115 protein-coding genes and 1 tRNA gene (1 of these 116 running past the window's edge) are annotated in these 110,860 nt (G+C 66.2%); 52 read left to right on the top strand and 64 right to left on the bottom strand.

Annotated features, from left to right (window positions below; genetic code table 11):
* The 24 genes from ACFSM0_RS13870 to ACFSM0_RS13755 form a co-directional block, all read right to left on the bottom strand.
* Positions 1 to 553: the 5' portion of a phage distal tail protein, Rcc01695 family gene (locus tag ACFSM0_RS13870; protein ID WP_377391488.1), read on the bottom strand. The gene continues 80 nt to the left of window position 1, outside the view; only the first 553 of its 633 coding nucleotides appear in the window; its start codon is at positions 551 to 553; its stop codon lies beyond the left edge, outside the window.
* 16 nt (positions 554 to 569) lie between these two features.
* Positions 570 to 1,229 carry a phage tail tape measure protein gene (locus ACFSM0_RS13865; RefSeq protein ID WP_377391485.1) on the bottom strand — a complete coding sequence of 220 codons (660 nt, stop codon included), beginning with the start codon at positions 1,227 to 1,229 and terminating at the stop codon, positions 570 to 572.
* Positions 1,216 to 1,437, bottom strand: coding sequence for a rcc01693 family protein (locus ACFSM0_RS13860; RefSeq protein ID WP_377391482.1), 222 nt, complete (start codon positions 1,435 to 1,437; stop codon positions 1,216 to 1,218). The genes ACFSM0_RS13865 and ACFSM0_RS13860 overlap by 14 nt, the downstream gene beginning before the upstream one ends.
* A 1-nt stretch (position 1,438) precedes the next feature.
* Complete coding sequence (locus tag ACFSM0_RS13855; protein ID WP_377391479.1) at positions 1,439 to 1,759, bottom strand: gene transfer agent family protein; 321 nt, start codon at positions 1,757 to 1,759, stop codon at positions 1,439 to 1,441.
* A gap of 1 nt (position 1,760) precedes the next feature.
* The gene (locus ACFSM0_RS13850; RefSeq protein WP_377392476.1) at positions 1,761 to 2,174 is read right to left on the bottom strand and encodes a phage major tail protein, TP901-1 family; all 414 of its coding nucleotides are present in this window, start codon (positions 2,172 to 2,174) and stop codon (positions 1,761 to 1,763) included.
* Positions 2,175 to 2,231: 57 nt separating this feature from the next.
* Positions 2,232 to 2,639, bottom strand: a complete 408-nt coding sequence (locus tag ACFSM0_RS13845; RefSeq protein ID WP_377391476.1) for a DUF3168 domain-containing protein — start codon at positions 2,637 to 2,639, stop codon at positions 2,232 to 2,234.
* Entirely contained in the window at positions 2,636 to 2,974 is a 339-nt protein-coding gene (locus ACFSM0_RS13840; protein WP_377391473.1) for a head-tail adaptor protein, read from the bottom strand. The genes ACFSM0_RS13845 and ACFSM0_RS13840 overlap by 4 nt, the downstream gene beginning before the upstream one ends.
* The gene (locus ACFSM0_RS13835; protein WP_377391470.1) at positions 2,971 to 3,567 is read right to left on the bottom strand and encodes a head-tail connector protein; all 597 of its coding nucleotides are present in this window, start codon (positions 3,565 to 3,567) and stop codon (positions 2,971 to 2,973) included. The genes ACFSM0_RS13840 and ACFSM0_RS13835 overlap by 4 nt, the downstream gene beginning before the upstream one ends.
* Positions 3,568 to 3,633: 66 nt before the next feature.
* Positions 3,634 to 4,824, bottom strand: a complete 1,191-nt coding sequence (locus ACFSM0_RS13830; protein WP_377391466.1) for a phage major capsid protein — start codon at positions 4,822 to 4,824, stop codon at positions 3,634 to 3,636.
* 17 nt (positions 4,825 to 4,841) lie between these two features.
* Entirely contained in the window at positions 4,842 to 5,408 is a 567-nt protein-coding gene (locus ACFSM0_RS13825) for an HK97 family phage prohead protease (RefSeq protein WP_377391463.1), read from the bottom strand.
* 9 nt (positions 5,409 to 5,417) lie between these two features.
* Entirely contained in the window at positions 5,418 to 5,651 is a 234-nt protein-coding gene (locus tag ACFSM0_RS13820; RefSeq protein ID WP_377391460.1) for a GTA head formation protein, RCAP_rcc01685 family, read from the bottom strand.
* 2 nt (positions 5,652 to 5,653) lie between these two features.
* The gene (locus tag ACFSM0_RS13815; protein ID WP_377391457.1) at positions 5,654 to 6,832 is read right to left on the bottom strand and encodes a phage portal protein; all 1,179 of its coding nucleotides are present in this window, start codon (positions 6,830 to 6,832) and stop codon (positions 5,654 to 5,656) included.
* Between the two features lie 145 nt (positions 6,833 to 6,977).
* Positions 6,978 to 8,330, bottom strand: a complete 1,353-nt coding sequence (locus ACFSM0_RS13810) for a DNA-packaging protein (RefSeq protein ID WP_377391454.1) — start codon at positions 8,328 to 8,330, stop codon at positions 6,978 to 6,980.
* Positions 8,275 to 8,610 carry a hypothetical protein gene (locus ACFSM0_RS13805; protein WP_377391451.1) on the bottom strand — a complete coding sequence of 112 codons (336 nt, stop codon included), beginning with the start codon at positions 8,608 to 8,610 and terminating at the stop codon, positions 8,275 to 8,277. The genes ACFSM0_RS13810 and ACFSM0_RS13805 overlap by 56 nt, the downstream gene beginning before the upstream one ends.
* Before the next feature lie 223 nt (positions 8,611 to 8,833).
* On the bottom strand, positions 8,834 to 9,991 hold the full coding sequence (mltG, locus tag ACFSM0_RS13800; protein WP_377391448.1) for an endolytic transglycosylase MltG: 1,158 nt from the start codon (positions 9,989 to 9,991) through the stop codon (positions 8,834 to 8,836).
* On the bottom strand, positions 9,991 to 11,253 hold the full coding sequence (fabF, locus tag ACFSM0_RS13795; RefSeq protein WP_377391445.1) for a beta-ketoacyl-ACP synthase II: 1,263 nt from the start codon (positions 11,251 to 11,253) through the stop codon (positions 9,991 to 9,993). Before fabF ends, mltG begins: the two co-directional genes overlap by 1 nt.
* A 101-nt stretch (positions 11,254 to 11,354) precedes the next feature.
* On the bottom strand, positions 11,355 to 11,900 hold the full coding sequence (thpR, locus tag ACFSM0_RS13790) for an RNA 2',3'-cyclic phosphodiesterase (RefSeq protein WP_377391442.1): 546 nt from the start codon (positions 11,898 to 11,900) through the stop codon (positions 11,355 to 11,357).
* A 61-nt stretch (positions 11,901 to 11,961) separates the two neighbouring features.
* Positions 11,962 to 12,483: a DNA starvation/stationary phase protection protein Dps gene (gene dps / locus ACFSM0_RS13785; protein WP_377391439.1), complete on the bottom strand. Its 522-nt coding sequence runs from the start codon at positions 12,481 to 12,483 to the stop codon at positions 11,962 to 11,964.
* Positions 12,484 to 12,583: 100 nt separating this feature from the next.
* Entirely contained in the window at positions 12,584 to 12,817 is a 234-nt protein-coding gene (locus ACFSM0_RS13780; RefSeq protein ID WP_013067402.1) for an acyl carrier protein, read from the bottom strand.
* A gap of 202 nt (positions 12,818 to 13,019) precedes the next feature.
* Positions 13,020 to 13,757 (bottom strand): 3-oxoacyl-[acyl-carrier-protein] reductase, encoded by a 738-nt coding sequence (gene fabG, locus ACFSM0_RS13775; protein ID WP_377391436.1) that lies wholly within the window; start codon positions 13,755 to 13,757, stop codon positions 13,020 to 13,022.
* Positions 13,758 to 13,877: 120 nt separating this feature from the next.
* On the bottom strand, positions 13,878 to 14,207 hold the full coding sequence (locus tag ACFSM0_RS13770; RefSeq protein WP_377391433.1) for a hypothetical protein: 330 nt from the start codon (positions 14,205 to 14,207) through the stop codon (positions 13,878 to 13,880).
* Positions 14,208 to 14,352: 145 nt separating this feature from the next.
* Positions 14,353 to 15,282 carry an ACP S-malonyltransferase gene (gene fabD / locus ACFSM0_RS13765; protein ID WP_377391430.1) on the bottom strand — a complete coding sequence of 310 codons (930 nt, stop codon included), beginning with the start codon at positions 15,280 to 15,282 and terminating at the stop codon, positions 14,353 to 14,355.
* Between the two features lie 132 nt (positions 15,283 to 15,414).
* Positions 15,415 to 16,824, bottom strand: coding sequence for a type I glutamate--ammonia ligase (gene glnA / locus ACFSM0_RS13760; RefSeq protein WP_377392473.1), 1,410 nt, complete (start codon positions 16,822 to 16,824; stop codon positions 15,415 to 15,417).
* A gap of 58 nt (positions 16,825 to 16,882) precedes the next feature.
* Positions 16,883 to 17,221 (bottom strand): P-II family nitrogen regulator, encoded by a 339-nt coding sequence (locus ACFSM0_RS13755; protein WP_097069989.1) that lies wholly within the window; start codon positions 17,219 to 17,221, stop codon positions 16,883 to 16,885.
* A gap of 171 nt (positions 17,222 to 17,392) precedes the next feature.
* Between ACFSM0_RS13755 and ACFSM0_RS13750 the strand changes: the two genes are divergently transcribed.
* Positions 17,393 to 18,091, top strand: coding sequence for an NAD(P)H-hydrate epimerase (locus ACFSM0_RS13750; protein WP_377391425.1), 699 nt, complete (start codon positions 17,393 to 17,395; stop codon positions 18,089 to 18,091).
* A gap of 73 nt (positions 18,092 to 18,164) precedes the next feature.
* Positions 18,165 to 19,019 (top strand): NAD(P)H-hydrate dehydratase, encoded by an 855-nt coding sequence (locus tag ACFSM0_RS13745; RefSeq protein ID WP_377391422.1) that lies wholly within the window; start codon positions 18,165 to 18,167, stop codon positions 19,017 to 19,019.
* On the opposite strand, the gene ACFSM0_RS13740 is transcribed toward ACFSM0_RS13745, so the two are convergent.
* A complete protein-coding gene (locus ACFSM0_RS13740; RefSeq protein ID WP_377391420.1) occupies positions 19,016 to 19,564 on the bottom strand; it encodes a Hint domain-containing protein in 549 nt (182 codons plus the stop codon). The genes ACFSM0_RS13745 and ACFSM0_RS13740 overlap by 4 nt on opposite strands.
* Positions 19,565 to 19,726: 162 nt before the next feature.
* Positions 19,727 to 20,050 (bottom strand): hypothetical protein, encoded by a 324-nt coding sequence (locus ACFSM0_RS13735; RefSeq protein WP_377391417.1) that lies wholly within the window; start codon positions 20,048 to 20,050, stop codon positions 19,727 to 19,729.
* 177 nt (positions 20,051 to 20,227) lie between these two features.
* Here ACFSM0_RS13735 and ACFSM0_RS13730 point away from each other — a divergent pair.
* A tRNA-Leu gene (locus ACFSM0_RS13730) sits at positions 20,228 to 20,310 on the top strand.
* Positions 20,311 to 20,526: 216 nt separating this feature from the next.
* The gene (gene tig / locus ACFSM0_RS13725; protein ID WP_377391414.1) at positions 20,527 to 21,861 is read left to right on the top strand and encodes a trigger factor; all 1,335 of its coding nucleotides are present in this window, start codon (positions 20,527 to 20,529) and stop codon (positions 21,859 to 21,861) included.
* Positions 21,862 to 21,962: 101 nt separating this feature from the next.
* Here the strand turns inward: tig and ACFSM0_RS13720 are convergent, their stop codons facing one another.
* The 17 genes from ACFSM0_RS13720 to ACFSM0_RS13640 all read right to left on the bottom strand — a co-directional run bounded on the left by ACFSM0_RS13720 (position 21,963) and on the right by ACFSM0_RS13640 (position 40,007).
* On the bottom strand, positions 21,963 to 22,142 hold the full coding sequence (locus tag ACFSM0_RS13720) for a hypothetical protein (protein ID WP_377391411.1): 180 nt from the start codon (positions 22,140 to 22,142) through the stop codon (positions 21,963 to 21,965).
* Between the two features lie 216 nt (positions 22,143 to 22,358).
* On the bottom strand, positions 22,359 to 23,036 hold the full coding sequence (locus tag ACFSM0_RS13715; protein WP_377391408.1) for an SGNH/GDSL hydrolase family protein: 678 nt from the start codon (positions 23,034 to 23,036) through the stop codon (positions 22,359 to 22,361).
* 233 nt (positions 23,037 to 23,269) lie between these two features.
* Positions 23,270 to 23,842 carry a 50S ribosomal protein L9 gene (rplI, locus tag ACFSM0_RS13710; protein WP_377391405.1) on the bottom strand — a complete coding sequence of 191 codons (573 nt, stop codon included), beginning with the start codon at positions 23,840 to 23,842 and terminating at the stop codon, positions 23,270 to 23,272.
* A 12-nt stretch (positions 23,843 to 23,854) separates the two neighbouring features.
* A complete protein-coding gene (rpsR, locus tag ACFSM0_RS13705) occupies positions 23,855 to 24,082 on the bottom strand; it encodes a 30S ribosomal protein S18 (RefSeq protein ID WP_097069048.1) in 228 nt (75 codons plus the stop codon).
* 17 nt (positions 24,083 to 24,099) lie between these two features.
* Positions 24,100 to 24,516: a 30S ribosomal protein S6 gene (rpsF, locus tag ACFSM0_RS13700; RefSeq protein WP_377391401.1), complete on the bottom strand. Its 417-nt coding sequence runs from the start codon at positions 24,514 to 24,516 to the stop codon at positions 24,100 to 24,102.
* 134 nt (positions 24,517 to 24,650) lie between these two features.
* Complete coding sequence (locus ACFSM0_RS13695) at positions 24,651 to 25,550, bottom strand: DMT family transporter (RefSeq protein WP_377391398.1); 900 nt, start codon at positions 25,548 to 25,550, stop codon at positions 24,651 to 24,653.
* Between the two features lie 70 nt (positions 25,551 to 25,620).
* On the bottom strand, positions 25,621 to 26,730 hold the full coding sequence (locus tag ACFSM0_RS13690; protein WP_377391395.1) for a Hint domain-containing protein: 1,110 nt from the start codon (positions 26,728 to 26,730) through the stop codon (positions 25,621 to 25,623).
* Between the two features lie 91 nt (positions 26,731 to 26,821).
* A complete protein-coding gene (locus ACFSM0_RS13685) occupies positions 26,822 to 28,216 on the bottom strand; it encodes an aldehyde dehydrogenase family protein (protein WP_377391392.1) in 1,395 nt (464 codons plus the stop codon).
* On the bottom strand, positions 28,213 to 29,055 hold the full coding sequence (locus ACFSM0_RS13680; protein WP_377391389.1) for a fumarylacetoacetate hydrolase family protein: 843 nt from the start codon (positions 29,053 to 29,055) through the stop codon (positions 28,213 to 28,215). Before ACFSM0_RS13680 ends, ACFSM0_RS13685 begins: the two co-directional genes overlap by 4 nt.
* 113 nt (positions 29,056 to 29,168) lie before the next feature.
* A complete protein-coding gene (locus ACFSM0_RS13675) occupies positions 29,169 to 29,948 on the bottom strand; it encodes an ATP-binding cassette domain-containing protein (RefSeq protein WP_377391386.1) in 780 nt (259 codons plus the stop codon).
* Complete coding sequence (locus ACFSM0_RS13670; RefSeq protein ID WP_377391383.1) at positions 29,945 to 31,039, bottom strand: ABC transporter permease; 1,095 nt, start codon at positions 31,037 to 31,039, stop codon at positions 29,945 to 29,947. The genes ACFSM0_RS13675 and ACFSM0_RS13670 overlap by 4 nt, the downstream gene beginning before the upstream one ends.
* A gap of 100 nt (positions 31,040 to 31,139) precedes the next feature.
* On the bottom strand, positions 31,140 to 32,153 hold the full coding sequence (locus ACFSM0_RS13665) for a substrate-binding domain-containing protein (RefSeq protein WP_377392470.1): 1,014 nt from the start codon (positions 32,151 to 32,153) through the stop codon (positions 31,140 to 31,142).
* A gap of 557 nt (positions 32,154 to 32,710) precedes the next feature.
* Positions 32,711 to 34,216: a ribosome biogenesis GTPase Der gene (gene der / locus ACFSM0_RS13660; RefSeq protein WP_377391380.1), complete on the bottom strand. Its 1,506-nt coding sequence runs from the start codon at positions 34,214 to 34,216 to the stop codon at positions 32,711 to 32,713.
* Between the two features lie 69 nt (positions 34,217 to 34,285).
* Positions 34,286 to 35,602 carry an outer membrane protein assembly factor BamB family protein gene (locus ACFSM0_RS13655; RefSeq protein ID WP_377391377.1) on the bottom strand — a complete coding sequence of 439 codons (1,317 nt, stop codon included), beginning with the start codon at positions 35,600 to 35,602 and terminating at the stop codon, positions 34,286 to 34,288.
* A gap of 73 nt (positions 35,603 to 35,675) precedes the next feature.
* Positions 35,676 to 36,320 (bottom strand): hypothetical protein, encoded by a 645-nt coding sequence (locus tag ACFSM0_RS13650; RefSeq protein WP_377391375.1) that lies wholly within the window; start codon positions 36,318 to 36,320, stop codon positions 35,676 to 35,678.
* Between the two features lie 262 nt (positions 36,321 to 36,582).
* The gene (locus ACFSM0_RS13645) at positions 36,583 to 38,442 is read right to left on the bottom strand and encodes an ABCB family ABC transporter ATP-binding protein/permease (RefSeq protein WP_377391372.1); all 1,860 of its coding nucleotides are present in this window, start codon (positions 38,440 to 38,442) and stop codon (positions 36,583 to 36,585) included.
* A 128-nt stretch (positions 38,443 to 38,570) separates the two neighbouring features.
* Positions 38,571 to 40,007, bottom strand: coding sequence for a LysM peptidoglycan-binding domain-containing protein (locus ACFSM0_RS13640; RefSeq protein WP_377391370.1), 1,437 nt, complete (start codon positions 40,005 to 40,007; stop codon positions 38,571 to 38,573).
* Positions 40,008 to 40,134: 127 nt separating this feature from the next.
* On the opposite strand from ACFSM0_RS13640, the gene ACFSM0_RS13635 reads away from it, so the two are divergent.
* Complete coding sequence (locus ACFSM0_RS13635; protein ID WP_377391367.1) at positions 40,135 to 40,707, top strand: LOG family protein; 573 nt, start codon at positions 40,135 to 40,137, stop codon at positions 40,705 to 40,707.
* A gap of 151 nt (positions 40,708 to 40,858) precedes the next feature.
* Here the strand turns inward: ACFSM0_RS13635 and rarD are convergent, their stop codons facing one another.
* The 8 genes from rarD to ACFSM0_RS13595 all read right to left on the bottom strand — a co-directional run bounded on the left by rarD (position 40,859) and on the right by ACFSM0_RS13595 (position 48,580).
* Positions 40,859 to 41,743, bottom strand: coding sequence for an EamA family transporter RarD (gene rarD / locus ACFSM0_RS13630; RefSeq protein WP_377391364.1), 885 nt, complete (start codon positions 41,741 to 41,743; stop codon positions 40,859 to 40,861).
* 297 nt (positions 41,744 to 42,040) lie between these two features.
* Positions 42,041 to 42,640 (bottom strand): superoxide dismutase, encoded by a 600-nt coding sequence (locus ACFSM0_RS13625; protein ID WP_377391361.1) that lies wholly within the window; start codon positions 42,638 to 42,640, stop codon positions 42,041 to 42,043.
* A 109-nt stretch (positions 42,641 to 42,749) separates the two neighbouring features.
* On the bottom strand, positions 42,750 to 42,926 hold the full coding sequence (locus ACFSM0_RS13620) for a hypothetical protein (RefSeq protein ID WP_377391358.1): 177 nt from the start codon (positions 42,924 to 42,926) through the stop codon (positions 42,750 to 42,752).
* A 214-nt stretch (positions 42,927 to 43,140) separates the two neighbouring features.
* Complete coding sequence (locus tag ACFSM0_RS13615; RefSeq protein WP_377391355.1) at positions 43,141 to 43,707, bottom strand: sarcosine oxidase subunit gamma; 567 nt, start codon at positions 43,705 to 43,707, stop codon at positions 43,141 to 43,143.
* Complete coding sequence (locus ACFSM0_RS13610) at positions 43,700 to 46,654, bottom strand: sarcosine oxidase subunit alpha family protein (RefSeq protein ID WP_377391352.1); 2,955 nt, start codon at positions 46,652 to 46,654, stop codon at positions 43,700 to 43,702. Before ACFSM0_RS13610 ends, ACFSM0_RS13615 begins: the two co-directional genes overlap by 8 nt.
* A complete protein-coding gene (locus tag ACFSM0_RS13605) occupies positions 46,651 to 46,974 on the bottom strand; it encodes a sarcosine oxidase subunit delta (protein ID WP_377391349.1) in 324 nt (107 codons plus the stop codon). The genes ACFSM0_RS13610 and ACFSM0_RS13605 overlap by 4 nt, the downstream gene beginning before the upstream one ends.
* A gap of 48 nt (positions 46,975 to 47,022) precedes the next feature.
* Complete coding sequence (locus ACFSM0_RS13600) at positions 47,023 to 47,199, bottom strand: hypothetical protein (protein ID WP_176518547.1); 177 nt, start codon at positions 47,197 to 47,199, stop codon at positions 47,023 to 47,025.
* A 136-nt stretch (positions 47,200 to 47,335) separates the two neighbouring features.
* Positions 47,336 to 48,580, bottom strand: a complete 1,245-nt coding sequence (locus ACFSM0_RS13595; protein WP_377391346.1) for a sarcosine oxidase subunit beta family protein — start codon at positions 48,578 to 48,580, stop codon at positions 47,336 to 47,338.
* Positions 48,581 to 48,810: 230 nt separating this feature from the next.
* On the opposite strand from ACFSM0_RS13595, the gene ccmI reads away from it, so the two are divergent.
* The 7 genes from ccmI to ACFSM0_RS13560 all read left to right on the top strand — a co-directional run bounded on the left by ccmI (position 48,811) and on the right by ACFSM0_RS13560 (position 54,421).
* Positions 48,811 to 50,355, top strand: a complete 1,545-nt coding sequence (gene ccmI / locus ACFSM0_RS13590) for a c-type cytochrome biogenesis protein CcmI (protein WP_377391343.1) — start codon at positions 48,811 to 48,813, stop codon at positions 50,353 to 50,355.
* Positions 50,352 to 50,831, top strand: a complete 480-nt coding sequence (gene ruvX / locus ACFSM0_RS13585; protein WP_377391341.1) for a Holliday junction resolvase RuvX — start codon at positions 50,352 to 50,354, stop codon at positions 50,829 to 50,831. The genes ccmI and ruvX overlap by 4 nt, the downstream gene beginning before the upstream one ends.
* Entirely contained in the window at positions 50,824 to 51,054 is a 231-nt protein-coding gene (locus ACFSM0_RS13580) for a DUF1289 domain-containing protein (RefSeq protein WP_377391339.1), read from the top strand. The genes ruvX and ACFSM0_RS13580 overlap by 8 nt, the downstream gene beginning before the upstream one ends.
* Before the next feature lie 56 nt (positions 51,055 to 51,110).
* Positions 51,111 to 52,160, top strand: coding sequence for an alanine racemase (alr, locus tag ACFSM0_RS13575; protein WP_377391336.1), 1,050 nt, complete (start codon positions 51,111 to 51,113; stop codon positions 52,158 to 52,160).
* The gene (locus ACFSM0_RS13570; RefSeq protein WP_377392467.1) at positions 52,160 to 52,936 is read left to right on the top strand and encodes an MlaE family ABC transporter permease; all 777 of its coding nucleotides are present in this window, start codon (positions 52,160 to 52,162) and stop codon (positions 52,934 to 52,936) included. The genes alr and ACFSM0_RS13570 overlap by 1 nt, the downstream gene beginning before the upstream one ends.
* Positions 52,933 to 53,676, top strand: coding sequence for an ABC transporter ATP-binding protein (locus ACFSM0_RS13565; RefSeq protein ID WP_377391334.1), 744 nt, complete (start codon positions 52,933 to 52,935; stop codon positions 53,674 to 53,676). Before ACFSM0_RS13570 ends, ACFSM0_RS13565 begins: the two co-directional genes overlap by 4 nt.
* A 133-nt stretch (positions 53,677 to 53,809) precedes the next feature.
* Positions 53,810 to 54,421 (top strand): DNA repair protein, encoded by a 612-nt coding sequence (locus ACFSM0_RS13560; protein ID WP_377391331.1) that lies wholly within the window; start codon positions 53,810 to 53,812, stop codon positions 54,419 to 54,421.
* 676 nt (positions 54,422 to 55,097) lie between these two features.
* On the opposite strand, the gene ACFSM0_RS13555 is transcribed toward ACFSM0_RS13560, so the two are convergent.
* Positions 55,098 to 55,649 carry a hypothetical protein gene (locus ACFSM0_RS13555; protein WP_377391328.1) on the bottom strand — a complete coding sequence of 184 codons (552 nt, stop codon included), beginning with the start codon at positions 55,647 to 55,649 and terminating at the stop codon, positions 55,098 to 55,100.
* On the bottom strand, positions 55,646 to 56,365 hold the full coding sequence (locus ACFSM0_RS13550) for an XRE family transcriptional regulator (RefSeq protein WP_377391325.1): 720 nt from the start codon (positions 56,363 to 56,365) through the stop codon (positions 55,646 to 55,648). Before ACFSM0_RS13550 ends, ACFSM0_RS13555 begins: the two co-directional genes overlap by 4 nt.
* A 152-nt stretch (positions 56,366 to 56,517) precedes the next feature.
* Here ACFSM0_RS13550 and ACFSM0_RS13545 point away from each other — a divergent pair, with 152 nt between their 5' ends.
* From ACFSM0_RS13545 to purF, 12 genes are all read left to right on the top strand, one after another.
* On the top strand, positions 56,518 to 56,811 hold the full coding sequence (locus tag ACFSM0_RS13545) for a helix-turn-helix domain-containing protein (protein WP_377391322.1): 294 nt from the start codon (positions 56,518 to 56,520) through the stop codon (positions 56,809 to 56,811).
* Positions 56,808 to 57,116 carry a hypothetical protein gene (locus ACFSM0_RS13540; RefSeq protein WP_377391319.1) on the top strand — a complete coding sequence of 103 codons (309 nt, stop codon included), beginning with the start codon at positions 56,808 to 56,810 and terminating at the stop codon, positions 57,114 to 57,116. The genes ACFSM0_RS13545 and ACFSM0_RS13540 overlap by 4 nt, the downstream gene beginning before the upstream one ends.
* Positions 57,106 to 57,402: a hypothetical protein gene (locus tag ACFSM0_RS13535; RefSeq protein ID WP_377391316.1), complete on the top strand. Its 297-nt coding sequence runs from the start codon at positions 57,106 to 57,108 to the stop codon at positions 57,400 to 57,402. The genes ACFSM0_RS13540 and ACFSM0_RS13535 overlap by 11 nt, the downstream gene beginning before the upstream one ends.
* Complete coding sequence (locus tag ACFSM0_RS13530) at positions 57,402 to 59,009, top strand: SGNH/GDSL hydrolase family protein (protein WP_377391314.1); 1,608 nt, start codon at positions 57,402 to 57,404, stop codon at positions 59,007 to 59,009. The genes ACFSM0_RS13535 and ACFSM0_RS13530 overlap by 1 nt, the downstream gene beginning before the upstream one ends.
* Positions 59,009 to 59,848, top strand: coding sequence for a hypothetical protein (locus tag ACFSM0_RS13525; RefSeq protein ID WP_377391311.1), 840 nt, complete (start codon positions 59,009 to 59,011; stop codon positions 59,846 to 59,848). The genes ACFSM0_RS13530 and ACFSM0_RS13525 overlap by 1 nt, the downstream gene beginning before the upstream one ends.
* A 364-nt stretch (positions 59,849 to 60,212) precedes the next feature.
* Complete coding sequence (locus tag ACFSM0_RS13520) at positions 60,213 to 61,097, top strand: hypothetical protein (protein ID WP_377391309.1); 885 nt, start codon at positions 60,213 to 60,215, stop codon at positions 61,095 to 61,097.
* A gap of 168 nt (positions 61,098 to 61,265) precedes the next feature.
* On the top strand, positions 61,266 to 61,448 hold the full coding sequence (locus tag ACFSM0_RS13515) for a hypothetical protein (protein WP_377391306.1): 183 nt from the start codon (positions 61,266 to 61,268) through the stop codon (positions 61,446 to 61,448).
* A complete protein-coding gene (locus ACFSM0_RS13510) occupies positions 61,448 to 61,891 on the top strand; it encodes a paraquat-inducible protein A (RefSeq protein ID WP_377391303.1) in 444 nt (147 codons plus the stop codon). Before ACFSM0_RS13515 ends, ACFSM0_RS13510 begins: the two co-directional genes overlap by 1 nt.
* 149 nt (positions 61,892 to 62,040) lie before the next feature.
* Positions 62,041 to 65,133, top strand: a complete 3,093-nt coding sequence (locus tag ACFSM0_RS13505; protein WP_377391300.1) for a calcium-binding protein — start codon at positions 62,041 to 62,043, stop codon at positions 65,131 to 65,133.
* Between the two features lie 59 nt (positions 65,134 to 65,192).
* Positions 65,193 to 66,563 (top strand): DNA repair protein RadA, encoded by a 1,371-nt coding sequence (gene radA / locus ACFSM0_RS13500; RefSeq protein ID WP_377391297.1) that lies wholly within the window; start codon positions 65,193 to 65,195, stop codon positions 66,561 to 66,563.
* Positions 66,564 to 66,590: 27 nt separating this feature from the next.
* On the top strand, positions 66,591 to 67,181 hold the full coding sequence (locus ACFSM0_RS13495) for a CvpA family protein (RefSeq protein WP_377391294.1): 591 nt from the start codon (positions 66,591 to 66,593) through the stop codon (positions 67,179 to 67,181).
* A gap of 112 nt (positions 67,182 to 67,293) precedes the next feature.
* Positions 67,294 to 68,766, top strand: coding sequence for an amidophosphoribosyltransferase (gene purF, locus ACFSM0_RS13490; protein ID WP_377391292.1), 1,473 nt, complete (start codon positions 67,294 to 67,296; stop codon positions 68,764 to 68,766).
* A gap of 274 nt (positions 68,767 to 69,040) precedes the next feature.
* Here purF and ACFSM0_RS13485 read toward each other — a convergent pair whose 3' ends face one another.
* Positions 69,041 to 69,493: a DNA polymerase III subunit chi gene (locus ACFSM0_RS13485; RefSeq protein WP_377391289.1), complete on the bottom strand. Its 453-nt coding sequence runs from the start codon at positions 69,491 to 69,493 to the stop codon at positions 69,041 to 69,043.
* Between the two features lies 1 nt (position 69,494).
* Positions 69,495 to 70,961, bottom strand: coding sequence for a leucyl aminopeptidase (locus tag ACFSM0_RS13480; protein WP_377391286.1), 1,467 nt, complete (start codon positions 70,959 to 70,961; stop codon positions 69,495 to 69,497).
* Between the two features lie 163 nt (positions 70,962 to 71,124).
* On the opposite strand from ACFSM0_RS13480, the gene lptF reads away from it, so the two are divergent.
* The 6 genes from lptF (at position 71,125) to rsmA (ending at position 78,843) form a co-directional block, all read left to right on the top strand.
* On the top strand, positions 71,125 to 72,264 hold the full coding sequence (gene lptF / locus ACFSM0_RS13475; protein WP_377391283.1) for an LPS export ABC transporter permease LptF: 1,140 nt from the start codon (positions 71,125 to 71,127) through the stop codon (positions 72,262 to 72,264).
* A complete protein-coding gene (gene lptG, locus ACFSM0_RS13470; RefSeq protein WP_377391280.1) occupies positions 72,261 to 73,361 on the top strand; it encodes an LPS export ABC transporter permease LptG in 1,101 nt (366 codons plus the stop codon). Before lptF ends, lptG begins: the two co-directional genes overlap by 4 nt.
* The gene (locus ACFSM0_RS13465; RefSeq protein WP_377391277.1) at positions 73,358 to 75,583 is read left to right on the top strand and encodes an LPS-assembly protein LptD; all 2,226 of its coding nucleotides are present in this window, start codon (positions 73,358 to 73,360) and stop codon (positions 75,581 to 75,583) included. Before lptG ends, ACFSM0_RS13465 begins: the two co-directional genes overlap by 4 nt.
* A 40-nt stretch (positions 75,584 to 75,623) precedes the next feature.
* Positions 75,624 to 76,889 carry a peptidylprolyl isomerase gene (locus ACFSM0_RS13460; protein ID WP_377391274.1) on the top strand — a complete coding sequence of 422 codons (1,266 nt, stop codon included), beginning with the start codon at positions 75,624 to 75,626 and terminating at the stop codon, positions 76,887 to 76,889.
* A complete protein-coding gene (pdxA, locus tag ACFSM0_RS13455; RefSeq protein WP_377391271.1) occupies positions 76,886 to 77,932 on the top strand; it encodes a 4-hydroxythreonine-4-phosphate dehydrogenase PdxA in 1,047 nt (348 codons plus the stop codon). The genes ACFSM0_RS13460 and pdxA overlap by 4 nt, the downstream gene beginning before the upstream one ends.
* 68 nt (positions 77,933 to 78,000) lie before the next feature.
* Positions 78,001 to 78,843 carry a 16S rRNA (adenine(1518)-N(6)/adenine(1519)-N(6))-dimethyltransferase RsmA gene (rsmA, locus tag ACFSM0_RS13450; RefSeq protein ID WP_377391268.1) on the top strand — a complete coding sequence of 281 codons (843 nt, stop codon included), beginning with the start codon at positions 78,001 to 78,003 and terminating at the stop codon, positions 78,841 to 78,843.
* A 69-nt stretch (positions 78,844 to 78,912) separates the two neighbouring features.
* On the opposite strand, the gene ACFSM0_RS13445 is transcribed toward rsmA, so the two are convergent.
* The 5 genes from ACFSM0_RS13445 to ACFSM0_RS13425 form a co-directional block, all read right to left on the bottom strand.
* A complete protein-coding gene (locus ACFSM0_RS13445; protein WP_377391265.1) occupies positions 78,913 to 79,752 on the bottom strand; it encodes a DUF4167 domain-containing protein in 840 nt (279 codons plus the stop codon).
* 243 nt (positions 79,753 to 79,995) lie between these two features.
* A complete protein-coding gene (gene prmC / locus ACFSM0_RS13440) occupies positions 79,996 to 80,853 on the bottom strand; it encodes a peptide chain release factor N(5)-glutamine methyltransferase (protein ID WP_377391262.1) in 858 nt (285 codons plus the stop codon).
* Positions 80,850 to 81,905, bottom strand: a complete 1,056-nt coding sequence (gene prfA, locus ACFSM0_RS13435; protein WP_377391259.1) for a peptide chain release factor 1 — start codon at positions 81,903 to 81,905, stop codon at positions 80,850 to 80,852. Before prfA ends, prmC begins: the two co-directional genes overlap by 4 nt.
* Positions 81,906 to 82,467: 562 nt before the next feature.
* Entirely contained in the window at positions 82,468 to 82,851 is a 384-nt protein-coding gene (locus ACFSM0_RS13430) for a cell division protein ZapA (protein ID WP_377391256.1), read from the bottom strand.
* Complete coding sequence (locus ACFSM0_RS13425; RefSeq protein ID WP_377391253.1) at positions 82,844 to 83,467, bottom strand: hypothetical protein; 624 nt, start codon at positions 83,465 to 83,467, stop codon at positions 82,844 to 82,846. Before ACFSM0_RS13425 ends, ACFSM0_RS13430 begins: the two co-directional genes overlap by 8 nt.
* 301 nt (positions 83,468 to 83,768) lie before the next feature.
* On the opposite strand from ACFSM0_RS13425, the gene tkt reads away from it, so the two are divergent.
* Positions 83,769 to 85,787, top strand: coding sequence for a transketolase (gene tkt, locus ACFSM0_RS13420; protein ID WP_377391250.1), 2,019 nt, complete (start codon positions 83,769 to 83,771; stop codon positions 85,785 to 85,787).
* 89 nt (positions 85,788 to 85,876) lie between these two features.
* Complete coding sequence (locus ACFSM0_RS13415; RefSeq protein WP_377391247.1) at positions 85,877 to 86,764, top strand: DMT family transporter; 888 nt, start codon at positions 85,877 to 85,879, stop codon at positions 86,762 to 86,764.
* Here ACFSM0_RS13415 and ACFSM0_RS13410 read toward each other — a convergent pair.
* Positions 86,761 to 87,690, bottom strand: a complete 930-nt coding sequence (locus ACFSM0_RS13410; RefSeq protein WP_377391244.1) for a DUF1223 domain-containing protein — start codon at positions 87,688 to 87,690, stop codon at positions 86,761 to 86,763. The genes ACFSM0_RS13415 and ACFSM0_RS13410 overlap by 4 nt on opposite strands.
* Positions 87,691 to 87,936: 246 nt before the next feature.
* Between ACFSM0_RS13410 and acnA the strand changes: the two genes are divergently transcribed.
* The 3 genes from acnA to ACFSM0_RS13395 all read left to right on the top strand — a co-directional run bounded on the left by acnA (position 87,937) and on the right by ACFSM0_RS13395 (position 91,881).
* The gene (gene acnA / locus ACFSM0_RS13405; RefSeq protein ID WP_377391241.1) at positions 87,937 to 90,690 is read left to right on the top strand and encodes an aconitate hydratase AcnA; all 2,754 of its coding nucleotides are present in this window, start codon (positions 87,937 to 87,939) and stop codon (positions 90,688 to 90,690) included.
* A 219-nt stretch (positions 90,691 to 90,909) separates the two neighbouring features.
* Positions 90,910 to 91,494, top strand: a complete 585-nt coding sequence (locus ACFSM0_RS13400) for a CAP domain-containing protein (RefSeq protein ID WP_377391238.1) — start codon at positions 90,910 to 90,912, stop codon at positions 91,492 to 91,494.
* A gap of 72 nt (positions 91,495 to 91,566) precedes the next feature.
* Positions 91,567 to 91,881, top strand: coding sequence for a TM2 domain-containing protein (locus ACFSM0_RS13395; protein WP_377391236.1), 315 nt, complete (start codon positions 91,567 to 91,569; stop codon positions 91,879 to 91,881).
* Here the strand turns inward: ACFSM0_RS13395 and mprF are convergent.
* Positions 91,875 to 94,481 (bottom strand): bifunctional lysylphosphatidylglycerol flippase/synthetase MprF, encoded by a 2,607-nt coding sequence (gene mprF / locus ACFSM0_RS13390; protein ID WP_377391233.1) that lies wholly within the window; start codon positions 94,479 to 94,481, stop codon positions 91,875 to 91,877. The two genes, ACFSM0_RS13395 and mprF, sit on opposite strands and share 7 nt — an antisense overlap.
* Before the next feature lie 252 nt (positions 94,482 to 94,733).
* Positions 94,734 to 95,162: a DUF6314 family protein gene (locus ACFSM0_RS13385; RefSeq protein ID WP_377391230.1), complete on the bottom strand. Its 429-nt coding sequence runs from the start codon at positions 95,160 to 95,162 to the stop codon at positions 94,734 to 94,736.
* 86 nt (positions 95,163 to 95,248) lie between these two features.
* Here ACFSM0_RS13385 and purB point away from each other — a divergent pair, with 86 nt between their 5' ends.
* The 9 genes from purB (at position 95,249) to tpiA (ending at position 103,081) form a co-directional block, all read left to right on the top strand.
* Positions 95,249 to 96,553, top strand: coding sequence for an adenylosuccinate lyase (gene purB / locus ACFSM0_RS13380; protein ID WP_377391227.1), 1,305 nt, complete (start codon positions 95,249 to 95,251; stop codon positions 96,551 to 96,553).
* A gap of 104 nt (positions 96,554 to 96,657) precedes the next feature.
* On the top strand, positions 96,658 to 97,713 hold the full coding sequence (locus ACFSM0_RS13375) for a flagellar motor switch protein FliG (RefSeq protein ID WP_377391224.1): 1,056 nt from the start codon (positions 96,658 to 96,660) through the stop codon (positions 97,711 to 97,713).
* Positions 97,714 to 97,795: 82 nt separating this feature from the next.
* Complete coding sequence (locus ACFSM0_RS13370) at positions 97,796 to 97,939, top strand: hypothetical protein (protein ID WP_377391221.1); 144 nt, start codon at positions 97,796 to 97,798, stop codon at positions 97,937 to 97,939.
* Between the two features lie 110 nt (positions 97,940 to 98,049).
* Complete coding sequence (gene gap / locus ACFSM0_RS13365; protein ID WP_377391218.1) at positions 98,050 to 99,051, top strand: type I glyceraldehyde-3-phosphate dehydrogenase; 1,002 nt, start codon at positions 98,050 to 98,052, stop codon at positions 99,049 to 99,051.
* Between the two features lie 438 nt (positions 99,052 to 99,489).
* Complete coding sequence (locus ACFSM0_RS13360) at positions 99,490 to 100,116, top strand: MarC family protein (protein ID WP_377391215.1); 627 nt, start codon at positions 99,490 to 99,492, stop codon at positions 100,114 to 100,116.
* 130 nt (positions 100,117 to 100,246) lie between these two features.
* The gene (locus tag ACFSM0_RS13355) at positions 100,247 to 100,609 is read left to right on the top strand and encodes an SUF system Fe-S cluster assembly protein (RefSeq protein ID WP_097069107.1); all 363 of its coding nucleotides are present in this window, start codon (positions 100,247 to 100,249) and stop codon (positions 100,607 to 100,609) included.
* A 120-nt stretch (positions 100,610 to 100,729) separates the two neighbouring features.
* Positions 100,730 to 101,803 (top strand): alkene reductase, encoded by a 1,074-nt coding sequence (locus ACFSM0_RS13350; RefSeq protein ID WP_377391212.1) that lies wholly within the window; start codon positions 100,730 to 100,732, stop codon positions 101,801 to 101,803.
* Between the two features lie 82 nt (positions 101,804 to 101,885).
* Positions 101,886 to 102,245, top strand: coding sequence for a HesB/IscA family protein (locus ACFSM0_RS13345; RefSeq protein WP_097069109.1), 360 nt, complete (start codon positions 101,886 to 101,888; stop codon positions 102,243 to 102,245).
* 92 nt (positions 102,246 to 102,337) lie between these two features.
* Entirely contained in the window at positions 102,338 to 103,081 is a 744-nt protein-coding gene (tpiA, locus tag ACFSM0_RS13340) for a triose-phosphate isomerase (protein ID WP_377391209.1), read from the top strand.
* A gap of 133 nt (positions 103,082 to 103,214) precedes the next feature.
* Here the strand turns inward: tpiA and ACFSM0_RS13335 are convergent, their stop codons facing one another.
* Positions 103,215 to 103,676, bottom strand: coding sequence for an Lrp/AsnC family transcriptional regulator (locus ACFSM0_RS13335; RefSeq protein WP_377391206.1), 462 nt, complete (start codon positions 103,674 to 103,676; stop codon positions 103,215 to 103,217).
* Between the two features lie 130 nt (positions 103,677 to 103,806).
* Here ACFSM0_RS13335 and cobA point away from each other — a divergent pair, with 130 nt between their 5' ends.
* The 8 genes from cobA (at position 103,807) to infC (ending at position 110,568) form a co-directional block, all read left to right on the top strand.
* Complete coding sequence (gene cobA, locus ACFSM0_RS13330; RefSeq protein ID WP_377391203.1) at positions 103,807 to 104,577, top strand: uroporphyrinogen-III C-methyltransferase; 771 nt, start codon at positions 103,807 to 103,809, stop codon at positions 104,575 to 104,577.
* On the top strand, positions 104,574 to 104,885 hold the full coding sequence (locus ACFSM0_RS13325) for a DUF2849 domain-containing protein (RefSeq protein ID WP_377391200.1): 312 nt from the start codon (positions 104,574 to 104,576) through the stop codon (positions 104,883 to 104,885). The genes cobA and ACFSM0_RS13325 overlap by 4 nt, the downstream gene beginning before the upstream one ends.
* A complete protein-coding gene (locus ACFSM0_RS13320; protein ID WP_377391197.1) occupies positions 104,878 to 106,548 on the top strand; it encodes a nitrite/sulfite reductase in 1,671 nt (556 codons plus the stop codon). Before ACFSM0_RS13325 ends, ACFSM0_RS13320 begins: the two co-directional genes overlap by 8 nt.
* Complete coding sequence (locus ACFSM0_RS13315) at positions 106,523 to 107,284, top strand: phosphoadenylyl-sulfate reductase (RefSeq protein ID WP_377391194.1); 762 nt, start codon at positions 106,523 to 106,525, stop codon at positions 107,282 to 107,284. Before ACFSM0_RS13320 ends, ACFSM0_RS13315 begins: the two co-directional genes overlap by 26 nt.
* Positions 107,281 to 107,676, top strand: coding sequence for a DUF934 domain-containing protein (locus ACFSM0_RS13310; RefSeq protein ID WP_377391191.1), 396 nt, complete (start codon positions 107,281 to 107,283; stop codon positions 107,674 to 107,676). The genes ACFSM0_RS13315 and ACFSM0_RS13310 overlap by 4 nt, the downstream gene beginning before the upstream one ends.
* Before the next feature lie 120 nt (positions 107,677 to 107,796).
* On the top strand, positions 107,797 to 108,648 hold the full coding sequence (locus ACFSM0_RS13305; RefSeq protein WP_377391188.1) for a ferredoxin--NADP reductase: 852 nt from the start codon (positions 107,797 to 107,799) through the stop codon (positions 108,646 to 108,648).
* 50 nt (positions 108,649 to 108,698) lie between these two features.
* Entirely contained in the window at positions 108,699 to 109,838 is a 1,140-nt protein-coding gene (locus ACFSM0_RS13300) for a hypothetical protein (protein WP_377391185.1), read from the top strand.
* Positions 109,839 to 110,019: 181 nt separating this feature from the next.
* A complete protein-coding gene (infC, locus tag ACFSM0_RS13295) occupies positions 110,020 to 110,568 on the top strand; it encodes a translation initiation factor IF-3 (protein ID WP_465270049.1) in 549 nt (182 codons plus the stop codon).
* Positions 110,569 to 110,860 lie beyond the last annotated feature (292 nt).

Raw genomic sequence — 110,860 nt, 5'->3', positions numbered from 1 at the left:
TGTCAAAGCGCACCGGCACATCGAACTCAAAGCCCGCGGTGATCCGCGCGCCCTCCGCCGGGGGCTCAAAAAACGTCACATAACCGCTTTTGAAATCAACAGAAAAATTTACCGCCTCGGCCTGATGGTCGCCCTGAATCCCGGCCACCACCGTGCCCTCAACAGGCTTTGTGATCGGGCGATAATACGCCACGCCACCCGAGGCATAGAGCTTGCGCAGGGCAAAGCTGCGCGTCCTCCCGTCCCCCGTGCCGAGAAACTGATCCTCGTAATCGGGCGTGCCCGAGGCCGCACAGCTTTTGTAATCCGCCCAATCCTTCCAGCGAAAGGCATGGAGCTGGCCGCCGCGCGCCTCAAAAAACGCAATCAGCGCGCCCACGTCATCAAGCGCGCGCAGCCCGACCCCGGCATCATAGCGGCGCCGCGCATGGGCCCAGGGGCTGTTGCGCTCCTCGAACCCGTTGGCAAGCGTCACAATCTCGGTGCGCCGCTCCGGCCCGCCCACCGAGCCAAAGCTCAGATTGGCGGGAAAGCGAACTTCGTGAAAAGCCATGATCCCTCCCGAACCCTCAGGCGTTGCGTGCGCCCCGCGCAAGCGCGCGGTTGATCTGCTGCGCGATCTGGCCCGAAGAGCGCGCAAACCCCGCCGCATCGGGGGTGGAGACATGCATCACCACATTGATCGCCCGCCCCCCCGGCGCGCGCAGGCCAAGCCGCCCGTCAGCGCCGCGCGCAAGCGGCATAATCGCCTCTGGGCCTGCCTCGCCCATCACCCCGGTGGCGCCGCGCAGCGCAAAGGTGGTGGGGGCAGAAACGATGCCCCCCTTGGCAAACGGCAGCACCTGCCCGGCGCTGAAAGCGCCCCCCTTGGCAAAGCCGAACACGCCCCCCAAAAGCCCATTGAGCCCGGATGCGAGCGCCCCGCCAACCGCGTCTTGCACCGGGCGCAGCGCCACGCCATAGGCCGCGCGCGAGAAGCTCTCGGCCATCTGCTCGAGCGCATCCGAGAGCTTCACGCCATCGAGCACCACACCGTCAAACGCGCGCCGCAGGCTGCGCCCGAAGCTGGTGGAGAGCGTGTTCACCTCGCGCCCGGTATAGGTGAGGCTCTCGCGCATCCGCTCCAGCTCTGCGCTGAAGCTGGCCGCCACAAGCTCCGCCCCGCCAAGGCTGCGCTCAAGCGCCTCCGCCTCCAGGCTCAGGCCCTCAAGCCCGTCATCTTGCGCCATCTGTCTCTCCCGTCTCTTGTGCTGCCCGGTCCGGCCAGCGGCGTGAAAGCGCCGCAAGCGTGGCGCGGCTCATCGGCGTGGGAGCCGTGCCCACCCCCAGCAGCAGCGCCAGTTCGGCGGGCGTGAGCGCCCAGAACTCCGCAGGCCGCAGCTTCAGCCCGCCAATCCCCGCGCGCATCAGCCCCGCCCAATCGAGCGCGGCGGCCATCTCAGCCGCCCTCGGGGGGCGCGAAAGCGCGCGCCAACAGCTCCGCGGCAATCCGCGCCGCCGCCACCGGCCCGCCGCCAATCTCGGCGCGGAGCAGATCTCTCGCGCCCCCCTCCCAACCGCCACCGCGCAGCCCCGCCACAATCAGCGCCAGAACATCGCGGCTCGAAAACGCGCCAGCCTCAAAACGGCGCACAAGGTCCAGAAGGCTCTCGGCGCCAAGCTCCGCCTCCAGCTCCGCCAAGGCACCAAGCGTCAGCTTGGCCACCCGCGGCACGCCATCGAGCACCACAGCAACCTCCCCCGCCAAAGGGTTCACCATCTCACAGCGCCGTGAAGCTCAGCGCGCCCGCCGAGGCCATCGCCATCTCGTAAGTCGCCTCGCCATTATGGTTGCCCGCATAATCGATCGAGGTGATCATGAACGGCCCCTCCACCACGCCGAAATCGGGGATGATCACCTGAAAATCCGGCCGCTCGCCGTCAAAAAAGATCTGCCGCGCGCGCTCATCGGTGCCCGCATCCTTGAACACGCCCGCCCCCGAAAGGCTCGCCGAGCGCACACCCGCCCCCGCCAGAAGCTCGCGCCAGCCCCCCGCGCTTTCGAGCGAGGTCACATCGACCGTCTCGGCATTGAAGCTGATGCGCGTGGCGCGCAGCCCCGCGATGGTCTCAAATTGCCCGGACCCGGTGAGGTCGAGCTTGATCAGAAGATCCTTGCCGTTCTGCGCCGCCATATCCTGTCTCCGCATGTTTGAATTCTGACTTCACGCCAAAGGCTTGCGCCGCACTCTTCACGCCTCGACACGGGCACGAAAGGTCAGGTCGATGCGCCGCGCATCGGCCTTTTCCACCCGCCGCGCACGGGCGCGCACAAACCACAGCCCGACCAGATGCCCGCGCGCGAGCGTGAGGCGCGCGCCCTCCAGCGCATCTGAAATCGCCGCCGCCACCGCCTTTGCGCCCGCAAAGCCCGCCGCATCGGTGATCACCGAAATCACCACGTCATGGCGCGCCCCGGCACCGCTCTGGTCCGAGGCATCCACAACCTCCTCGGGGCCAAGGCTCACATAAGTGCCGCTCACCGGCCCGGGCGGCATCGCATCGTAAATCGCCGGGCCCACCAGCGCGCCCAGCGCCACATCGGCCAGCAAGTGCTGATAGAGCGCCGCCTGCAGCGCCCCGGCCGCTGCGTAACTCATGCCACCACCTCCTCACGGGCAAAACAGGTCAGGTAATGCGCGCCCGGATCGCGCTCGGCGATGGCGAGGATGCGAAAGATCCGCCCGCCCTCGCGAAAGCGCTGCTCAGGGCGCGGGCGGCGCGGGCTGCCCACGGGGGCCGCGCGCACCACAATCCGCCAGGGCACCGAGGCGAGCGTGATCGCCTCGCCCTCCCGCGCCGCGCCGGTGCCCGCCGTCACCTCGGCCCAAAGCGTGCCAAGCGGGCGCCACTCCAGCGTGACGCCGCCTGCGCCATCGCTTTCCCGTGTGGCCTCCTCCAGCACCAGCGGGCGGTTGAGCCGCACGCCGCTCATCCCCGCCCTCCAAGCATGCGCACGGTGCGCCAGCGCTCAATCAGCGCGCTCACGCCAAAGGGCAGCGCACCGCCCTCGCCCGCGCCATCATGGCGAAACTCGTAATATTGCGCGGCGAGCAAAAACACCGCCTGCGCAAGGTCCACCGGCAAGTCTGCCCAAGCCGGGCCAAACCCGGCGGTGAAGTCGATCTCGACCCGCCCACCGGTCGGGATCGCAGGAAGCGCCGCCCCGCGCGCCTCAAGCCGCGGGCGCGCCATATCCGCCACGAGCCGCCAGCCACTTGCCGGGGCAATGACTTCTCCGCCCGCGCCGTCAATCAGCCGAAGCGCCGCCACGGCGCGCACCGGCGCAATCGGCAGGGTCTGCATGTCGCCCCAGCGCCATTCCGTCAGCGACAGCATAAAATCGCGCGCCATCAGCGCTTTCGCCGTGCGCCCCTCAATGGCCGCAAGCGCCGCGCGCAAATAGGCGCTCAGCGCCACATCCTCGGCGCCGGTGTCCGAAAAACCGGTCCCGAGCCGCAGATGATCGCGAAATTCGGCCAGCGGCAGCGCCGCATCCGGCACCGCCGTCACTTCATTGAGCATCACACCCTCCCTGTCGCAGCGCCCCTCGGGCCGGGGCCACACCGCCCCGGCCCGCCCTCTCCCAAAGCGTCAGGAGGCAGCGAACTTCAAAAGCTTGATCGCGGCGAAGTCGCTCACATCGCCGCCCACGCGCTTGGAGGCGTAAAACAGCACATGCGGTTTGGCCGAGAACGGGTCGCGCAGCACCCGCAGGTCCGGGCGCTCCGCGATCGTGTAGCCATTGGCAAAATCGCCAAAGGCGACCGCATAGGCGCCCGCGGCGATGTCGGGCATGTCCTCGGCAATCAGCACCGGATAGCCCATCAGCCGCGCGGGCTCCCCCGCCGCAAGGCCATCCGACCACAAAAACCGGCCATCGGCATCCTTCATCTTGCGCACCGCGCCCGCGGTTTTGGAGTTCATCACGAAGGTCGCGTTGGCGCGGTATTCAGCGCCGAGCGCATAGACAAGGTCCACCACCGCATCCGCCGCATTGACCGCCGCAAAATCGCCATCCGCCCCGGTCGCCACATAGCCAAGGCTGCCCCAGGCCCAGCTCGCATTGGCCCCCTTGGGATGGGTCAAAAAGCCGGTGGGCTTGTCCACCCCGTTGCCGGACACAAAGGCCGTCGCCTCGGCGCGGGCGAATTTGTCGGCGATGCGATGCGCCAGCCAGCTTTCAATGTCGAACGCGGTGTCATCCAGCAGCCGCTGGCTCGCCTTGGGCAGCGCCGACAGCTCATGGAGCGGAATCGAGATCCGGTCGATCTGCGGCGTCGCCGTCTCGCTCAGGCTCGCGGTTTCCGTCGCCCAGCCCGAGCCCATTTCGGTATGGTCCACGAGCACGTCAAACGAGGTCGCATCCACATTCACCACATTGGCGATCTGGCGGATCGAGGCGGTGGCCCGCAGCACGCCGCGGATCGTCTCGGAGGTTTGCGGATCGACCAGATACCCCCCCTCGGCGGCCACGGCGGTGGTGAGCGCCTTGCCCTCCAGCGCCAGCCCGCGCAGCCCGTCATCATCGCCAGAGCGCAGATAGGCGGCAAAGGCCTTCTGATGGGGCGCCTCTTCGGCGGCCGTGGTGGCAAGCGCATGGCGCCCGGCAAAAGATCTCGTCTTGAGCATCGTGATACGCTCCTCCTGGGTCTGCATCCTGGTCCTCATGTCATCCTGAAAGCCTTTGACTTCCTTCAGGAACCCGGCGAGCGCCGCTTGCGCCTCTGCCACCGGGTCATCACGTTCGGGCGGCCCGGAACGGGCCGTTGGGTCAGTGCTCATGCTTGTCCTCTTTGGTCTTAGGCGGGCGAAAAGCGCGCCGCCATCTCTTGACGGGCGCCCCGCAGCGCCGCCGCCAGCGCGCGCCACGCCTCTGCCTCCGGGCGCCCGCCCTTGGCCGCCACCCGCGCCTCGCGCAGCATCGGAAAGGTCACGAGCGAGACCTCCCAAAGCTCCAGTTCCAAAAGCTGGCGGCGCCCCTTGCTGTCGCGTTCCGCCGCAATCGTGCGATAGCCGATCGACAGCCCGTCGATCGCCCCCGCCGCAATCAGCGCCGCCGCCTCGCGCGCCCGCGCCACCTCGGCCAGGAGCCGCCCCTTGACGTAAAGGCCGCGCGCATCTTCAAAGATCTCCTCCCAAACGCCAATCGGCTCGGCCGGGTCGTGCTGCCAGAGCATTTTGACCGAGCCCCCGCACGCCTTCAGTCGCTCAAGCGCGCGTGCATAGGCCCCCGGCTGCACGCAATCCCCGCCCTGATCGGGCGCGCCAAAGAGGCTCGCATAGCCCTCCAGCGCCAGCCCCTCGCCCACCTGCACCGGCAAAGCGCCGGTGCAAAACTTCAGTTCCAGCCGCCCGCCTTCGCGCATCCTCTCACCTCATTTCGGGATATGATCGGCAATCCCCAGCACCGCCTGCGTCAGGATCACCGCAACAACGCCGTAAACCGTCATCCACAGCCGCTTTTCAAACCGCTCGATCAGCGCCTCGATCCGCTCGAGCCGCTGGTCCACCTGACGAAATTGCAGCTCCATGATCCGCTCCGTCGCCTCGAAGCGCTGTTCATGCACCTCGAACGGCTCTTTCAAAAACCGCGACCCGCCCGTCGCCATCCTCAGCGGTCCGCCACCGCGGGCAGACCGAGCAGAGCGCGCTTTTCGGCATCGTTCAGGAAGTCAGCGCCGCCGATGCGCGCCCAAAGCTGGTCGCGCTCGCCCGCCAGCGCCGGGATCTGGTCAAGGTCGGGGCGCAGCTCGATCGGCGCGCCGAAAAACCCCGAGAGCCACCACGCCAGCGCCGCCGCAACACGGGTCAGAAGCGGCAGCACGGTCAGCCGGTAAAAGGCCCGGTTCGCCTCTGCATAATTGGCATAGGTCGCATCGCCCGGAATGCCCAAAAGCATCGGCGGCACGCCAAAGGCCACGGCAATCTCGCGCGCCGCAGCGGCCTTCGTCTCATGAAACTCCATGTCGGAGGGGGAAAAGCCCATCGGCTTCCAGTCGAGCCCGCCCTCCAGCAGCATCGGCCGCCCGGCATTGCGCGCGCCCTGATGGTGGCTCTCCATCTCGAACACGAGCCGGTCATATTGCTCGGGGCTCAACGCCCCCTGCCCGTCTGCCCCCTTGTAGATGATCGCGCCAGAGGGGCGCGCGGCATTGTCCAAAAGCGCTTTCGACCAGCCGCTCGCGGCATTATGCACATCCACCGCCACCGCCGCCGCCTGCATGGGGGAAAGGCCATAATGGTCATCGCTCGGATGGAAGCTCTTGATATGGCAGATCGGATCGGGGTGCCCGGTCATGTCAAACCGGTGCTTGCGCCCGGCCACCGCGTAATCATAGGCCACCGGCCAGCCATCCGCGCCGGGCACCACGGTGATGCGGTCGGCCCGCAGAACATGGATCTCCTGCGGCAGCCCCGGTGCCAGTGTCACCGCCTCCAGATAACCGTTGCCCGAGAGCAGGATCTGCCCCAAAAGCGCCTCGAACAGCTCCGCCCGGCCCTGCCCGGCATTGGGGCGGCGGATCAGATCAAGCACCGGATGGGCCTCATAGCGGCGCGCGCTGTCGGCGCAGATCAGCGGCACCGCCGCGCCCGCCTCGGCAATCAGCTTCACCGCACGAAAACCGACCGGATTGCCGGTGAAGCCCGCGCGGGTGAGGCTTGCAGTATCGCGCGCCCCCCAGACCGGCCGCCCCGCCCCCGAGGCCATCGCCACGATCCGCCCCGTGACCGAGGCCTTGCGCTCGGGGGGCACCGGGGCGCCGTGTTTGCGAAAGAACGTCCATGCCATTGCGGTCTCCTTCTCGCAGCCCTTGGCCGCGCGAAAACAAAGGGGCGGACCACACCGCCCCCGCAGCAAGAAGATCGAGGGCAGCGGCGGGGGTTTCACACCCCCGCACCCCCGTGGGATATTTCAGGCAAGATGAAGGGGGGCCTCAGAGCCCGCGCACCTGCGGGCGGCGCCACTGCGCGGCGGGCGCGATCATCAACTCGGTCAGCGCCCAGACCAGTGCATCAAGCCGGTCGGGCGAGCCGGGGCCGGTGTAGCCCGCCACCGTCATGCGGCACATCTGATCTTCAAGCGCGCCCAAACGGGCGGCGCGCAGATGCTGCACCCTTCCCTGTTCGTAAAGCGCGGCAACGGGTTCGGCGCGCACAGATTTTGCGCGGCTCGCCCGCAGGCTCCTGAACGGGATCAGCGGGTCGATCTGGCGCAGCACGCTCTCGATCAGATCACCGCCCTGGTTCACCTCCGCCACGAGCCGCTCCGCGCCCCAGCGCGCCATCGCCGCAACGCCCGCGCGCGCCCAATCGGTGGGGCGGCCCCGCACTGTCGCATCTTCAAGCACATAGGCGCGCCAGTCCTGCACCGGGCCGCGCGTCACCGCGCCCGCCACGATGATGCCGCACTCATCCCCGCCCGCGCTCACCGCCGGGTCAAGTGCGACGACGATGCGGTCCATCGTCGGGGCGGTGTCGATGCGCAGCGCTTCCAGCGCGGCGGTGCTCCAGAGCGCGCCCTCGACATCGTCGAGAAGCACGCCCTCAAGCTCCTGTCGCCCGAGCCGTGTGCCGCCATAGCGCGCCGCCACTTCCTCGAGAAAACTCTGCGCAAGATAGGCGCGGTTGGCCTCTGTTGGCGCATGGGTCACCACGCTGGACGGGTTGTTCAAAATCGCCTTCAGCACGCCCACATTGCGTGGCGTGGTCGTGATCACCTGCTGCGGATGATCGCCCAGCCGCAGCGCGAATTGAAGCATGTCCCACGCCGCCTCGGCGCGCTTCCATTTGGCCAGCTCATCGACCCAGGCCGCATCGAATTGCGGCCCCCGCAAAGCCTCCGGCTCCTGCGCCGAAAACGCCTGCGCCGTCGCCCCGTTCGGCCAGACGAGACGGCGCCGCGTCGCCTCCCAGACCGGGCGGCGATCGGGGGGCGCACAGGCGAGGAGGCCGCTTTCGCCAAACACCATCACCTCGCGCACCTGATCATAGGTCTCCCCCAAAAGCGCAATGCGGCGTGCCTGCCCCGGCGCCTCGGGCGTGGCGCCCTCCACCACCGCCCGCACCCATTCCGCGCCCGCGCGGGTCTTGCCCGCCCCGCGCCCGCCCAGGATCACCCAGCTTTTCCAATCCCCCAGCGGGGGCAGTTGATGCGGCAGCGCCCAAAACTCGAACAGCCAGGGCAGCGCGAGCAGCGCCCCCTCGCTGAGCCCGCTCAAAAACGTATCCACCTCATCGGGCGTCGCGCAGGCGAGCCAGGCGGCGCCCGATCTCAGCACGGGCCGCATCGAGGTCGAGGGCCTGTCCCTCAAGCGCCCCGGAAGCCTGCTTGCGGAGTTTTTCGACACGTCCCCGTTCCTCCATCACCATCTGGAAGGCCGCGCGCAAATCCTTCACGGCCTGCGCGGCGGCCTTGACATCTGCACTGTCCGCCTTGGCCGAGCCGGCCCTTGCGCGCAGCCCCGCCATCGCCGCCGCCAGTTCGGCCGCGATCTCACGATAAAGCGCCTCCGTTTCCGCCAGCACATCGGCCGGAGGATCCAGTCCACCCGTTTCTCCGGTTTTCATATGTTCGCTGATCCGCCCGTCATGCCATCCGCACGCGTGCCAAGACGACGCACGAAATGAAAAAAGCGCACACGGGTAACCCGCGGCGCTTGCCCACCTCTCCTAGCATGCAATCTTTCTACCAAAGAGCGTGCGCAATGTCAAGCGCTAAATCCAGGGTTGCGCGCGCCGCTCCGCAAAAACCCCGGACAGGGCCGGGGTTTTTGAGAATTTTCCTGTGCGATCAGTTGCCTGAACCTTGGGTTTCAAGCGCGCGCCAGCGTGCCACATTGGCGTTATGGGCCTCCAGCGTTTCGGCAAACACATGCCCGCCCGTGCCATCAGCGACGAAATAGAGATAGTCGGTCGCTTCCGGGTGCAGCGCCGCTTCGATCGCGGCCGTGCCGGGGTTGCAAATCGGCGTCGGCGGCAGCCCGTCGATCACATAGGTGTTGTAGGGCGTCGCCTTGCGCAGCTCGGACTGGCGCAGGCCCCGGCCCAGCGCGCCCTGCCCCTTGGTCACGCCATAAATCACCGTCGGGTCGGTTTGCAGCTTCATGCCGCGCGCGATCCGGTTGAGAAACACGCTTGCCACCGCCGGGCGTTCCGCCGCCACGCCGGTCTCCTTCTCGACGATCGAGGCCATCACCAGCGCCTCCTCGGGGGTCTTGTAAGGCAGCCCCTCGGCCCGGCTCTCCCAGGCGGTCGCCAGCGCAATCGCCTGCCGCGCCGCCATATCGGCCAGAAGGTCGGCACGTTTCGCGCCGCGCTTGATCTCGTAGCTGTCGGGCGAGAGCGTGCCCTCCGCCGGGATCTCCTTCACCTCGCCGGTCAGAAAATCGGCGGCCTTCAGCGCCTCGACCACCTGCCAGCTCGTCGCCCCTTCGGCAAGCGTCACGCGCAGCCGGGTGTCCGCCTTCGCCACCTCCGCGTCAAAGCCCTCGGGCGCGGCCTCGGCCTTCGGGTCGAACTTCGCCGCCTCGACATATTGCCCCGTTGCCGGGTCGATCTCGCGCAAGATCATCTGCTGACCGTTCACGCCGATGCGGTAGTTCAGCTCGGTGCCGCAGGTCGAGGGGCCGCCAACGGTGATCTGCTCGACGATCCCCTCCATCGGCGCATAGGGCTTGATCAGATAGGAGCCGACCTTCAGCTTGTCGGCCTTATCCGCATAATCGGCACCCGCGCGGAAGATATAGGCCGACGAAATCGCCCCCTTCGCGCGCAACTCCTCCGAAATGTCGCGAAATTTTGCCCCCGGCGCCACGCGCAGGCAAATGCCTTCCGCAAGCGGGCCGGGGTTTTCATAGCTGCTCTTCGCCCAGGTCACCAGTCCGGCGAGCACGACCATAAGCAAGATCGCCAGCGTCAGAAAATTGGAGACCACATTGCGCCAGAGCATCAGTCGCGCACCTTGCCAAGGATCACCGAGGCATTGGTGCCGCCAAAGCCAAAGCTGTTCGACATCGCAACGTCGATCTTGCGCTTGCGGGCTTGCTTCGGCGCAAGGTCGATCACCGGCGCGCCGGCGGGGGTGTCAAGGTTCAGCGTCGGCGGGGCCACCTGATCGCGGATCGCGAGGATGCAGAAGACCGCCTCCACCGCACCGGCCGCCCCAAGCAAGTGCCCGATCGCCGATTTTGTCGAAGACATCGTGGCGTGCGCCGCCGCATCGCCCAAAAGCCGCTCCACCGCTTTCAGTTCGATCGTGTCGGCCATGGTCGAGGTGCCATGCGCGTTGATGTAATCAATATCGGCCGGGGTGATGCCCGCGCGCGCAATCGCCGCCTTCATCGCCCGCAGCCCGCCATCGCCATCTTCCGCGGGCGCGGTGATGTGATAGGCATCGCCCGAGAGCCCATAGCCCAGCACCTCGGCATAGATCTTCGCGCCGCGCGCCTTGGCGTGCTCGTATTCTTCCAGCACGACCACGCCCGCGCCCTCGCCCATGACAAACCCGTCCCGGTCCTCGTCCCAGGGCCGCGAGGCGCTTTGCGGGTCATCTGCGCGCTTCGTCGACAGCGCCTTGCAGGCGTTGAACCCGGCGATCCCGATTTCCGAGATCGGGCTTTCCGCGCCGCCCGCCACCATCACATCGGCATCGCCAAGCATGATCAGCCGCGCCGCATCACCAATCGCATGCGCCCCCGTGGCACAGGCCGTCACCACCGAATGGTTCGGCCCCTTAAAGCCAAAGCGGATCGAAACCTGCCCCGAGGCGAGGTTGATCAGCGAGGCCGGAATGAAGAAGGGCGACACCCGCCGCGGCCCCTTCTCCTTGATCAGGATCGCGTTTTCCGCAATCGTCTGCAGCCCGCCAATGCCGGAGCCGATCATCACCCCGGTGCGCTCGCGCGCCTCAAGGTCTTGCGGCTCCCAGCCCGAGTCCTTCACCGCTTGCGTTGCCGCCGCCATCGCGTAAAGGATGAACTCGTCAACCTTGCGCTGCTCTTTCGGCTCCATCCAGTGATCGGGGTTGAAGGTGCCGTCAGAGCCGTCGCCCCGCGGCACTTCGCAGGCATATTTCGTCGTCACGGCAGAGGCGTCAAAGCGGGTGATCGGCCCCGCCCCCGATTGCCCGGCCAGAAGCCGAGACCAGGTTTCCTCCACCCCGCAAGCCAGCGGCGTGACCATCCCCAGACCCGTAACGACAACCCGACGCATGCGCGGACCCCTTTGATAAGTTTCGTCCCCGGCCTTCTACACGCGCCCTTTCCCCCGTGCAACGCCATGCACCGCCGCAGGCGGGCTTTCGCCCTGCCTTTTCAAGGTTCGGGATAGTCCGCCAGCACCTCGTAACGCGCGCCCTCCCGGCTCAGATGCGAGGCCAGAAGCGCGAAACGCTCCACCCGCCAGCCCGGCAACACCACATCGCCGCGCGCCTGCATCAGCGCGCCCAGCTTCGCCGCCGCACCGGGGCCGAAGCTCTTGCCAAACCGTGCAATTGTCACATGCGGGCGGAACCGGCGCCGCTCAAGCACCACCCCCGCGCGCCGCACCGCTTGCGCAACCTTCGCCTGCAGCGCCTCCAGCGCCGGGCTTGGCCGCGCGTTCAGCACGAGCGTTTCAACCCGATCCGGCGCGCCATAAGTATCGAGCCCCGCCAGTGCAATCTCAAACGGCGCAAAACGCAGCGCCTCCAACTCCTCATGCACGGCCTCTAATGCAGGCCGCTCCAGATCGCCCAGAAACGCAAGCGTCAGATGCAGGTTCTCCTCGTCCACCGGGCGGCCACAGCCAAGCTGCGCCTGCAGCTCCGCCACCCCCTCCCAAAGCGCCTCGGCAAGCATCACCCCCACAAAGACCCGCATCATCCCCCTCCATACGAAAACGGCGCCCCGAAGGGCGCCGCCTGAGCCAGGCTCTCCCCGATCATTCGAGGTGAGCGTGCAGGAACCAAAGGTCCTTGTCCATCTGCCGCGAGGCGGCGGTGAGCACGTCGGCGGTGTCGGCATCGCCCGCCTTCTCGGTCGCCTCGATGCCCCGGCGCAGCTTCGCGCCGAGCTGGCGCATCCGCTCGGAAAGCTCCGAAATATGCGCCTCCGCCGCGGTCAGATCGAGCGGATAGGGTTGCAGCTCGGAGAATTTCGTCACCGCCTCAAGCGTGCCAAGCGCCATCCCGTCGAGGATCTGCACCCGCTCCGCGAGGGTGTCGATCTGCGCCTGCACACGCCCGTGAACCTGATCGAGGAGTTCGTGCACAGCGATGAAATTCGGCCCCCTGACGCTCCAATGCGCCTGTTTCAGCGCCAGAGCGAGCGCGATCTCATCCGCCAGACAGGCATTGAGCAGCTCGATCGAGACCTTGCGCGCATTGGGTTCGAGCCCCTGCAGGTCGACCGAAAGCGCCGCCGGTTTCGACATGTTTCTGAGGCTTTGAACATTGACGGTCATCGTCATCTCCTTTGCAGTTTCGTCTCGGCCCGCAGGCCGCTTGTGCAAAGGAAAACGGCGCCCGAGGGGGCGCCGTTCCATGAATTCTCTATTTTTCCGCTCAGGCGGCTTCGGTGATGAACTTCACCGCATCGCCGAAGGTCTGAATGGTTTCGGCCGCATCGTCCGGAATTTCGATACCGAACTCTTCTTCGAAAGCCATCACCAGTTCCACGGTGTCAAGGCTGTCCGCGCCCAGATCGTCGATGAAGGAAGCGGTCTCGGTGACCTTGTCCTCTTCCACACCCAGATGTTCCACGACGATCTTTTTCACGCGATCCGCGATGTCGCTCATGTTTCTTCCTCAGTTCGGGGGCGCCTCGGCCCATCCCTTCAGTGCTCGTGCGAGCGGCTTCTTCGCCCTGTCCCTCAGGGCCGCCGCGAGCCGGGGGAAGCCCCCGTCCCGTCCTCGCCGCTCTTATCATGTTCCCGCCGCAAGGCAAGCCGTTTCGCTCGCTCCGATGCCGCTGCGACAGGGGCAATGCGTCACACCGCGCTCAGATCATCGCCATGCCACCGTTGACGCTGAGCGTCGTGCCGGTGACATAGCCCGCCTCGGGCGACGCAAGGTAAAGCACCGCCGCCGCGATCTCTTCGGGCGCGCCCATCCGCCCCGCCGGGATCTGGCCCAAAATCTTGTTCTTCTGCTCGTCATTGAGCTTGTCGGTCATCGCCGTGGCGATGAAGCCCGGCGCCACGCAGTTCACGGTGATGCCGCGGCTCGCCACCTCATAGGCGAGCGATTTCGACATGCCGACGAGCCCCGCCTTGGCGGCGGCATAGTTGCCCTGCCCCGGATTGCCGGTCTGGCCCACCACCGAGGTGATGGTGACGATCCGGCCCCAGCGCGCCTTCATCATGCCGCGCAGCACGCCGCGCATCAGCCGAAACGACGAGGTGAGGTTGACGTCGATCACCGACTGCCATTCCGCATCCGACATCCGCATGAACAGGTTGTCGCGGGTGATGCCGGCATTGTTGACGAGAATATCGAGCCCGCCCATCGCCGCGGCCGCCGCTTTCGGCAGCGCCTCGACCGAGTCGGGGTCAGAGAGGTTTGCGGGGCACACAAAGGCCCCCGCGCCCAGCTCGGCGGCCAGCGCCTCAAGCGGCTCGACCCGCGTGCCGGACAGCGCGACCTTCGCGCCCGCGCCATGCAGCGCCCTGGCGATCTCCCCGCCAATGCCCCCCGAGGCACCCGTCACCAAAGCAGTTTTTCCGGTCAAGTCGAACATCTGGGCCTCCAGCTAAATCCTGCCGACCCTTAGCCGAGCGGACCCGTTTTGCCAACCCGGCAGCATGCCGCCCCCGAAAGCGGCGCACCCGCGCCGCCCCCGGGGGCAAAGCGTGTCGGGTCAGATCTTCTCGGCGCCCCAGCTCCCGCCCCAGGCGTTCTGGTCGCCCGCCTGATAGTTGCCCTGCATATGCCTGCCGTCCGGCGAAACGGTGGCTTTCCAGACCGTGCCCAAAGCGTCGATGATCGAGAAATGCGTGCCATCGAACGACCATGTGCCGGAGCGTTTGCGCGCCACATTGCCCTCGGTGAACTGCATCATGCTCGTGCCGCTGCCCTTGAGCACAAGAGCCCCTTTCCAGGCGCCGGAAACCGGGCCGGACCAGCCGTGTTGCGTGCCATGGGTGGCCCAATTGCCGGTGATATTGACCGTCATCGTTTTCAACGTCATGACATCCTCCCCGTTCAAGACCGTTGAGGCGCCGATCATAGCACAAAAAGGCGCGGATCTCCACGCCGGCCATGCGGCACGCCGATCAGAAAAAGGGCCGGCAGGCAGATGCCCCCGGCCCCGTTCTGCCTCTGCGCGCGTGGTCTCAGCCTTTCAGGGCCGCAATATCGGCGGGCGTGCCCACGGCCTTCTGCACGGTCTCCTTGGCGATCCGCTTCACCATGCCCGAAAGCGCCTTGCCCGCGCCAATCTCCCAGGTTTCGGTCACGCCCTGCGCCGCCATCCACAGCACCGACTCGCGCCAGCGCACCGAACCCGTCACCTGCGCCACGAGCAGGTCGCGGATCAGATCGGGGCTCGACACCGCCTCGGCCCGCACATTCGCCACCACCGGCACGATCGGCGCCGAGATCGCCACATCCGCCAGCGCCTGCGCCATCCGGTCGGCGGCGGGCTGCATCAGCGCGCAGTGAAACGGTGCCGAAACCGGCAGCATCACCGCGCGTTTCGCGCCCCGCCCCTTGGCAATCTCGACGGCGCGTTCAACCGCCGCCTTGTGGCCCGAAACCACCACCTGCCCGGGGTCGTTGTCATTCGCCGCCTGACAGATCTCACCCTCGGCGGCCTCGGCAGCCACTTCGGCGGCAGCCGCAAAATCAAGCCCGAGCAGCGCCGCCATCGCGCCCACGCCCACCGGCACCGCCGATTGCATCGCCGCACCGCGAATGCGCAGCAGCCGCGCCGTATCCGAAAGGCTCAACGCCCCCGCCGCGCAAAGCGCGGAATATTCGCCAAGCGAGTGCCCCGCCACGTAATCCGCACCGGTGACCGCAAAGCCCTCGGCAGCCAGCGCCTTCACCACCGCCATCGAGGTCGCCATCAGCGCCGGTTGGGCATTTGCCGTCAGCGTCAGATCGGCAATCTCGCCCTCCCAGATCAGGGTGGAGAGTTTTTCGCCCAGCGCATCGTCGACCTCGTCGAACACCGCCTTCGCCGCCGGGTAAGCCTCGGCGAGCGCCTTGCCCATCCCGATCGTCTGCGCCCCCTGACCGGGGAACACCCATGCCACGCTCATGCCCGCCTCCTTGGTAAACCTGGCTTTCTCTAGCCTGACGTCGCGCGCGGTTCAACTGGAGCGGCCAAATGGTCGCGGGGCCAAACGAAAAGGGCGCTCCGAAGAGCGCCCTTCCCGTGCCTGTTCTGCCTCTCAGCAGGAATAGTACAGCTGGTATTCGACCGGGTGGGGGGTGTGCTCATAGGCATACACTTCTTCCCACTTGAGGGCCATGTAGCCTTCGAGCTGGTCTTTGGTGAACACGTCGCCCGCGAGCAGGAAGTCGTGATCTTTTTCCAGCTCTTCAAGCGCTTCACGGAGCGAACCGCAAACGGTCGGGATCGCGGCCAGTTCTTCGGGCGGCAGATCGTAGAGGTCTTTGTCCGAAGCCGGGCCCGGATCGATCTTGTTCTTGATGCCGTCGAGGCCGGCCATCAGGAGCGCCGCAAACGCCAGATAGGGGTTCGCCGCCGGATCGGGGAAGCGGGCTTCCACACGTTTCGCCTTCGGCGATTCGGTCCACGGAATACGCACGCAGCCCGAGCGGTTGCGCGCCGAGAAGGCACGCAGCACCGGGGCTTCGAAGCCCGGGATCAGACGCTTGTAGGAGTTGGTCGCCGGGTTGGTCAGCGCGTTGAGCGCTTTCGCATGCTTGAGGATACCGCCGATGAAGTAGAGCGCCTCTTGGCTCAGGTCGGCGTATTTGTCGCCGGCAAAGAGCGGCTTGCCGTCTTTCCAGATCGACATGTTCACGTGCATGCCCGAGCCGTTGTCGCCCTTCATGGGCTTCGGCATGAAGGTCACGGTCTTGCCATAGGCATGCGCAACGTTCTGGATGACGTATTTGTATTTCAGGATGTTGTCGGCTTGCTTGGTGAGCGAACCGAAGATCAGCCCGAGTTCGTGCTGGCAAGTCGCCACTTCGTGGTGATGCTTGTCAACGCTCATGCCCATGCGCTTCATGGTCGAGAGCATTTCCGAGCGCAGGTCTTGCGCTTCGTCAACCGGGTTCACCGGGAAGTAGCCGCCCTTGTGGCCGGCGCGGTGGGCGAGGTTGCCCATCTCGATTTCCGCATCGGTGTTCCAGGCCGCCGCTTCGGCGTCGATCTGGTAGGCCACTTTCGCCGGGGTCACCGAGTAGCGCACGTCGTCGAAGATGAAGAATTCAGCTTCCGGGCCGAAATAGGCGGCGTCACCGATGCCCGAGGACTTCAGATAGGCTTCCGCTTTCAGCGCGGTCGAGCGCGGGTCACGCGAATAGGCTTCGCCGGTGTCCGGTTCGACAACGTTGCAGTGCACGCACATGGTTTTTTCGGCGTAGAACGGGTCGATGTAGACCGATTCCGCATCCGGGATCAGTTTCATGTCCGACTGGTCAATCGATTTCCAGCCGGCGATCGAGGAACCATCGAACATGAAGCCTTCTTCAAAGAAGTCTTCATCCACGAGGTCAGCCATCAGCGTCACGTGCTGAAGCTTGCCGCGCGGGTCGGTGAAACGGACGTCGACATATTCGACTTCCTCCGCCGCCATCAGTTCGAGAGCCTTTTTCACTGCGCTCATTGCAACTACCCTTTCGTTGAGCATGGGTCTTGGGCCGAAGCCCGACATTCGAGAAGCGTCAGACCGCGTCTTCGCCGGTCTCGCCGGTGCGGATACGAATCGCCTGTTCGACAGAAGACACGAAGATCTTGCCGTCACCGATTTTTTCGGTGCGCGCGGCGCCCACGATGGCTTCGATCGCGGTGTCCACCATCTCGTCCGGCAGCACCATCTCGATCTTCACCTTGGGCAGGAAATCGACGACATATTCGGCCCCGCGATAGAGCTCCGTATGGCCCTTTTGCCGACCGAAGCCTTTCACCTCGATCACGCTGAGCCCCTGAATTCCCGCTTCCTGAAGCGCTTCTTTCACTTCATCGAGCTTGAAGGGCTTGATGATCGCCTCGACCTTCTTCATGCGCCGACTCCCCCTTTCGATCTTGCCGCACCTCTCTCAGCACTTTCCAGCCCGCCCCGCAATCGACTAGCCTCGCCCATGTCCATGGCGCCGAGGGATTCCCGAAAGGGCGATGAGAGTTTCCGCAGTAAGCTCATTTTTCGTGCAAAAAGAAAACAGGAAAAGCGAAATATGCCACAAATCGTCACAACCGCCCAAATGCGCGCCATCGAACAAACGGCCATCGCCTCCGGCGCAGTCACCGGATTTGCGCTGATGGAGCGCGCGGGCGCGGGCGCCGTCGAGGCGATCTGTGAGACCTGGCCCGATCTGGCCACGGCGCCCGGCAAGGCCGTTGTGATCTGCGGGCCGGGCAACAACGGCGGTGATGGCTATGTGGTGGCGCGGCTGTTGAAGGCGCGTGGCTGGCGCGTCGATGTTTTCCGCTTCGGCACAAGCTCGGCATGGCGGCCCGACGCCGAGCGCGCGCGCGAACTCTGGTGCGCAGAGGGAAAGGCGCATTCCTTGCGCACCTTGGCGCGCGTCCTGCGCCACGCCCGGGCCCCGCGCTACACGCTCCTTGTCGATGCGGGCTTCGGCATCGGCCTCTCGACCCCGCTGCCAGATCCCCTGCGCGACATGTTCTGGGCCCAGCAGCGGGGGATTTTGGCCGAGCGCGTGGTGGCGCTCGACGTCCCCTCCGGCCTCGATGCCGATACCGGGGCGGTGGCGCCGCCTCCGGGCCTGCCGATGGGCCCTTGGCATTGGCGTCAGGGCACCGCCTGCAAGGCCGATCTCACCGTCACCTTTCACGCCGCCAAGCCCGGCCATCTGACCGGCCAAGGCCCCACGCTGTGCGGCAAGCTCGTGGTAAAATCCATCGGTCTTTAAACTGCAGCTCAGATTCACCCTTTTCAGACAAAGGTTGTAAGTTATGATTTCCGCGCAATCCCCGGAGGCGCCGATGATCCGCCAGATCACCCTGACCGAGACAATGCGCGCCGCGCTGACCAAAGGCCTCGAAGATCACAAGTTTTGCCATGGCCATGCGCTTGTGCTGGCGGGCGGCCCCGGGCGCGGCGGCGCGGCACGGCTCGCGGCACGCGCGGCGCTCCGGGTTGGCGCCGGGGTCGTGACGCTCGCCTGCCCGCAGGTGAGCCTTGCCGAAAACGCCGCGCATCTGACCTCGGTGATGCTGACCGCGCTGCCCGATGCCTATACGCTGCGCGGCATGTTCGCCGATACCCGGCTCAACGCGCTCTGCCTCGGGCCGGGGCTCGGTGCGCCGCGCGCGCTGGAGATGGTGCCCGGCGCGCTCTGGGGGCGGCGCGCGACGGTGCTCGATGCCGATGCGCTCACCGCCTTCGAACATGATCCCGGCCCGCTCTTCAACACGCTCCACGACAAGGTGGTGATGACACCGCATCCCGGTGAGTTCCGCCGCCTGTTCCCCGATCTCGCCGGGGCCTGGGAGGCGGGCGAGTTGAACAAGATCGAGGCCACGCGCCGCGCGGCGGCGCGCGCGGGCTGCACGGTGCTGCTCAAGGGGCATGACACGGTGATCGCCGCCGCAACCGACGAAATCGCCGTCCATTCCGCCAGCGGAGATCTCGCCGCGCCATGGCTTGCCACCGCGGGCTCGGGCGATGTGCTGGCCGGGCTGATCGCCGGGCTGATGGCGCGCGGGCTCGCCCCCTTTGAGGCCGCCTGCACCGGAACCTGGCTGCATGCCGCTGCGGCACGCCATTTCGGCCCCGGCCTCATCGCCGAAGATTTGCCAGAGGCGCTGCCGGGGGTGTTTCGCGCGCTTGGCGTTTAACGCACGCCCGCCACAGCCTGCATCCGCAGCGGCGCGCAGCCGATTTCAACGCCTTCGGCATAAATCACTTCGGGATGATCGAAATGCAGCCCGTAAAGCCGCATCTTGCCCCCGGTCACGCGGGTGACAAACCGCCCGTCAATCACCCGCGACACCGCAACAAGCGCCTGCGCCCGGCCAAACAGCGCCTGCGCGCGCCAGTCGCGCAGCAGCACCTCTGTTCCCGCCCCAAGGATCAGCGCCGTGCCCGGCCGCCCCCTCCCGAAGGTGCCCGGCGCAATCCGCACCAGATCGGTGATCAGCGGCAATGTCGTCACCGCGCGCAACACCCGCGCCCCGGCCCGCGTGACCACCCGCTCCCCGGGGCTCAGATATTCCACCGGCAGCACGCCCTCAAGCGTGGCCACCTCCGCTCCGGCCGTCAGCCCGGGGCGGCCCAGCCGCGGCGTGCCCCCCGGCGCAACCGGCAAATCGAGAATGAATGACGGCGCCACGGCAGCAGGCCCGAAGGCCCCGCCTGCGCGCCCGCTGGGGATGTCGTCCATCGGGTACCGTGCTCGTTCGGCCTTTGGCCCTTGTGGTCTTTGCGACCTTGCAAAAAAGCCTAGGCGAAGCGCCCCGTGCTGGCGAGCAAAAGGTTCGTCTCTTTCGTGCGAATCCGGTGCGGGCCGCCGGATCGTTTCCTTTGCGCCACAGCCGCGGCGGGCTCAGCGGGCACAATGCGCCGCCGCGAGCGCGGCAAACCCCGGCTCGGAGGCGGGGCGCAGCAGCCCGGGGCGCGCCGATTCCGCCCCAAAGGCGCGGCGCCATTCGGTTTCGATCCGGGCCTGAATCTCGATCTCGAGGCAGCCCAGAGCCGCCACGCGAATCCGCCGCCCGTCGTAAGTGGTGATCACCTGATCCGGCCCGCCCCCCGCGCCCGTTCCGGCCCCGAAGCGCGCGCCGGTCCCCGCCAGCGCCCCGAACAGGCCCTCGGGCCAAAGCAGGCCCGACGCGACCAGCCCCAGCATCAGCGCCACCAGCGCCGTCATGGACCCTCGGGAAAAACGCCTCATCCGATCACCCTCCAGATCTCGCCCCGAGTTCCGCCCCGCGCCACCGGAGCGCCTGCAGGGGGGCCAGTCGGGCACAGCTTCGCAGAGCAATCTTGCGATTTCGCAAACCGCCCCCTACCCAGAGGCGCCGCGCCTTGCTAGAAGCGGGCGGATGCGGGTGTGGCGAAATTGGTAGACGCACCAGATTTAGGTTCTGGCGCCTTGGCGTGGGGGTTCGAGTCCCTTCACCCGCACCATCTGAGCGGCCCGGCGCCCGCGCGCGCCGTGACGCCACCGCCCCGGGGGGCCACAGATGGCGACAAACCCGTGACGCTGGCGTGAAAAGATTTGCGCCCCTCCCCCCTTTGGCCCAAGCCTTTCGCCTTGCCAGTCAGGCCCCGAGCCCCTAGAAGGGCGGCTGAAATTTTTGCCAGATGCGTGCGGATCCGCGCGCCTGAACCAGAGGAAACCCCATGCAGGTCACCCAGACCCTCAACGAAGGCCTCAAGCGCGGCTACAGCTTCACCCTGACCGGCGCCGAGCTGGAGGAGAAAGTCACTGCCAAGCTCGCCGAGGCGCAGCCCGAAGTCGAGATCAAGGGCTTCCGCAAGGGCAAGGTGCCGATGGCGATCCTGCGCAAGCAATTCGGCGACCGCATCCTTGGCGACGTGCTCAACGAGAGCGTGGACGCCGGCCTGAAGGAAATCCTCTCCACCTCGAACGAGCGCCCCGCGATGGAGCCGAAAATCGAGATGGAAAACGGCCAGGACTGGAAACCCGGTTCCGACGCCACCTTCACCGTCAGCTTCGAAGCGCTCCCCGAGATCCCGACGCTCGACCGCTCGACCCTCACGCTGGAGCGCCTCGTCGTGAAAGCCGAGGAAGCCGCGGTGACCGAAGCGCTCGAAAACCTCGCCAAATCGGCGCAGAATTTTGAAGACCGCAAAAAAGGCACCAAGGCGAAAGACGGCGACCAGGTCGTGATCGACTTCGAGGGCTTCCTCGGCGACGAACCCTTCGAGGGCGGCAAGGGCGAGGAATACCCGCTCGTGCTCGGCTCGGGCTCGTTCATCCCGGGCTTTGAAGAGCAGCTCGTCGGCGCCAAGGCCGGTGAAGATGTCGAAGTGAAAGTGTCCTTCCCCGAGCAATACGGCGCCGCCCATCTGGCCGGCAAGGAAGCCACCTTCAAATGCCACGTCCATGCGGTGAAGGCCCCGAAACCGGCCGAGATCGACGACGAGCTGGCGAAAAAATTCGGCGCCGAAGACCTCGCCGCGCTCAAGGCCCAAGTCGCCGAGCGTCTGGAGATGGAATACACCGGCGCCGCCCGTGCCGTGCTCAAACGCGCGCTGCTCGATGCCCTTGATGGCCAGATGAGCTTCGAGCTGCCGCCCTCGCTCGTCGAGGCGGAAGCCAACCAGATCGCGCACCAGCTCTGGCACGAGGAAAACCCCGATCACCACGGCCATGACCATGGCGAGATCACCGTGACCGACGAGCACAAGACGCTGGCCAACCGCCGCGTGCGTCTTGGCCTCGTGCTGGCCGAGCTTGGCCGGATCGAGCAGATCGAGGTGACCGATGCCGAGATGACGCAAGCAGTGATGAATGCCGCGCGTCAATACCCGGGTCAGGAACGTGCCTTCTTCGAATTCGTCAAGAGCAACGCGCAGATGCAACAACAGCTCCGCGCGCCGATCTTTGAAGACAAGGTGATCGACTTCATCGTCGCCGGTGCCAATGTCACCGACAAGGACGTCACGAAAGAAGACCTGCAAAAGGCGATCGAAGCGCTCGACGAACTCTGAGCGCCCCCCGTCACCGGACAGTGACCAAAGGCCGCCCCACGGGGCGGCCTTTTGCATGGCGTCCGCGCAGGCGAACACATTTGGCACCGACCTGGCCCGCATTATGCCGCAAGGGCGGGCAGCGCGCGGCTCGCCTGAAGCACGGCCCGGTCGACAAAAGCGGGTTGCGCCAGCGCGGTCGTCGGGCGGTTGGCGCAACCGAAGCGGTTGCCATGTTCGACCGAGGCCCTGCAAACCAGCGCCAGCACGCTGAAGGCGCGCGAAATGATCCTCCGCTCCATGCGCCCCGCTCCCCGGTGGGGCCCGCCCGCCCGCCACGGCGAGGGGGCAATCGCAAAGCGCACCGGGGTGAGGCCGAACACGTGCGGCACGGTTTTTCACGCGTGAAGCAAGCTCCCCTTCCGCAGAACGACGCTTCGAAAATGCCGCAGAAACGCGGCGGGAATGGGTGAACAACCCGGCCGCGTGACCGGCTCCTTCGGGCGGGGCGGCCCGCCTCAGGGCGCGATCACAGCCACGATCACCGCCGCGATCCGCGCCGCAATCGCGGCCGATCCTTTCGGCGAGGGATGAATGCGGTCGAGGGCAAAATAGCTCGTGTCGCCCGCAGGCACGAGATCGGCGAGCGACAGGAAGCGCACGCCCGGATCGGCGGCGGCCATGCGCGCAAGGCGGCGGTCGATCTCGTCGCCGGTCGCCGCGCAGGCCTCGATCGGGCTTTGGAACCCGTTCGAGCGCAGATAGCCCACAAAGAGCACCCGCGCACCGGTGGCGCGCAGCTTGCGCACCTCGGTGACAATGGCGCCCCCTGCCCCGTCCCGGCGGATCAGCCGGTCCATCACCCGCCGGCATGGCCCGCAACCGCAGCGCCACATCACGTCATTGCCGCCGCCGTTGAGCACCACCCAGTCCCAACGGCCCGGCACATATTGCTTGGGAATGCTCAGCCCCAGCGCGCCGGTGAGCGGCAGCGGGTAAAGGAAGCTCGCCCCCGGAACGGCGCGGTCACGCACCGTCTCCGCCGGCAAAAGGCGGCGCAGCACATCCGCGACAGCAGCGCCTTGCAGCCCGTTCACCGCCAGAAGCGAATCGCCCATCACCAGCACATCGGCCCGCCCCGCGCCGGGCGCACCGCCAAGCAGCCCGAAGAGCAGCCCCAAGACCAGCCCGCGCATCCGCATCATCGCCTCGCAACTTTCCCTCTCCCTTCTAACAGATCCCTTCAAATCGCGCAGCACGGTCACGCCCGCGCGCACCGCAGGCTCCGCCCGCTGCCGGAAGCGTTTCGGAGGGGGGGTGCGGGGGGCGCAGCCCCCCGCCCGGGTCGCCTCGGCCCTGCCGAGGCGACAGCACAAACAAAAACCGCGCCCCGATGGGGCGCGGTTCAAAAACGTCAGGGGGGGACGACTTATTCGTCGTCGCCCGCCGCAGCGCCCACTTCGTCGAAAAGCTCGGCGATCTCGAATTCGGCCGCAGCTTCCGCTTCGGCAGCGAGTTCCTGGATCGACTTGCCCGAAGCCTGAATTTCGGCTTCCTCGGGCGAGCGCGCCACGTTGAGCGTGATCGTCGCCGAAACTTCCGGGTGCAGGATCACGTGCACGTCGTGCAGACCGAGATCCTTGATCGGGGCTTTCAGCGCCACTTGGCGTTTGTCGAGCGTGAAGCCGCCCAGCGTCGCCGCTTCGGCCGCGTCACGGGTGGTGACCGAGCCGTAGAGCGCGCCGGCGTCAGAGGCCGAACGGATCACCACGAATTTCTGACCGTCGAGCTTGGCGGCCAGCGCTTCAGCTTCCTTCTTGGTCTCGAGGTTGGTCGCCTCAAGTTGCGCCTTGCGGGCTTCGAAGCTCTTGATATTGGCTTCGTTGGCGCGCAGCGCCTTGCCCTGGGGCAGCAGGAAGTTGCGGGCGTAACCGTCGCGAACCTTCACGACATCGCCCATCTGGCCAAGCTTGGCCACGCGTTCCAGCAGGATGACTTGCATCGGAGGGTCTCCTTACTTCACGGCATAGGGAAGCAGGGCGAGGAAGCGGGCGCGTTTGATCGCACGCGCCAGTTCGCGCTGTTTCTTGGCCGAGACGGCGGTGATGCGGGCGGGAACGATCTTGCCACGCTCCGAGATGTAGCGTTGCAGCAGGCGCACGTCCTTGTAGTCGATCTTCGGCGCGTTCTCACCGGAGAACGGGCAGACCTTGCGGCGACGGAAAAACGGTTTGGTAGCCATGGGTCAAACTCCTCGGATCAACGACGCTCGGGACGCGGGCCGCGGTCTTCGCGCGGGCCACGGTCGCCACGGGGGCCACGGTCGCCGCGGTCGCCACGGTCTTCGCGGTCGTCACGCTTTTGCATCTGCACCGAGGGGCCTTCGTCATGGGCGTCGACCTTGACGGTGAGCACGCGCATCACGTCGTCATGCAGGCGGGCGAGACGCTCCATCTCCTGCACCGCGGTGGCGGGCGCATCGGTGCGCAGGAAGCCGTAATGGCCCTTGCGGTTCTTGTTGATCTTGTAGGCCATCGTCTTCACGCCCCAGTATTCGGTGCCGAGGATCTTGCCCCCGTTGTCACCGATCACGGCGGAAAAATGTTCGAGAAGGCCTTCGGCCTGCGCGTTGGACAGATCCTGACGCGCAATGAGGACATGCTCGTAAAGCGGCATGTAGGCTCCTGTTTCGCAAGGCGGCTTCAACGGCGGGTGTAGTCTTCCGCCACCCACCACGAGAGGCATCGCCGGTTCATATCAGCGCGGAAGTGGGGCCTTCTAGCCTCCTCCCCCCGCCATTGCAAGCGAAATCACTTGCCGCGACCGGCCAGCACGATCCCCGACAGAATGAGCCCGAAGCCCAGAGCATGATAAAGCTGCAAGGGCTCGTGCAGGAATGCCGCCGAGAGCACCGCGCCGTAAACCGGCAACAGATGGATGAACTGCCCCGCCCGCGCCGGGCCCGCCATCGCCACCGCCTTGGTATAGAAGAGATAGGCCAGCACCGAGGGCACGATGCCGATATAGATCAGCGCCGCGATCGAGGCGGGGCTCCAGTGCGGCACCCGTCCCGAGGCGATCTCGACCGCGAGGAAGGGCGCGAGCATCGGCAGCGCCAGCGCGATCTGCACCGCCAGAAGGCCGATCCGGTTCACCTCGGGCGGGAAGAGCTTCAGCCCGATGGTGTAAAACGCCCAGGCCACCATCGCGGCAAAGATGATCAGATCCCCTTGCGCGAAATCGAGTGCCGCCGCCCGTGCCCAGGAGCCCTGCAAGATCACCACCGCCACGCCAAAGGTGGAGACAAGCAGCCCGAGGATCGCCCAGAGCGTGAGCCGCTGCCCCCAGAACAGCGCCCCGAGCGCAAGGATCAAAAGCGGAATGGCGGAATTGAGCAGCATCCCGTTTGTCGCCGTGGTGCTTTGCAGCCCCCAGTAGACGAGCGAGTTGAAGGCCGCGACCCCCGGCAGGGTGAGCAGGAGAATGCGCCCGAAATAGCGCCGATACAGCGGCCAGTCGCGTTTCAGATGCGGCCAGGCAAAGGGCAGAAGCGCGAGGAGCGCGATCGCCCAGCGGCCAAAGGAAAGCGCCACCGGCGGCCATTCCCCACGCGAGGCGCGCGCAACGATGAAATTGCCCGCCCAGAAAAGCGGTGGCAGCGCCAGCACCGCCCAGAGCTTCCACCCGCCCGCCGTTTTCGCTTCCGCCATGCCCGCCTCCCTGTTCGGCACCGGTTTGGGCCGAATTCGAGCCGGGGGCAAGAGCCCCGGTGGCACAGGCTCAGCCCGCCTCCGATGTCCCCTCGGGCGTCTCCTCGGGCGCCGAGGCACGGCGGCAATTCGCATGCTTCCCCTCGGTGCAGGGCACGAAGGTGAAGATCGCCGCCTGAGACGCGCCGCGCCGGCCAAACATCGCACGCTTGCGCCCGCCTGCGCTGCAGATCTGCGCCCAGAGCGTTTCGCCCGCCCGTGTGGTCAAAAGCGGGCGGCACGGCTCTTGCGACAGTGCAGCAAGCTCTTGCGGCAGGCCGGGAATATGGAGCGCCCCTTGTCGCCCCGCGGTGCTGCTCTTGAGCAGCAGGGTTTCGCAGGGGCTGCCCTCGGCCCGGATGATCTCGTGACGGGTGCACAACAGATGCACGTAGGTGATGCGCTCCATCGGTTGCAGCCGCACCGTTGCGCCGTTGAGCAACGCCGCCGCGGGCACCAGCACCTCGCCCGCCTCCGGGTCGCGCAACATCACCCGATGCTGGCGGCTCAGCAAAAGCGGCCGCTCATTGCCCAAAACGCCCGCCTCGATCCAGATCGGCGTGGCCCGCCCCCACCCGACGCGCTCGAACCGCCCGATCCAGCGCAGCGGCTCTGCCCCGTTGTCTGCGGTCAGCACCCTGTCGCCGGGCGCCAGGCTGGCGATGGTGCGCGGGCCAGAGGGGGTCTCGACCCGGGTGGACGCCTCGAAACAGGGCATCTGATACGTCGTGGCCGAGAGATCGGAGGTGTAAAAGCCGGGCGGATGGCCGCCGGAAAAATTGCTCCAATACCAGTTCTCAAGGTCAAAATCCGGCGTCCAGACCACCTGTGTCAGATCGCCATGGCTGTCGAGCCCCTCGAACACCACCGCATAGCCGGTATCGCCCGCATGATTGATGTAATCCGAGCGGATCACCGTCGCATTCTGGATCATGTCGCCGCCATTGCCGCCAAAGGTCAGCGTGTAAACATCCCCCGGAGAGAAGACATAGGGCGAGCTGTCGCCCGGCTGCGATGCGATCACCAGATCCTTGCTCGAATTGGGGGGGTAATCGAATGTGGATGTTCCGGCCCCGGAGCCGACATTCCTCCCGGTGGAGGCCGCGAACTGGTTGTCGAGGGCGTAAATGGTCAGGGTCATCGGGCATACGGCAAGTGAGGGTTGCCCGCATGCTAGTTACCTAAGGTAAACAACTTCCTTCCAACTGACATATTTCTGGCCCTTCGAACCATCAGCCCACAAGCTTTTGTAGTGCCTGCGCCAGCCGCGCACTGAAGGTCGTATAAGGCGGCATCAGCGGGTCGAGCACCGCAAAGCGGTTCTCCAGCACCGGCTTTGCATGGCTGAAGGCGGCAAAGCCCCAGCGCCCATGCGCGGCGCCAAGCCCGGAGGTGCCGATCCCGCCAAATGGCAGATTGAGATGCAGGAAATGCGCGAGCGTCACATTGATGCCGAGCGCGCCAGAGGTCGTGGCCGCCGTGATGCGCGCAATCACCGCGCGGTCACGCGCAAAAAGATAAAGCGCAAGCGGCTTTTCCCCCGCCTCGATCTGCGCGAGCACCGCCTCGAGATCGTCATAGGCGATCACCGGCAGCACCGGGCCAAAGATCTCCTCGCGCATCAGCGCCGTCTCCCCCGGCACGCCGGTCAGCACGGTGGGGGCAAGATAGCGCGCCGCCTCCTGCGCTGCGCCGCCCGCAACAAGGGTCGCCCCTTTGGAGAGGGCTTCGTCGAGCATCCCTTTGAGCCGTGCAAAATGGCGCGCGCCCACAAGCCGCGCGTAACTGGGCGAGGCCAGAGGATCGGCGCCATACATGCGCGCGATCTCGGCGCGCAGGGCGGCGGTAAAGGCGGGCTCCATCGCGCGCGGCACGAAGACATGATCGGGCGCGATGCAGGTCTGGCCCGCGTTCTGGAACTTGCCCCAGGCGAGCATCCGCGCCGCCTTTTTGACATCTGCGCCCGCGCCAAGGATCACGGGCGACTTGCCGCCCAGCTCAAGCGTGACCGAGGCGAGGGTCTTGGCCGCCGCCGCCATCACCACGCGCCCGACCGCGGGCGAGCCGGTAAAGAAGATATGGTCGAAGGGCTGCGCCAAAAGCTCGGTCGATGTCTCGACCCCGCCCTCGACCACCGCGACAAGATCCTCGGGGAGCGTGTCCTTGACCAGCGCGGCGATCAGGGCCGAGGTGGCGGGGGCAAGCTCGGAGGGTTTGATCACCGCGGCATTGCCCGCCGCCAGCGCCGAGACAAGGGGGCCGAGCGCGAGGCAGAACGGGTAATTCCATGGCGCGATGATCAGCACCGTACCCTTCGGCTCGGGGCGGATCGTGCCGCGGGTGCCGAGCATCGCAAGCGTCGGCATCACCCGGCGCGGCCGCGCCCAGCGCTGCAGATGCCGCGCGCTGTGGCGGATTTCCGAAAGCACCGGGATGATCTCGGAAATCCGCACCTCGACCTCGGGCTTGCCCAGATCGGCGGCGAGCGCCGCCATGATCTCGGCCTCGCGCGCACGGATCCCCTCGGCAAGACGGGCCAGAACCGCGCGGCGCTTTGCAACCGAAAAGGCCACGCGCCGCGCCGCATCCCCCGCCGCGAGCCGCGCATAAGTCGCGGCGGCGCTCACGCCTGCACCACGCGTTGTTGCTGCTGGCCCAGCCCCTTGATGCCGAGCCCGATCCGGTCCCCCACCTTCAGAAACCGCGGCGGCTTCATCCCCATGCCCACGCCGGGGGGCGTGCCGGTGGTGATCACGTCGCCCGGCTCAAGCGTCATGAACTGGCTCAGGTAATGCACGAGATAGGCCACACCATAGACCATCGTGGCGGTGGTCCCGGTCTGCATCGGCTCCCCGTTCACCTCCAGCCAGAGTGGCAGCGCCTGCGGGTCGGCCACCTCGTCTTTTGTCACAAGCCAGGGGCCAAGCGGGGCAAAGGTGTCGTGGCTCTTGCCCTTCACCCATTGCCCGGCGCGCTCGATCTGAAAGCCGCGCTCGGAAATATCGTTGCAGACCATATAGCCCGCCACGTGATCCATCGCCGCCTCCAGCGGCACATATTTCGCCCTTGTGCCGATCACGAAGGCCAGCTCCACCTCCCAGTCGAGCTTTTCCGAACCGCGCGGGCATTCAACATCGTCATCGGGGCCGCAAATCGCCGTGGTCGCTTTCATGAAAACCACCGGCTCGGGCGGCACCTGCATCCCCGCCTCTTGCGCATGATCGGCATAATTGAGCCCGATCGCGATAAGCTTGCCGACGCGGGCGACCGGCGCACCGAGCCGCACGCCCTCGGGCACGATCGGCAGGCTCGCGGCATTGACCGAGCCCAACCGCGACAGCCCCGCCTCCGAAAGCGCCGCCCCGTCGATGTCGCGCACCACGGCACTGAGGTCGCGCACAGTGCCATCCGCATGCATCAGCCCCGGCTTTTCCTGCCCCGTCTCACCAAACCGCACCAGTTTCATGTGTCCTCCCCGCCCCTTGGCCTCTCGGCGCCAGATTGGCGCGCCCGCGCGGGGCGGGCAAGAAAAAAGGCCCGGGAAAACCCCGGGCCTCAGTTGGCGCGCGTGAGTGGCTTTCAGGCGGCTTCCATGCCCGCGGGCATTTTCGCCCCTGTCATATAGGCAACGGCATCGGACATTGTGTGTGTCTTCGGGTCGATCACGCAAAGGCGGCGGCCAAGGCGGTGCACGTGAATGCGGTCCGCCACCTCGAAGACATGCGGCATGTTGTGGGAAATCAGGATGATCGGGATGCCGCGGGCCTTCACATCGACAATGAGTTCAAGCACGCGCCGGCTCTCTTTCACGCCCAGCGCGGCGGTGGGTTCATCCAGGATGATCACCTTGGAGCCAAAGGCGGCGGCGCGCGCCACGGCCACTCCCTGCCGCTGGCCGCCCGAGAGCGTTTCGACCGGCTGGTCGATATTCTGGATCGTCATCAGCCCGAGATCCGAAAGCTTCTGGCGCGCAAAGGCGCGCATCGCCTCCCGGTCGAGCGCGCGCAACAGCGTTCCGGCAAGGCCGGGCTTGCGGATCTCGCGCCCCATGAACATGTTGTCGACAATGGAAAGCGCGGGCGAAAGCGCGAGCGTTTGATAGACGGTGGCAATCCCCGCCGCCTGCGCCTCGCGCGGCGAGGCAAAGCGCACCGGGCGACCATCAAGCAAGATCTCCCCCGCATCGGGCTGCACCGCGCCGCACAGCGCCTTGATCAGGGAGGTCTTGCCCGCGCCATTGTCGCCGATCACCGCGAGGATCTCGCCCGGCATCAGCTCGAAATCGGCGTGATCGAGCGCGGTCACCCGGCCATAACGCTTGACGAGACCCCGCGCGGCAAGGACCGGTTGACCGCTCATCGTGACACCTTCCGAATCCATTGGTCGATGGCGACAGCAAGGATGATCAGCCAGCCAATCGCAAACACCTGCCAGAGCACATCGACATTGGCGAGGCGCAGGCCGGATTGAAACACGCCAACGATGAGCGCGCCGAACAAGGCGCCCAGAATCGAGCCGCGCCCGCCAAAGAGCGAGATCCCCCCCACCACGACAGCGGTGATGGATTGCAGGTTGCCCTCGTAAAACGACTGCGGCGAGATCGAGCCGACCCGGCCAATCGAGGCCCAGGCGGCCATCGCGCAGACAAAGCCCGAAAGCCCATAGACCGACAGCAGCACCCGGTCCGCCTGAATGCCCGCAAGCTCCGCCGCCTCGCGGTCATCGCCCACGGCATAGACATGCCGGCCCCAGGCAGTGCGGTTGAGCAGGTACCACAGCACAAGAAAAACCGCGATCATCAGGAGCGAGCCAAAGGTGACGCGCGCGCCAAAGAAGGCAAAGCCCTCCCCCCAGAATTTCAACAGCGGCGCAGTGCGGTCAATATCCTGACTGCGGATCGACTGCGCGCCCGAGAGCCAGAGATTGAGTGCAAAGAAGATCGACCACGTCCCGAGCGTGGTGATGAAGGGCGGCAGTTTCACCTTGGTGACGAGAAAGCCGTTCAACAGCCCCGCCGCAGTGCCGCCCGCAAACGCGACGAGCAAGGCCAGAACCGTCGGCACGCCCGCAAAAACGGCCAGATGGCCCGCAATCACCGACATCAGCACCATGATCGCCGCGACCGAGAGGTCGATCCCCGCGGTGAGCACGATCAGCGCCTGCGCCGCCGCCAGAATGCCGATGATGGAGACCTGTTGCAAGATCAGGCTCAGGTTGAAGGGCGAGAAGAACTTTCCGCCCGCCACAAGGCCAAACACGGCAACAGCCACCCCCAGCACGATCACCGGCACCAGCGTCGGGTTACCATGCAATCCGTGTTGAAGCGCGGCGATGATCCCCGGCGGGCGGTCCTCGAACCGCGCCAGTCGCACATCACTCGAAACCAACACCTGTTCGAAATCCTGGCCGCGCGGCGCCTGTCGAACCGACTCCCCCCCGGTTTCCCCCATCCGGCCCTCCCCTGCCATCCAGCCACTCACACCCTGCCCACCCATGGCAGAAAAAAAGGAGAGGCGGCCTCCCGCCTCTCCGGCACTCGTTACACACGCATTACCCCCAGCACTGGTGCAGGGCTTCTTCGGAACTGATCGAGGGCACCCCCTCCACCGGCGCATCGGTCACCAGCGTGACCCCGGTATTGACAAAATCGAGCCCCTCGGAATTGACAGGCTTGGTGCCATTGGCGGCATAGGCGGCAATCGCCTCGATGCCGTTCGAGGCCATCAGCAGCGGAAACTGCATCGCGGTCGCGCCGATCACGCCATCGGCCACGTTCTGCACTCCCGGGCACCCGCCATCGACCGAGACGATCAGCGCCTGATGTTCAAGCCCCACCGCCTTGAGCGCCTCATAGGCGCCCGCCGCAGCCGGTTCGTTGATCGTGTAGACAAGGGTCACGCCGCTGTCCTTTTGCAGCAGGTTCTCCATCGCGGTGCGCCCGCCCTCCTCGTTGCCATTCGTCACATCATGGCCAACGATGCGCGCATCTTCCTCGTCCCCGATGATCTTTGCATCCTTCACGTCAACGCCGAAGCCCTGCAAAAACCCCTGATCACGCAGATAATCAACCGAGATCCCGGAGGGATTCAGATCCAAAAGCGCGATCTTCGCGCCCGCCGGATCTTCCATCTTGCCCGCCGCCCATTTGCCGATCATCTCACCGGCCAGAAAGTTGTCGGTGGCAAAGGTGGCATCTGCGGCATCCGCCGGCTCAAAGGGCGTATCGAGCGCAATCACCAGCAGCCCGGCCTCTCGCGCCTTTCCCACCACCGGCGCAAGCGCGCGGCTGTCCGAGGGGGTGATCAGGATCCCTTTCGCCCCCGCCGCGATGCAGCTTTCGACCGCGGCGATCTGGGTCTCGACATCACCGTCAATTTTCCCCGCATAGGTTGAGAGCGCAATCCCCATCTCCTCGGCCTTTGCGCTCGCCCCCTCCTTCATTTTCACGAAGAAAGGGTTGGTATCGGTCTTGGTGATCAGACAGGCGCCGACATCGGCAAAGGCCGCACTGCCAAACGCAGCCGCAAAAACCACGGTCGCCCCGATCCGGGCAGCCTTGCGCATCATCACGGTCTCTCCTCCCGTTCCGTTCGGGCCGTTCCTCCCTGACCCACCAAAACTCTGGCGCGAGTCGGGGCATCGGTCAATAGATAATTCAAGATGACTTATTATATTGTTACCATCCGCCCCCGCGGCACATAAAGGGCTTCGCTTCGTGTGGAGAATACGCCCGAAGCGCGCCCTTCCCCGCTTGCGGGCGCATCATCCTCGCGTATGACAGAGGTTGCCCGGCGTGATCGCAAAGCCTGCCGCGCAGACGGCAAGGGGCCCTGGATCATGGCGGGGCATTTTCAGGCCGCGCCTGCCGCCCTTTCAAAACACATCAGGGGCGAATTTCGCTGTGCCGTGCCCGAAGGGGGTCACGGCGCGCGCCTCGGGGCCAGCGGTCAGCCCCCGCGCCCGCGATCCGCACCGGCGCCGCGTCATTTGGCAGAAGGGGTGCCGGTCAAACGGTTGCGCGCGTCACAAAACGGCGCAGGGTCTGGCGGGGGGTCCGGGGGGCTGCAAGCCCCCCGGCGGGTCGCTTCGGCCTGCCGAAGCGAAACACCCCGCGCAAAGGCTCAGCCCTTCGGTTTCGAGGGCAGCCCCTTTTCCTTGCGCGCGTCGTGTTTCTTCTTCTCGACATGCTTGGTCAGCCGCGAGGGGATCGACTTCTTGCGCTCCTTGTAGGGGTTGGTGCTCCCCTGATCGCGGAAGTAAAGCCGGATCGGCGTGCCCGGCATGTCGAAATCGGCGCGCAGCCCGTTCACCAGATAGCGCCCGTAGCTTTCGGGGATCTGCTCGGTATGGGTCGCCTTGATCACAAACCCCGGCGGCCGGGTCTTCGCCTGGGTGATGTAGCGCAGCTTGATGCGGCGCCCGCCCGGCGCGGGCGGCGGATGCGCCTCGGTCATCGCGGTGAGCCACATGTTCAGCTTCGCCGTCGAAATGCGCCGGTTCCAGACTTCATAGGCCTTCACGATCGCCGCATGCAACCGGTCGAGCCCCTTGCCGGTCTTGGCCGAGACCGTCACCAGCGGCGCCCCCCGAAGCTGCGGCAAAAGCCGCTCGAAGCTTTCGCGCAGCTCCTTCAGCTTCTCGGTCTTCTCTTCCTCGAGATCCCATTTGTTCGCCGCCACCACGACCGCGCGGCCCTCGGTCTCGGCAAAATCGGCAATCCGCAGATCCTGCACCTCGAACGGGATGTTGACATCGAGCAACACCACCACGACCTCGGCAAAGCGCACCGCGCGCAGGCCATCGGCGACGGAAAGCTTTTCGAGCTTGCCCGCCACCTTCGCCTTCTTGCGCATCCCGGCGGTGTCCCAGATCCGCATCGGCGTGCCCATGAAGGAGGTGGACACCGAGATCGCATCGCGGGTGATCCCGGCCTCGGGGCCGGTCAGGAGCCGGTCCTCGCCGATGATCTTGTTGATCAGCGTGGATTTGCCCGCATTCGGCCGCCCGATGACGGCAAGTTGCAGCGGTCGCGCCTCGGTCGGCATGCGCACCGCGCCCTCGTCTTCCTCCGCATCGTCCTCGGAAAGCGCAACATCCACCTCGGGCATCTGCGCAACGTTTCTTTCGGCGAATTCATCCGCGATCGGGCGCAGCGTATCGTAAAGATCGTCCATCCCCTCGCCGTGCTCGGCGGAGATGCGCACCGGCTCGCCAAGGCCCAGCCCCCAGGCCTCGAGCGCGCCCGCATCGCCCGCCGCGCCCTCGGCCTTGTTCGCCGCCACGATCACATGAGCGTTCTTGCGGCGCAAAATATCGGCAAAGATTTCATCGGCGGGCGTGACCCCCATGCGCGCATCAATCACGAACAGGCAGATATCCGCCTCCTCGACCGCGCGTTCGGTCAGCCGCCGCATCCGGCCCTGCAGGCTGTCATCCTCGGCCAGTTCAAGCCCGGCGGAATCGATCACCACAAAGCGCAGATCCCCCAGCCGGGCATCGCCTTCGCGCAAATCGCGCGTGACACCGGGCGTATCATCCACCAACGCCAGCCGTTTGCCAACGAGGCGGTTGAACAGGGTCGACTTGCCCACATTCGGGCGGCCCACGATGGCCAGAGTAAAGCTCATGTCACGCTCCTTGCGCGCCCGGAGGCATCCCCCGTCGCGTCGAAGCCGCCCCCATACACGGGTTTGGCCTCAACGAAAAGCGTGGAGTTGCCCGTTGCGTGAAACGACATAAAGGGTGGACCCGGCCACGATCGGATCGGTGGCCGCGCCGCCGGGGATCTCGGCTTGTCCGATGAGCGCGCCGGAGGTCGGATCAAAGCACCGCAAAAGCCCGTCCGAGGAGACCACGAAGAGCCGCCCGCCCGCCAGCACCGGCCCGAGGTTCACATGGATCTCGTTTTGGCGCTTGATCTTCTCTTTGACATAATCGGGCAGATCGACGGCCCAGATCTCGGCGCCATTCGCCGCGTCGAGCCGCATCAGCTTGTTCTCGTCCGAGATCAGGAAGATCGAGCCGCCCGCCACCTGCACCGGGCTCACCGCGCCCTCGGTTGCGGTCCAGCGCGCCACGCCGGTCGCGGCGTCAAAGGCGCCAAGCCGCCCGGCGGAAGAGCCCGCATAAACGGTATCGCCGATCACCACCGGATCGCCGGTGAGGTCAGAAACGATGGTATAACCGCGCCCGAGCCGCCCGCCCGCCAGTTGCGCGCGCCAGACCGGGGCGCCCGTCGCGCGATCCAGCGCGAGCATCTCGCCGGTGGCAAAGGGGAAGATCACGGTCTTGCCCGCAATCGCCGGGGCCGAAACGCCCGACATGCCCACCTTGCCCGGCATGCCGCCGATCTGCCAGATCACCTTGCCGTCGGCGGCCTGCACCGCCCAGGCGGAGCCGTCACGCGCAAGCACATAGACCACGCCGTCAAAGACCGTCGGCGCGCCGCCGATCCCGGCATCAAAATCCTGCCGCCACAGGATCTGCCCCGAAGCGGCATCCAGCGCCAGCAGCTCGGCAAAACCGGAGGTGACGAACACCTTGCCATCGGCGACCGCAAGGCCCGAGCCGGTGGCATCATCATCGCGGTCGCCGGGCGCGGCAATATCGGCCGCCCAGAGCGGCGCGCCATTGGTGCCGGTTGCGGTGAGGCGCGATCGGCTGTCGAGGGTGAAGACGCGCCCGCCCGCCGCCACCGGCGCCGCCGCAATACGGTAGCGGCGCGACTGGCCCGCGCCGATCGGCGCCGACCAGACCGGCGTCAGACCCTGCCCGAGCGCGGCATTCACAAGGCCGTGGCTCGGCCCGCCCGCGCGCTGCGGCCAGTCGGCATTCGCAACGACCCCCGGCAGCGAGAGCGCACGCGGTCCCGCAATCGCGGCGGACGGATCGGAGGCGGCATCGCTCAGAACCGCGCGCGGATCAAGCCGCTCGCCTTCCAGATGGACCTCTTTTTCGCAGCCCGCCAGCGCCACCACCACGCCCAGAACGGCCATTCCCGCAATCCGCTTCACGGCTGTCTCCTTGCCTTCATCTGCTGTGGCTTTCCTCTGTGTGCGGCCTTCCCGCCCGGCCCTCGCGCGGCGCTCACGCCGCCGCCGGATCGCCGCCGAGCGCCACAATCAACTCTGTTGCGCGCTGTTGCAAGCCCGAGGTGACCCCGTCTTCGGCAAGAATCTCGCGCGCCTTGGCAATCGCGCCCGCATCGTCTCCGGCCGCATGGGCCGCAAGCGCCTGCTGCTCCATCGCCAGCAACCGGAACGGCTGGCCCGGCGTGGCCAGCGCGTCAAGCTCTGCCGCGCGCGCTTCGGGCGTCATCAGATCGCCCGCGACGAGCACTGCCTTGAGCCGTGCGAGCTGGCGCAGGCTCTCGGGCAGGCTCGGATCGGCCGCGACCGCGCGCAGATCATCAAGCGCGACCTCGCCTTGCCCATCCTCGGCCGCCTGTGCGGCCAGCAAAAGCTTCAGCAGACCCTGCTGCGGGCCGACCGCGGGCAGATCCGCCATCGCCTCGGCGGGGTTTTCGCTTTGCATCGCGGCCAGAATCGCATCGCCGAACCCTTCTGCCTCCGCCGCCGCCCGCGCCTTTTGCCACTCATAAAAGGCCGAGCCGCCGACCAGGCCGAGGATCGCCAGAACAGCGATCCAGCCATATTTGCGAAACAGCCCCCAGAGCCGATCGCGGCGCACTTCCTCGGTGACTTCGTCGATGAAACTGTCGCTGTCGTGCACGCTCGGCTCCCTGATCTTTGGCCCTATCTATACGCAAGGACGCCGCCTTGCCAAGGTCGGGAAACACCGTCCCCGTCTCGACCGGCTCACGAATGGCTGACGCGGAAGGGGGGCGCTGCCCCCCGTCTCCTGCGGAGCCTCCCCCCGGGATATTTTCACAAAGTCGAAGCACCACACCCGCTGTCTTCGACTTTGCCTAAATATCCCGGGGGGTGAATGGCCGCAGGCCAGAGGGGGGCAGCGCCCCCCGCCCGGCCCGAGCTTACTCCGCCGCGTCGGGCCCCGAAGCGGCCTCCTCGGCCTCTTCCTCGGCTTTCTGCACCGCCCACATCGCGGCATAGCGCCCGCCGCGCGAGAGCAGCGCGTCGTGGCTGCCTTCCTCGACGATCACGCCCTTTTCGAGCACCACGATCCGGTCGGCATCGGCAATCGTCGAGAGCCGGTGCGCGATCACGATCACCGTGCGCCCCTTGCCCATCGCATCGAGGCTTTCCTGAATGTCGCGCTCGGTCTGGGTATCGAGCGCCGAGGTGGCCTCGTCCAGAAGCAGGATCGGCGGGTTTTTCAAAAGCGTGCGCGCAATGCCGACGCGCTGCTTCTCGCCGCCCGAAAGCTTCAAGCCCCGTTCGCCCACCTGCGTGTCGTAGCCCTCGGGCAAGCTCATCACGAAGTCATGGATCTTCGCCGCCTTCGCCGCCGCCTCGATCTCGGCCTGGCTGGCCTCGGCGCGCCCATAGGCGATATTGTAGCGGATCGTGTCGTTGAACAGCACGGTATCTTGCGGCACCACGCCGATCGCCTCGTGCAGGCTCTCCTGCGTCACCTTGCGAATGTCTTGCCCGTCGATGGTGATCGCCCCGCCGGTGATCTCATAGAAGCGAAACAGAAGCCGCCCGATCGTGGACTTGCCCGAGCCCGAGGGGCCGACCAGCGCCACTTTCTGCCCCGCCGCCACATCGAGCGTGACGTTTCGCAAGATCGGCCGCTCGGGCGAATAGGCGAAATCGACCTTGTCGAACAAGATCGCGCCGCCGGTCACCTTGAGGGGCTTGGCATCCGGCGCATCGGTGATTTCGGCGGGCTGGTGCAAAAGATCGAACATCTCGCCCATGTCGACAAGCGCCTGCCGGATCTCGCGGTAGACCGTGCCCAGAAAGCCAAGCGGCATGGTGATCTGGATCATATAGGCCTGCACCATGACGAAATCGCCCACCGTCAGCGTGCCGGCCTGCACCTCGAGCGCGGCCATCACCATCACGGCGACAAGCCCCGCGGTGATGATCAGCGTCTGCCCGGCGTTGAGCGCGGCCAGGCTCTGGCCGGTTTTCACCGCCGCCAGTTCGTAATGCGCCATCGATGCATCATAGCGCGACGCCTCGCGCTTCTCGGCGCTGAAATATTTCACCGTCTCGAAGTTCAGAAGGCTGTCGATCGCCTTCTGGTTCGCGGCACTGTCGGCATCATTCATCTTCTTGCGGATCGCAACCCGCCATTCGGTGATGCGGAAGGTGAAGGTGACATAGGTCCAGATCGTGCCGACCACCACAAGCGCATAGCGCCAGTCGAACAGGAAGGCGAAGATCAGCGTGACCAGCGTCAGCTCCAGAATCAGCGGCCCGACCGAGAACAGCATGAAGCGCAAAAGGAAGTCGACGCCCTTCACGCCGCGCTCGACAATGCGCGAGAGCCCGCCGGTCTTGCGGGTGATGTGATAGCGCAGCGACAGCGCGTGAATATGCTGGAAGGTCTCGAGCGCAAGCTGGCGCAGCGCGCGCTGCGCCACGCGCACAAAGACCGCGTCGCGCAATTCGCCAAAGCCCACCGACATCAGCCGCGCGAGCCCATAGGCAACGGTCAGCGCCACCGCGCCAAAGCCCAAAAGCCAGGCCTCGCTGCGCCCCTCGCCCGCGAGCCCGTCGACCGCCGCCTTGTAAAGGAAGGGCGTGCCGACCGAAATCAGCTTTGCCACAACGAGAAAGGCCATTGCCAGCGCCACCCGCTGTTTCACCCAAGGGTGGTCCGCGGGCCAGAGATAGGGGGCAACCGCGCGGATCGTGCGCCAGCCGCGCGCGCGCTCGGAAGGGTCCATCTTGCCGGACTGGGTGATCTGAGAGGGCGGCATGGCCCCTCCTTTGCAAGTTCAGTGACGAAACCGCAAACAGGGGCACGCCCTTGAGAGGCCGCCCCCGGTTGCGAGCGGCAACGTAAGTTTCTCGGCGGGATTGTCCAGTCCAAACGCGGTCGCGGGGACTAGTTCGGCAAGGTGAACACCTGCCCGGGATAGATCATGTTCGGGTCACGGATCTGGGCGCGGTTCGCCTCGAAGATCTGCACATAGAGATACGGGTCCCCATAAGCCTCGCGCGCAATCGCCCAGAGCGTGTTGCCCGGGGTGATCGTCACAGCGCGCATGACCGGGGCCGCAGGCGCGACCGGCACAGGGTTTGGCGCAGAGTTCGGCACAGGGGGCGGCGCAGAGTTCGGCGCCGCGGCCTCGGCCGGCTCGGACGCGGGGTCCGTGCGGGCTTCGGGCGCCCGGGCCGGCAGGGCGGCACGCGCCGCCGTTTCCAGCGCGGGGGGCGCGATCCCCTCAAAGCTCTGTTCGGCACGGGCGAGCACCGCGCCGCCTGCGTCGAGCGCATCAACGCGCAGCACATGCGCCCCCGGCGCGGCCTGGGGAAGCTGCATCGCCCAGCCGCCGCCTGCGCCCGCCTGCACCAATCCGGCTTCGGCGCCATCGACATACGCCCGCAAGAGCGCCCCCTCCGGCGCCCCGCGGCCCGAAATCGCGATCCCGCCCGCAGCGTCGAACGCGAGCGTGTCGATCCCGAGCGTCTCGGCGGGAGCGGCAAGCACCCGCGCACCGCCCGCGGCATCGGTGAGCAGCGGCTTTGCCGCCAGCACCTGCGCCGCCGCAACATTGGCCGCTACCGTCTGCGCCGGTGCGCCTTCTTCCGTCGCGGCCTGCGCCATCGCCAGCGGGCTCGGCGCCACGGTCAGGCTCTGCGGTGCAAGCCGCGCCACACCATCGGCGCCGGTCACGCGCAGCTGCACCATCCGCGGCTCTGCCGCGGGCACGATATCGGCGAGCAGGGCAAAAGCGCCCTGCGCATCGGCGGTGGTGGTCGCGATGGGCGCGCCATCGAGCAAAACCACGACCTCGGCTGCGGGCGCAACGCGCCCCGCGAGCGTCAGCGCACCCTCGGACGTGACGCGCAGCGCATCAAACTGCGCCGCAACCGGCGCGGGCGCGGCGGCCGAATCGGCGCCCGTTGGCAGGGCGCCCGGCTCTGGTGCCACGGCTGCCGTCTCCGCCTCTGCCGGAGCAACAGCAGCCCCGCGCGCCTCGGGCTCTGCAACGGCGGCGATTTCGCGCGCCTCGGGCGCGGCCTCCGCCTCTTCGGGGATCGCCGCCGGGGCAGAAACGGCGGGCGGCGCGCCAACTTCTGGCACTGGCGCGGTGGAGACCACCTCCGCTGCCGCCTGCGGCTCAGAAGCGGCACTCGCCGGGACAGATTGTTGTGCGCCGGGCGACGCGGGCTCAGCCACCGTGACAGGCGCGGACGGCGCCGTTGCAAACCAGAGCCCGAAGCCCGCCGCACCCAGCACCAAAAGCCCGGCCCCCGCGCCCATAAGCGCCCCGCCCTTTCCCCCGGCGCGCGCGCTGTCCTGATCGGCTCCCGCCATCGTGTTCATCCTTTCCGGCCCGTTCCGGCAACGGCGGACGTCCGCCGCTTGAGTGTGACCATCTGACCCGGTATCACCGGGGAAAGCAACTCCCGCCCGTACACGGCCTGCACGAAGGAACCCAGCGATGTCCTTGCCGCCTCTCGTGAACCCCGCCCCCTCGGTCTGCGTGTTCTGCGGCTCGCGGCACGGCGGAAACCCGGCCTATACGGAGGCCGCCCGCGCCACCGGCGCACTGCTTGCCGCGCGGGGCTGGCGGCTCGTCTACGGGGCGGGCGATGTCGGGCTGATGGGCGAGGTTGCGCGCGCCGCGCAGGTGGCGGGCGCCCAGACCTTCGGGGTGATCCCGGAGCATCTGTTCAAGCTCGAGGTCGGCAAGCGCGACCTGACGTCCTTCATCGTCACCCAGACCATGCATGAGCGCAAAAAGGTGATGTTCATGAACTCCGACGCGCTCGTGGTGCTGCCCGGCGGCGCGGGCAGCCTTGACGAGTTCTACGAAGTGCTGACCTGGCGCCAGATCGGGCTGCATGAAAAACCGATCCTGCTGCTCAACACCGCAGGCTACTGGGACCCGCTCCTCGCGCTCAACGCCCATGTGGTGGCGCAAGGCTTTGCCAGCCAGAGCCTGATCGAGATGGTGCAGGTGGTCGATACCGTTCCCGCGCTCGCAACCGCGCTCGAAACCGCTTTCGGCTGAGGCGCGCGGGGCGGCACGCAGAGGGGGGCGCTGCCCCCCGTCTCCTTCGGAGCCTCCCCCCGGGATATTTTCGCAAAGTCGAAGGCAAGCCCGTCTGGTCTTCGACTTTGTGCAAATATCCCGGGGGTGTGGGGGCAGCGCCCCCACCCTTTCAGCCCTTGCCGCGCAGCGTCGCGGCCGAATAGAGCGCAAGCGCCCCCCAGATCAGTGGGAAGGCCACGGCGTGAGCCGCAGTGAAGGGCTCGGAGAAGACCGCAACGGCAACAAGAAACTGCAGCGTCGGATTGAGATATTGCACAAGGCCAAGCGTGCCGAGACGCACCCGCCGCGCGGCATAGCTAAAGAGCATGAGCGGCCCGCCTGTCATCACGCCGGAAAAGGCGAGCATCAGCGAATGGCCGAAGTCGTTGCCGAAAGCGCCCGAGCCCGGCGCGAGCCCGAAAGCACCCACATGGCCCGCAACGAGATAGGCCGCGGCAAGCGGCGCGAGGATCACCACCTCGGCCAGAACCGAGACCACCGGCGCCACGTCGAGCCGCTTCTTGATCAGCCCGTAAAGCCCGAACGTGCCCGCAAGCAGTAACGCGATCCAGGGCGCGGCGCCGAGCGCCCAGGTGAGATAGACCACCGCCGCCGCGGCAATCGCCACAGCCAGGCCCTGCGCCTTTCCCATGCGCTCGCCAAAAACCGCCATGCCGAGCGCCACGGCCACAAGCGGGAAGATGTAATAGCCAAGCGAGGCCTCGACCGCATGGCCGTTTTGCACCGACCAGATGAAGCCAAACCAGTTGATCGAAATCACCACGGCAGCGACAAAGAGCACCCGCAACGCGCGCCCCGTCAGCGCTGCGACCAGCGCCGCGGCGCGCCCCTGCACCGCCACCACCGCGCCCAGAAAGACCGCCGACCAAAGCGTGCGATGCGCCAGCACCTCCGCGGGCGGCACTTCCGAAAGCGCCTTGTAGTAAATGCCCGAGAGGCCCCAGACCACACAGGCCGCGACAATCGCCCAGAACCCTTTGGTGGTCTCGTTCATCGTGCTCTCCTGCATCCGCCCGTCACCTCAATCGCGCCGCGGCTGCGGCGTCAAGCCCCGCTTGACGCGTGCCCAAGCGCAGTGCGAACCTGCGCCGCCCCTTTGCGCGCAGCACACGGTTCGCGCCTGCGGGCAAGCGCGGCGCTGCGGCCCATTACCGGGCAATGGTTGCCATGCCGCGGGGGCCGATTTCGGGAGCCCCGGCAAAAACCATCTTCGTCCCTTGCCGATCAAATAAAACCGGCCCCCGAGAGGGCCGGTTTCGCTGCTTTCCGGAGGTAATTCGAGGGCTCTGCCTCAGAGGCGCGCGGCGACGTTTTCCCAGTTCACGAGCTTGTCGAGGAAGTTCGTGAGGTAAGCCGGGCGCTTGTTGCGGAAGTCGATGTAATAGCTGTGCTCCCACACGTCGCAGCCCAAAAGCGCGGTCTGGCCAAAGCAGAGCGGGTTCACGCCGTTCTCGGTCTTGGTCACTTTCAGCGCGCCATCGCTGTCCTTCACGAGCCAGGCCCAGCCGGAGCCGAATTGCGCGGCCCCCGCGGCGGCGAATTCTTCCTTGAACTTGGCAACCGAGCCGAAGGACTCAGTGATCGCCTTTTCCAGCTCACCCGGCATCGCCTTGCCGCCCGGGCCCATCATTTCCCAGAACTGGGCATGGTTCCAGTGCTGCGAGGCATTGTTGAAAATACCCGATTGCGCCACCGAACCGGCCACATAGGTGCCCTTGACGATCTCTTCGACCGATTTCCCTTCCCACTCGGTGCCGGCGATCAGCTTGTTGCCGTTGTCGACATAGGCCTTGTGGTGCAGGTCATGGTGGTATTCGAGCGTTTCTTTCGACATGCCGAGCGCGGCGAGCGCATCATGGGCATAGGGAAGATCGGGAAGTTCGAAAGCCATTGCATTGATCCTTTTTTGGTTCTGTTGCGACTAAATGAAGCACCAAAACCGCGAAGGTCAAGAGCGCCCGGCAAGGTTTTCCTGCACAAGCGCCCGCAATGGCCGCAGATCACCCTTTCTTGTCCGTCTCGGCCGCGCGCGCCGCCGCCGCCTTCATCCGCGCCAGCAAGTCTTCTTTCGCGGCCCCCTTGCCAAAGGGGTTCTTCGCCGTGCCCTTGGCGTTATGCTCGGCATGGCGCGGCGCGTTCTGGCCCGGTTTCGGCCCGCCTGATTTCGAATAATCCATCACTCGCTCCTGTTTTCCCGCTTCTCTGCCAGCCCGCGCCGCGAGGCAAGCACAAACGCAAAAAGGGGGGCGCTGCCCCCCTCTTTTCCTGCGGAAAATTCACCCCCCGGGATATTTGTACAAAGTCGAAGCAGAGGCGGGTTGGCTTCGACTTTGTGCAAATATCCCGGGGGGAGTCCGCTTGCGGACGGGGGGCAGCGCCCCCCTGCCCGGCTCAGAAGATTTCGCCACCCTTGCGGGAGGAGACCTCCAGAAGCCCCATCACATAGCCCGCGACGGAGCGGAAGCAGATCAGGCTCAGTTCTTCCGGGCCCGAACGCCAGAGCGCCGCCGCGACCTGGGCCGAGCGCGTGCGGCGCATCTCGCCGGGCTTGAGCGCGGCGAAATCGACCGGGCAGAGCTTCATCAGCACCTCATCGGCCCGCGCCCCGGCAACGGTGAACATCGCGCGCGCATCCGAGACATTGGCCACGAGCGCATGCTCCTTCGCCAAAGCCTTTTCCAGATCCGCCGCAACCCCGACCGCTTCGGCATAGCCGCACAGCACCAGAAGTTCATCCGGGCTCATCCAGGCGACCGACCGGCCGCCCTCGGTCACGATCTCGCGCGGGGCGGGCGTTTTCAGCCCCAGCGCCTTGAGCGCCTTGGCGAGCGCCTTCGAGCCGAGATCGGCGCGCAGGCTCACCATGCCCTTCAGCCCGACTTCCGCCACCGTGGCAAACCCGGTGGAGATGGTTTTCCCGTTCAGCGGAGACACCGCTCCTGCCATCATCTCAGACATCGGCCTTTTCTCCCGCCTTGTCGTAGAACACCGGATCACAGATCCGCGCCTTGATCACCACGCCGTTGTCGGCGGGGAAATCGAGCACCTCGCCCATGCGGCTCGCCCCGTGCTTCACCAGACCCATCGCGATGCCCTTGTTCAGCACCGGCGAGTAATAGGTCGAGGTCACGCGGCCCTGCACCTTGCGCTGGTTGTTCTCGTTCACGCCGTCGTCGACGGCATAGACGCCATCGGGCAGAACCGACCCGTCGAGCGTTTCCAGCCCGACAAGGGTCCAGCGGTCCGGGTCGGTCATGTGCACCCGCGCCTGCGCGCGTTTGCCAAGGTAGTCTTCCTTCTTCTTCGAGATCGCCCAGCCGAGGCCGAGATCTTGCGGGATCACGGTGCCGTCGGTCTCGTCGCCGATCATGATGAAGCCCTTCTCGGCCCGCATCACGTGAAGCGCCTCGGTGCCATAGGGCATGGCGCTGAACGCGGCCCCGGCCTCGTTCAGTTTTTCCCACAGCGCAAGGCCCATATTCGCGGGCACCGCGATCTCGTAGGAGAGCTCGCCCGAGAAGGAGATCCGGTAGATCCGCACCGGGAAGCCGCCAAGCTCACCTTCCTTGAAGGTCATGAACGGCAGCGCCTCTTTCGAGACATCCATGCCGCCGAGTTTTTCCAACAGCATCCGCGCCTTCGGGCCGACCACGGCGATCTGGGCATATTCCTCGGTGAGGTTGGCGGTATAGACCTTCCAGTCCCACCACTCGCATTGCAGCCAGTCTTCCATATGCGCGTGGATGTGATCGGCGCCGCCCGAGGTGGTGTGGCACAGCCACGTATCCTCGGAGAGCCGCACCACCACGCCATCGTCGATCAAAAAGCCGTTGTCCGAGCACATCAGCCCGTAGCGGCATTTGCCCACCGGCAGGGTCGACATCATGTTGGTATACATCATGTCGAGGAACTTGCCGGCATCGGGGCCCTTGACGACGATCTTGCCGAGCGTCGAGGCGTCCAACAGGCCCACATTGGTGCGGGTGTTGACGATCTCGCGGTTGACGCTGTCGCGATGCCCCTCACCCGCGCGCGGGTAGGTATAGGGGCGGCGCCACAGGCCCACAGGCTCCCAATGCACCCCATGCGTCTCGTGCCAGCCATGCATCGGCGTTTTGCGCAGCGGCTGGAAGATCTCGCCGCGCGCCTCGCCGGTGATCGCCCCGAAGGAAATCGGCGTGTAGGGCGGGCGGAAGGTGGTGGTGCCGGTTTGCGGGATCGGCTGGCCGAGCGCTTCGGAGAGCACGGCAAGGCCGTTGATGTTGCTCAGCTTGCCCTGATCGGTGGCCATGCCGAGCGTGGTATAGCGCTTGGTATGCTCGACCGAGGCATAGCCCTCGCGCGCGGCGAGCTGCACATCCGAAACCTTCACATCGTTCTGGAAGTCGAGGAAGGCCTTGAACTTCAGCTTGTCCTTGGCTTTCGCGGGCATCACCCAAACCGGGGCGAGCGGGGCTTCCGCCTCGGCGCCACCGGCAAGACCGGCCTCGGCGCAAAGCGCGGTGAGCGTGAGCGCGCCATTGGCGGCGCCGACCACTTCGGCAATCGGCTGCGCCTTGTCGCCGGTGGGCGGACGGGCCGGGTCGGGGCGGAACATCGCCGCCGCCTCATCCCAGAGCACCTTGCCGCCAGCATGCGAGTAGAGGTGCACGACCGGCGACCAGCCGCCCGACATCGCCACCACATCGCAGCCCAGCACTTCGACAACTTCGCCCGCGCTCTCCTGCTTGCAGATCTCGACGGCGACGACCTTGGATTTGCCGCGCACCTTGGAGACCGCATGGCCGGGCATCACCCGCACGCCCTTGGCCTTCACGGCCTCGGCCAGCGGGCCATTGGCGGTCGGGCGGGCATCGAGCACGGCGATCACTCTCAGCCCGGCCTTGAGCGCCGCAAGCGCGGTGCGGTAGGCATCGTCGTTGTTCGTCACAACGATGATCTCCTCGCCCGGGCTCACCGCCCAGTTGACGATGTAATCGCGCACCGCCGAGGCGAGCATGACGCCGGGAATGTCGTTGCCGGCAAAGGCAAGCGGACGTTCGATCGCGCCGGTCGCCACTTTGGTCACACCGGCGCGCACACGCCAGAGCCGGTGGCGCGGGCGGTCATCGCCCGGCGTATGGTCGGCCACACGCTCATAGACGATGACATAGCCGTGGTCATGCACACCGGCCACCATCGTGCGGGTCATCAGGCGAACATTTTCCATCGCGCCAAGGGCTTCGAGGGTTTTCTTCACCCAAGCCTCGGGCGCCATGCCCTCGATCTCGCCGCCATCGACCGGGGCGCGACCGCCCCAATGCGCGGTCTGCTCGGCGAGGATCACGCGCTTGCCCTCTTTGGCGGCTTTCAGCGCCGCCATCAGGCCCGCCACGCCGCCGCCCGCCACGAGCACGTCGCAATAGGCATAGGCTTGCTCATAGCGGTCCGGGTCGGCGCGGCGCGGCGCGGCGCCAAGGCCCGCGGCCTGGCGCACGATCGGTTCGAAGATCTTGTGCCAGGCCCAGGTGGAGACCATGAAGGTCTTGTAATAGAAGCCCGCCGGAAACATCCGGTAGGCGTAATCATTGATCGCGCCCACGTCGAAGGCGAGGCTCGGCCAGTGGTTCTGGCTCGCGGCCACGGCGCCGTCAAAAAGCTCGGTCGTGGTGGCGCGCTGATCGGGCTCAAGCCGGTCGCCTTCGCCAAGGTTCACGAGCACGTTCGGCTCCTCGACCCCGCTCGCCACCAGCCCGCGCGGGCGGTGATATTTGAACGAGCGCCCGAGCAGCGACTGGCCGGTGCCCAAGAGCGCCGAGGCCAGCGTGTCGCCGGCAAACCCGGTGTAGCGGGTGCTGTTGAAGGTGAAGGTGAGCGGCTTTGTCCGGTCGATCAGACGGCCGCCTTTGGCAAGACGTTGGCTCATTTCCAGCCCTCCCAGCCCGGGCGTTTCGCTTTGATGGTGGCCACGAGCGCGGCAGGCGGCTCGGGGGTCTGGGCGGAATAGGTGCCGAACACCTCCCAGGTGACGGTGTCGCGGGCAGCAAGGAACCACTTGCCGCAGCCATAGGCATGGCGCCAGCGCTCGAAATGCACCCCTTTGGGGTTTTTCCGGGCGAACATGTAGCTCTCGAATTCGGCGTCGGTCGAACCGGGGCCGAAGCGCTTGAGATGCGCCTCGCCGCCCGGATAGAGTTCGGTTTCCTCAACGGTCACGCCGCAATAGGGGCAGGTGAGTGTCAGCACGACGCGCTCTCCTTTGCTTGGAGGCACGCCGCGCGACGCGACCCCCGGTCAGTTCGATGATTTGCCGATGTCGAGATCAGGCAGGGTGATGGTGACTTCAGCCTCGTCTTTCGCGAGGTTGCGGTCATAGATGTACCAGCCGAGGCCCGCCACCACGACGATGAGGGCGCCGATGAGGAAGCTCTTGAAATTGCTGGTCGTTGTGCCGGTCGATGTGTCAGCCACGGGTCATCTCCATTCCGGTTGATGTTCCGGAGGGAAACGATCTGACCCGCATCATGGTTCCCGAAGCGGTCGCCGGGGGCTGCGCGCCCCCGGACCCCCGCGGGATATTTGGAGCAAGATGAAAGAGGCGCGTGCATCAATGCGCAACCCCGGCGGCCACGCTCTCGTCGATGAACTGGCCTTCCTTGAAGCGGTGCAGGCCAAATTCGGCGGCGAGCGGCGAATATTCCTTTGCCACGAGTTCTGCCATCGCATAGCCCGAGCCCGGGATCGCCTTGAAGCCGCCCGTGCCCCAGCCGCAGTTGACATAGATGCCTTCGACCGGGGTTTTCGACAGGATCGGCGAGCGGTCGCCCGTCATGTCGACGATGCCGCCCCATTGGCGCAGCATTTTCAGCCGCGAGATCACCGGGAAGGTTTCGATCAGCGCGCGGGTGGTCTCCTCGACATGCTGCCAGGAGCCGCGTTGCGAATAGTTGTTGAACCCGTCGGTGCCGCCCCCGATCACAAGCTCGCCCTTGTCGGATTGCGACATGTAGCCGTGCACGAGGTTGGCCATCACCACCACGTCAATGGTGGGCTTGATCGGCTCGGAGACCCAGGCCTGCAGCGCGCGCGATTCAATCGGCAGCCGGAAGCCCGCCATGTCGGCCAGAACGCTCGAGTGACCGGCGACGACGATCGCGAGCTTGCCGCAATCGATCGCGCCCTTGGTCGTGTCGACGCCGACGACCTTGCCGCCCTCGGTGCGCACGCCCTTCACTTCGCAGTTCTGGATGATGTCCATCCCCATCGCCGAGCAGCGCCGGGCATAGCCCCAGGCCACAGCATCGTGGCGCGCGGTGCCGCCGCGCTCCTGATAGAGCGCGCCAAGGACCGGGTAGCGCGGCCCGTCGATGTTGAGAATCGGCACGAGGTTCTTCACCTCATGGCGGTCGATCCAGCGGGTTTCCACGCCTTGCAGGTTGTTGGCATAAACGGTGCGCTTGTAGCCGCGCATCTCATGTTCGGATTGCGCCAGCATCAACAGGCCGCGCGGGCTGAACATGACGTTGTAGTTGAGATCCGTGCTCAGGTCTTCATAGAGCGAGCGCGCCTTCTCGAAGATCGCCGCAGAGGGGTCCTGCAGGTAGTTCGAGCGGATGATGGTGGTGTTGCGGCCGGTGTTGCCACCGCCAAGCCAGCCCTTTTCGATCACGGCGACATTGGTGATGCCATGCACCTTGCCGAGATAATAGGCCGTGGCGAGCCCGTGGCCGCCCGCCCCCACCACGATCACATCGTAGCGCTTCTTCGGTTCGGGCGAGGCCCAGGCCTTTTCCCATCCGGTGTGGTAACGCAGCGCCTCGCGCGCCACGGCGAAGATCGAATAACGTCTCATCGGCCCCTCTCGGCTTCGGGTTCGGCTGGGCGGCGTGAGTCTGCCGCTCTCTGACTTTAGATGAACCTGCCCCTTTCCCGAAAGCCCCCCTCAAGCGGCATCCGAGGGATAAAAGCGACATAGGGGGGAAGCCTTTCGAACAACTGCGCGTGAGCGGGCCGGATCGCGGGATTGTCTCTTTCTGGAACGGGTCGAACCGGCTAAGGGAGGGGCGGAGAAGAGGAGACCCGATGCTGTTTTCGATCATCTGCGCCGTGCTTGTGGCCGCGATCGCCTTTGCCGTGGCCATCACGCTGTTGCGCCCGCGGGGGGCAGAGGTGCCCGCAGCGGTGCAGGACATGGCGGTTTACCGCACGCAACTGGCCGAGGTGGAAAAGGATTGCGCCCGGGGCGTGCTCTCGAAAACCGAGGCGGATCGGCTGAAAATCGAGATCTCGCGGCGGCTTCTGGAGGCTGACCGCGCCGTGCAGACGGCGGGCACGCAGGCGCAGGCGGGGGCGCCGCGGGCGCTGACGGTCGCGGTTTCGGGCGGGCTTGTGGCGCTGCTCGCGGGCGGCAGCTTCCTGCTTTATGACCAGCTTGGCGCCGCAGGCATGCCCGACGAGCCGATGGCATCGCGGATCGCGGCAGCCAACGAGAGCTATGCGAACCGCCCAAGCCAGGAGACGGCCGAGGCGCAGGCCGAGACCGCGCGCGGGCCCGCGCCGCAGGTCGACCCGCAATATACGCAATTGATGGAGCGGCTGCGGAAAACCGTGGCCGAGCGGCCCAATGACAGCCGCGGGCTCGAACTGCTCGCCGACAACGAGGCGAACATGGGCAATTTCCATGCCGCCTGGGAGGCGCAACGGCGGTTCATCGCGCTCAAGGGCGCCGCGGCGACGAGCGCCGATTATGCGCGGCTTGGCGAGTTCCTGACCGCGGCGGCGGGCGGGCTTGTCACCGCCGATGCCGAAAGCGCCTTTGCCACCGCGCTCGACAAAGATCCGCAAAACGCCCGCGCGCTTTATTACGTCGGGCTGATGATGGGGCAGAACGAGCGCCCCGACCGCACCTTCCGGCTTTGGGATGCGGCGCTGCGCGCCTCTGCCCCCGAAGACCCCTGGGTGCCGGTGATCGCGCAAAATATCGAGGCGCTGGCATGGCTTGCGGGTGAGCAGGCGTACACCGTGCCAATGCCGGTGCCGCGCGGCCCCTCCGCTGCGGAGATGGCCGCCGCCGAAGACATGAGCCCCGAGGCGCGCGCGCAGATGATCCGCGGGATGGTGGAAAACCTCAATGCGCGGCTCGCCAATGAGGGCGGCACGGTGGCGGATTGGGCGAAGCTGATCTCCTCGCTGCGCCTGATCGGCGAGGAAGAGCGCGCAAATGCGATTGCCACCGAGGCGCGGCAGAAATTTGCGCAAAAGCCGGAAGATCTTGCGCAGATCGAGGCCGCGGCAGAAACGCCGCTGGGCGAAGTGGAAAGCGCGCCCGCAGCCCCCTCTGCCGCGCCCCCCGGCCCTTCGGAAGAGCAGGTGCAGGCCGCGGGCGAGATGAGTGCCGAGGATCGGCAGGCGATGATCGCGGGCATGGTCGAGCGGCTGGTGAGCCGGCTCAACGACACGGGCGGCAGCGCCGAGGAATGGGCGCGCGCGGTGGGCGTGCTCACCAAGATCGGCAAGGAAGACGAGGCGCGCGCGATGCTCGCCAAGGGCCAGGCCGCGCTTGCGGGCGATGATGCCGGCCTTGCCACGCTTGAGGCCGCCGCAAAAGCCGCCGGGGTGCGCCCATGATCTGCCCCGCCATCGCGGAGTTTGCCGCCGCTCTGCCAAGGGTTGGCGCGCTCGCAGGCCTTGATCTTGGCACCAAAACGCTCGGCGTCTCGGTCTCTGACACGTTGCGCTCGATCGCCACGCCGCTGCGCACGATCCGGCGCGAAAAGTTCACCCTCGATGCGGCGGAGCTTTTGAAGATCGTGGCCGAGCGCGAGATCGTGGGCCTTGTGCTTGGCCTTCCCGTCAACATGGACGGCTCAGAGGGGCCGCGCGCGCAATCGACCCGCGCTTTTGCCCGCAACCTTGAAAAACTCACGCCGCTGCCGATCACCTTTTGGGATGAACGGCTCTCCACCGTGGCCGCCGAACGCGCGATGCTGGAGGCGGATCTCTCGCGCAAGCGCCGCGCGGAACTGGTGGACCATGTCGCTGCGGGCTTCATCTTGCAAGGCGCGCTGGACCGGCTTGGCCATCTGGGGCGCACCGATGTCTGACGAGATCTGGAGCCGCGACGAGCCCGACACGCCCTGCGTCAAGGTGTGCGTCATGCACCCGACCGAAGGGCTTTGCGTCGGCTGCTACCGCACGCTGGCCGAAATCGGCGCATGGTCGCGACTGAGCCGCCCCGAGCGGCTTGCGCTGATGGCCGAGCTTCCGGCCCGCGCCGAGCGGCTGAAAAAGCGCCGCGGCGGGCGCGCCGCCCGCCCCCCCGAGTAAGCCCCTTCACGATTGTTTGCGCTTGACCTCGCGCCCCTCAGACAACAGAAAACGGCATGGCTACCGCATCGCTCCGCATTGACCTCGACGCCGTGCTCGCCAATTGGCGCGCACTCGACAAGATGACCGCTTCCGCGACCGAGACCGGCGCGGTGGTGAAAGCCGACAGCTACGGGCTCGGCGCCGCGCATGTGGCGCGCATCCTTGCCCGCGCAGGCTGCCGCAAGTTTTTCGTGGCCGCCGCCGAAGAAGGCGCCGCGGTGCGTCAGGCGCTCGGCGAAGGGCCCGAGATTTTCGTCTTCTCCGGCCATATGGCGGGCGATACCGAAATGATCGGCGATCTGGCGCTGACGCCGATGCTCAATTCGCTCGAACAGGTGACGCGCCATTTCGAGGCGCTGCCGGGTGCGGCCTTTGGCGTGCAGCTCGACACCGGGATGAACCGGCTCGGCATGGAGGCGGCAGAATGGCAGGCGGTGGCGCCGACCATTCTCGGCGCCGGGCCGAAGCTGATCATGAGCCACCTCGCCTGTGCCGACGAGCCCGAGCATGCGATGAACGCAAGCCAGCTGGCCGCCTTCCGGTCGATGACCGAGGGGCTTGGCGTGCCGCGCTCGCTTTCGGCCACGGGCGGCATCTTGCTGGGCGCGGACTATCATTTTGACGTCACCCGCCCCGGCATCGGCCTTTATGGCGGCCTGCCGTGGGAGGGCTCGCAAAGCGTGGTCACGCTGTCGCTGCCCGTGGTGCAGATCCGCGAGGTGCAGGCGGGCGAGACGGTGGGCTATTCGAACAGCTGGACCGCGCCGAAAGACAGCCGCATCGCCACGCTTTCGGCGGGCTATGCCGACGGGCTGACGCGGCGGTTTTCCAACAATGCCACGCTTTATTGCGGCGCCACCCCCTGCCCGCTCGTGGGCCGGATCTCGATGGATCTTGTCACCGTCGACATCACCGATCTCGGCGAGACGCCGAAGTCCCTTGATCTGATCTGCCCGGAGCAGGGCATCGACGCGCTGGCCGAGAGCGTTGGCACGATTGGCTACGAGATCCTCACCGCGCTCGGCGCCCGCTATCAGCGCAGCTATGCCGGGGGCCATTCGTGATCTTGCACGCGCTCGCGGCGCTCGGGCGGGGCACGCTCGGCGGGCTTGCCGCTGCAGGCCGGGTCGGCCTTTTTGCGGGGGCTGTGGTCAGCCATCTGTTCCGCCCGCCCTTTTACCGGCGTGAATTTCTCGTCGCACTTTTGCAGATCGGCTGGCTGTCGCTGCCGGTGGTGGGGCTGACCGCGCTTTTCACCGGCGCGGCGCTGGCGTTGCAGATCTATGCGGGCGGGGCGCGGTTCTCGGCGGAATCGGTCGTGCCCTCGATTGTCGCGATCGGCATGGTGCGCGAGCTGGGCCCGGTTCTGGGCGGGCTGATGGTGGCGGCGCGGGTCGCAAGCTCCATCGCCGCCGAAATCGGCACGATGAAAGTGACCGAACAGATCGACGCGCTTGTCACCCTCTCCACCAACCCGCTCAAATATCTGGCGGTGCCGCGCGTGCTGGCGGCAACGCTGTCCGTTCCGATCCTTGTCGCCGTGGGCGACATCATTGGCGTGATGGGCGGCTGGCTCGTGGGCACCGGGCGGCTGGGCTTCAACTCCGCCACCTATCTGCGCAACACTTGGGAATATCTTGAGGTCTGGGACGTGGGCTCGGGCCTTGTGAAGGGCGCGGCCTTCGGCTTCATCGTCGCGCTGATGGGCTGCTACCACGGCATGCAGTCAGACCGCGGCGCGCAGGGCGTGGGGGCGGCCACCAAATCCGCCGTGGTTGCCGCCTCGATCCTGATCCTTGCCGCCAACTACCTGCTGACGGAGGTGTTCTTCTCCGCATGATCGAGATCGACGGACTGACAAAATCTTTTGGCACCAAGCAGGTGCTGCGCGGCGTGAGCCTGCGGATCGAGCGCGGCGAGAGCCTTGTGGTGATCGGCGGCTCCGGCACGGGCAAATCGGTGCTGCTCAAATGCATCCTCGGGCTGGTGCCCCCGGACGCGGGCACAATCTCTGTGAACGGCACGCCGGTCGCGGCGCGGCGTGAAGAGTTCCTCAGCCGCTTTGGCATGCTGTTTCAGGGCGCCGCGCTCTTTGACAGCCTCACGGTCTGGCAAAACGTGGCGTTCCGGCTCCTGCGTGGCCCCGAGCGCCGCCCCAAGGCCGAGGCCCGTGCGGTGGCAGTGGACAAGCTTGCCCGTGTCGGGCTTGGCCCCGAGGTGGCAGACCTGTTCCCGGCCGAGCTTTCGGGCGGCATGCAAAAGCGCGTGGGCCTTGCCCGCGCCATTGCCACCGAGCCCTCGGTGATCTTTTTTGATGAACCGACCACCGGCCTTGACCCGATCATGGCGGGCGTGATCAACGAGCTGATCAACTCGGTCGTGCGCGAGATGGGGGCGACAGCGATCACCATCACGCATGACATGTCCTCCGTGCGCGCCATCGCCGACAAGGTGGCGATGCTCCATGCGGGCAAGATCCGCTGGCACGGGCCGATTGCAGAAATGGACAGCACATCAGACCCTTACGTGCACCAGTTCATCAATGGCCTGGCCGAGGGCCCGATTGCGGCGCTGCGCTGAGGCTTTTGAGCTTTTGCGCTGAACGCCTTGATTTGATTAAAATTGTTGATTTTCTGGCCGATTCTGGCCGATCCTTCCCGCTGCGGCGCGAGGGGGGCGCGCCCCTGGTTCGGTGGGTGCATTGGGGGATGCCATGTCTGTTTCGAACGTGAACCATCAGGCCGCGGCGCGGCTGGCCGGGTTGGCACAGGCGCTGGTGCAGGGGGCGCTGCTTTTCTTCTGCGCGGGGGCGCTCGGGCTTTTCGCCGCCTCTGCGCTCGGGCTTTTGCCCTGGCTCATGCTCGATTTGCGCCTGGGCGAGAGGGCACTGCCGCAGGCCGGCGCCTGGCTTGAGGGGGCGCTTGCGCTCTTTGCGCTCGCGCTTCTGGTCTATCTGCCCGCGCGCCGCCGGGTGCTGGCGCTGGAACGCAGCCACCGCAACTTCCGTATCTCGACGGCGGATGTCGCCGCCGCCTATCGCAGCGTGCATGCGGCGGACCGCAAGGGCAGCTTCGCGCTCTCGGGCGAGTTTGACGCGATGCGCGAGCGAATGGACTGGATGCGCCGCCACCCCGACCTTGGCGCTCTGGAGCCGGAACTGCTGGAACTCGCCGCGCAGATGAGCCTGCAAAGCCGGGATCTCGCGCGGATCTATTCCGATGAAAAGGTGGCCCGCGCCCGCGCCTTTCTGGAGGCGCGCCAGCATGAGGTGGATACCGCGACCGAGCGGCTGAAGGTCGCGCGGGCCACCTGCGATGTGCTGTAGGGGGGGACTACCTTTCGGACGAGAGCGAAGGCCCCGCGGCGCGACAGGGAACACACTGAAAACGTTGACGCATATGGCGTTTTTGGGTGCCTAGAGGAGGTGCAGACGATTGCAAGTTGGTGTCGAAAGTGGCCATAAAGATCGACATCTAGGAAGCATTTCCTAGCACAAGAGCAGCAAAAAGGAAGCATCATCGCGCAGATAGTAACACATTGGAACTTAACGGATAAAAAGCGCCAAAGATTACGATCGTAGGAACTTCCATGCTGGTCTTAGGCATGGCAAGGTCGGCAAACGGTGCCGACCTTAAAGATGTCCACACGGAAACAACGTAAGGTATTGAACAGTAAGAGAACTACTGGATCATCAGACCAAACGACACGGCGAGTAAGGTCGGCAGTCGATTTGGCCAGTGGACGCGTCAGGAATCGACTGTGAACGGCGACCCTGACGCTTCTAGTTTCATCGAATGCGGATGTTGGTCGTGCTACCCGCGTACTGGTGGCAATCCTCGCCACGCTTCTTCAGCTCGTTCAGGTACTCATTGTACCGAACGTAAACCGGCGACAGGTCGAATATCGTCTTGCAAAGAACCGGGGTCGGCATCGCCGCCGCCTCTTGGGCGCCTCCGGCGCAGCCGGACAAAGCAGATGCTGAGCATGTTGCAAGGGCAAAACTAATGACTAAAGGTTTCGCGGTCATCTCCTATATTAGTGGCAAAATCATCATTCGGAAGCGGCCAGTCTGGATGGTTGCGGGCGGCCTCGCGTCTGGAAGAAGTGCGATAATGGCAGCTGCAACGATCATTTTCACATGCATCTAAAGGAAGCGGGAGTAATTCATCGGACCTTAGCCATCGCCCACTCAGCCGTCTAGCAGCATCACATAAAGGGTCAGGCCCGATGTCGTGCAGCTGCGCCAACCGCCCTCGATTTACGGGCTCCGACATTACATCACGAACCTGCGCAATCCGATCCATCCAAAAGGTGACCTTCCGGATCTCTTTTATGGCATCTGACGTAAGCCACCATAAGTTGCGCCCTTCCACCCGATCCAGAGTCGCCACGTCGATATATTTTGAGTGGGCCGCCATCTCAACGAGGCGGCACAATTCCAAGGCACTGAAGTCGTGACGGTACGGGCACCTGCGGATTGCATCTGCGGCAAAAGGGAAGACATCGACTTGATAGCCGAGAATGTCTGCGAGGAAGACCGGATGATCGCTCACGGTGTCCTCCCAAAGTACACAACCCGGCCGACGACGCGCAGCTGGTCTACGGATTCTGCGCGGAAGGTCTCGACTGGATAGCCCTCTTCGGTGTTGTCCGAGACGAGCTCGAGGCGGCCGTCGAGGCGCCAGCGAGCGCGTTTGACCAGGAGCCGATCAGAGACGTTGAAGACGTAGATGCAGCCGTGTTCGACCTCGCGCTGGCTGTGATCGACGACGAGGAGCGCACCATCCGGGATGGTCGGCTTCATCGAGGTTCCGCGCGCCCAGATGACCGAGCAGTGATCCGGCCTCGCGCCCTGGTTGGCAAGGAAGCGGCGGGTGAAGGCGACCACGCCGTCGGCCTGTTCCGAGACCGGGACTGATCCCGGCCCGGCTGAGGCATGCACATCGTCGTAAATTGGCAATCTGACAAAATCCGGTTGGTTGAAATCCATGATCGGCGCGGGCAGTCCGCCGGAATCTGGCGATGAAGACTGAAACATGTCCCCGTCACCGGTGATGAGCCAGTTCAAATCGACACCGTGCCGATCTCTGTACTGCTTCAAGACATTTGCATCGGGTGTTCTCTCGCCACGCTCGTAAAATGCGATTGTGCTCTTAGAGATATCCAATCCGACAGCAAACTCTGCGCGCTCGGGATTGCCGAGCGCCTTCCTGACTTCTCTAAGCCTCTTAGCCAGCGGGGTAGATGGTTCAACCTCGGGTCTAGCCAATGCCTCACATTAAGACAACATTTGCACTTTACTAAAGTGCAAAGCTGACTTATCCCTTACCTGTGTCGGCGGCGCGAGCCTCCGACGATTGCAACACACGAAACCGAAAAAAGCCGATGCGCCAACATCGCCTTTCCTCAGGAGGTCCCCAGATGAGCAAAGTCTGGACGAAAGCCCAGATCAAGTGCGCTCTCGAAGAGGCGGGCATGACCCTGACGGGTCTTGCCATTCTCAACGACATGAGCCCGAGCCAGATGCGGTCCGTTTGGAGCCGCCCCACCCGCCCCGCCGAACGCGCCATCGCCGAGTTCCTCGGCGTGCCCCCGGCGGAGCTGTTTCCGACTCGTTACCCTCGGCGGAAGTCCTCGCTCCTTTCTGCCGAGAACGAGGCGGCCATCGCAAGGAAAAAAGAGCAGCAGCTTTCGGACAAAGGAGCCGCCGCATGAGCCCGATCTCGTCAAAACCTGACGCTGTTCTTGACGGCTCTGCAGCCGGTTTCCGCCGCGCGGCGGGCGATCTTGGCGAAGTGATCGCGATCTTGTCGGCGGGCGTGCGCCCTGACGACTGGACGCGGTCGCGGCTGACCCAGAGCCTGCGCGCGATGCAGGGCTTCATGATTGCCGAAGCGCACGAACAGGCAGGCCGCGCCGAGGTTAGCGAGGATGCGGTGTTGCGTGCGGCAGTGGCCACGATGATGGCGCGCCCCGTGAGTGTGGCGATGCCGGTGCAGGAGGTGGTTCATGGCCGCTGATGATGACACCGATGAAGAACTGGAGATGCTTCTGGATCTGCTCGGAGCTGCGGCGATCGTGATCGCGATCATCGCGTGCAGCTTTCTGGCTGCGGGGCTGACCGGCAACGACACCTTCGAGATCATCGCCGATCCGGCCTTTGACGGAACCGTCGATGACCTCGTTGCCTATCTCGAAACCACCGCCTGCCTCGCGCAGGGCACGCATTACGTCTGGATCGAGCCGCAGAATGCTGACGGCGCGGCCGGTCCGCTATCTGGCCCCTACATCGTGGAGATGATTTGATGCCGACTGACGGAACGACCACGTCAACGCTGCAACGAGAGAGCGTTGCCGATGAGGTCATTGTCAACCGCGCGGGGAGTACGGCCCGGCAGGTGATCGCCGATCTCGGCGCACAACTGCTGTCGACCGGGATTCTGGGCGTGGCCATCAACGGCCTCGAGGCGACGAGCGAGGATCATGACGCGCGCCTCACCTCGGTCGAGCAGCAGCAGACGACCAACAACGTCATCGCCGGTGCCTGGGCGGCAGACCTTGCGGACATCACCCCGACGATGATCGGGCAAGGCGCAGAGATCCCGGACGATGCCACCGGCACACATACAGACCCGCTGAGCGGCCTGACGGTGCCGGATGCAGGGCGCTACAAGGGATACGCGCTCGCGCCCGGCGCGTGGACCCGCATCGCGGACACCGGCCTGACCGGCAAGGCCTCCAATGCGCGCGTCGACCGCATGGCGCAGGGAGACTTTACGGAGATGTCCAATTTCCAGATGCGCGCCTTGCCGCCCGAGAGCGGCTATGCATGGGCACTGGCCGACAGCGCGCATCGCGCGGTGATCCTCGTCGGCCTCGACGGGCGGTTGTTTCTGCCCTCGTATCGCATCGACCGCGCCGCGCTCGATGCAGACCTGTCTTCCGTCATGGCCCAGCCGCTCGATCCGGCAACCGGCTACGTCTGGGGCGTGTTCGACGGCCTCGGCCGCCTGGCGCTCGGGATCACCCCCACCGGCAAGGTGGTCGGGAATATGGACACTACCCTCCCCGGGGCGGACTGGGTGCAGCCACCGACCGACATCCTGTGCATCGGGGACAGCCTGACCTACGGCCCCGGCGGCGGGGTGATCCCGTGGCGTCAGGTTCTGGCCGAGACCTACCCGGACCGGGTGATCGGAAATTGGGGGGTGGGGGGCGAGGCCTCGTTCCAAATCGCAGCCCGGAGCAACGCCTATTACACGCTTGTCACCGTTACAGGAGACACGATCCCGGCCAGCGGCGCGGTGACCGTCACGTCCACCACAGTCTCGATTCCGTCGACTGACGGAGCGAGCCTGATGGGCTGGCTGGGCGGGGTCTATGGTACTCTCACTCGCGTCTCGCCTACGCAGAAGACCTTCACGCGCGCCGAGGCGGGCGATCCCACATGGATCGGCAAGGCGCCTTTCGTGGTGGACCTGTCGGGGCGGGAGAACTGGACGCGCATCATCTGCGTCGGCACCAACAACCGCACGAACGCCGCGAAGATTCAGGAGGACATCGCGGCCCTTGTCGATGCGATCCCGACCGCCGAAAAGCGGTTCCTGATCATCACCCCGACGACAGGCGGTTCGATTGAACCCGGTGTGCCCACCGAGGAGGGCATCGGTTCGCCCGAACAGACCGCCGTGATGGCAGTCGAGGATTGGGCTGCCGCGCGGTACGGCGACAGGGTGCTGCGCGTGCGGCCATGGTCCTGGCAGTTCGCCACCGGCTCTGCCGACGACCAAGCCGATGTGGCAGCCGGGACCGTGCCGCGGTCGCAGCGCAAGGACATCATTCATTGGGGCACGGCGCTCAATGCCGAGATTGCCGCGTGGATCATCAACGAGATCGAAAGGAGGGCCTGGTGATGACGGGTCAGAAGATTGTGCTTGGCGACGTGGATTTCGGGGACAGCCTCGCGTTGCCTGTCGTGCGCAACCATGCGCTGCAAACCAATGGCAGCCTGTTTCTGGTCGACTTTGCATCGGCCACCGGGGCGCTGGCCGCGGCTCCGGTAAATGGATCGAGTGTCTACAATTTCGCCCATGACACGGCCATCGGCATGGTGGGCTCCGGCACCGAGGCCAGCATGGCCGGGTCGTTTGAAGTCCGGGCGCTAGCCAGGGACGCGCTCGTTGAATTGAGCGGCAAAGGCGGGCTGCATATCCTCTACTCGCAGCTCAACAACGACACCGCGAACCGCGGGATCTTCATGCACCTGCCGGAGGCGGTGCGCGCCTACATCGTGGCCAACAAGGGGCATACCTTCGGGACGGCGATCTGGAAGCGCCGCACCCGCATCGCGAAAAACGCCGGGCTCGTCTATGCGTCACTGGGCGCCGCCCCGGACTACCTGCAGATTTTCAACGGCGTGGCGCCCTACGCGCGCGTCGGGACCGTGTTCAACTCGGCTGGCGCGGGACGGAACGTGGTTGGCAATCAGCTTGTCACGCTCTGCGGCAATGCCAACGGCTTCGCCGTCAACACGTCGAGCTACGTCCTGTGGGGTAACTCTGGGCCGAACAACTCGTTCCTCAATACCGCTCCGGGGGATCTGCTCTACCTGATGCACGTCGAAGATCTGACCGTCTCGGGCGTGACTGAGGCACAGTTCCACGCGCGCCACTATGAGGCGTGGGGGGAAGCGTTTGCCGAAGGCGGGCGCCTCTTCGGGGACACCTGGACCGATCCCGCCACCTTCCCGTGACCTTGCCCGCCTCAAGGGAGGCCGGAGGGGGCTGCAGCCCCCGCCAACACGGGGCGAACCGCTAAGCCCCCCGCCGACCAGCCAAAGCTTATGGCCGCCCCCCCTGCGCGGCATTGAGGGGCGGTTCCTGCTGTCGATCAACGATGTGCCCGAGATCCGCGAGATCTTCGCCTGGGCGGTGATCGAGCCCGTTCTCACGACCTACTCAGGGGCCGGCAAGGGCCGGAACGCGCCCGCGGCCGAACTCCTGATCAGGGCAGGGGCAAGGCGATCAGCTCGTGATATACTCGCCGTATCTGCAGTGAGTCGTGCAGTTGCGCCGCCCACTGCATGAGATGCAATGAATTTTCGGGCGGTTTGAATTATGAAACACAAGCGAGTTCTGTTCCTCGTTCCTGCACTTTTCCTTGGTGTCTCGGAGCTGTCCTTGCGGTTGGGCGGCACCGTTGATTTTCCGATCTTCGACGCCAACAACGTCGTCGGCTATGTGCCTGCGCCCTCCCAGTCGGGCTCGTTTCTCAACCGCAACGACTGGGCCATCAACGACCGCAGCATGGGCACGGCGCAGCCCTGGCACGACGGTCCAGACGATGTGCTTTTGGTGGGCGACAGCATCGTCTGGTGTGGCAATTCCTGTGCGTCCGGGGACCGGCTCGGTCCGAGGGTGCAGGCCGCGCTTGAGGGCACTGGCAAGACGGTCTGGCCGATCAGCGCCGGCAGCTGGGCCGTGGTGAACGAGGCCAACTGGCTCGAGGCCAACCGCGATGTCCTTGAGGCGGCCGAGACCCTGGTGTTTGTGTTCAACAGTGCCGATTTCGGGGATCCCTCGTCCTGGGCAAACCCGCTCACGCATCCGCGGGCGCATCCGGTCTCGGCGCTGGCCTATCTGATCGAGAGAACCCTGATCCAGCCCGACCCCGATCCGACACCCCCCGAGCTGCAGGTGCCGCCGCGTGATCCGGTCGCGGCGCTGACCGAAGTGGTCCGGGCCTGCGATTGCGATGTCCATGTCTGGCTCTATCCGACGCGCGACGAGCTTTCAGAGGCAGATCCGGGGGCCTCGGCGCTCGAGACGGGTTTTGCGCCTTTTGCGCAAGCCCTTGGCGAAAGGATCACGCTGCACCACGTCGCGCAGATCCCCGATTGGGGTCCGGCTCTCTATCGCGACCACATTCACCCCACGGCGCAGGGCACGGCGCGACTGGCCGCGGCCATCGCGGCCTCCCTGCGCGCACCGGCGACGCGGTGAGGGGCACGGGCGCTGATCTCCCGACCAAGAGCCCGTGCGCACTGGCGAAGACCCTCAGCATTAAGCCTTGACGGCACCGCCCCCGCTCCGCGTCAGGATCAACTGCTGGGAAAAATTTTCGTCCGAAAGCCGTCGCGAATCTGTCCGAAAGCTGGTCGCGCGCTACATGTGCTGCGGGGCTGGCTCACCGATGTGGAGGCGGAGGAGCGGCGGCTTTCGGAAGAATTCAAGCTCCTTGAACGCGACCTGAAGGCGGTGCTGCCCGGCCTTGGCTATGAGATCGAGGAACCGGCACCGGCGGGCGAGGCGGCGCCCGACAATGTCGTAGCACTCCCCAAGCCCCTCAAGTGATGGCAAAATTCCTCAATCTCGCGCTGCTTGTGCTCTACCCCGTTGCGTGGTCGGCGCCGCTCTTGCGCGCGGGGCTCTTGCCGTTTTTCGAGCTTGACGAGATCTCGGTCCTCTCGGGGCTCGCCGTGCTCTGGCGCGAGGATGTTTTTCTCGCGCTCCTCGTCGTGCTTTTTGCGCTGGTGGCGCCGATGGCCAAGGTGATCGGCCTCGCCCTCGTGCAGTTTGGCCGCCTGAGCCCAAAGGTGATGCCGGCCCTGCACGGCCTTGGCCGGCTCGCGATGGCCGATATCTTCCTCGTGGCGCTTTATATCGTGCTGGCCAAGGGCATCGGGCTCGGGCGGGTTGAAACCGGCTGGGGGCTTTATCTTTTCACCTTTTGCGTGCTCGTCTCGCTGGCGCTGTCGCATCTTCGGCCCGCTTTGCCACGCCGCACCGGGACTTGATCGAGATCAACCCGAAACATCTCCCTTTAGTTTATATTCTGCCATAATATTAGGCAAATCTACCCGCAATTTGGTCTGGTATCGTGGTCTCCACGGCACCTCCTCAAAGGTAACGGCCCGTTCAAGGCCGTAGCAGGAAAGGTTTTACAATGACCTATCATCTTGTGCCCGCCGCTGGCTCGACCCATGCCCACGACGACAGCACCGGCAACCAGTATCACTCCAGCATCACCCCCCTCGCCGATGGCGGCGCGCTTGTCGTGTTCGAGCAGCGGCTCGCCAACGCGGTCTCCGGCTATGACCGCGAAGTTACGGCGCAACGCTATGATGCTTCGGGCAATGCCGTCGGCGGACAGATCGTGATCGAGCATGTCGAAGGCGTGGCCTATATCAGCAACTATTACCACCCTGTCGCCACCGGGCTCGCGGGGGGCGGCTATGCGATCGCCTGGGAAGACCCGGACACGCTCGATTACCGCGTGCAGACCTTCACCGCCGCGGGCGGGCTGCTGAACGATGTCACCGTCGAGTTGCCAGACCGCTATCTGGAAAGCCGTAACGAATATGTCTCGGTGCATGCGAGTGCAGGCAGCGCGGCTCTGACGGCGCTGGAAGGGGGCGGGTTCGCGCTTTCGCTCGACGGAACCTACGCCGGGATGCTGGCGCAATATGTGGGCGCAAGCACGATCTATACCCAGACCTTCAGCGCCACCGGCATCGCCGCCAGTCCGATCGCGCAAGTCACCCCCTGGGTCGGCAGCATCTCCTATGGCTGGGATCTGGTAAGCTCCACTTCCGATATCGCGGCGCTCGACAATGGCACCTATATCGTGGTGATGCGTGGCGGCGAGGGGGCGCCGGGCAATGTGAGTGAAGATCCTGCGGTGATGGGGCAGATTTACAGCGCCTCGGGCACCGCGATCGGTTCGGCCTTCATGATCAGCCAGGCGACCGACACTTGGGCTGAGGGAGGCTCGATCGCCGTGCTCGAGAACGGCGATTTCGTGGTGGCCTGGCGCGGCGAGGAAAGCGGATACTGGCGCCGGTTTGCGGCAGATGGCACCCCGCTCACCGATGCGATGGAGCTGGGGAGCTATTACGTCGACATCCGCGCCACGGCGACTTCGGATGGCGGGTTCCTGATCACCGCGATGTATTCGGGCTACAACCCCGCCTACACGACCTATGGCTACCGCTTTGATGCGGACAACGCTCTGGTGGATGGCCGCTTCGTGCTCACCCAAAGCCATGTGCCCGACGATGACACCACCTATTACAACGTCCCGCCGGAATTTGCGCTGCTCGGCAATGGCCAGTATCTCGCCCTGATCGAAGGCAATGACAGCTGGAACGGCGATGGCCCCGAAGTGCTGACGTGGCGGCTGATGGAAGACCAGCTTGGCACCACCGGCGCCGATGCGCTGACCGCCGCCGCCGCCGGCGCGGCGATGTTCGGGCGCGAGGGAAATGACACGCTCACCGGCTCCGCAGGGACGGATTATCTCGATGGCGGCGCGGGCAATGACAGCCTCTCGGGCGGGGCGGGCGATGACACGCTCGTGGGCGGCAGCGGCGATACGCTCGACGGCGGCGCGGGCAGCGACACCGTGATCTTCGACGGCGACTTCTCGCAATCGCTCCTCTCGGCGGTTTCGGCCGATACGCTCGTTTATAATGGCACCACGCTGCGCGGCGTGGAGACGGTGCTGTTCTATTACAACAGCTACAGCTCCCACACCTACACCTGGGAAGCGCTGGCGGATTATGTGATCGGCGATGCGCCGGTCTCGACCCTGCCCGCAACGCTCACCCATGCCGAGGGCACGATCGCGCTCGATCTGGCGGATTACTTCTCCGATGCCGATGGCGACAGCCTGAGCTACACGGTGACGGGCCTCGCGGCGGGGCTGAGCCTGTCGGGCTCGGTGATCTCGGGCACGGTGGCCGCCGTGGCGGGGGGCGCGCCGATGTCGGTAACGGTGACAGCATCGGACGGCATCCTCACCACCTCCGACAGCGTCACCTGGACCATCACCAACGTGAATGCGGCGCCGACCGGCGCGGTAACGCTTGCAGGCACGGCGCAGGTGGGCGCGGTGCTCACCGCCAGCTCGAGCGTAGCCGATGCCGATGGCATCAACGCCCCCACCCTCGGCTGGCAATGGCTGCGCGACGGCACGGTGATCTCGGGCGCGACCGCAGCCAGCTACACGCTCACCGCCGCCGATCAGGGCCATGTGATCGCAGCGCGGCTGAGCTATACCGACCTCTTCGGCACGCATGAGAGCGTCACCTCGGCGGTGTCTGCCACGGTGGCGGCGGCGGGGCCGGTGGATCTGACGCTTGAGGGCACGGCGGGCGCCGACACGCTGAGCGGCGCGGAGGGCGACGACCTTCTCTCGGGCGATGACGGCAACGACTCGCTCTCGGGCGGGGCGGGCGATGACGGCCTGCGCGGCGGCGCGGGCAACGATACCGTCGACGGCGGGCCGGGCGATGACAACATCTCTGGCGCCGAGGGGGCGGATTCGCTCTCGGGCGGTGACGGTGATGACCTGATGGGCGGCGGGCTCGACAACGACAGCATGGACGGCGGCACCGGCAACGATTTCATGGGCGGCGGCATGGGCGATGACACGCTCCTCGGCTCTGCCGGCAATGACACCGTGAACGGCGGCGCGGGCGACGATTCCATGGGCGGCGGCATCGGCAACGACGTGATGGGCGCGAGCTTCGGCAATGACACGCTTCTGGGCGGCGATGGCAATGACGCGATGGGCGGCGGCTCGGGCCGCGACAGCCTCTCGGGCGATGCCAACAACGACACCATCGGCGGCGGCGAGGGCGATGACACGATCCGCGGCGGCGCGGGCGATGATTTCCTCGCCGGAGGCGGGCGCCACGACCGCATTTTTGGCGATGCGGGCGATGACATGATCAACGGCGGCGAGGGGAACGACACGATGACCGGCGGCACCGGCGCAGATGTGTTCCTGTTCAACGCCGGCACCGAAGACAATGTCGACATCCTCACCGATTTCAGCCGCGGCGAGGATCTGATCCGCCTCGTCGGGGTGGAAAAGGCGCCGGGCGGCAGCGGCCTGCAGGCCTATTTTGACGCGCTCGACCCGGAAACAGTGACCTACGAGGGCGCAACGGCGGTGCAGTTGAGCTACGACGGCCAGACCATCCTTGTGCTCGGGCTCTCCAGCCTCGGCAAGGAGGATTTCATCTTCCTCTGAGCCCTCAAGGCCCCGCCGCGCGCGCTTGCCCGGCGCGCGCGGCTCTGCCACAAGGGCGCATGGCCAAAGCATCCGCTTCTTTCACCTGCACCGAATGCGGTGCCGTTCACCGCAAATGGTCGGGGCGTTGCGACGCCTGCGGCGCCTGGAATTCGATCATCGAGGAGGCGCCGCTCTCCGCCTCCGGCCCCGCCTCGAAAAGCCTTGGCGGCGCCAAGGGGCGGCGCATCGACCTGACCACGCTTGCCACCGAAGAGGCGCCGCCGCCGCGCACCCTGTGCGGGATGGCGGAATTTGACCGGGTGCTGGGCGGCGGGCTGGTGCCCGCCTCGGCAATCCTTGTGGGCGGCGACCCCGGCATCGGCAAATCGACGCTGCTGTTGCAGGCGGTGGCGGCCTTCGCGCGGCGCGGGCTCAAATGCCTCTACATCTCGGGCGAGGAAGCCTCGGCGCAGGTGCGCATGCGCGCCGCCCGGCTGGGGCTCGCCGATGCCCCGGTGCAACTCGGCGCCGAAACCAACCTGCGCGACATTCTCACCACGCTCGAGGCGGAACGGCCCGACCTCGTGGTGATCGATTCGATCCAGACGATGTGGGCCGACATGGTCGAGGCCGCGCCCGGCTCGGTAAGCCAGGTGCGCGCGGCCGCCCATGAGCTTGTCACCTTTGCGAAATCGCGCGGGGTCTCGGTGGTGCTCGTGGGCCATGTCACCAAAGAGGGCCAGATCGCCGGGCCCCGCGTGGTCGAGCACATGGTTGACACGGTGCTTTATTTCGAGGGCGAGCGCGGGCACCAGTTCCGCATCCTGCGCGCGGTAAAAAACCGCTTCGGCCCGGCCTCGGAGATCGGCGTGTTCGAAATGACAGGGGGCGGCCTGGCCGAAGTGGCCAACCCCTCGGCGCTGTTTTTGAGCGAGCGCGGCCAGCCCGCGCCCGGCTCGGCCGTCTTTGCGGGAATCGAGGGCACGCGGCCCGTGCTGACCGAAATTCAGGCACTTGTTGCCCCCTCCTCGCTCGCAAGCCCCCGCCGCACCGTGGTGGGGCTCGATTCGGGGCGGGTCTCCACCATCCTCGCCGTGCTCGAAAGCCGCTGCGGCATTCCTTTTGCCGGGCTCGACGTGTTTTTGAACGTTGCGGGCGGGCTCAAGGTGCTCGAACCCGCCGCCGATCTGGCGCTCGCCGCGGCGCTGCTCAGTGCGCGCGAAGATGTTGCACTTCCGCCAGACCTCGTAATTTTCGGCGAAATCTCCCTCTCCGCGGCGCTGCGTCCGGTCGGTCAGGCGGAAAACAGGTTGAAAGAGGCGGAGAAACTTGGTTTCTCACAGGCGATCCTGCCCGTCGGCACCAAAGTCGAGGGCAGCGCGGGGATGGCGCTGCGCAAGCTGCCCGATCTCGTGACATTCGTTGGGGACATGTTCGGCGCAGGATAGCGTCGCGCGGGCACGGGGACAGCCGGTATGGAAGGTTTCACCATCGTCGACGCTATCGTGGCGATTACCATCATTCTGTCGGCGGTGCTCGCCTACAGCCGTGGCTTCGTGCGCGAGGGGCTCGCCATCATCGGCTGGATTGCCGCGGCCGTTGTGGCCTACACATTCGCCGATGCGGCGCGCCCGCTGATCGCGCAACTGCCGGTGCTCAACAAATTCCTCGCCGACAGCTGCGAGCTGGCCACGATCGGCGGCTTTGCCGCGGTGTTCGCCTTGGCTCTGGTGGTCTTTTCCATCCTCACGCCGCTCTTTGCGTCTGCGGTGCAGCGCTCGGCCCTTGGCGGGCTCGATCAGGGGCTTGGCTTTCTCTTTGGCGTGGCCCGCGGCGTGATCCTGATCGCGGCGGCCTTCATCGTTTATGACCGGCTGGTGAGCGCCGAAGCGATCCCGATGGTGGACAATTCGCGCTCGGCCAAAGTGTTCATGGCGATGTCGGAAAAAATGGACGAGAGCATGCCCGAAGATGCGCCGGGCTGGATCGTCGGGCGCTATGAGGCGCTGGTGGCCAAATGTGCCGCCCCGGCAGGCAACAGCACCCCTGCCCCTGCCAGCAACTGAGGCCACGCGCAAAAACGTGACACTTCGATAACGATTTCCGGGCGGGAGGGCTTAACAGCCCTCCTGTTTCGCGTTAAAGCGCGGCCACGCCCGCCCGATCTGGAGCCCTCCCATGACCGCAGCTGAAAAGACCTTCCTGTCGCATCCGTTCGACGACGACAAGCTGAAGGAGGAATGCGGCATCTTTGGCGCCATCGGCCTTGCCGATGCTGCGAACTTTGTGGCGCTCGGGCTTCATGCGCTTCAGCATCGCGGACAGGAAGCGGGCGGGATCGTCGCCCATGACCCCCAAAAAGGCTTCAACTCGGCGCATCGCTTTGGCTATGTGCGCGACAATTTCACCAAGGCGAGCCTGATGGAGAGCCTGCCGGGCCCCTTGGCGATCGGCCATGTGCGCTATTCGACGGCGGGCTCCAAGGCGGCGGTGATCCGCGACATCCAGCCCTTCTTTGGCGAGTTCTCGATGGGGGGCTGCGCCGTCGCCCATAACGGCAACCTCACCAATGCCGAGTCGCTGCGCCGCGAGCTGATCGAACACGGGGCGATCTTCCAGTCCGGCTCGGACAGCGAATGCATCATCCACCTGATGGCGCGCTCGTTCCAGAAGACCCATGCCGACCGCATCGCCGATGCGCTGCGCCGGGTCGAGGGCGCGTTTTCGGTGATCGCGATGACGCGCACCAAGCTCATCGGTGTGCGCGACCCGCTGGGCGTGCGCCCGCTGGTGATGGGGCGGCTGGGCGATCAGGGCTATGTGCTCGCCTCCGAAACCTGCGCGCTCGACATCATCGGCGCGGAATTCGTGCGCGAGATCGCGCCCGGCGAGATGGTGGTGATTCAGGATGGCAAGATCGAATCGAGCCGCCCGTTCCACCCGGCCACGCCGCGGTTTTGCATCTTCGAACATGTCTATTTCTCGCGCCCCGACAGCCAGATCGGCGGTCGCTCGGTCTATGAAACGCGCCACCAGATCGGCGTGGAACTCGCCCGCGAAGCGCCGGTCGAGGCCGATCTCGTTTGCCCCGTGCCCGACAGCGGCACCCCGGCGGCGATTGGCTACAGCCATGAATCGGGCATTCCCTTCGCGCTCGGCATCACCCGCAACCAGTATATGGGCCGCACCTTCATCGAGCCGACCGAGCACATCCGCAACATGGGCGTGCGCCTCAAGCTCAACGTCAACAAGTCGCTGGTGCGCGGCAAACGCGTGGTGCTGGTCGACGACTCGGTCGTGCGCGGCACCACCTCGCGCAAGATCAAGGAAATGATCCTCGATGCAGGCGCGGCAGAGGTGCATTTCCGCATTGCCAGCCCGCCCACCGCCTGGCCCTGCTTTTACGGCGTCGACACGCCCGACCGCGGCAAGCTGCTCGCCGCGCGGATGAGCGAAGACGAGATGCGCGACTGGATCGGCGTCACCTCGCTCAAGTTCATCTCGCTCGACGGGCTTTATCGCGCCGCGGGCGAGGCCGCGGGGCGCAATGCGGCCTGCCCGCAATATTGCGACGCCTGCTTCTCCGGGGATTACCCGGTGGCGCCCTCGGACCAGATCGGCAAGGGCTTCGAGATGAAGGCCGCCGAGTAACCGCGGCGGCTGCGTCTTAAACGGCTCTTTCGCCTCGGCAAGGCCGAGGCGACCCGCCGGGGGGCTTCGCCCCCCGGACCCCCCAGGATATTTGAACAAAGTCGAAGGCGGCGTGTGAAGAGGCTTCAGGCGCAGGAGCCCGCCGCGCGGCCTGTGGCCTCCGCCCCGCGCGCGAACCGCCCCAAGATCCCTGTCTTTCGACTTTGTCCAAATATCCCGGGGGTCCGGGGGCGGAGCCCCCGGCGGGTCGCTCCGCTCTAGCGGAGCGAGACCCTCAGCGTTCCGCCTTTTTCTCCCAGCGGCCGCCCTCTTCGCTCCAGTATTGCGCCTTGGCTCCGGCCGCGGTGAGCGTTTTCCATTGTGTGCGCGCGCGCTCCACCGCCGTCTCGTTGCGCCCGTCAAACAGGATCCAGACCCGCTCGGCGCGCGCCACCTCTTCAGCCGCGACCTCCGCGCCATCAACCGTCATCACCGCTTCGCGCCCTTCGGGCCGGGGGCTGACGGTCAACAGCACCGGCTGCAGCGCATCATGCGGCCCCCCCGCAAGCCCGTGCGGCAAGAACCCTTCCTCGGGGCCAAGCCAGAGCTTCTGGTCGAGCCAGTCCATGCGCGCGGGATCGGTGCCGCGCAACTCCACCCGCCAGCCCTGTGAGAGCGCGCGGGTGAGCAGCGTTTCCACCACCGCCTCCACCGGCGATTGCGTGACGTGGTAAAACAGCGCGGGCATCTCAGGCCTCGAAACGGGTCCGCACCAGCCGGTCGAGCGTCATCACCCCCCAGCCGGTCGCGCCCTTCGGCGCGAGCGCCGTTTCGCCCGGCGGCAGCGCAACACCGGCAATGTCGATATGGCACCACGGCACCTCGTCGCGCACGAAGCGCTTGAGGAAGGCCGCAGCGGTGACGGCGCCGCCCCAGCGCCCGCCGGTGTTCTTGATATCGGCCAGCCGCGACTTGATCAGCGGCTCATAGCCGGGCGTGAGCGGCATCGGCCAAGCCCCTTCGTCCTCCGCACGTGCCGCCTCAAGAACGCTCGCCATGAACTTGTCGTCATTGGTGAAAACGCCCGCATGCTCATGGCCGAGCGCAACGATGATCGCGCCGGTCAGCGTGGCAAGGTCGATCACCGCGGCGGGCTGGAACCGCTCCTGCGCATACCAGAGCACATCGGCCAGCACGAGCCGCCCCTCGGCATCGGTGTTGATCACCTCGATCGTGTCGCCCTTGAGGCTCTTCACGATGTCGCCGGGCCGTTGCGCCCGCCCGTCGGGCATGTTCTCGACAAGACCCACGAGCCCGACCACATTGGCACGCGCCTTGCGCATCGCCAGCGTGCGCATGACCCCCGCCACGACGGCGGCCCCGCCCATGTCCATCGTCATCTCTTCCATGCCCGCGGCGGGCTTGATCGAGATGCCGCCCGAATCAAAGCACACGCCCTTGCCCACCAGCGCGAGCGGGGCCGCGCCCTCGGCGCCCCCGTTCCAGCGCATCACCACCACCTTGGACGGGCTCTCCGAGCCCTGCCCCACCGCCAGAAGCGCACGGAAGCCGATCTTGGCGAGCTCTTCCTCCTCAAGGATCTCGACCTCGAGGCCCAGCTCCTGCATCGCGGCCAGCCGCGCGGCGAAATCATCGGTGGTCAGGATGTTTGCGGGCGCATTCACCAGATCGCGGGTGAAAAACACCCCCTCGGCGAGCGCGGCATGGGGTGCGGCCTCCGCGGCCACGGCCTCGGGATGCGCCACCATCATCTCGACCGGGCCAAAGGGTTTTGCCTCTTCGCTGCTGTAGCTGCAGCGATAGGCCCGCAGCGCAAGACCAAAGGCCACGGCGGCGGCGCGGGGGTGATTTTCGGCCATCACCAGCGCGCCGGTCTCCGAAAGCCGCTTCGCCACGGTGGCGCCCGCCTTGCGCGCCTCTGCCTCCGTCGCCTTGCGCTCTAGCTTGATCAGCGCGAGCGCCTCACAGGCGAGCCCGCCCGGAAAGCCAAGCTCGAGCGATTCGCCGACCTTGACCTTGCCCCAGGCCTCGGAGCCAAGCGCGCGCTTGAGCGCGCCCCGGGTGAGACGGTCCAGCCGGCGGCCAAGCGCCCCGAGCTTGCCGTCGGCGGGGACGATCAGCGCCAGCCGGCCCTCCCGGCGGGCCAGCACTTCGGCATCGGGGGCGGAAAAGCGGAGCGCAACGGGATGGATCATGGGATTTCCTGCGAAGATCTGGATAAGGGGCGTTTTCGGGCGTCGAGCCTAGTGGCTTCGGGCGCGCTTGTATAGCGGGGCGCCGCCGATCCCCCGGCAGCCGGGGCTTTCCCCGGCCCGAAAGCCGCGCTAGAGAAGAGAAAACACCCGGAGCGAGGCAGGTTTGAAACAACTGGACCGATATCTTCTGTCCCAGCTGATGGCCTTGTTTGGCTTTTTCGCGCTGGTGCTGGTTTCGGTCTACTGGATCAACCGTGCCGTTTTGCTGTTCGACAAGCTTATTTCTGACGGGCAGACCGCCTGGGTGGTGCTTGAATTCACCGCCCTTACCCTGCCCAATGCGATCCGCCTTGTGCTGCCGGTTGCCGCCTTTGCGGCCACGCTTTACGCGCTCAACCGGCTCGCGGGCGAATCCGAACTGGTGGTGATGCAGGCCGCGGGCGCAAGCCCGTGGCGGCTGGCCCGCCCGGTTGCGGTGTTCGGGCTGATTGTCGCCTGCCTGATGCTTGTGCTCGTGCATGTGCTCGTGCCCGCGGCCAAGGCGCGGCTGGTCGAACGACAGGCGCAGGTCTCGCAAGACATTTCCGCAAAATTCCTCACCGAGGGCAGCTTCGAGAACCCGGCCGAAGGGCTCACGCTCTACATCCGCAAGATCTCGGATCTTGGCGAATTGCTCGACCTTTTCCTTTACGATGCCCGCACGCCGGGGCTGCAGACGATCTACACCGCCGAAAAGGCGCTGATCGTGCCCTCCGATGCCGGTCCGAAGCTCGTGATGTTCGACGGGGTGGCGCAAACCCTGCGCGAGGCGGATGAATCTCTGGCCCAGACCCGGTTTTCCGATTTCACCTATGATCTTGGCGTCGCGATCGGGCCGGATACGGTGGCGCGGCCTCAGCTGGAGACCTTGCCGAGCTGGCAGCTGGTTGCGCCCTCCGCGGCGCTTCTGGCCGCCACGGAAGCGCGCCCCGAAGAGGCGGCCCGCGAACTCCATGACCGGCTCGCGCAACCGCTGATGGCGCCGGTGGCCGCGCTTCTGGCCGCGGCGGCAATGTTTCTGGGCGGGTTTTCCCGCTTTGGCCTGTGGCGGCAGATGGCCGCCGCCGTGGTCGGGCTGATCATCTTGCAGACGCTCGTCAACCTTGCTACCTCCGCCACCCGCAGCGCGCCCGAACTCTGGGGCCTTTATTATCTCCCGCCGCTGATCGGCCTTGTTGCCGCCATGGTGTTGCTGGGCTGGGCCGGGCGCACGCGTCCGCGCTGCCCGCCTGTGGCCGGCGCCGCCCCGGGGGCCACGCCATGACGCTTTCGCTCTATATCGCGCGGCGGTTCCTGCGGGCGCTTGGCATCGTTGCCGGCGCCTTCATCGGCGTTTTGTTCCTGATTGAAATCGTCGAGCAGTTGCGCGGGCTCACCGCGCAACAGGGCGGCCTTTCCGACGCTGCGCTTCTCGCCGCGCTGAGCCTGCCCAAAACCGTCTACCGGATCTTTCCGCTGATCACCGTGCTGGCCGCGGTGGTGCTGTTTCTCAACCTCGCGCGCTCCTCCGAACTGGTGGTGATCCGCGCCGCCGGGCGCTCTGCCCTGCGCATGCTGATCGCGCCGGTGATGGTGGCGCTGCTGCTCGGGGTGGCGCTGGTGATGATCGGCAATCCGATCGTTTCGGCCACGACCAAGCGGGCCGACGAGATCGAGGGCGCGATGAAGGCGGAGGGGATGCAGACCGTCTCGGTCAGCCGCGAGGGGATCTGGATGCGCCAGGGCACCGCCGACGGTGGCCAGGCGGTGATTCATGCGCTGCGCGGCAATACCGAGGCGACCGCGCTCTATGATGTCAGCTTCATGATCTTTGACGATACCCGCGGCCCGATCCGCCGCATTGATGCGGCCACCGCGCAGCTTGGCCGGGGCGCGTGGTATCTGCATGATGCCAAGGATTGGCCGCTCGGCAGCTCCACCAATCCCGAGCGCGACGCGCTGCGCGCCACCAGCCTGCGCCTGCCCTCGACCCTGACCGCACAAAGCATTGCCGACAGTTTCGATGCCCCCTCTGCGGTGCCGATCTGGGATCTGCCCACCTTCATCCGCGCGCTCGCCGCGGCGGGCTTCTCGCCGCGGCGGCATCAGGTCTGGCTGCAAATGGAGCTCTCGCAACCGCTTATGCTGGCGGCGATGGTGCTTGTGGCGGCGGCTTTCACGATGCGCCCGACACGCTTTGGCGGCACGGGCGGGCGCGTCTTGCTGGCGCTTCTGGCCGGGCTTTCGGTGTTTTTCTTGCGTAACATGGCGCAGGTTCTGGGCGACAATGGCCAGATCGCGGCAACGCTGGCGGGCTGGGCCCCGCCCGCAATTGCCGCGATGCTGGCGCTTGCGCTCGTGCTGCAACAGGAGGAGGGATGATGCCCCCCCGCCCGCTTCAAGCTCCCCTCGCCCGCGTTGCGCTGGCCACCGCGACCGTGCTCGCGCTGGCCGCCCCCCCGGTGCTGGCGCAAGAGACCCTCACGCCGCCCGCCTCGGCGCCGATTTCCGATGCGGCCACGCTGCTTGCCGACCGGATCGAGATCACCGGGCAGAACCGGATCACCGCCGAAGGCGATGTCGAGGTGTATTGGCACGAACACCGCCTGAACGCGACGCGGCTCATTTATGATCAGGCCGAGGATCGGCTCACGATCGAGGGGCCGATCCGCATGGTCGAACCCGGCGCAACCGGTTCGGTGATCCTGGCCGATCAGGCGCAACTGAGCCGCGATCTGCAAAACGGGGTGATGTATGGCGCGCGGATGGTGCTCTCGCGCGAATTGCAGCTCGCCGCGAACCGGCTGGAGCGGCAAGACGGCACGCGCACCATCTTGCGCGAGGTGGTGGCCTCATCGTGCCGGATCTGCGCCTCCGACCCGACCCCGCTGTGGGAGATCCGCGCACGCACGATCACCCATGACACAACCACGCATCAGCTCGTGTTCGATCAGGCGCAGTTCCGCGCCATGGGCGTGCCGCTGATGTGGCTGCCCAAGCTGCGCATGCCCGACCCGACGGTGACGCGGATGTCGGGCGTGCTGCGCCCCACCTTCCGCACCACCTCGCTGCTGGGCCCCGGGATCGCGCTGCCCTATTTCTTCGCGCTCTCGCCCTCGCGCGACCTGACGCTGACGCCCTATCTGGCCGCCTCCCACTCCAGCACGCTGGGGCTGCGCTACCGCGTGGCGCAGAACTGGGGCAGCTATCAGATCGAAGGCGCGCTGAGCCATGACTCGATCCGCCCCGGCAAAACGCGCGGCTATCTGTTTGCCGACGGTCGCTTTGCCCTGCCCGGCGATTTCACGCTCGGGGCGCAGATCCGCACCGTTTCAGACCCCTCCTACCTGCTCAACTACGACATCACCGATGACGACCGGCTGTGGTCCGGCCTTACCCTCGAGCGCGTGCGCGCGACCGAGTTGATCTGGGCGAAAGTGGGCAACACCCACAGCTTGCGCGATGGCGAGAGCAACACCACCGAGCCAATGCTTTCGGGCGATGCGCGCTGGACCAAGGTGTTCCGCCCCGAGCTGATCGGCGGCGAACTCAGCGTTTCGGGGAGCCTGCACGCCCATCGCCGCGCCTCGGACCGCACCAACGATGCCTTTGCGGGCGACGAGGACACCGATCTTTTCGACACCGAATCTGACGGGCGCGACATGGTGCGGCTCTCGGCTGAGGCAGACTGGCGGCGCAACTGGCTTCTGCCCTCGGGCGTGCTCGCCGCCGCCGAAGGCGCGCTGGCGGTCGATGCGATCACGGTGCGGCAAGACGATGTTTACGCAGGCGATTACCTGCGCGCGGTGCCGACCTTGGGGGTCGAGCTGCGCTGGCCCTGGGTGGCGAGCGCGGGACGTGCGGTGCAGGTGATCGAGCCGGTGGCGCAACTCGTCTGGTCGGGCAAGCATGTGAAGCGCGTTCCCTACGAGGACAGCTGGCTGACCGAATTTGACGAGGGCAACCTGTTTTCCCTGACCCGCTACCCGGGCGAAGATGCGCGCGAACAGGGCACGCGGGCGAACCTCGGGCTCAGCTGGTCACGGCACGATTCCTCGGGCTGGTCGCTCGGCGTCACCGCGGGGCGGATCTACCGGCTTGACGATCTGGGCCAGTTCGCGCTCGGCTCCGGCCTTTCGGGCAAGCGCTCGGACTGGCTCATCGCCACCCATCTGAGCAGCGCGACCGGGATGATCATCTCGAACCGAGCGCTGCTGACGGAAGATTTCGACCTTGACCGCGACGAGCTGCGCGTCGCCTATCTCGGAGACGGGCTCAATTTCTCCGCCGGATACCTGTGGATGGAGCAAACCGCCTTCAACTCCGAGACCTCGGAGTTGCTGCTCGAATCCGGCTGGGACTGGCGGCCGGGCTGGCGCTCCACGCTCTCGACCCGCTACGACCTCACGGCGGATCGCGCCGCCAAGGCGGCGTTCGGGCTGCAATATTCCAACGAATGCGTTAGCGTCGAGCTTTCTCTCTCGCGTCGGTTCACATCCTCCTCTAGTGTGGAGCCCGAAACGGATCTGGGCCTTTCGGTGCAGCTTGCGGGCTTCGGCGCGCAAGGATCGAGTGGCGGACCGGAGCGGCTCTGTCGGCGCTGAGACCCCGCAAGCCCTTGATTGAGAACGGAAGACGGAACGGATGACACGGCATTTCTCCTCGCTTCTCGCGCCGCGCCTGGCCGCGCTGATCGTGCTTTCGCTGGTGATGGTGCTCGGCCTCATAGGGCTGCCTGCACGCGCGCAATCGGGCTCGCCCTTTGCCCCGGTGATCATCGTCAACGACATGGCGATCACCGGCTATGAGGTCGCGCAGCGGCAGAAATTCATGGAGCTTCTGGGCGCCACCGGAGATGTGCGCAAGCTGGCCGAGGATGCGCTGATCGAAGACCGGCTGCGGCAATGGAAAGCGCGGCAGGACGGGGTGAGCCTGAACGAACAGGCGGTGACGGACGGCATGGCCGAATTTGCCAGCCGCGCCAATCTGAGTGCTGAGGACTTCGTCAAGGCGCTCGGGGAAAACGGCGTCGATGCGCAGACCTACCGCGATTTCGTCTCCGCCGGGGTGATCTGGCGCGAGGTCGTGAAGGCCAATTTCGTTGGCCGTGTGACGGTCTCGGATGCGGATGTCGACCGCGCCCTGCGGCTGGTGACGCCGCGCGCCGAGCGCGCGAAGGTGCTGCTTTCCGAGGTTGTGGTGCGCATTGGCGGCGGCGGCGAGGCCGAGGCCATGGCCAAGGCGCGCCGCGCCTCCGTGGCCCGCACCGAGGCCGAATTTGCGCAAGTGGCCCGCGATCTCTCGTCGGCGCCAAGCGCGACCAAGGGCGGTCGGCTCGACTGGATGCCGATCGAGGCGCTTCCGGTCGAGGTGCGCAGCGCGGTGGCAAACCTGCGCCCGGGCCGCACCACGGCGCCGCTTTCCACCCCCGGTGCGGTGGCGGTGTTCTTCATGCGCGGCTTCGACGAGGGGGGCGACGTGGCGCCCTCTGCGCGTGCGGTCGATTACGCCACTCTGACGCTTGGGGCCACGGGCAGCGCCGAGAGCGCCGCGCTTGCCGCCAAGGTGGCCGCGAATGCGCATCGCTGCGATGATCTTTACACCGTGGCGCGTGGGCTCCCGGCAGACCGGCTGGTGCGGGTTGAGGACGCACGGGCGGGCGCGGTGCCTGCCGATATCGGCGCGGTCCTGCCGCAGCTCGATCTGGGCGAAACCGCGGTGCTGCGCCGCGGTGGCACCGATGTTCTGGTGATGCTGTGCGAGCGCGGTCGCGCGCTCAACGCCGATCTGGGCGAGACCGGCCCCTCGCGCGATGCCGCCCGCAACGAGCTTATCAATGCCCGCATCAACACGATGTCGGATCAATTGCTGGCCTCTTTGAAGGCCGCCGCGGTGATCGTGCGCAAATGAGCCCCGCCGAATTTCCCGCCGAATTTCCGGCCGAACCTGCCGCACCGGAGCGCGATACGCTTGACCGGCCGGTGATCTTGACCTGTGGCGACCCGTCGGGCGTTGGGCCGGAACTTGCCGTGCGCGCCTGGCAAGCGCTTGGCGCATCGCTGCCCTTTGCCTGGATCGGCGATCCGGCGCATCTGCCGCGCGGCACCAGGCTGCGCGAGATCGACAGCCCCGCAGAGGCGATGACCCATGCGGGCGCGGCGCTGTGTGTGCTGCCCCATGCCTTCCCCGCCGCGGCCGTGCCGGGCCAGCCCGACCCCGCCAATGCGGGCGCCGTGATCGAGGTGATCGCGCGCGGGGTCGATCTGGTGATGCGCGGCGAGGGGCTGGCGCTGACCACCGCGCCGATCAACAAGAAAGTGCTGAAAGACGGCGCGGGTTTCGCCTTTCCGGGCCATACCGAATACCTTGCCCATCTCGCGGGCGGCGCCAAAGTGGTGATGATGCTCGCCTCGGAGCGGGTCACGCCGCCTTGCCGGGTGGTGCCTGCAACGATCCATATTGCGCTGCGCGATGTGCTCGACGCCTTCACCCCGGCGCTCTTGCGCGACACGGTGCAGATCACCGCCGAGGGGCTCGCCCGCGATTTTGGCATTGCCAATCCGCGCCTTGCCGTGGCGGGGCTCAACCCGCATGCGGGCGAAGGCGGCGCGATGGGGACCGAAGAGATGGACTGGATCGGCCCCGTGGTCGAGAGCCTGCGCGCCGAGGGCTATGCGCTCTCCGGCCCGTTGCCGCCCGATACGATGTTCCACCCCGCCGCGCGCGACCGGTATGATGCGGCGATCTGCGCCTATCATGATCAGGCGCTGATCCCGATCAAGACGCTCGATTTCGATGGCGGCGTGAATGTGACGCTGGGGCTGCCCTTCGTGCGCACCTCGCCCGACCATGGCACCGCCTATGACATTGCGGGCACCGGCAAGGCGAGCCCGCAAAGCCTGATGGCGGCGCTCAGGATGGCTGCGAAAATGGGCGCGGCGCGGCGCGGCTGAGGGCCGAGCCCGCGGGGGCGCTGCCCCCGCACCCCCGGGATATTTACGGCAAGATGAAAGGGCACGGCATGGCAGCGATTGACGGTTTGCCGCCCCTGCGCGAGGTGATCGCCACGCATGATCTGGTGGCGAAAAAATCGCTTGGGCAGAACTTTTTGCTCGATCTGAACCTGACCGCGAAGATTGCGCGCGCGGCCGGAGATCTGTCTGGTTTCGATGTGCTGGAAGTGGGGCCGGGCCCGGGCGGGCTTACCCGCGGGCTTTTGGCCGAAGGCGCGCGCAAGGTGCTCGCGGTGGAAAAAGACAGCCGCTGCCTGCCCGCGCTGGCCGAAATTGCGGCGCATTACCCCGGGCGGCTCGCGGTGATTCAGGGCGATGCGCTGGCCGTCGATGTGGCGGCCCATCTCAGCCCCCCTTACAAGATTGCCGCGAACCTGCCCTATAACGTGGGCACAGAGCTTCTGGTGCGCTGGCTCACGCCGCCTGCATGGCCCCCCGCCTGGGAGAGCCTGACGCTGATGTTCCAAAAGGAGGTCGCGCAGCGCATCACCGCGAAGGTGGGCGACACCCATTACGGGCGGCTGGCCATTTTGGCGCAATGGCGCACCGAGGCGCGGATTGTCATGAGCCTGCCCCCCGAGGCGTTCCAGCCCGCGCCCAAGGTGCATTCGGCGGTGGTGCATCTCAAGGCGCTGCCTGCGCCCCGGTATGAGGCCGATGCCAAAACGCTGGAACGGGTGGTGGCCGCGGGTTTCAACCAGCGCCGCAAGATGCTGCGCTCCTCGCTCAAGGGGCTGCATCCCGAGATCGAGGCGCTTCTGGAGGCGGCAGGGATCGCCCCGACCGAGCGCGCCGAACGGGTGAGCCTTGAGCAGTTCTGCACTCTCGCGCGCCTTCTTGTCCGCGCCTGAAGCGCGCTCAAACGCAAACCGCGCCCCAAGGGGCGCGGCGCTGCAAACACGGATGAGGGCTCGGGCCGGTTACTCGGCGGCGGGCGCCTCGGGCGGGGCCAGCTTTTCCGCCTTGGGCGCCTTGGGCGCTTTCGGCGCGGCGCCTTCCGCCTTGGGTTTGCGCGGCGCACGCGGGCGCGGCGCGGGCCTGGCGGCTTTCTCGGCCTTCGGCGCGGCGGCTTCGGAGGCCTCGGCCTCTTCGGTCACGGCGGGGGCCGCAGCCGGTTCATGCGCCTTGCGCGGGGGGCGCGCCTCGGACACACGGGTCTCGGCCTGACGGGCCTCGGGTGTTTCCACAAGGCCCGGTCCTTCGTCCTCGGCGGCGAAGAAATCGGGCATCATCACCGGCGCGCCATCGTAGCGCGGCTCTTCATAACGGGGCGCCTCGGGCGCACGCTCGCGCAGGGGCGCCGCGGCGGTCTCGGACCCACCGCTCTGCACACCGCCGCCCTGAGCCCCACCGCCCTGAGCGCTGCCCTGCGGCCCGCCCGGAGCCTGACCGCCAGAGGCCGCCGGAGCGCCGTTCTGGGCCGTGTTCTGACCATTGTTCTGGCCGCCGTTCTGACCATTGTTCTGGCCGTTCGACGGGTAATTGCGGTTGCGCTCTTCCTGCTCGCGGGCCAGTTCGCGCTGCGCCTCGCCCAGCATGCGGGTGTAATGCTCGGCATGCTGCAGGAAGTTCTGCTCTGCCACGCGGTCGTTGCCGAGCTGCGCATCGCGCGCCAGCGCGAGATATTTCTCGATGATCTGCTGCGGCGTGCCGCGCACCTTGCCCTCGGGCCCGGAGCTGTCGAAGACACGGTTGATGACATTGCCGATGCTGCGCTGACGGTTCGACTTGTTGCGCGAACGGGACTTGGAGGATCTCATGAGCCTGCGTCTGTTGTGCCCCCAGGGGCGTTGGGTCTGGGCCGGACCGGAAAACGGCGCCCGTCATCGGGTGCCACCCGCAGCAGGCGCTGCCATGACCAAACCCGAGGTGTAAGCTGAAATCATGGGGGGAGCGAAAGCTCCCCTGCCACAGCGCTGACTAAACATGTCCCCCATGACTGCGCAAGCCGGAAATTGCGCTCGAAGGGGGGAAAGCGGCAATTTTATGCTTTTCGGCGGATATCAGCCCGCATTGCCCGAAGGCGCGCCGCCGGGGCGATGGGCCAGCACAACGCGATCCCGCCCGCCCAGATCCTGCCGCAGTTCGAGCAGATCAAACCCCTGCGCCGCGAGCATCGCGCTCACCGCCGCGCCCTGAGTCGGGCCGATCTCCACCGCGAGCCGCCCCCCGGGCCTGAGCCGCGCAAAGGCGCCAAAGGCAATGGCGCGATAGGCGCCAAGGCCGTCGCCGCCGGGCGTGAGCGCGCTGTGCGGCTCCCAGTCGCGCACCTCCGGGGCCAGTTCGTCCATCTCGGCCTCGGTGATATAGGGCGGGTTTGAAACGATCAGGTCAAACCGCCCCTCGACGCCGTGAAACCAGTCGCTGTGCAAAAACTGCACCCGCTCGGAGAGCTTCAGCCGGGCCGCGTTTTCCTGCGCAACGGCAAGCGCGGGCTCGGAAATATCGGTCGCCACGCCCTTCGCCCCGGGCCGCTCCGCCAGAAGGGAAAGCACCACGCAGCCGGTGCCGGTGCCAAGGTCGAGCACGCGCGCAAACGGCGCCTCAAGCGCCACTTCGACCAGAAGCTCGGTCTCGGGGCGCGGGTCGAGCGTGTCGCGGGTGACGCGGAACTCGTGCGTCCAGAACGCGCGCGCGCCGATGATCTGCGCCACGGGCTGGCGCGACTCGCGGGCGCTGAGATATTTGAGGTAGCGCTTGTGACACTCTTCCGGGAGCTCATCGTTCACAGCCCGAAACAGCCGCTCGGCGGGCAGATCGAGCGCATGGGCCAGAAGCCGGCGCGCATCGGTCGAGGCGCCCTCGATCCCCGCGCCCTCGAGCTGGCGCATCCCCAGCATCAAAGCGATCTGAACCTTCATCCATCCATCTCCGCGAGTTTTTCGGCCTGGTCATGCGCAACAAGCGCGTCGATCACCTCGCCCAGATCGCCACCGAGGATCTGCGGCAGCGCGTAAAGGGTGAGGTTGATGCGGTGGTCAGTCATCCGCCCCTGCGGGAAGTTGTAGGTGCGGATGCGCTCCGAGCGGTCGCCGGTGCCCACTTGCGCGCGCCGGCTTTCGGTGCGCGCGCTCGCAAGGCGCTCGCGCTCGCGCTCGTAAAGCCGCGCGCGCAGCACCGCCATGGCGACGGCACGGTTCTGGTGCTGGCTCTTTTCGGACGAGGTGACAACGATGCCGCTGGGCAGGTGGGTGATGCGCACCGCCGAATCGGTGGTGTTGACGTGTTGCCCGCCCGCGCCCGAGGAACGCATCGTATCAATGCGGATGTCGGAGGCGGGAATGTCGATATCCACCTCTTCCGCCTCGGGGAGCACGGCGACCGTGGCGGCCGAGGTATGGATGCGCCCGCCCGCCTCGGTTTCCGGCACGCGCTGCACGCGGTGCACGCCGCTTTCGTATTTGAGCCGCGCAAAGACCCCCTCGCCCTCGATCCGCGCCATGCCTTCCTTGAGGCCGCCGAGCTCAGTGGGCGCAAATTCCAGCCGCTCGAAGCGCCAGCCCATGCGCTCGGCGTGGCGCTCATACATGCGCCAGAGGTCATGGGCGAAGAGCGCCGCCTCCTCCCCGCCGGTGCCGGGGCGGATTTCAAGGATTGCGGGGCGGGCATCGGCGGCATCTTTGGGCAAAAGCGCGATGCGCAGCGCCTGCTCCATCTCGGGGATGCGGGCCTTGAGGCGCGGCAGCTCCTCCTCGGCGAGTGCGCGCATCTCGGGATCGGCGAGCCAGCCCTCGGCCTCGGCCAAATCACCAAGCGCGGCGCGATAGGCGGCGATTTCCTGCGCGACCGGGCGCAGATCGCTGTATTCCCGCGAAAGGGTGGCGATCTCGGCGGGGGCGAGCGCGGTATGGAGCTTCGCTTCGAGAAAGTCGAAACGCGCCGTGATCTGGTCGAGTTTGTCGAGCGGAACCATGGGTTCATGTGACCGAGACCGGCGCGCGGGTCAAGGTGTGACGCGGTCTTTCGCTTCGGCAGGGCCGAAGCGACCCGCCGGGGGGCTGCCGCCCCCCGGCCCCCCCGCTGCCCCCTTGTTCCAAGACAAGACGTGGTGCGCCGCGCCGGGAAGGCCGAGCGATCCGCGCGCGAAGGTGTTTTGCGAGGGAAAGGCGCATGGTCTCGCGGGAAGGCGCGACCGACAACCGGATCACGGAAGGCGAAAATCACCTGACTTAAAGTTATAAATCGCCGTGGCCGCGCCTGTGGTCCCCGGAGCCCCCCGGGGGGCCGGTAAACCCGCAATCGCGGGGGCGCAGCCCCCGCGCGGGTCGCCCTGCCCCGGGCAGGGCGAAAGAGAGCCTCAGGACAGCCCGGCAAGCAAGGGCGCAGGTCAGCATGGGCGCGGGTCATTTGAACAAGGGGGGTCCGGGGGGCGAAGCCCCCCGGCGGGTCGCCTCGGCAAGGCCGAGGCGAAAGCCCCTGTCCGGACCGTCTCCCGGGCCGTTGCAGCAGCACCAGGCGAAAGGCAAGGCGCCTCCTCAGCCTTCTGCGGCCTCTTCCACCCGCTCCGCCATCGCCTCCGCACGCGCGGCAATTTCGGCCAGAGTATCGGTCACTTCCGTCGGGATCACCGGCACTTCGATACGCTGCGGGTTTGCCTTTGCCTCGGCCAGCGCCGCCTCCAGTTCCGCCACGCGGGCGCGCAACTGGCGCAGGTTATCCTCGGTGCCCGCCGCCTTGTCGGCAAGCATCAGCCCCGCCATCAACAGCATCCGGTTTTCCGGGATCCGCCCCATCTGCCCGGTCAAGACCGATGCCTCGGCATCCAGAAGCGCCGCCGCGGCTTGCAGAAAATGCTCTTCCCCCTCTTGGCAGGAGACGTCGAAATCCCGCCCGCCAATCACGATGCGCAGATCAGCCATGCTCCACCCCCTCGCGCGCCGCGGGCCCATTCGACGGCGCCTTTGCATGCGCCGCCACGATCGGCTCAAGCCCGGCGAGAATCTCCGCAAGCTCCGCCATCTCCCAGGACCGCGCCGCGCGCAAAGCTTCCAGCTCCGCCTGCATCGCCCGGTTCACCTGCGCTGCCGCCATCACGTCGCCCGCCTCGACCAGACTGCGGTTGACCTCCAAAAGATCGGCATTGGCGCGCTTGAGCCGGTTTGCCTCCGCCTGCACCGCCTCCAGCGCACGGGTGGCCTGCGCGAGCCGCCGCTCCAGCGTGACAAGCGTCGTCTCCTGCTTCTCGCGGATCGCCCGCACCCGCTCGGTGAGCTGCGTATTGGCTGCGCGCTCAGCCTCCAGCGCTGCCCGCTCCGCGGCAAGCGCCATACGCTCGACCGCAAGCTCTGCCTCCAGCGCCTCGACTTGCGCAGTATCAATCACCACCACAGGCTCGGGCGGCGCGACCGGTTCGGGCGGTTCGGGCACCGCCTCGGGCGCAGGAGCGGAGGGACGCTGCGTCAGCGTTTCAACGCCCCGCCCGATCCGTTCGAGCGCATAGGCTATGCGGCGCTCATACTCTGCCAGATCCGTCATTCGGTCTCCTCGTCTGGTCCTCTGCGGGAGCCCGGATCGGCGCGGCCCGCGCCCTGCGCAGCCTTCGCCCCTCTGGCCCCGTTGTGTTCATTGCCACGGCGTTCACCTGCGCTGCGCCCCCCAAAAGCGGGCCGCGAATCGCAAGGCACTCCGGCTCGCCTTTTAGTTTATCCGCTGCGACAATCTTCTCCCACCCTTTTACCTCAACCACTTGGGGGGTGTGCTTGATATTGCCCCGATCCCTGTTATCACGGGGGCCGACACCCGTTCCAAGAACCCGCTCCACGAAAAGGACGCCCCCATGGACATCGCCGCGCTGCGTGCCGCCCACCCCGACCACTGGAAGCTTGCCACCGCGATCCGCGTGCTGGCAATCGACGCCGTGCAGGCGGCCAATTCCGGGCACCCCGGCATGCCGATGGGCATGGCCGATGTGGCGACCGTGCTTTACCGCAACCACCTGAAATTCGATGCAAAAGCGCCGAACTGGGCGGATCGGGACCGGTTTGTGCTCTCTGCCGGCCACGGCTCGATGCTGCTTTACGCGCTGCTCCATCTCACCGGCTACGAACAGGCGACTCTGGAAGAGGTGAAAAACTTCCGGCAATGGGGCGCGCGGATGGCGGGGCACCCGGAGTTCGGCCATCTTGAGGGCGTGGAAACGACGACCGGCCCGCTCGGCCAGGGCATTTCCACCGCCGTCGGCATGGCGATTGCCGAAAAATCCATGGCGGCGCGCTTTGGCAAATCTGTCGTTGATCACAAGATCTGGGTGATCGCGGGCGACGGCTGCCTGATGGAGGGCATCAGCCAGGAGGCGATCGGGCTCGCGGGCAAGCAGGAACTCGACAACCTGATCGTGCTTTGGGACAACAACAACATCACCATCGATGGCCGGGTGACGGTCTCCGACAAGACCGATCAGCGCGCGCGCTTTGCCGCCTCGGGTTGGGTGGTCTTGAGCTGCGACGGCCATGACCCGGCCGATATCGACCGCGCGCTGACCGAGGCGAAAAAGGCCAAAGCCCCGGTGCTTGTCGACTGCAAAACGATCATCGGCTTTGGCGCGCCCAACAAGGCCGACAGCTATGCCGTGCACGGCGCCCCCCTCGGCGGCGACGAGATCAAGGCGACGCGCGAGGTTTACGGCTGGCCGCATGGCCCGTTCGAAATCCCGGCCGATATCAAGGCGGACTGGGAAGCGATTGGCGCCAGGGGCGCGGCGGAGCATGCCGCCTGGGCCGCGCGCCTCGATGCGCTGTCGCCCACGAAAAAGGCCGAGTTCGAGCGGCAGATGAGCCGGGGCGTGCCGAAGAAACTCGCCACCGCGATCCGCGCCTTCAAGAAGGCGAACTCGGAAGCCGCGCCGAAAGTGGCGACTCGCAAAGCCTCGGAAATGGTGCTGGCCGCGGTCAACCCGGTCGTGCCCGAAACCATTGGCGGCTCGGCCGACCTCACCGGCTCGAACCTGACGAAAACGAGCGATATTTCCGACTTCATGCCCGACAATCGCAAGGGCCGCTACATGCGCTACGGCATTCGCGAACATGCGATGGCGGCGGCGATGAACGGGATGTGGCTGCATGGCGGCGTGCGCCCCTATGGCGGCACCTTCTTTTGCTTCACCGATTACGCGCGCGGCGCGATGCGGCTCTCGGCGCTGATGGGCGTGCCCACGGTCTATGTGATGACGCATGACAGCATCGGCCTTGGCGAAGACGGGCCGACTCACCAGCCGGTCGAGCATCTGGCGATCTGCCGTGCCACCCCCAACACCTGGACCTTCCGCCCCGCCGATGTGATCGAGACCGCCGAGGCGTGGGAGCTGGCGCTCTCGTCGGAGCGCACCCCCTCGGTGCTGGCGCTGAGCCGCCAGAACCTGCCCACGCTGCGCACCGCCCACAACCAGAAAAACCTGACCGCACAAGGCGCTTATGTGATCGCAGAAGCGGCGGGCAAACGTCAGGCGATCCTGATGGCGACGGGCTCGGAGGTGGAGATCGCGCTCAAGGCACGCGACCTCCTGCAAGCGGAGGCGATTGGCACCCGCGTGGTCTCGATGCCCTGCATGGAGCTTTTTGCCGCCCAGCCCGAGGCCTACCGGCGCAAGATCCTGCCGCCCGGCGCGGTGCGCGTGGCCGTTGAGGCCGCGATCCGCCAACCCTGGGACCGCTGGCTTCTGGGCGAGCGCGGCTCCGAGAAGAAAGCCGATTTCGTCGGCATGGAGGGCTTTGGCGCCTCCGCCCCGGCCGAGCGGCTCTATGCCGAATTCGGCATCACGCCGGAAGCGATCGCCGCCAAGGTGAAAGCGCTGCTGTGAGCACCGGGCAAGACCCGCAAACCACAAAATCAGGGGGGCCGGAGCCGGCCCCCCTTGCCGTTGCCGCCGCCGGGATGCCGGGGCCAGACATGCCCGAACCGGCGATCCCGGCGCCCGAGACCTCTTATATCGGCAAGGGGATCGGGCTTCTTTTTCTGGCGCTGGTCTTTTTCACGCTGATGGATGCGGTGGCCAAGAGGCTGGGCCAGAGCTATGCGCCCGCGATGGTGATCTGGGCGCGCTTTGCCGTGAACCTCGCGCTTGTCTCGCTGATTTTCCGCGGCTCCTTCCTTGCCCATGCACGCTCGCGCCAGCCCGGCTTGCAGCTTTTGCGCGGCCTGTTCCAGATGGCGACGGTGGCGCTGTTCTTCCTTGCCATCCGTTCGATCGGGCTGGCCGAGGCGGCGGCGCTGACCGACCTCAACCCGGTTCTGATCACGCTTGGCGCGGCGCTCTTTCTGGGCGAAAAGATCGGGCCGCGCCGGGTCGCGGGGATTTGCGTCTCCTTTCTGGGCGCAATGATCATCTTGCGCCCCGGTGCGGGCGTGATGGACCCGGCAGCACTCTATGCGCTGGCTGCCGCCTTCACCTATGCGGGCGGCACGCTGATGACCCGCGTGGTGCGGTTTGACAGCACGGCGACCTCGGTGATCTGGTCCGCGGGCGTGGGAACGGCGATGTCCTCGCTCGCCCTGCCCTTCTTCTGGCAAGAGGTGGCGCCTGTGGATCTGCCGCTGTTCCTCGCCGTCGGCGCCCTGGGGGCCGTGGGTCAGGCGCTGCTCATCAAGGCCTTTCGCGCCGCGCCCGCGGGCGTTCTGGCGCCTTATGGCTACTTTGGCCTGGTGCTGTCTTCGCTGTGGGGATGGATCTTTTTTGCGGCCCTGCCAGACCTTTACACGGTCTTGGGCGCGGGCGTGATCGTGGCCGCGGGGCTTTGGGTCTGGAATGCGGAGCGCCGCGCCGCGCGGGCGCGTTAACGCAGCCAGGCCGCCGAAAGGATCGGCCCCGGCAAGGGCGCGGTCTTGCCCGGCAGCGCCGTCTGCACGATCACCACCGCGGGCTCGGTGCCGTCGATCTTGGCGTTCAGACGCAGCGGAACCTGCCCGTCCCATTCCGCCACAGCATGCCATGCGGTGACGACATTGGCGAAATCGAGCACCTTGCCCGCATTCTCGCCACGCAGGATTTCCACTTGAGCAGAGGGCACATAGCGCACGATCTGCACCACGCTCGGACGCTCGAGCGGGCGGGCGAGCGGGGCAAGGTCGATCACATATTGCCCCGACCCCTCGCCTTCGGATACCGCAATCGACACCCGTGGCGCCACGGCGGCTTCCTGCGCGATCACCGCATCAAGCGTGGCGGGCGCGGGCGCGGTGAGCGAGGCCTCTCCGCCAACGATCACCTGCGGCGTGTAAAGCGTGCGCTCTCCCGCGGCGCGGGTATAGGCCTTTTGCCGCGCGGTAAACGCGGGCTGGGCAAAGGGATCTTCCCAGCCGAGATAATCCCAGTAGTCGACATGCAGCGACAGCGCGACAACATCGGGGCGCTGCGCCACCTGCGCAAGGAGCGCATCGGCGGGCGGACAGGCCGAGCAGCCCTGCGAGGTGAACAACTCCACCACCACCGGCGCGGGCTTGGGCGGCGCGGAGGGCGCAATCAGCGTATTGACGCCGGCAAGCGCTTCCGTGCCGGCAATGGCGCGGTCCACGGCGCGGTTGAGGCTCTCGATCAGCGCCCCCGGGCCAACACCCGGACCAGCCGCAGGCGCGGCGGCTCCAGCAGAAGGCGCGGAAGCCCCGCCAACGGCGATACCTTGCGCGAGGGCAGCCACAGGCGCCCCGGCCAGAAGGCCGAGCAGGAGGCACTCTCCTATGACCGCGGCGTATCTCGCGCCTACCATGAAACCTCGCTCCGATTGCGTCCCTCTTCCTAAGGCGCCCGCAGGACGAACGCCAATCAAGGTTTTGCGAGTGTTGCACGGGGGCCGCCCCCCGGTGCCGGGCCCCTTTCGATGCGGACATGCGGCCGTGTTGCGACAAAACGGTGTGCAACGGTATACAAAAAGTGTCTCCGCCCTCTTGATCGACTCCGCCGCATGGGGCACATAGCGATCAAAGACTTCTTTTCAGCCACGGGAGGCACCCCAATGACCGTTGTCACCGGCAAGGATACTGCCAAGACCCGCCGCCAGCTTACCGTTGGCGATGCGAGCTATGCTTATTACTCGATCCCGGCTGCCGAAGCCGCGGGTCTGGGCAATTTCTCGAAGCTGCCCGCCGCGCTGAAGGTGGTGCTTGAGAACCTCTTGCGCTTCGAGGATGGCGGCTTCTCGGTCTCGGTCGAGGACATCAAGGCCTTTGGCGACTGGGCAAAGATGGGCGGCAAGAACCCGCGTGAAATCGCCTACCGCCCGGCGCGCGTGCTGATGCAGGATTTCACCGGCGTGCCCGCCGTGGTCGACCTTGCCGCAATGCGCGACGGCATCAAGGCCCTTGGCGGCGACGCGAAAAAGATCAACCCGCTGGTGCCGGTCGACCTCGTGATCGACCACTCGGTGATGATCGACGAATTCGGCAGCCCGCGCGCCTTCCAGCGCAATGTGGAGCTGGAATACGAGCGCAACATGGAGCGCTACCAGTTCCTCAAATGGGGGCAAGGCGCGTTTGAAAACTTCCGCGTCGTGCCGCCCGGCACCGGCATCTGCCATCAGGTGAACGTGGAATATCTCGCCCAGACCGTCTGGACCGACAAGGATCAGAACGGCGAGACCGTCGCCTACCCCGATACGCTTGTCGGCACCGACAGCCACACCACGATGGTGAACGGCATGGCGGTTCTGGGCTGGGGCGTCGGCGGCATCGAGGCCGAGGCGGCGATGCTGGGCCAACCCGTGTCGATGCTGATCCCGGAAGTTGTCGGCTTCAAGCTCACCGGCGCGCTGGTGGAGGGCTGCACCGGCACCGACCTCGTGCTGAAGGTCGTGCAGATGCTGCGCAAACATGGCGTGGTCGGCAAATTCGTGGAATTCTGGGGCGAAGGGCTCGACAAGCTGCCGCTCGCGCAGCGCGCCACCATCGCCAACATGGCGCCCGAATATGGCGCGACCTGCGGCTTCTTCCCGATCGACGACGAGACCCTGCGCTACCTGCGCCAGACCGGCCGCTCCGAAGAGCGCATCGCGCTCGTCGAGGCCTATGCGAAGGAAAACGGCTTCTGGCGCGGTGCGGATTATGCGCCGGTCTATTCCTCGACGCTGGAACTCGACATGGGCACCATCGTGCCCGCGATCTCGGGCCCCAAACGCCCGCAGGACTACCTGCCGCTGACCGATGCGAAAGCGAGCTTCGCCAAGGTTGTCGCCGATTACCGCGGCGTTGACATGACCTCAGAGGGCAAGGACATGGCCGCCGAGGGCGGGCTTGCCGTGGCCCCCAAAACCGGGCTCAAATCGGTGCCGGTCGAGGGCAAGGGCTACAATGTGGGCGATGGCTCGGTGGTGATCGCCTCGATCACGTCATGCACCAACACCTCGAACCCCTATGTGCTGATCGGCGCGGGGCTTGTCGCGCGCAAGGCGCGCGCGCTTGGGCTCACCCCCAAGCCTTGGGTGAAAACCTCGCTCGCGCCGGGGTCTCAGGTCGTGCAGGAATATCTGGCGGCTGCCGGGCTGCAAGAAGACCTCGACGCGATGGGCTTCAACATCGTCGGCTTTGGCTGCACCACCTGCATCGGCAACTCCGGCCCCCTCGGCACGCCGGAGATCTCCAAGGCGATCAACGACAATGACCTCGTCGCCGCGGCGGTGCTGTCGGGCAACCGCAACTTCGAGGGCCGGATCAGCCCGGATGTGCGCGCGAACTTCCTCGCCTCGCCGCCGCTCGTGGTCGCCTATGCGATCGCGGGGGATATGAACATCGACCTCTCGAGCGAACCGATTGCCCAGACGCCCGAGGGCAAGCCGGTGTTCCTCAAAGACATCTGGCCGTCGGACAAGGAAATCGCGGACCTGGTCGAAAAATGCGTCACCCGCGCGGCCTTCATCGCGAAATACGCCGATGTGTTCAAAGGCGATGCGAACTGGCAGGGCGTGAAAACGACCGAGGGCGAGACCTATGACTGGCCCGCCGCCTCGACCTATATCCAGAACCCGCCCTATTTCCGCGGCATGTCCTCCGAGCCGGGCACGATCTCGAACGTCACATCGGCGCGCGTGCTCGCCGTTCTGGGCGACATGATCACCACCGACCACATCTCTCCGGCGGGGTCGTTCAAGCCCACCACGCCGGCGGGCAAATACCTCACCGAGCGGGGCGTTGCGCCGAAAGACTTCAACAGCTACGGCTCGCGCCGCGGCAACCATGAAGTGATGATGCGCGGCACCTTTGCCAATATCCGCATCAAGAACGAGATGCTCGACGGCGTCGAGGGCGGCTACACCAAGGGCCCGGATGGCGCGCAGACGACGATCTACGACGCCTCGATGGAATATCAGGCGGCGGGCGTGCCGCTCGTGATCTTTGGCGGCATCGAATATGGCGCGGGCTCCTCGCGTGACTGGGCGGCGAAGGGCACGAACCTTCTGGGCGTCAAGGCGGTTGTGGCAGAGAGCTTCGAGCGCATCCACCGCTCGAACCTGATCGGCATGGGTGTCATTCCGTTCGAGTTCACCGAGGGGCAAAACCGCAAGTCGCTGGGCCTCACCGGCGACGAGGTGGTGACGATCGAAGGGCTTGAGGGCGATATCAAGCCGCTCTCGCTCGTGCCCTGCACGATCACCCGCGCCGATGGCGCGCAGGTCAAGATCATGCTGAAAAGCCGGATCGATACCGAGGTGGAGATCGAATATCTGAAAAACGGCGGCGTGCTGCACTACGTGCTGCGCAACCTCGCCAAGAGCTGAACTTTGCCGACTGCGGCACCACGGCGGCCCCTCGGGGCCGCCTTTTTATTGCGTCAAGCCGCCATTACGGTCCAATCTGAACGGGCTTTGAGACAACCGCCACGGCCCCGACACGGGGCTGCCCCGGTTTTGCCCCCGCTCCGGGGCAGGGTCGAGGCTCAACCGCGCCCTGCCTGACCGGGTGCACTCCCGACGACCAGATGCCAGGACCACCTTGCCATGACCTCTCGTTTCGCCGCGTGCCGCCTGCCCGCCCTTGCCGCCGCGCTTGTTGCGCTTTCCGCCTGCGTTTCCGCCACACCGCCCGCTGTCGCGCCCTCCGGGCCGGCCCCGAAGCTGCCGGGCCGCGTGGTCTGGACCGATGGCCACAACCCGATTGCCGTCGCGCAAGCGGGCAGCGCGATCTGCCCCGCCACCTCCGCGGCCATGGCCGCGCAGGGGCTCGCCGCAACCAATGCGCAACGCCGCGCGGCAGGCCTGCCCCCGCTCGCGGGCAACCGCAGCCTCGATGCCGCCGCCGCCGCCCATGCCTGTGACATGGCGCGTCGGGGCACGATGACCCATCAGGGCACCACGACCTCCGGCCCGATGGCGCGCGCCAAGGCGCATGGCTACCGCCCGCAGCTCATTGCCGAGAACATCGCCGCCGGACGGTTCGAGATTTCGGGCGTGCTCGCGCAATGGAACGCCTCGCCCAAGCACCGCGAGAATATCGAGATCCCGTCGATGCGCGATTTCGGCATTGGCATGGCCACCGCCGCCGATGGCAAGACCACCTTCTGGACCGCCGTTTACGCCAAGTAGCGCGTGCCGCGGCCCCGCCCCTTGAAGCGGGGCCGCATGGTCCCATATCTCCTCCATGTTAAGGAGGATCACATGACCGATCGCGCGCTCTGGATCGAACAACGGGTCGCCAATGACGGCCCCTCGGCGCTTGTCGCCTATTTGCTGTGGTTCTTCCTCGGCTTCTTCGGGGTGCACCGGTTCTACCTCGGCCGCTGGATCTCTGGGCTTTTGATGCTGATCCTGTTCGGCATCGGCTCGGCGCTGACGTTTTTGCTCGTGGGCTATATTCCGTTGGCGCTGGTGGGGCTCTGGTGGGCGCTTGATGCGCTCCTGATCCCCGGCATGATCGCCACCGACCGCGCCTTTTTGCGGATGCGGCTGATGCGTGAGACCGGCGGTTACTGACCCTTCCGGCCCAAAAGCCCGCGCGGCCCGCCCGAGATCAGCATCGCCACATCGGCCATTGCCACCATCGGCGAAACGCCCACCGGCAGCGCGATGTAGCGCGGGCGCCATTGCGGGTTGAACTTCGCCTTGAAGGCGCGCAGCCCCTCGAAATTGTAGAACGCGCCGCCGTGGCGGAACATCAGCGCGCCGAAATGGTGCCAGAGCCGTTCCGTGCGGCGGGTGGAAAGCCCGGCGAGCGGCGCCATGCCAAGGCTGAACTCCGCGGCCCCCTCGCGCTGGTAATGCTCGATCAGCGCAAGGAAGATGAATTCGATCATCCCCGAGGCATCGCCCGGGCGGTAGCGCATCAGATCGACGGCGACCTTCTTGCCTGCGCCCGGCGCCAGCACCGAGGCGAAGGCAAGCGCCGCGCCGCCGCGCCGCGCCACCGCAATCGGGAAGTGGCGCAGGTAATCGGCATCGAACCGGCCCACGGAGAAGCGCTTTTCCTGCCCCGCCTTGCTGGCGAGCCACGCCTCCGAGATCGGGCGCAGCTCCTCGATCAGCGCAGCGCTGTGGGGCGGCTGGTGGACCTCAAGCGCGAGCCCCTCCCGCGCGGCCTTGTTATGCGCCGCCCGCATCGATTTGAAACGCGCCCCCGAAAGGGTGAAGGTCGAGAGGTTGATCACCGCCTCCTCGCCCACCTTGTGCGCGGCAAGGCCCATCTCGATCATGCGCGGCAATTGCCATTCGGAGATTTCGTAAAACACCGGACGGCAGTTCGCCTGTTGCGCGGCCTCGACGAAATCCCAGCCGAGGTCGTCAAAATAGCGCATGTCGCCCACCGGATCGCCGAGCGCGATCCAGCTCTTGCGGCGGCGCGCAAACATCAGGAAGGACGCGCCCTCGCCCGCAAACCGCAGCTCCTTGTCGCCCGAGAGCGCGAGGCAGGCGGTGGGATTGTCTTGCGCGTCGATCACCGCGCGCGCGGTGCGCAACGCTTCTGCCGGGGTGCGCGGGCTGCGCCGGCCAAGCGGTTGCAACGCAAGATATGTGGTGAAGATCAGAAGGATCGCCGAGCCCACAAGCCCCGCCCGCAGCGAGCGCGGCGTGGTGGCGTTTTGCGCGAAATCAATCCAGAGGCTGTGCGAATAGGGCGTGGCGGCATGGACGAAGACGAAGAAGAGCACGACCGCGATAATGACGGCGGTGACAAGCGCGATCCAGGCCGGGCCGAACACGCCATCGGTGATCTTTGCCTCGCGGTAGAACTCGCGCCGGAACGGCCAAAGGAGCACCGCGCCGCCTGCCAGCACAAGCGCGCTCTCGTAATCGAAATTGTTGAGCAACACGGCAACGATGCCGCCGCCAATCGCGGCAAGGGTGAGCCAGAAGGCCCCGGCGACCCGGCGAATGAGCCCGTGCGAGAGAATGAGCAGCACCGCGCCCGCGACCGAGGAGACGAGCGTGCCGCCCTCGAGCAAGATCGCGCCGACGAGGTCATCCTTGTCATGGAGCGTCGGCACCGAGGGCAGGAGCGAGAGCGCGAGGAGATAGGCGCCAAGCCCGAAGGCCCAGGCCCCCGAGAGCCAGGGCACCATGCCAGCGACGGCGTTGAAGGCGGGGCGCATCGGGTCCGAGATCTCGCCAAAGAGCCGCACCGCCCAGCCGCCCGCGAGCCGCGCCTCGTTGAGCGAAACGATGACGAAAGCGAGCGCGAAGGGGATGAGGTAATAGATCACCCGGAACATCAAAAGCGCGGCCGCCACCTCGCCCGCCGCCGTGCCCTGCGGCATCGCCGCCATCACCACGGTCTCGAACACGCCCACGCCGCCCGGCACATGGCTCAGCACGCCCACCATCGTTGCGGTGGCGTAAATTGCGAGAAAGGTGACAAAATCGGGCGCGCCGGGGGGCAGGAGCACATAGAGCGTCGTTGCCGCCATCGTGCTGTCAAAGAGCGCGACCACCATCTGGCCCGAGAGGATGCGCGGGCGCGGCATGGCAATCTCGAACTTGCCGAGTTTCAGCACCTTGCCGGAGATGCCAAGCGCATAGAGAAGCGCCAGCGTCAGCCCCCCCCCCGAAAGCGCGAGGAGCCGCACCGTTTGCTCGGAGAGCGGCAACAGGCTGGCCAGTGCTGCCGGGTGCGCGGCCAGCGCAAACACCCCCACAAGCGAGAGCCCCGTGCCCATCGCAAGCGCGATATAGGAGGCGAGCGCCGCCACCTCGAAAGCATTGAGCCCGAAGGCGGAATAGATCCGGTAGCGCACCGCCCCGCCCGAAAGCACCGAAATGCCGATGGTATTGCCGAAGGCATAGCCCAAAAAGCCGCCCAGCGCGACCACGCGGAGCGGCAGCTTTTTCTCCAGATATTGCAGCGCCCAGAAATCATAGCCGATCAGCGCGGTATAACCGAGCGCGGTGGCGCCAAGCGCGATCGCAAAGATATGGTGTGGCGTGGCCTGAATTTGCGCCACGATCTCGGCGGCATCGACATCGCGCAACAGGTGCTGCAGCGCCCAGATGCCCAGCCCAAAGAGCGAGAAGCCCAGAACCACCGGGCCGAGATGGCGCAGCTTGCCCGGGCTTGCGGCACCGGCCTCGCGCTTGCTCATCCACACTCTCCCTGCATTCCTTAGGCTCTGCCTCTGAGATACCGATTTTGCGCGCGGTTACAAGCTTTGCCCCCCGCGCGAGCGCGCGGCGGGCAGATTTGGCGGCCAGATTTGGCGGTGCAGCAGGGGCCAGGGGCGAAAAGGGACACTCTGCACCCCCGGAGCTATCGAGGGGCGCGGGCTCAGTCGCCATCCCGCGGCTCGACCGGAGGGCTCCGGGGGTGCCTCTGCCGGGCGGCAAAGAGCGGTGTCTCAGGCGCGCTTATAGCGCGAGATCATTTCATAATCCTTGTGCGGGCCCGACACGCGCCAAGTGGCGCTCCAATCCGGCCAGCGGGAAAAGTCGTAGTCCACCCGGTAGTCATCGGGGTCGCACCAATGGGCTGCCGTTGCCTGCCCCGAAAGCGCGAAAGCATGAAACGGCCGACCATCCTCGAAGAAAACCTCGATCCGCGGCGGCACCGGACGCCAGAGATAGGTGCGCGTCGCAAGAACCGGGGTCTCTTCTCCCAGAGTCAGATAGCCACTCTCATTCCAATTCCAAGTCCCCGGAGGGGCGCTTTTTGCATCCCGCTGCAATTCGGCTGTGCCGATGAAATGGCCGGGCTGGCCGCCGAAGCGGTCGTCGATCCACCGCTCCATCTGCCAGAGCCCCTCGAAATCAGTGATTGCCCGCGTCATTGCTGCCTCTCCTTGCCAGATCGCTTGCCCCGCAAGCCCCGCCAGTCTATCAACCGCCAACCCCGCCACAAGCAAGAGGCCTGCCCATGATCCCGCGCTACGCCCGCAAAGAGATGGTCGACATCTGGGAACCCGCCACCAAGTTCAAGATCTGGTATGAGATCGAAGCCCATGCCTGCGATGCGCAGGCCGCGCTCGGCGTGATTCCGAAGGCCAATGCCGAGGCCGTCTGGAAGGCGAAGGATGTGGCGTTTGACGTGGCGCGGATCGACGAGATCGAGTCCGTCACGAAACATGATGTGATCGCCTTTCTCACCCATCTGGCCGAGCATATCGGCTCGGAGGATGCGCGCTTTGTCCATCAGGGCATGACCTCCTCGGATGTGCTCGACACCACGCTCAACATCCAGCTCGTGCGCGCCGCCGATATTCTGCTCAAAGACATGGACCGGGTGCTGGCGGCGCTGAAAAAGCGCGCCTTTGAACACAAGGACACGGTGCGGATCGGGCGCAGCCACGGCATCCATGCCGAACCGACGACGATGGGCCTGACCTTCGCGCGCTTCTATGCCGAGATGGACCGTGGCCGGGCGCGCCTTGTGAACGCCCGCGCAGAAGTGGCGACGGGCGCGATTTCGGGCGCGGTCGGCACCTTCGCCAATATCGACCCGGCGGTCGAGGAACATGTCTGCGCCGCGCTTGGCCTCACGCCCGAGCCGATCTCGACGCAGGTGATCCCGCGCGACCGGCATGCGATGTTCTTTGCCACGCTCGGCGTGATTGCCTCCTCGATCGAGAATATCGCGATCGAGATCCGCCACATGCAACGCACCGAGGTGCTGGAGGCGGAAGAGTTCTTCTCCAAGGGGCAGAAGGGCTCCTCGGCGATGCCCCACAAGCGCAACCCCGTGCTGACCGAAAACCTCACCGGGCTCTCGCGCCTTGTGCGCATGTGCGTGGTGCCGGCGATGGAGAACGTGGCGCTCTGGCATGAGCGCGACATCTCGCACAGCTCGGTGGAACGCGGCATTGCCCCCGATGCGACCATCACCCTCGATTTTGCCCTCAACCGGCTTGCGGGTGTGGTCGAGAACCTCGTGATCTACCCCGAGAACATGCTCAAAAACATGAACAAGTTTAAGGGTCTGGTGATGAGCCAGCGGGTGCTTCTGGCGCTGACGCAAGCGGGGGTGAGCCGCGAGGACGCGTATCGCCTCGTGCAGCGCAACGCGATGAAAGTTTGGGAAAAGGGCGCTGATTTCAAGACCGAACTGCTGGCCGATGCGGAAGTGACCGCCGCGCTCTCCCCTGCCGAGATCGAGGAAAAATTCGACCTTGGCTATCACACCAAACATGTCGACACGATTTTCAAGCGCGTGTTTGGCGCCTGAGATCAGATCCGCGCCGGGGCGAAATTTGCGTTTGCCCCGGCGCTGCTAACCCGCGTTTAACCGCACCCTGCGAAGTTCGGATCGAACAGGTTTCGGAGTCGCGCGTGAACGCCATTACCCCCAGATCCGCCCTCGGTGCGATGGCCCGGCCGGGCCATGCCCGTCCCCTCCTGAGCCGCCGTCAGAAAGCCGCCGTGGTGGTGCAGCTGCTGTCCACCGCCGGGGTCAAACTGCCGCTCGACGAACTCTCCGACGATCAGCAAACCATGCTTGCCGAGACCATCGCGCATTTGCGGCTGATCGACCGCGAAACGATGGTTGGCGTTGTCAACGAATTCTGCACCGAGCTCGAGGCCGTGGGCATCGCCTTTCCGGGCGGGCTCGATGGCGCGCTCAAGCTGCTCGACGGCCAGCTCTCCGCCTCTGCCGCCACCCGGATTCGCCGCATGGCCTCGGGCACCTCGCGCGCCGACCCGTGGGAGCGGATCACCGGGCTTTCCGGCGAATTGCTGCTGCCGGTGCTGCTCGAGGAAAGCATCGAGGTCGGCGCGGTGATGCTCTCCAAACTCTCTGTCGCGCGCTCGGCGGAACTGCTCTCCAAAGTGCCGACGGAAAAGGCGCGCAAGCTTGCCTATGCGGTCTCGCTCACCGGCAATGTGGCGCCCGAGACGGTGCAGCGCATCGGCACCGCCCTCGCCGACCAGCTCGACGCGCAGCCCGCGCGCGCCTTTGAAACCGGTCCCGTTGAACGGGTGGGCGCGATCCTCAACTTCTCGCCCGCCGCAACCCGCGACGATGTGCTCAAGGGCCTCGACGAGGAAGACAAGGTCTTTGCCGATCAGGTGCGCAAGGCGATCTTCACCTTCACCAATATTCCGGCCCGGATCGAGCCGCGCGACCTGCCGAAGATTTTGCGGGCAGTCGACCAGAGCCGCCTGATCCTCGCGCTCGCCGGCGCCAAGGGCGACAACCAGAAAGCGGTGGAATTCATCCTCGCCAACATGTCTCAGCGGATGGCGCAAAACCTGCGCGACGAAATGGCGAACCTGAAGAAGCCGAAGGAAAAGGACGTGGAAGAGGCGATGAACGAGATCGTTGCCGCGATCCGCGAACTGGAATCGCGCGGCGAGCTGTTCCTCGTCGCGGAAGACGGCGAATAACACCGCGCGCCCAGGTCTCTGCCACTTTTCCCCGCTCTGGCGCTCGTTTAGGGTGCCCGGGCGCGCAGGCCGGGAGGGGCGGATGACCGACAAGATCGCAATCTGGATCGCCACCATCGTGGTGCTGTTTTTCGGCATTGACGCGCTCGTCTTTGACGGGTTCTCCGCCGTGTTTCTCGCGCACAGGATGCTCGATCTCATCGACTGGGTGGCATTCTGGCGCTGACGCGCGGTTTGGCCGCTGCAAAGCGATCTGCCCGCGCAGTCTTGTGTTGACCTTTGGCGCGTCTTGGCGAAGGGTGCGGCGACCCTCGGACAAGGCCAAAGGAGGCGAGAATGGCAGTCAAGGTAGCGATCAACGGTTTCGGACGGATCGGCCGCAACGTGTTGCGTGCAATCATCGAATCGGGGCGGACCGATATCGAAGTGGTGGCGATCAACGATCTGGGCCCGGTGGAAACCAACGCCCACCTGCTGCGCTTCGACAGCGTGCATGGCCGCTTCCCCGCCACCGTGACCACCGGCGAAGACTGGATTGATGTTGGCCGCGGGCCGATCAAGGTGACGGCCATCCGCAACCCGGCGGAGCTGCCCTGGGGCGATGTCGACATCGCCATGGAATGCACCGGCATCTTCACCACCAAGGAAAAAGCCTCGGCGCATCTGCAAAACGGCTCGAAGCGCGTGCTCGTTTCGGCGCCCTGCGACGGCGCCGACAAGACCATCGTTTTCGGTGTGAACGATGCCGTGCTGACCAAAGAAGACCTCGTCGTCTCGAACGCGTCCTGCACCACCAACTGCCTCTCGCCCGTCGCGAAAGTCCTCAACGATGCGATCGGCATCGAAAAAGGCTTCATGACCACGATCCACTCCTACACCGGCGACCAGCCGACGCTCGATACGATGCACAAGGATCTCTACCGCGCCCGCGCCGCGGCGCTGTCGATGATCCCGACCTCGACCGGGGCGGCGAAAGCCGTGGGCCTCGTGCTGCCGGAACTCAAGGGCAAGCTCGATGGCGTCGCGATCCGCGTGCCGACGCCGAACGTTTCGGTCGTTGACCTCGTGTTCGAAGCCAAGCGCGCCACCACGGTGGACGAAGTGAACGCCGCGATCGAAGCCGCCGCCGATGGCCCGCTCAAGGGCGTGCTGGGCTATACCAAGCTCAAGAACGTCTCGTCGGACTTCAACCACGACCCCCATTCCTCGGTGTTCCACATGGATCAGACCAAGGTGATGGACGGCACGATGGTCCGCATTTTGACCTGGTATGACAACGAATGGGGCTTCTCCAACCGCATGGGCGATACCGCCGTGGCGATGGGCAAGCTCATCTGAGCCGGTCTTTGACCGATGCGAGCAAAGATCGGGGCGCGCCAGCAGGCGCGCCCTTTTCGTTGCAGCCTTGCAGCGGGCGCAACGCCGCCTTGCCGGAACCGGGCTTGCGGACCGCGGCGCAAAATCGCATGATCTGGTTAGAAAAACTGACCACATAAGGCGAAACAAAGCCACCTCCCCGCGCCTCAGGCGGGTCCGGCGCTCCTCCTCCCCAGCCGGACCCGCCCCTCTTCCTCCGGGGCGCGCCCAACACGGCCATTGGCCGCACGCTCTCCCATGACTGCGTCCAGAGCGGACAGGGGCCTTCGGGCCCCTTTTTGTTGCCAAGCTTCCCCCTTTTCGTCGCGGCTGGCGCGGAAGTGAGCGCTGCAGGCGTGGCGCCCGGGGGCAGGGGATGGTAGCATCATCAAAACCCTGAAATCGTGAGGAAAGACCGACGTGCTCGCCCCCGCCCAGATCTTGCAGGAATTTGTCACGCTCTGGGTGGTGATCGACCCGATCGGCACTTTGCCGGTGTTTCTGGCCGTCACCACCGGGCTGAGCGCAGCACAGCGCCGCGCGGTGGCAACGCGCGCGGTGGCGGTCGCCTTTGGCGTGCTCGTGCTCTTCCTGCTCGCCGGGCAGATGGTGCTCGAAGCGCTCGGCCTTGCACTGCCCTCGTTCCAGATCGCGGGCGGCATCATCCTGTTTCTGTTCGCGCTGACGATGATTTTTGGCCATTCCAAACCCGAGGAAGAGATCGCCGCGGCGGAACGGGTGAGCCGCACCTCGGTGTTTCCGGTGGCGATCCCCTCGATCGCCTCTCCCGGCGCCATGCTCGCGGTGGTGGTGCTGACCGATAACGACCGCTTCTCTCTGGCCCATCAGGCGGTCACCGGGGCGCTGATGGGGGTGGTGCTTTTGTGCACGCTGGCGATTCTGCTCGCCGCGGCGCCGCTCCACCGGGTGCTTGGCACCACCGGCGAAGCGGTGATCAGCCGGGTGATGGGGATGGTGCTGGCGGCGGTCGCGGTCGATGCGGTGCTGCGCGGGCTGGTCACGCTGGGGGCGCTGGCGCCGTTCTGAGCCGCATCTGCCTGCTTTCGCGCCATCAGCCTGGCACGCGCAGCCCCCTGCGGCGCGGCGCGCTTTCCCGGGCTTTACGTTGCGCATAGATACCTTATATAAATTCTTGGATTTTGCAGGGGAGACCCAGATGACCGATGCCCAGCCGCTCTCCGAAGGGGACCCGCTGATTGCGCCTTCCGACCTCGACCACCCGCTTTACGATGCGGTGGTGGATGCGTGCCGAACCGTCTATGACCCGGAAATTCCGGTCAATATTTACGACCTCGGGCTGATCTACACGATCAAGATCGGCGCCGACGGGGTGGTCAAGATCATCATGACGCTGACCGCGCCGGGCTGCCCGGTGGCGGGCGAGATGCCGCAATGGCTGCAAGATGCGGTCGAGGCGGTTGAGGGCGTGCAGCGCTGCGAGATCGAGATGACCTTCGACCCGGCCTGGGGCATGGACATGATGTCTGAAGAGGCGCGGCTGGAACTCGGCTTCATGTAAGCGCCCTTCGGTGCATCCGCGCGCGGCGATTGTGCACGGATGCTCTTGCCTGCGCGCCGCGGAGCCCTAGCCTCTCGGCATCCGCGACGGGCCCGGCCCGCGCAGCTGAAGGAGGTTTTGATGCCCGATACCCTGTTCACCCCCGGCACGCTTGGCGCGATCGAGATCGCCAACCGCGTGCTGATGGCCCCGCTCACCCGCAACCGCGCCCCCGAGGGGATCGCCACCGATCTGATGGTGACCTATTACCGCCAGCGCGCCTCGGCGGGGCTGATCGTCTCTGAGGGCACACAGATTTCGCAGCTGGCGCAGGGCTATGCCTGGACGCCGGGAATTTATACCGAGGCGCAGGCCGAGGCTTGGGCCAAGGTGACCGCCGCCGTTCATGCCGAAGGCGGCAAGATCGTCGCCCAGCTCTGGCATGTGGGCCGGGTGTCGCATCCCTCGATCATTGGCGGCGTTCCCCCGGTTGCGCCCTCCGCCCTGTCTGCAGGCGCAAAAACCTTTGACGGCAAAGGCTTTGTCGAAACGTCCCTGCCGCGCGCCATGACCGCGGAAGACATCGAGCGCACCTACCTTGATTACGGCCATGCCGCGCAGCTCGCCAAACAGGCGGGTTTTGACGGGGTCGAGCTGCATGCCGCGAACGGCTATCTGATCGACCAGTTCCTGCGCGACACCTCGAACACCCGCACCGATGAGTGGGGCGGCTCTTTCGCCAACCGTGCCCGCGTGCTCGAAGGTGCGCTCGATGCGCTGATCGGCGTCTGGGGGCCGGGGCGCGTCGGCGTGCGGATCTCGCCGTTCTCGAACGCCAACAACATCGGGTTCGACAGCGACACGCCCGGCCTTTTTGCCCATGTGGTCGAGGTGCTCAACGCCCGCCCGCTCGCCTTCGTTCATATGGTCGAGGGGCAAACCGGCGGCCCGCGCGACTGGCCCGCGGGCGCGCTTGAGGCGCTGCGCGAGCGCATCGCCGCGCCCTATGTGGCCAACAACGGCTATGACCGCGCCTCGGCGCTGGCGGTCGTGGCCGAGGGCAAGGCCGCTGCGGTGGCCTTTGGCCGCCCCTTCATCGCCAACCCGGATCTGCCCGCGCGGCTTGAGGCCGGGGCCGATCTGAACCCGCTGCGCCCCGAGTTGCTTTATGGCGGCGGCGCCGAAGGCTACACCGATTACCCGGCCCTCGGCTGAGCCGAAATCCGGGCAGGGCGGCTTGTCGCGCCGCCCTGCCCTTCCTATCTTGAACAGACCCCCTCTTGTGCAGGACATTCCCATGTTTGCGATTCCCGGCCAGGTGCCCGTGACCCTCACCCCCGCTGCCGTCGCGCAGATTGCCGCGATGATGGCGCGTGAAAATGCGGCGGGCTTCCGCATCGGCGTGAAAAAGGGCGGCTGCGCGGGGATGGAATATACGATGGAAGTGGCCGCAGAGGCCGACCCGATGGATATCGTGGTCGAGGAAGGCCCGGCGCGGGTGCTGATCGCGCCGCTCGCGCAGATGTTTCTGCTCGGCACCGAGATCGACTATGAAGAAGGGCTTCTGGAAGCCGGCTTCAAGTTCCGCAATCCGAACGTTGTGGAAAGCTGCGGCTGCGGTGAATCGGTGAAATTCCGCGATACTGCCGAGGGTTGAGCGGCGCGCCTTTGCGCCACAATGGCCCGATTTCCCTTGCGCCGCGCCGCGCACAGCCTAATCTGCGCTCGATTTGACCGAAGGAGGATCGCATGCGCAGAAAGCTGGCCGCGGGCAATTGGAAGATGAACGGCACGAAGGCGAGCCTCAGTGAGGTGGCGGCGCTGATCGCAGCCCACCCGAGCCCGAAATCCGAAGTGCTGCTCTGCCCGCCCGCAACGCTTGTGGCGGCGATGGCGGAGGCCGCGGGCGGCAAGATCGCCGTCGGCGGGCAGGATTGCCACATGAAGGCCGCCGGCGCGCATACCGGCGACATTTCCGCCGAAATGCTTGTTGATTGCGGCGCCACGCATGTGATCCTTGGCCATTCCGAGCGCCGCGCCGATCATGGCGAGACAAGCGCGCTCATCTGTGCCAAAGCCGAAGCCGCGCGCAAGGCCGGGCTCGTGGCTGTGGTCTGCGTGGGCGAGACCGAAGCGCAGCGCGACGCGGGCGAAACGCTCGACATCGTCGGCACGCAGTTGCGCGTTTCGCTGCCCGAAGGGGCGACGGGCGCCAATACGGTGATTGCCTATGAGCCGGTCTGGGCGATTGGCACCGGGCGCACGCCGACGCTTGAACAGATCGCGGAGGTGCATGATTTCATGCATGCCGAACTGGTGGCCCGCTTCGGCGAAGAGGGCGCGGCGATGCGGCTTCTTTACGGCGGCTCGGTGAAACCCTCGAATGCCGCCGAGATTTTCGCGACCTCGAATGTGGATGGCGCGCTTGTGGGCGGCGCGAGCCTCAAGGCCGCCGATTTCGGCGCCATTCTGGCCGCGCTCGACGCGGCCTGACAGACAGAAGGGAGGGGGGCGCTGCCCCCCTCTTGGCGCTTGCGCGCCAATTCACCCCCCGGGATATTTGCACAAAGTCGAAGGCGGGCGCTTTCTTTATCGAAGCGCCCCATCGGCGCACGGCGGCCCCGTTTCAGAGCGGCAGGATTGTTGTCGACTTGATCTCTTCCATGCTCAGAAGCGCCGTGACGTTGTAGATTTTCACCTCGGAGATCAGCGCCTGATAGAACTGGTCATAGGCGCGCGCATTCTTCACCCGCACTTTCAGGATATAGTCGATGTCGCCCGCGAGCCGGTGCGCCTCCAGCACCTCGGGGCGGGCGCGCAGCGTGGCAAGAAACTTGCGCTGCCACTCCGCCTCGTGTTCCGAGGTGCGGATCAACACGAAAAAGCACGCCTCCAGCCCCAGCGCCTCGGGGTCCAGCAGCGCCGTTTGCCGCCCGATCACCCCCAGATCCTTCATCTTGCGAATCCGGTTCCAGACCGGGGTCTTGGAGGAACCCACCTTGCGCGCGATCTCGTCCAGAGACTGGCTCGCATCCTCCTGCAATTGCGACAGAATCTTCCGATCCATCTCGTCAAGCCGGACCGCCATTCGTGAAAACCTCGCAAAACCGGGAAACCGCTTCCCTCTGGGGCAGGATATGAAACAAAGTTCCTTATTCGCAAGAGGGCATGGCGGTTCGGGGGAATAATTTCCTATATTCCTTCCAAAGGAGACCGCCATGACTCACTCACTCACGCCGCGTTCGCACGTTCTCGGACATGTCACCCTCGCGGGCGCCGGGCCGGGGGCAGTGGGCCATCTGACGCTCGCGGTCGCCAAAGCCCTTGAGAGCGCCGATGTCGTGCTGCATGACAAGCTCGTCTCGGACGAGGTGCTCGCATTGGCCGGGCCGCAGGCGACGCTGATCGAGACCGGCAAGGCGGGCTTTGGCCCGGCGATGGCGCAAGAAGAAATCTCGGCGCTGATCGTTGCCTTTGCCCGTGAGGGGCGCAACGTGCTCAGGCTCAAATCCGGCGATCCGGGCGTGTTTGGCCGGCTGGGCGAAGAGCTTGACGCGCTCGACCAAGCCGGGATCGCTTTCACCGTTCTGCCGGGGCTCACTGCCGCCTCCGCCGCCGCGGCCAGCCTTGGCCAAAGCCTCACCGAACGCGGCCGCAACCGCGAGCTGCGCCTTGTCACCGGCCACGGCGCGGAAGGCTTTGCCGAGGCCGACTGGGCCGGGCTCGCCCGCCCCGGCGCGGTGGCCGCGATTTACATGGGCAAGCGCGCCGCGCGCTTCATTCAGGGGCGGCTGATGATGCATGGCGCCAGCCTCTCAACCCCGGTGACGCTGGTGGAAAACGCCTCGCGCCCCGAGGAACGCGTGCTCTCGGGCACGCTCGCCGACCTTCCCGCCCTCGCGGCCCGGCTCGATGGCCCCGCCGTGATCCTCTGGGGGCTCGCCCCCCGTGCCGCTGTGGCGGCCCAACCGATCGAGGTGGCCCAATGAGCAACGCCCAAGTGATTTCTGCCAACGACCTGCGCGCGGGCCATACTGTCTACCGCAGCGCGACGGGCGGCTGGGTGCGCGACATTGCCGAGGCCGCCCTGATCGAAGACCCGGCCGAGGCGCAGCTTGCGCTGCTTGACGCGATCGGTCATGCGACTGTCATTGTCGGCGCCTATCTCGTCGAGGTGCGTCCGACCCCCGCAGGCCCCGAGCCCGTTGCCCTGCGCGAGCGCTTCCGCGCCCGCGGCCCCTCGATTCGCCCCAGCAAGGCGAGCCGCCTGCAAGAGAAGGCCCAAGCCCATGTATGACGCCTCCGAATTCGATACCGCCTTCCTGCGCCACCGCGCCGCACAGTTCCGCAATCAGGTGGAACGTCGGCTTTCCGGCAGCCTGACCGAAGACGAGTTCAAGCCGCTGCGGCTGATGAACGGCGTTTATCTGCAACTGCATGCCTATATGCTGCGCGTGGCGATCCCCTATGGCACGCTTTCGGCGGATCAGATGCGGGTGCTGGCCGAGGTGGCCGAGCGCTGGGACCGCGGCTACGGCCATCTCACCACGCGCCAGAACATCCAGTTCAACTGGGTCGCGCTGACCGATATTCCCGATATTCTCGAACGCATGGCCGAGGTGGGCCTGCATGCGATCCAAAGCTCGGGCAACTGCGTGCGCAACACCACCGCCGATGCCTTTGCAGGCGCCGCGGCGGATGAGCTTGCCGACCCGCGCCCCTATGCGGAACTGATCCGGCAATGGTCGACCGATCACGCCGAATTCCAGTTCCTGCCGCGCAAGTTCAAGATCGCGGTGACCGGCTCGACCGAGGACCGCGCCGCCATTGCCGCCCATGATGTCGGGCTGCAGCTGATTGAACGCGATGGCGACATCGGATTTCGGGTGTTGGTGGGGGGCGGTTTGGGCCGCACGCCGATGCTCGCGCAGGAGCTCCGTCCCTTCCTCCCCTCAGCGGAGCTCCTGCCTTATCTTGAAGCGGTGCTCGCCGCCTATAACCTCGCCGGACGGCGCGACAACAAATACAAGGCCCGCATCAAGATCACCGTGTTCGAAAACGGGATCGAGAGCTTCCGCGCCGCCGTCGAAGAGCAGTTTGCCCGTATCCGCCCCGCCTATTCGGGCGCCGATCAGGTGCTGCTCGAAGAGATCAAGGCGCATTTCGCGCTGCCCGATCTGCCCGCGAAAGACCCGGCCTTCCATGTGAAGACCCTCGCGGTCGATCCGCTTTATGCGGCCTGGGCGGGCCGTGCGCTGAGCCCGCACAAGCGGGCCGATTACGCGATTGTCACCGTGGCGGTGAAAACGCCGGGCGAGGAGCCGGGCGATGTTTCCGCCGCGCAGATGCGCGCGCTGGCCGATATTGCCGAGCGCTGGGGCCGGGGCGAGCTGCGCGTGACGCATATGCAAAACGTGGTGCTGCCCCATGTCGCCAAGGCCGATCTTCCGGCGGTGCATGAGGCGTTGCGCAAGGCGGGGCTCGCCGCGGCCAACATCGGCCGTCTCGGCGATGTCATCGCCTGCCCCGGCATGGATTACTGCGCGCTCGCCACGGCCCGTTCGATCCCGCTGGCGCAGGAGATCACAAAGCACTTCCAGGAGCTTGGGCTGGAGGAAGAGATCGGCACGCTGAACCTGAAGATCTCGGGCTGCATCAATGCCTGCGGGCACCACCACCTTGGCCATATCGGCATCCTCGGGCTTGACCGGGCGGGGGTGGAAAACTACCAGATCACCATCGGCGGGCATGAGGGCGATGCCACGTTCCCCGCCGCGATCGGCGAGAAGATGGGCCCGGGCTTCGCCTATGAGGCGGTGGTTCCGGCGCTTGAGCGGCTCCTGCGCGCCTATCTGGACCTGCGCACCGGGCAAGAGGAAAGCTTCCTGGCGGCCACGCGCCGCCTTGGCCTCGCGCCGTTCCGCGCGGCGCTTTATGGAGAAGAACGCGATGCGGCTTGATCTTTCGCAACGAGTGGCGGGGCTGAACCACCGCTACCGCGCCGACGATCCGGCAACCCTCGTGGCGCGTGCGCTCGCCGACCCGGACACCGGGCGGGTGGCGCTTGTGTCCTCCTTCGGGGCGGAATCGGTCGTGCTTTTGCACATGGTGGCCGAGGTCGCGCCCGCAACGCCGGTGCTGTTTGTCGATACGCTGATGCTGTTCGAGGAAACCCTCGCCTATCAGCGCGACGTCGCGCAAAAGCTCGGGCTTACCGATGTGCGGGTGATCCGCGCCACGCCCGCCGATCTGGCGGCGAGCGACCCGCTCGGCACGCTCCACAAGACCAACACCGACGCCTGCTGTGCGCTGCGCAAGACCGTGCCGCTGGAAAAGGCGCTCGCAGGGTTTGACGCCTGGATCACCGGGCGCAAGCGCTATCAGGCCGAGACCCGGGCCCATCTGGACCCGTTCGAGGTGGAGACCGAGGCGCGGATGAAGATCAACCCGCTTGCGCATTGGGGCCGCGCCGAAATTACCGAGTATATCGCACGCCATGACCTGCCGCGGCATCCGCTGGTGGCGCGCGGCTATCCCTCGATCGGCTGCGCGCCCTGCACCTCGCCGGTGGCGGCGGGCGAAGACTCGCGCGCCGGGCGCTGGCGCGGGCAAGACAAAACCGAATGCGGCATCCATTTCGTCAATGGGCGCGTGGTGCGGCCCGGCCAGGCCGGAAATACGGAGAAAGTGGCATGAGCGTTCTGGTGCGCGACGACGGCTTTCACGCCGAGGATTTTGCGGGCGTGGCGGCGGAGCTTGGCCCCGACACCCCGGCAGGCGTGATCGCCGAGCGGATCGCGGGGGCGGCACTGGTCACGGTGCTGTTCCCGAGCTTTGCCGATGGGCGCGGCTTCACGCTGGGCCGGCTCGTGCGGGCTGCGGGCTATACCGGGCGGCTGCGCGCCAAGGGCCCGCTCATCGCCGATCAATATCCGCTGGCGCGGCGCTCCGGCTTTGACGAGGTGGAAATCCCCGCCGAAATCGCGGCGCGGCAAAGCGAAGCAGAGTGGCGCACCGAGGCGGCGCGGGGGGCCCCCGATTACCGCGCACGCCTTGGTTTCAAGGGTTGCGACGCGCTGATCGCTTGACTTTGCCCCCTGCCCGCGCCATGCCGCCACATGTCATGGCGGGCCAAAACGTGGTATCCGCAACTCATCTTTGTGCTGCTGCGTGCTGCCAGGGCCCTGCCCAAGCGACGCGCCCGGTGAATGTTCACTGGCCTTCGGGCCCCGAATGACGAGACGACCGTGAACGAGACTGCCCCCATTGCGCCCGCCAAGATCCTGCCCGATGCCCAGACCGTGACTGCGGTCAAACACTGGACGGACACGCTCTTTTCGTTCCGGGTGACGCGCCCGCAAAGCCTGCGCTTCCGCTCGGGCGAGTTTGTGATGATCGGCCTTCTGGATGACAACGGCAAGCCGATCATGCGCGCCTATTCGATCGCCTCGCCCGCCTGGGACGAAGAGCTCGAATTCTACTCGATCAAGGTGCAGGACGGCCCGCTGACCTCGCGGCTCCAGCACATCCAGCCGGGCGAGCAGATCATCTTGCGCCCCAAACCCGTGGGCACGCTGGTGCTCGATGCGCTGCTGCCGGGCAAACGGCTGTGGTTCCTTGCCACCGGCACCGGCATCGCGCCCTTCGCCTCGCTGATGCGCGAGCCGGAGAGCTACGAGAAATTCGACGAAGTCATCATGATGCACACCTGCCGCACCGTGGCCGAGCTGGAATATGGCCGCGAGCTGGTGGAGGCGCTGAAGGATGACCCGCTGATCGGCGAGATGGTCGAGGGCAAGCTGAAATACTACCCGACCACCACGCGCGAAGACTTTCCGCACATGGGCCGGATCACCGACAACCTCGCCTCGGGCAAGGTGTTCGAGGATCTGGGGCTCACGCCGATGAACCCCGAGACCGACCGCGCCATGGTCTGCGGCTCGCTCGCCTTCAACGTCGATGTGATGAAGGTGCTCGAAAGCTACGGGCTGCGTGAAGGCGCAAACTCCGAGCCGCGCGAATTCGTGGTGGAAAAGGCCTTCGTCGGCGAAGGCATCTAAGCCGCCCGGCGTTGACAGATTTGGGGCCGCTCTCACGAGCGGCCCTTTTCATGTCTGGCGGTCAGGCAAAGAAAACGCCGCCCCGAAAGGGGCGGCGCCAGATCTCGCAAGCGCGAAGATTACTTGGTGGCCATCGCGGCTTGGGCCGCGGCGAGCGCGGCAAGCGCCGCGGCATTGGCAGCGGCAGCGGCTTCTTGCGCAGCGGTGGCCGCGGCAAGCGCATCGGCGACCGGATCGACGACGACAACTTCTTCCACCGGGGCAGCTTCTTCAGCCGGGGCAGCAGCTTCTTCCGCCGGAGCGGCAGCTTCTTCCGCCGGAGCGGCAGCTTCTTCAGCCGGAGCGGCAGCTTCTTCCGCCGGAGCGGCAGCTTCTTCCGCCGGGGCAGCGGCTTCTTCAGCCGGGGCAGCGGCTTCTTCCGCCGGAGCAGCGGCTTCTTCCGCCGGAGCAGCAGCTTCTTCAGCCGGGGCAGCAGCTTCTTCAGCCGGGGCAGCAGCTTCTTCAGCCGGGGCAGCGGCTTCTTCAGCCGGAGCAACCGCTTCGGTCACGGCATCAGCCGCACCTTCGACCGCGACGGCAGCCGCATCGACCACAGCGGCCCCCGCGTCGGCAACGGCTTCAGCCGCGTCGGCAACCGGGGTTTCTTCCGCCGGGGCAGCAGCTTCTTCAGCCGGAGCAGCAGCTTCTTCAGCCGGAGCAGCAGCTTCTTCCGCCGGAGCAGCAGCTTCTTCAGCCGGGGCAGCGGCTTCTTCCGCAGGAGCAGCAGCTTCTTCAGCCGGGGCAGCGGCTTCTTCCGCCGGAGCAGCGGCTTCTTCCGCCGGAGCAGCAGCTTCTTCCGCCGGAGCAGCAGCTTCTTCCGCCGGAGCAGCGGCTTCTTCCGCCGGAGCGGCAGCTTCTTCCGCCGGGGCAGCGGCTTCTTCCGCCGGGGCAGCGGCTTCGGTCACGGCCGGGGCTTCAACAACAGCCGGCTCAGCCGCCGGGGCCGCCGGAGCAACGACAACCGCCCCCGGGGGGATCTGATCAGCGGGCATCACGACGACAGTGTTGCCGCCGGGTTTCGACGCGCCGAGGATCGCCGCGAGAACAACGCCACAGGCCAGAATGCCGACCATAACCTTTTGGTTCTGCGGCAGGTCTTTCCAGCTTTTCTTATCGCTCATATTTCCCCCCTCTGGTTGTTGGGAATCTGATGGGAACAGGTCAATGATGCTATCTATGACCCGGCTCGACCTCAAAGGAAACGTGTCGCATTGCCGCCTTTCGTCACAGGGCAGATCGATTCTCGCCAGCCCCCGGACGATTCGCGCGAATAGCGGTTGAAACAGCGGGGGTCCGGGCCTATTTTGCCCGCCATTCTCGAACCGCAGAAGGATTAACGCCATAGCCCGCAGACCGCACAATGCCCCGCCGCAACGCGACACCGGCCCCCGGATCAATGATCGCATCCGCGCGCCCGAAATCCGCCTGATCGGGGCGGACGGAGAGAATGTGGGGGTGGTCACCCCGCAGCGGGCGATGATGATGGCGGAAGAGGCTGGCCTCGACCTCGTGGAGATCTCGCCCACCGCGGTGCCGCCGGTGTGCAAGATCATGGACTTCGGCAAGTTCAAATACGAACAGCAGAAGAAAGAGGCCGAGGCTCGCAAGAAGCAGAAGGTCATCGAGATCAAGGAAATCAAGTTCCGCCCGGGCACCGATACGCATGACTATGAGGTCAAGATGCGCTCGGTGATGAAATTCCTCAGCGAGGGCGACAAGGTGAAGGTGACCTTGCGGTTCCGTGGCCGCGAAATGGCGCACCAGCAGCTCGGGCTTGAGCTTCTCAACCGCGTGGCCGGTGATGTGGGCGAAGCGGGCAAGATCGAGAGCATGCCCAAGCTCGAAGGCCGTCAAATGGTGATGATGATCGCGCCGAAATGACGTGCTGAGCCATCGTGCGAACGGGGCCCTCTTCGGAGGGCCTTTTGCATGAGCTGGCTCAATCTGCTGGTGCAGTCTGCGGGCGCAGTCTGCGGGAGGCCCCTTTCGCTTCGGCAGAGCCGAAGCGACCCGGCGGGGGGCTCCGCCCCCCGCACCCCCCGGGATATTTGTGCAAAGTCGACAGGGGGGCATAGCTCCCGGAATGCGCCTGAACACTGGGAAGACGGCGGCGGACCGCCCCGGCATCGGTCACACATTTCGCGCCGCTCTCTCTTGCGGCCCGTTTTCTGGC

Source organism: Rhodobacter lacus (assembly GCF_042683065.1).
Lineage (GTDB): Bacteria > Pseudomonadota > Alphaproteobacteria > Rhodobacterales > Rhodobacteraceae > Rhodobacter > Rhodobacter lacus.
Note: the sequence above shows the minus strand (reverse complement) of the source record. Positions and strands in the feature narration are given on the sequence as shown.

Bases quoted from the DNA above. Each gene is read 5' to 3' on its own strand.
- ACFSM0_RS13865 (WP_377391485.1), bottom strand. From the start codon at position 1,229: ATGGCGCAAGATGACGGGCTTGAGGGCCTGAGCCTGGAGGCGGAGGCG.
- ACFSM0_RS13860 (WP_377391482.1), bottom strand. From the start codon at position 1,437: ATGGCCGCCGCGCTCGATTGGGCGGGGCTGATGCGCGCGGGGATTGGC.
- ACFSM0_RS13855 (WP_377391479.1), bottom strand. From the start codon at position 1,759: ATGGTGAACCCTTTGGCGGGGGAGGTTGCTGTGGTGCTCGATGGCGTG.
- ACFSM0_RS13850 (WP_377392476.1), bottom strand. From the start codon at position 2,174: ATGGCGGCGCAGAACGGCAAGGATCTTCTGATCAAGCTCGACCTCACC.
- ACFSM0_RS13845 (WP_377391476.1), bottom strand. From the start codon at position 2,639: ATGAGTTACGCAGCGGCCGGGGCGCTGCAGGCGGCGCTCTATCAGCAC.
- ACFSM0_RS13840 (WP_377391473.1), bottom strand. From the start codon at position 2,974: ATGAGCGGCGTGCGGCTCAACCGCCCGCTGGTGCTGGAGGAGGCCACA.
- ACFSM0_RS13830 (WP_377391466.1), bottom strand. From the start codon at position 4,824: ATGAGCACTGACCCAACGGCCCGTTCCGGGCCGCCCGAACGTGATGAC.
- ACFSM0_RS13825 (WP_377391463.1), bottom strand. From the start codon at position 5,408: ATGCGCGAAGGCGGGCGGCTGGAACTGAAGTTTTGCACCGGCGCTTTG.
- ACFSM0_RS13820 (WP_377391460.1), bottom strand. From the start codon at position 5,651: ATGGCGACGGGCGGGTCGCGGTTTTTGAAAGAGCCGTTCGAGGTGCAT.
- ACFSM0_RS13815 (WP_377391457.1), bottom strand. From the start codon at position 6,832: ATGGCATGGACGTTCTTTCGCAAACACGGCGCCCCGGTGCCCCCCGAG.
- ACFSM0_RS13810 (WP_377391454.1), bottom strand. From the start codon at position 8,330: ATGCGGCCCGTGCTGAGATCGGGCGCCGCCTGGCTCGCCTGCGCGACG.
- ACFSM0_RS13805 (WP_377391451.1), bottom strand. From the start codon at position 8,610: ATGAAAACCGGAGAAACGGGTGGACTGGATCCTCCGGCCGATGTGCTG.
- mltG (WP_377391448.1), bottom strand. From the start codon at position 9,991: ATGCTCTGGCGCAATGTGGTCTCCAATTTTCTGACGCTGGCGATCTTG.
- fabF (WP_377391445.1), bottom strand. From the start codon at position 11,253: ATGCGTCGGGTTGTCGTTACGGGTCTGGGGATGGTCACGCCGCTGGCT.
- thpR (WP_377391442.1), bottom strand. From the start codon at position 11,900: ATGCGGGTCTTTGTGGGGGTGATGCTTGCCGAGGCGCTTTGGGAGGGG.
- dps (WP_377391439.1), bottom strand. From the start codon at position 12,483: ATGACCGTCAATGTTCAAAGCCTCAGAAACATGTCGAAACCGGCGGCG.
- ACFSM0_RS13780 (WP_013067402.1), bottom strand. From the start codon at position 12,817: ATGAGCGACATCGCGGATCGCGTGAAAAAGATCGTCGTGGAACATCTG.
- fabG (WP_377391436.1), bottom strand. From the start codon at position 13,757: ATGTTCGACTTGACCGGAAAAACTGCTTTGGTGACGGGTGCCTCGGGG.
- ACFSM0_RS13770 (WP_377391433.1), bottom strand. From the start codon at position 14,207: ATGACGTTGAAAACGATGACGGTCAATATCACCGGCAATTGGGCCACC.
- fabD (WP_377391430.1), bottom strand. From the start codon at position 15,282: ATGAGCGTGGCATGGGTGTTCCCCGGTCAGGGGGCGCAGACGATCGGG.
- glnA (WP_377392473.1), bottom strand. From the start codon at position 16,824: ATGAGCGCAGTGAAAAAGGCTCTCGAACTGATGGCGGCGGAGGAAGTC.
- ACFSM0_RS13755 (WP_097069989.1), bottom strand. From the start codon at position 17,221: ATGAAGAAGGTCGAGGCGATCATCAAGCCCTTCAAGCTCGATGAAGTG.
- ACFSM0_RS13750 (WP_377391425.1), top strand. From the start codon at position 17,393: ATGCCACAAATCGTCACAACCGCCCAAATGCGCGCCATCGAACAAACG.
- ACFSM0_RS13745 (WP_377391422.1), top strand. From the start codon at position 18,165: ATGATCCGCCAGATCACCCTGACCGAGACAATGCGCGCCGCGCTGACC.
- ACFSM0_RS13740 (WP_377391420.1), bottom strand. From the start codon at position 19,564: ATGGACGACATCCCCAGCGGGCGCGCAGGCGGGGCCTTCGGGCCTGCT.
- ACFSM0_RS13735 (WP_377391417.1), bottom strand. From the start codon at position 20,050: ATGACGGCGCTGGTGGCGCTGATGCTGGGGCTGGTCGCGTCGGGCCTG.
- tig (WP_377391414.1), top strand. From the start codon at position 20,527: ATGCAGGTCACCCAGACCCTCAACGAAGGCCTCAAGCGCGGCTACAGC.
- ACFSM0_RS13720 (WP_377391411.1), bottom strand. From the start codon at position 22,142: ATGGAGCGGAGGATCATTTCGCGCGCCTTCAGCGTGCTGGCGCTGGTT.
- ACFSM0_RS13715 (WP_377391408.1), bottom strand. From the start codon at position 23,036: ATGCGCGGGCTGGTCTTGGGGCTGCTCTTCGGGCTGCTTGGCGGTGCG.
- rplI (WP_377391405.1), bottom strand. From the start codon at position 23,842: ATGCAAGTCATCCTGCTGGAACGCGTGGCCAAGCTTGGCCAGATGGGC.
- rpsR (WP_097069048.1), bottom strand. From the start codon at position 24,082: ATGGCTACCAAACCGTTTTTCCGTCGCCGCAAGGTCTGCCCGTTCTCC.
- rpsF (WP_377391401.1), bottom strand. From the start codon at position 24,516: ATGCCGCTTTACGAGCATGTCCTCATTGCGCGTCAGGATCTGTCCAAC.
- ACFSM0_RS13695 (WP_377391398.1), bottom strand. From the start codon at position 25,550: ATGGCGGAAGCGAAAACGGCGGGCGGGTGGAAGCTCTGGGCGGTGCTG.
- ACFSM0_RS13690 (WP_377391395.1), bottom strand. From the start codon at position 26,730: ATGACCCTGACCATTTACGCCCTCGACAACCAGTTCGCGGCCTCCACC.
- ACFSM0_RS13680 (WP_377391389.1), bottom strand. From the start codon at position 29,055: ATGAAACTGGTGCGGTTTGGTGAGACGGGGCAGGAAAAGCCGGGGCTG.
- ACFSM0_RS13675 (WP_377391386.1), bottom strand. From the start codon at position 29,948: ATGAGCGGTCAACCGGTCCTTGCCGCGCGGGGTCTCGTCAAGCGTTAT.
- ACFSM0_RS13670 (WP_377391383.1), bottom strand. From the start codon at position 31,039: ATGGGGGAAACCGGGGGGGAGTCGGTTCGACAGGCGCCGCGCGGCCAG.
- ACFSM0_RS13665 (WP_377392470.1), bottom strand. From the start codon at position 32,153: ATGCGCAAGGCTGCCCGGATCGGGGCGACCGTGGTTTTTGCGGCTGCG.
- der (WP_377391380.1), bottom strand. From the start codon at position 34,216: ATGAGCTTTACTCTGGCCATCGTGGGCCGCCCGAATGTGGGCAAGTCG.
- ACFSM0_RS13645 (WP_377391372.1), bottom strand. From the start codon at position 38,442: ATGCCGCCCTCTCAGATCACCCAGTCCGGCAAGATGGACCCTTCCGAG.
- ACFSM0_RS13640 (WP_377391370.1), bottom strand. From the start codon at position 40,007: ATGGCGGGAGCCGATCAGGACAGCGCGCGCGCCGGGGGAAAGGGCGGG.
- ACFSM0_RS13635 (WP_377391367.1), top strand. From the start codon at position 40,135: ATGTCCTTGCCGCCTCTCGTGAACCCCGCCCCCTCGGTCTGCGTGTTC.
- rarD (WP_377391364.1), bottom strand. From the start codon at position 41,743: ATGAACGAGACCACCAAAGGGTTCTGGGCGATTGTCGCGGCCTGTGTG.
- ACFSM0_RS13625 (WP_377391361.1), bottom strand. From the start codon at position 42,640: ATGGCTTTCGAACTTCCCGATCTTCCCTATGCCCATGATGCGCTCGCC.
- ACFSM0_RS13620 (WP_377391358.1), bottom strand. From the start codon at position 42,926: ATGGATTATTCGAAATCAGGCGGGCCGAAACCGGGCCAGAACGCGCCG.
- ACFSM0_RS13615 (WP_377391355.1), bottom strand. From the start codon at position 43,707: ATGTCTGAGATGATGGCAGGAGCGGTGTCTCCGCTGAACGGGAAAACC.
- ACFSM0_RS13610 (WP_377391352.1), bottom strand. From the start codon at position 46,654: ATGAGCCAACGTCTTGCCAAAGGCGGCCGTCTGATCGACCGGACAAAG.
- ACFSM0_RS13595 (WP_377391346.1), bottom strand. From the start codon at position 48,580: ATGAGACGTTATTCGATCTTCGCCGTGGCGCGCGAGGCGCTGCGTTAC.
- ccmI (WP_377391343.1), top strand. From the start codon at position 48,811: ATGCTGTTTTCGATCATCTGCGCCGTGCTTGTGGCCGCGATCGCCTTT.
- ruvX (WP_377391341.1), top strand. From the start codon at position 50,352: ATGATCTGCCCCGCCATCGCGGAGTTTGCCGCCGCTCTGCCAAGGGTT.
- ACFSM0_RS13580 (WP_377391339.1), top strand. From the start codon at position 50,824: ATGTCTGACGAGATCTGGAGCCGCGACGAGCCCGACACGCCCTGCGTC.
- alr (WP_377391336.1), top strand. From the start codon at position 51,111: ATGGCTACCGCATCGCTCCGCATTGACCTCGACGCCGTGCTCGCCAAT.
- ACFSM0_RS13565 (WP_377391334.1), top strand. From the start codon at position 52,933: ATGATCGAGATCGACGGACTGACAAAATCTTTTGGCACCAAGCAGGTG.
- ACFSM0_RS13560 (WP_377391331.1), top strand. From the start codon at position 53,810: ATGTCTGTTTCGAACGTGAACCATCAGGCCGCGGCGCGGCTGGCCGGG.
- ACFSM0_RS13545 (WP_377391322.1), top strand. From the start codon at position 56,518: ATGAGCAAAGTCTGGACGAAAGCCCAGATCAAGTGCGCTCTCGAAGAG.
- ACFSM0_RS13540 (WP_377391319.1), top strand. From the start codon at position 56,808: ATGAGCCCGATCTCGTCAAAACCTGACGCTGTTCTTGACGGCTCTGCA.
- ACFSM0_RS13535 (WP_377391316.1), top strand. From the start codon at position 57,106: ATGGCCGCTGATGATGACACCGATGAAGAACTGGAGATGCTTCTGGAT.
- ACFSM0_RS13530 (WP_377391314.1), top strand. From the start codon at position 57,402: ATGCCGACTGACGGAACGACCACGTCAACGCTGCAACGAGAGAGCGTT.
- ACFSM0_RS13525 (WP_377391311.1), top strand. From the start codon at position 59,009: ATGACGGGTCAGAAGATTGTGCTTGGCGACGTGGATTTCGGGGACAGC.
- ACFSM0_RS13520 (WP_377391309.1), top strand. From the start codon at position 60,213: ATGAAACACAAGCGAGTTCTGTTCCTCGTTCCTGCACTTTTCCTTGGT.
- ACFSM0_RS13510 (WP_377391303.1), top strand. From the start codon at position 61,448: ATGGCAAAATTCCTCAATCTCGCGCTGCTTGTGCTCTACCCCGTTGCG.
- ACFSM0_RS13505 (WP_377391300.1), top strand. From the start codon at position 62,041: ATGACCTATCATCTTGTGCCCGCCGCTGGCTCGACCCATGCCCACGAC.
- radA (WP_377391297.1), top strand. From the start codon at position 65,193: ATGGCCAAAGCATCCGCTTCTTTCACCTGCACCGAATGCGGTGCCGTT.
- ACFSM0_RS13495 (WP_377391294.1), top strand. From the start codon at position 66,591: ATGGAAGGTTTCACCATCGTCGACGCTATCGTGGCGATTACCATCATT.
- purF (WP_377391292.1), top strand. From the start codon at position 67,294: ATGACCGCAGCTGAAAAGACCTTCCTGTCGCATCCGTTCGACGACGAC.
- ACFSM0_RS13485 (WP_377391289.1), bottom strand. From the start codon at position 69,493: ATGCCCGCGCTGTTTTACCACGTCACGCAATCGCCGGTGGAGGCGGTG.
- ACFSM0_RS13480 (WP_377391286.1), bottom strand. From the start codon at position 70,961: ATGATCCATCCCGTTGCGCTCCGCTTTTCCGCCCCCGATGCCGAAGTG.
- lptG (WP_377391280.1), top strand. From the start codon at position 72,261: ATGACGCTTTCGCTCTATATCGCGCGGCGGTTCCTGCGGGCGCTTGGC.
- ACFSM0_RS13465 (WP_377391277.1), top strand. From the start codon at position 73,358: ATGATGCCCCCCCGCCCGCTTCAAGCTCCCCTCGCCCGCGTTGCGCTG.
- ACFSM0_RS13460 (WP_377391274.1), top strand. From the start codon at position 75,624: ATGACACGGCATTTCTCCTCGCTTCTCGCGCCGCGCCTGGCCGCGCTG.
- pdxA (WP_377391271.1), top strand. From the start codon at position 76,886: ATGAGCCCCGCCGAATTTCCCGCCGAATTTCCGGCCGAACCTGCCGCA.
- rsmA (WP_377391268.1), top strand. From the start codon at position 78,001: ATGGCAGCGATTGACGGTTTGCCGCCCCTGCGCGAGGTGATCGCCACG.
- ACFSM0_RS13445 (WP_377391265.1), bottom strand. From the start codon at position 79,752: ATGAGATCCTCCAAGTCCCGTTCGCGCAACAAGTCGAACCGTCAGCGC.
- prmC (WP_377391262.1), bottom strand. From the start codon at position 80,853: ATGAAGGTTCAGATCGCTTTGATGCTGGGGATGCGCCAGCTCGAGGGC.
- prfA (WP_377391259.1), bottom strand. From the start codon at position 81,905: ATGGTTCCGCTCGACAAACTCGACCAGATCACGGCGCGTTTCGACTTT.
- ACFSM0_RS13430 (WP_377391256.1), bottom strand. From the start codon at position 82,851: ATGGCTGATCTGCGCATCGTGATTGGCGGGCGGGATTTCGACGTCTCC.
- ACFSM0_RS13425 (WP_377391253.1), bottom strand. From the start codon at position 83,467: ATGACGGATCTGGCAGAGTATGAGCGCCGCATAGCCTATGCGCTCGAA.
- tkt (WP_377391250.1), top strand. From the start codon at position 83,769: ATGGACATCGCCGCGCTGCGTGCCGCCCACCCCGACCACTGGAAGCTT.
- ACFSM0_RS13415 (WP_377391247.1), top strand. From the start codon at position 85,877: ATGCCCGAACCGGCGATCCCGGCGCCCGAGACCTCTTATATCGGCAAG.
- ACFSM0_RS13410 (WP_377391244.1), bottom strand. From the start codon at position 87,690: ATGGTAGGCGCGAGATACGCCGCGGTCATAGGAGAGTGCCTCCTGCTC.
- acnA (WP_377391241.1), top strand. From the start codon at position 87,937: ATGACCGTTGTCACCGGCAAGGATACTGCCAAGACCCGCCGCCAGCTT.
- ACFSM0_RS13400 (WP_377391238.1), top strand. From the start codon at position 90,910: ATGACCTCTCGTTTCGCCGCGTGCCGCCTGCCCGCCCTTGCCGCCGCG.
- ACFSM0_RS13395 (WP_377391236.1), top strand. From the start codon at position 91,567: ATGACCGATCGCGCGCTCTGGATCGAACAACGGGTCGCCAATGACGGC.
- mprF (WP_377391233.1), bottom strand. From the start codon at position 94,481: ATGAGCAAGCGCGAGGCCGGTGCCGCAAGCCCGGGCAAGCTGCGCCAT.
- ACFSM0_RS13385 (WP_377391230.1), bottom strand. From the start codon at position 95,162: ATGACGCGGGCAATCACTGATTTCGAGGGGCTCTGGCAGATGGAGCGG.
- purB (WP_377391227.1), top strand. From the start codon at position 95,249: ATGATCCCGCGCTACGCCCGCAAAGAGATGGTCGACATCTGGGAACCC.
- ACFSM0_RS13370 (WP_377391221.1), top strand. From the start codon at position 97,796: ATGACCGACAAGATCGCAATCTGGATCGCCACCATCGTGGTGCTGTTT.
- gap (WP_377391218.1), top strand. From the start codon at position 98,050: ATGGCAGTCAAGGTAGCGATCAACGGTTTCGGACGGATCGGCCGCAAC.
- ACFSM0_RS13355 (WP_097069107.1), top strand. From the start codon at position 100,247: ATGACCGATGCCCAGCCGCTCTCCGAAGGGGACCCGCTGATTGCGCCT.
- ACFSM0_RS13350 (WP_377391212.1), top strand. From the start codon at position 100,730: ATGCCCGATACCCTGTTCACCCCCGGCACGCTTGGCGCGATCGAGATC.
- ACFSM0_RS13345 (WP_097069109.1), top strand. From the start codon at position 101,886: ATGTTTGCGATTCCCGGCCAGGTGCCCGTGACCCTCACCCCCGCTGCC.
- tpiA (WP_377391209.1), top strand. From the start codon at position 102,338: ATGCGCAGAAAGCTGGCCGCGGGCAATTGGAAGATGAACGGCACGAAG.
- ACFSM0_RS13335 (WP_377391206.1), bottom strand. From the start codon at position 103,676: ATGGCGGTCCGGCTTGACGAGATGGATCGGAAGATTCTGTCGCAATTG.
- cobA (WP_377391203.1), top strand. From the start codon at position 103,807: ATGACTCACTCACTCACGCCGCGTTCGCACGTTCTCGGACATGTCACC.
- ACFSM0_RS13325 (WP_377391200.1), top strand. From the start codon at position 104,574: ATGAGCAACGCCCAAGTGATTTCTGCCAACGACCTGCGCGCGGGCCAT.
- ACFSM0_RS13320 (WP_377391197.1), top strand. From the start codon at position 104,878: ATGTATGACGCCTCCGAATTCGATACCGCCTTCCTGCGCCACCGCGCC.
- ACFSM0_RS13315 (WP_377391194.1), top strand. From the start codon at position 106,523: ATGGAGAAGAACGCGATGCGGCTTGATCTTTCGCAACGAGTGGCGGGG.
- ACFSM0_RS13310 (WP_377391191.1), top strand. From the start codon at position 107,281: ATGAGCGTTCTGGTGCGCGACGACGGCTTTCACGCCGAGGATTTTGCG.
- ACFSM0_RS13305 (WP_377391188.1), top strand. From the start codon at position 107,797: ATGTTCACTGGCCTTCGGGCCCCGAATGACGAGACGACCGTGAACGAG.
- ACFSM0_RS13300 (WP_377391185.1), top strand. From the start codon at position 108,699: ATGTCTGGCGGTCAGGCAAAGAAAACGCCGCCCCGAAAGGGGCGGCGC.